At 53.6% G+C, this 115,343-nt stretch carries 108 protein-coding genes, 2 tRNA genes and 1 pseudogene (2 of these 111 running past the window's edge); 36 read left to right on the top strand and 75 right to left on the bottom strand.

All coding sequences use genetic code 11. From position 1 onward, the window contains the following. Both B9H00_RS17170 and B9H00_RS17165 read right to left on the bottom strand, forming a co-directional pair. A protein-coding gene (locus B9H00_RS17170; protein WP_086901581.1) for a methyl-accepting chemotaxis protein crosses the window boundary here: on the bottom strand, positions 1-267 show its 5' portion. It extends 1,479 nt beyond the left edge of the window; only the first 267 of its 1,746 coding nucleotides appear in the window; the start codon lies at positions 265-267; the stop codon falls past the left edge of the window. A 165-nt stretch (positions 268-432) separates the two neighbouring features. Further along, entirely contained in the window at positions 433-2,163 is a 1,731-nt protein-coding gene (locus B9H00_RS17165; RefSeq protein ID WP_086901580.1) for a methyl-accepting chemotaxis protein, read from the bottom strand. A gap of 257 nt (positions 2,164-2,420) precedes the next feature. Between B9H00_RS17165 and guaD the strand changes: the two genes are divergently transcribed. Continuing rightward, positions 2,421-3,737 carry a guanine deaminase gene (gene guaD, locus B9H00_RS16510; protein ID WP_086901579.1) on the top strand — a complete coding sequence of 439 codons (1,317 nt, stop codon included), beginning with the start codon at positions 2,421-2,423 and terminating at the stop codon, positions 3,735-3,737. A 79-nt stretch (positions 3,738-3,816) separates the two neighbouring features. Continuing rightward, positions 3,817-5,196, top strand: coding sequence for a uracil-xanthine permease family protein (locus tag B9H00_RS16505; protein WP_086901578.1), 1,380 nt, complete (start codon positions 3,817-3,819; stop codon positions 5,194-5,196). A gap of 18 nt (positions 5,197-5,214) precedes the next feature. Here B9H00_RS16505 and B9H00_RS16855 read toward each other — a convergent pair whose 3' ends face one another. The 6 genes from B9H00_RS16855 to B9H00_RS16480 all read right to left on the bottom strand — a co-directional run bounded on the left by B9H00_RS16855 (position 5,215) and on the right by B9H00_RS16480 (position 13,018). Then, entirely contained in the window at positions 5,215-5,580 is a 366-nt protein-coding gene (locus tag B9H00_RS16855; protein ID WP_157663244.1) for a hydroxyisourate hydrolase, read from the bottom strand. A 223-nt stretch (positions 5,581-5,803) separates the two neighbouring features. Further along, complete coding sequence (locus B9H00_RS16495) at positions 5,804-9,031, bottom strand: efflux RND transporter permease subunit (RefSeq protein ID WP_086901576.1); 3,228 nt, start codon at positions 9,029-9,031, stop codon at positions 5,804-5,806. A gap of 9 nt (positions 9,032-9,040) precedes the next feature. Further along, positions 9,041-10,324 (bottom strand): efflux RND transporter periplasmic adaptor subunit, encoded by a 1,284-nt coding sequence (locus tag B9H00_RS16490; RefSeq protein WP_086901575.1) that lies wholly within the window; start codon positions 10,322-10,324, stop codon positions 9,041-9,043. A gap of 348 nt (positions 10,325-10,672) precedes the next feature. Beyond that, entirely contained in the window at positions 10,673-11,503 is an 831-nt protein-coding gene (locus tag B9H00_RS16485; RefSeq protein ID WP_157663243.1) for an AraC family transcriptional regulator, read from the bottom strand. A 580-nt stretch (positions 11,504-12,083) separates the two neighbouring features. Then, positions 12,084-12,302 carry a hypothetical protein gene (locus B9H00_RS16850; RefSeq protein WP_147376518.1) on the bottom strand — a complete coding sequence of 73 codons (219 nt, stop codon included), beginning with the start codon at positions 12,300-12,302 and terminating at the stop codon, positions 12,084-12,086. Beyond that, positions 12,302-13,018, bottom strand: a complete 717-nt coding sequence (locus tag B9H00_RS16480; RefSeq protein ID WP_086901573.1) for an RNA polymerase sigma factor FliA — start codon at positions 13,016-13,018, stop codon at positions 12,302-12,304. Before B9H00_RS16480 ends, B9H00_RS16850 begins: the two co-directional genes overlap by 1 nt. 700 nt (positions 13,019-13,718) lie before the next feature. Here B9H00_RS16480 and B9H00_RS16475 point away from each other — a divergent pair. The 5 genes from B9H00_RS16475 (at position 13,719) to B9H00_RS16455 (ending at position 23,132) form a co-directional block, all read left to right on the top strand. Then, on the top strand, positions 13,719-14,621 hold the full coding sequence (locus B9H00_RS16475) for a flagellin N-terminal helical domain-containing protein (RefSeq protein WP_157663242.1): 903 nt from the start codon (positions 13,719-13,721) through the stop codon (positions 14,619-14,621). A gap of 439 nt (positions 14,622-15,060) precedes the next feature. After that, the gene (locus B9H00_RS16470) at positions 15,061-15,963 is read left to right on the top strand and encodes a flagellin N-terminal helical domain-containing protein (RefSeq protein ID WP_157663242.1); all 903 of its coding nucleotides are present in this window, start codon (positions 15,061-15,063) and stop codon (positions 15,961-15,963) included. 354 nt (positions 15,964-16,317) lie between these two features. Beyond that, positions 16,318-17,220 carry a flagellin N-terminal helical domain-containing protein gene (locus B9H00_RS16465; RefSeq protein ID WP_157663242.1) on the top strand — a complete coding sequence of 301 codons (903 nt, stop codon included), beginning with the start codon at positions 16,318-16,320 and terminating at the stop codon, positions 17,218-17,220. 168 nt (positions 17,221-17,388) lie between these two features. After that, entirely contained in the window at positions 17,389-22,086 is a 4,698-nt protein-coding gene (locus B9H00_RS16460) for an O-linked N-acetylglucosamine transferase, SPINDLY family protein (protein WP_086901572.1), read from the top strand. Further along, the gene (locus B9H00_RS16455; protein WP_086901571.1) at positions 22,086-23,132 is read left to right on the top strand and encodes a hypothetical protein; all 1,047 of its coding nucleotides are present in this window, start codon (positions 22,086-22,088) and stop codon (positions 23,130-23,132) included. Before B9H00_RS16460 ends, B9H00_RS16455 begins: the two co-directional genes overlap by 1 nt. A 4-nt stretch (positions 23,133-23,136) precedes the next feature. On the opposite strand, the pseudogene B9H00_RS16450 reads toward B9H00_RS16455, so the two are convergent. Next, positions 23,137-23,972: pseudogene (locus B9H00_RS16450) on the bottom strand (IS5 family transposase). Between the two features lie 334 nt (positions 23,973-24,306). On the opposite strand from B9H00_RS16450, the gene B9H00_RS16445 reads away from it, so the two are divergent. The 3 genes from B9H00_RS16445 (at position 24,307) to B9H00_RS16435 (ending at position 28,633) form a co-directional block, all read left to right on the top strand. Further along, positions 24,307-26,427 carry a flagellin N-terminal helical domain-containing protein gene (locus B9H00_RS16445; protein ID WP_086901570.1) on the top strand — a complete coding sequence of 707 codons (2,121 nt, stop codon included), beginning with the start codon at positions 24,307-24,309 and terminating at the stop codon, positions 26,425-26,427. A gap of 296 nt (positions 26,428-26,723) precedes the next feature. Beyond that, positions 26,724-27,515 (top strand): OmpW/AlkL family protein, encoded by a 792-nt coding sequence (locus B9H00_RS16440; protein WP_086901569.1) that lies wholly within the window; start codon positions 26,724-26,726, stop codon positions 27,513-27,515. A gap of 176 nt (positions 27,516-27,691) precedes the next feature. Beyond that, the gene (locus B9H00_RS16435) at positions 27,692-28,633 is read left to right on the top strand and encodes a GGDEF domain-containing protein (RefSeq protein WP_157663241.1); all 942 of its coding nucleotides are present in this window, start codon (positions 27,692-27,694) and stop codon (positions 28,631-28,633) included. 57 nt (positions 28,634-28,690) lie between these two features. Here B9H00_RS16435 and B9H00_RS16430 read toward each other — a convergent pair whose 3' ends face one another. After that, positions 28,691-29,824: an ATP-grasp fold amidoligase family protein gene (locus tag B9H00_RS16430; RefSeq protein WP_086901567.1), complete on the bottom strand. Its 1,134-nt coding sequence runs from the start codon at positions 29,822-29,824 to the stop codon at positions 28,691-28,693. Between the two features lie 328 nt (positions 29,825-30,152). Between B9H00_RS16430 and B9H00_RS16425 the strand changes: the two genes are divergently transcribed. Beyond that, a complete protein-coding gene (locus B9H00_RS16425) occupies positions 30,153-30,491 on the top strand; it encodes a flagellar protein FlaG (RefSeq protein ID WP_086901566.1) in 339 nt (112 codons plus the stop codon). 111 nt (positions 30,492-30,602) lie between these two features. On the opposite strand, the gene fliE is transcribed toward B9H00_RS16425, so the two are convergent. Then, on the bottom strand, positions 30,603-30,926 hold the full coding sequence (fliE, locus tag B9H00_RS16420) for a flagellar hook-basal body complex protein FliE (RefSeq protein ID WP_322788255.1): 324 nt from the start codon (positions 30,924-30,926) through the stop codon (positions 30,603-30,605). Between the two features lie 265 nt (positions 30,927-31,191). On the opposite strand from fliE, the gene fliF reads away from it, so the two are divergent. The 13 genes from fliF to fliR all read left to right on the top strand — a co-directional run bounded on the left by fliF (position 31,192) and on the right by fliR (position 42,824). After that, positions 31,192-32,952, top strand: coding sequence for a flagellar basal-body MS-ring/collar protein FliF (gene fliF, locus B9H00_RS16415; RefSeq protein ID WP_086901565.1), 1,761 nt, complete (start codon positions 31,192-31,194; stop codon positions 32,950-32,952). After that, positions 32,939-33,943 carry a flagellar motor switch protein FliG gene (gene fliG / locus B9H00_RS16410; protein ID WP_086901564.1) on the top strand — a complete coding sequence of 335 codons (1,005 nt, stop codon included), beginning with the start codon at positions 32,939-32,941 and terminating at the stop codon, positions 33,941-33,943. The genes fliF and fliG overlap by 14 nt, the downstream gene beginning before the upstream one ends. Continuing rightward, positions 33,936-34,628: a flagellar assembly protein FliH gene (locus tag B9H00_RS16405; RefSeq protein ID WP_086901563.1), complete on the top strand. Its 693-nt coding sequence runs from the start codon at positions 33,936-33,938 to the stop codon at positions 34,626-34,628. Before fliG ends, B9H00_RS16405 begins: the two co-directional genes overlap by 8 nt. A gap of 27 nt (positions 34,629-34,655) precedes the next feature. Beyond that, positions 34,656-36,032, top strand: coding sequence for a flagellar protein export ATPase FliI (gene fliI / locus B9H00_RS16400; RefSeq protein WP_086901562.1), 1,377 nt, complete (start codon positions 34,656-34,658; stop codon positions 36,030-36,032). A 61-nt stretch (positions 36,033-36,093) separates the two neighbouring features. Continuing rightward, positions 36,094-36,540 carry a flagellar export protein FliJ gene (fliJ, locus tag B9H00_RS16395; protein ID WP_086901561.1) on the top strand — a complete coding sequence of 149 codons (447 nt, stop codon included), beginning with the start codon at positions 36,094-36,096 and terminating at the stop codon, positions 36,538-36,540. Positions 36,541-36,570: 30 nt separating this feature from the next. After that, on the top strand, positions 36,571-38,046 hold the full coding sequence (locus B9H00_RS16390; RefSeq protein WP_086901560.1) for a flagellar hook-length control protein FliK: 1,476 nt from the start codon (positions 36,571-36,573) through the stop codon (positions 38,044-38,046). Positions 38,047-38,295: 249 nt separating this feature from the next. Further along, a complete protein-coding gene (gene fliL, locus B9H00_RS16385; RefSeq protein WP_086901559.1) occupies positions 38,296-38,787 on the top strand; it encodes a flagellar basal body-associated protein FliL in 492 nt (163 codons plus the stop codon). 6 nt (positions 38,788-38,793) lie between these two features. Further along, the gene (gene fliM, locus B9H00_RS16380) at positions 38,794-39,801 is read left to right on the top strand and encodes a flagellar motor switch protein FliM (protein WP_086901558.1); all 1,008 of its coding nucleotides are present in this window, start codon (positions 38,794-38,796) and stop codon (positions 39,799-39,801) included. Further along, complete coding sequence (fliN, locus tag B9H00_RS16375; protein ID WP_086901557.1) at positions 39,794-40,303, top strand: flagellar motor switch protein FliN; 510 nt, start codon at positions 39,794-39,796, stop codon at positions 40,301-40,303. The genes fliM and fliN overlap by 8 nt, the downstream gene beginning before the upstream one ends. Positions 40,304-40,361: 58 nt before the next feature. Continuing rightward, positions 40,362-40,898 (top strand): flagellar biosynthetic protein FliO, encoded by a 537-nt coding sequence (gene fliO / locus B9H00_RS16370; protein ID WP_236944309.1) that lies wholly within the window; start codon positions 40,362-40,364, stop codon positions 40,896-40,898. A gap of 47 nt (positions 40,899-40,945) precedes the next feature. Beyond that, entirely contained in the window at positions 40,946-41,677 is a 732-nt protein-coding gene (gene fliP / locus B9H00_RS16365; RefSeq protein WP_086901556.1) for a flagellar type III secretion system pore protein FliP, read from the top strand. Positions 41,678-41,754: 77 nt separating this feature from the next. Beyond that, positions 41,755-42,024: a flagellar biosynthesis protein FliQ gene (fliQ, locus tag B9H00_RS16360; RefSeq protein WP_086901555.1), complete on the top strand. Its 270-nt coding sequence runs from the start codon at positions 41,755-41,757 to the stop codon at positions 42,022-42,024. 11 nt (positions 42,025-42,035) lie between these two features. Continuing rightward, positions 42,036-42,824, top strand: coding sequence for a flagellar biosynthetic protein FliR (gene fliR, locus B9H00_RS16355; RefSeq protein ID WP_086901554.1), 789 nt, complete (start codon positions 42,036-42,038; stop codon positions 42,822-42,824). A gap of 111 nt (positions 42,825-42,935) precedes the next feature. Here fliR and flgL read toward each other — a convergent pair whose 3' ends face one another. The 12 genes from flgL to flgB all read right to left on the bottom strand — a co-directional run bounded on the left by flgL (position 42,936) and on the right by flgB (position 53,299). Next, on the bottom strand, positions 42,936-43,886 hold the full coding sequence (gene flgL / locus B9H00_RS16350; protein ID WP_086901553.1) for a flagellar hook-associated protein FlgL: 951 nt from the start codon (positions 43,884-43,886) through the stop codon (positions 42,936-42,938). A 14-nt stretch (positions 43,887-43,900) separates the two neighbouring features. Next, on the bottom strand, positions 43,901-45,532 hold the full coding sequence (gene flgK, locus B9H00_RS16345) for a flagellar hook-associated protein FlgK (RefSeq protein ID WP_086901552.1): 1,632 nt from the start codon (positions 45,530-45,532) through the stop codon (positions 43,901-43,903). Between the two features lie 105 nt (positions 45,533-45,637). Beyond that, the gene (locus B9H00_RS16990) at positions 45,638-46,111 is read right to left on the bottom strand and encodes a glucosaminidase domain-containing protein (RefSeq protein WP_218919319.1); all 474 of its coding nucleotides are present in this window, start codon (positions 46,109-46,111) and stop codon (positions 45,638-45,640) included. Beyond that, entirely contained in the window at positions 46,009-46,767 is a 759-nt protein-coding gene (locus B9H00_RS16340; protein WP_218919318.1) for a rod-binding protein, read from the bottom strand. Before B9H00_RS16340 ends, B9H00_RS16990 begins: the two co-directional genes overlap by 103 nt. Further along, the gene (locus B9H00_RS16335; RefSeq protein ID WP_086901551.1) at positions 46,767-47,897 is read right to left on the bottom strand and encodes a flagellar basal body P-ring protein FlgI; all 1,131 of its coding nucleotides are present in this window, start codon (positions 47,895-47,897) and stop codon (positions 46,767-46,769) included. The genes B9H00_RS16340 and B9H00_RS16335 overlap by 1 nt, the downstream gene beginning before the upstream one ends. Positions 47,898-47,912: 15 nt before the next feature. Continuing rightward, positions 47,913-48,581: a flagellar basal body L-ring protein FlgH gene (locus tag B9H00_RS16330; protein WP_425323815.1), complete on the bottom strand. Its 669-nt coding sequence runs from the start codon at positions 48,579-48,581 to the stop codon at positions 47,913-47,915. A gap of 54 nt (positions 48,582-48,635) precedes the next feature. Continuing rightward, entirely contained in the window at positions 48,636-49,418 is a 783-nt protein-coding gene (gene flgG / locus B9H00_RS16325) for a flagellar basal-body rod protein FlgG (protein WP_086622951.1), read from the bottom strand. A 73-nt stretch (positions 49,419-49,491) separates the two neighbouring features. Beyond that, entirely contained in the window at positions 49,492-50,238 is a 747-nt protein-coding gene (locus tag B9H00_RS16320) for a flagellar basal body rod protein FlgF (protein ID WP_086901550.1), read from the bottom strand. A 208-nt stretch (positions 50,239-50,446) separates the two neighbouring features. Next, positions 50,447-51,664 carry a flagellar hook protein FlgE gene (flgE, locus tag B9H00_RS16315; RefSeq protein WP_086901549.1) on the bottom strand — a complete coding sequence of 406 codons (1,218 nt, stop codon included), beginning with the start codon at positions 51,662-51,664 and terminating at the stop codon, positions 50,447-50,449. Between the two features lie 82 nt (positions 51,665-51,746). Next, positions 51,747-52,427: a flagellar hook assembly protein FlgD gene (locus B9H00_RS16310; RefSeq protein WP_086901548.1), complete on the bottom strand. Its 681-nt coding sequence runs from the start codon at positions 52,425-52,427 to the stop codon at positions 51,747-51,749. A gap of 23 nt (positions 52,428-52,450) precedes the next feature. Then, a complete protein-coding gene (gene flgC / locus B9H00_RS16305) occupies positions 52,451-52,855 on the bottom strand; it encodes a flagellar basal body rod protein FlgC (protein ID WP_086901547.1) in 405 nt (134 codons plus the stop codon). 21 nt (positions 52,856-52,876) lie between these two features. Next, entirely contained in the window at positions 52,877-53,299 is a 423-nt protein-coding gene (gene flgB, locus B9H00_RS16300; protein WP_086901546.1) for a flagellar basal body rod protein FlgB, read from the bottom strand. A gap of 209 nt (positions 53,300-53,508) precedes the next feature. Between flgB and flgA the strand changes: the two genes are divergently transcribed. The 3 genes from flgA to B9H00_RS16285 all read left to right on the top strand — a co-directional run bounded on the left by flgA (position 53,509) and on the right by B9H00_RS16285 (position 55,133). Continuing rightward, positions 53,509-54,219 carry a flagellar basal body P-ring formation chaperone FlgA gene (flgA, locus tag B9H00_RS16295; protein WP_086901545.1) on the top strand — a complete coding sequence of 237 codons (711 nt, stop codon included), beginning with the start codon at positions 53,509-53,511 and terminating at the stop codon, positions 54,217-54,219. A gap of 146 nt (positions 54,220-54,365) precedes the next feature. Beyond that, complete coding sequence (gene flgM / locus B9H00_RS16290) at positions 54,366-54,638, top strand: flagellar biosynthesis anti-sigma factor FlgM (protein ID WP_086901544.1); 273 nt, start codon at positions 54,366-54,368, stop codon at positions 54,636-54,638. Positions 54,639-54,677: 39 nt separating this feature from the next. Then, positions 54,678-55,133 carry a flagella synthesis protein FlgN gene (locus B9H00_RS16285; RefSeq protein ID WP_157663240.1) on the top strand — a complete coding sequence of 152 codons (456 nt, stop codon included), beginning with the start codon at positions 54,678-54,680 and terminating at the stop codon, positions 55,131-55,133. A 124-nt stretch (positions 55,134-55,257) separates the two neighbouring features. Here B9H00_RS16285 and B9H00_RS16280 read toward each other — a convergent pair whose 3' ends face one another. The 32 genes from B9H00_RS16280 to B9H00_RS16125 all read right to left on the bottom strand — a co-directional run bounded on the left by B9H00_RS16280 (position 55,258) and on the right by B9H00_RS16125 (position 89,095). Then, positions 55,258-55,686 (bottom strand): flagellar protein FlhE, encoded by a 429-nt coding sequence (locus B9H00_RS16280; RefSeq protein WP_086901542.1) that lies wholly within the window; start codon positions 55,684-55,686, stop codon positions 55,258-55,260. Continuing rightward, positions 55,683-57,767, bottom strand: coding sequence for a flagellar biosynthesis protein FlhA (gene flhA, locus B9H00_RS16275; protein WP_086901541.1), 2,085 nt, complete (start codon positions 57,765-57,767; stop codon positions 55,683-55,685). Before flhA ends, B9H00_RS16280 begins: the two co-directional genes overlap by 4 nt. 68 nt (positions 57,768-57,835) lie before the next feature. Beyond that, positions 57,836-58,999: a flagellar biosynthesis protein FlhB gene (gene flhB / locus B9H00_RS16270; RefSeq protein ID WP_086901540.1), complete on the bottom strand. Its 1,164-nt coding sequence runs from the start codon at positions 58,997-58,999 to the stop codon at positions 57,836-57,838. Positions 59,000-59,127: 128 nt separating this feature from the next. Beyond that, on the bottom strand, positions 59,128-59,799 hold the full coding sequence (gene cheZ, locus B9H00_RS16265) for a protein phosphatase CheZ (RefSeq protein WP_086901539.1): 672 nt from the start codon (positions 59,797-59,799) through the stop codon (positions 59,128-59,130). A 30-nt stretch (positions 59,800-59,829) separates the two neighbouring features. Then, positions 59,830-60,219: a chemotaxis response regulator CheY gene (gene cheY / locus B9H00_RS16260; RefSeq protein ID WP_086622964.1), complete on the bottom strand. Its 390-nt coding sequence runs from the start codon at positions 60,217-60,219 to the stop codon at positions 59,830-59,832. A 63-nt stretch (positions 60,220-60,282) separates the two neighbouring features. Continuing rightward, complete coding sequence (locus B9H00_RS16255) at positions 60,283-61,344, bottom strand: protein-glutamate methylesterase/protein-glutamine glutaminase (protein ID WP_086901538.1); 1,062 nt, start codon at positions 61,342-61,344, stop codon at positions 60,283-60,285. Next, complete coding sequence (locus B9H00_RS16250; RefSeq protein WP_086901537.1) at positions 61,341-61,955, bottom strand: chemotaxis protein CheD; 615 nt, start codon at positions 61,953-61,955, stop codon at positions 61,341-61,343. Before B9H00_RS16250 ends, B9H00_RS16255 begins: the two co-directional genes overlap by 4 nt. Next, complete coding sequence (locus tag B9H00_RS16245; protein WP_086901536.1) at positions 61,952-62,797, bottom strand: CheR family methyltransferase; 846 nt, start codon at positions 62,795-62,797, stop codon at positions 61,952-61,954. The genes B9H00_RS16250 and B9H00_RS16245 overlap by 4 nt, the downstream gene beginning before the upstream one ends. A gap of 28 nt (positions 62,798-62,825) precedes the next feature. Next, entirely contained in the window at positions 62,826-64,616 is a 1,791-nt protein-coding gene (locus B9H00_RS16240) for a methyl-accepting chemotaxis protein (RefSeq protein ID WP_169713450.1), read from the bottom strand. Between the two features lie 178 nt (positions 64,617-64,794). Next, complete coding sequence (gene cheW / locus B9H00_RS16235; RefSeq protein WP_407656531.1) at positions 64,795-65,298, bottom strand: chemotaxis protein CheW; 504 nt, start codon at positions 65,296-65,298, stop codon at positions 64,795-64,797. 52 nt (positions 65,299-65,350) lie between these two features. Beyond that, positions 65,351-67,420 carry a chemotaxis protein CheA gene (gene cheA / locus B9H00_RS16230; RefSeq protein WP_086901944.1) on the bottom strand — a complete coding sequence of 690 codons (2,070 nt, stop codon included), beginning with the start codon at positions 67,418-67,420 and terminating at the stop codon, positions 65,351-65,353. Positions 67,421-67,514: 94 nt separating this feature from the next. After that, on the bottom strand, positions 67,515-68,462 hold the full coding sequence (gene motB, locus B9H00_RS16225) for a flagellar motor protein MotB (protein WP_086901533.1): 948 nt from the start codon (positions 68,460-68,462) through the stop codon (positions 67,515-67,517). A gap of 3 nt (positions 68,463-68,465) precedes the next feature. Continuing rightward, complete coding sequence (gene motA / locus B9H00_RS16220) at positions 68,466-69,347, bottom strand: flagellar motor stator protein MotA (RefSeq protein ID WP_086901532.1); 882 nt, start codon at positions 69,345-69,347, stop codon at positions 68,466-68,468. A 329-nt stretch (positions 69,348-69,676) separates the two neighbouring features. After that, the gene (flhC, locus tag B9H00_RS16215; protein WP_086622972.1) at positions 69,677-70,237 is read right to left on the bottom strand and encodes a flagellar transcriptional regulator FlhC; all 561 of its coding nucleotides are present in this window, start codon (positions 70,235-70,237) and stop codon (positions 69,677-69,679) included. Beyond that, positions 70,227-70,583: a flagellar transcriptional regulator FlhD gene (flhD, locus tag B9H00_RS16210; protein WP_252997352.1), complete on the bottom strand. Its 357-nt coding sequence runs from the start codon at positions 70,581-70,583 to the stop codon at positions 70,227-70,229. The genes flhC and flhD overlap by 11 nt, the downstream gene beginning before the upstream one ends. Before the next feature lie 356 nt (positions 70,584-70,939). Further along, on the bottom strand, positions 70,940-71,224 hold the full coding sequence (locus B9H00_RS16205; protein WP_086901530.1) for an EscU/YscU/HrcU family type III secretion system export apparatus switch protein: 285 nt from the start codon (positions 71,222-71,224) through the stop codon (positions 70,940-70,942). Next, positions 71,221-72,081, bottom strand: a complete 861-nt coding sequence (gene fliK / locus B9H00_RS16200; protein WP_157663239.1) for a flagellar hook-length control protein FliK — start codon at positions 72,079-72,081, stop codon at positions 71,221-71,223. The genes B9H00_RS16205 and fliK overlap by 4 nt, the downstream gene beginning before the upstream one ends. Before the next feature lie 227 nt (positions 72,082-72,308). Continuing rightward, on the bottom strand, positions 72,309-72,659 hold the full coding sequence (gene fliT / locus B9H00_RS16195; RefSeq protein WP_086901528.1) for a flagellar protein FliT: 351 nt from the start codon (positions 72,657-72,659) through the stop codon (positions 72,309-72,311). Position 72,660: 1 nt separating this feature from the next. Then, complete coding sequence (gene fliS / locus B9H00_RS16190) at positions 72,661-73,020, bottom strand: flagellar export chaperone FliS (RefSeq protein WP_407656530.1); 360 nt, start codon at positions 73,018-73,020, stop codon at positions 72,661-72,663. 83 nt (positions 73,021-73,103) lie between these two features. Continuing rightward, a complete protein-coding gene (fliD, locus tag B9H00_RS16185; RefSeq protein WP_086901526.1) occupies positions 73,104-74,462 on the bottom strand; it encodes a flagellar filament capping protein FliD in 1,359 nt (452 codons plus the stop codon). An 88-nt stretch (positions 74,463-74,550) separates the two neighbouring features. Continuing rightward, on the bottom strand, positions 74,551-75,390 hold the full coding sequence (gene cysQ, locus B9H00_RS16180) for a 3'(2'),5'-bisphosphate nucleotidase CysQ (RefSeq protein WP_086901525.1): 840 nt from the start codon (positions 75,388-75,390) through the stop codon (positions 74,551-74,553). 207 nt (positions 75,391-75,597) lie between these two features. Further along, on the bottom strand, positions 75,598-76,419 hold the full coding sequence (locus tag B9H00_RS16175) for a glycosyltransferase (RefSeq protein WP_157663238.1): 822 nt from the start codon (positions 76,417-76,419) through the stop codon (positions 75,598-75,600). A 129-nt stretch (positions 76,420-76,548) separates the two neighbouring features. Beyond that, on the bottom strand, positions 76,549-77,598 hold the full coding sequence (locus B9H00_RS16170) for a glycosyltransferase family 4 protein (RefSeq protein ID WP_157663237.1): 1,050 nt from the start codon (positions 77,596-77,598) through the stop codon (positions 76,549-76,551). A gap of 15 nt (positions 77,599-77,613) precedes the next feature. Further along, a complete protein-coding gene (locus tag B9H00_RS16165; protein ID WP_086901522.1) occupies positions 77,614-78,672 on the bottom strand; it encodes an EpsG family protein in 1,059 nt (352 codons plus the stop codon). 11 nt (positions 78,673-78,683) lie between these two features. Continuing rightward, complete coding sequence (locus tag B9H00_RS16160) at positions 78,684-79,586, bottom strand: glycosyltransferase family 2 protein (RefSeq protein WP_086901521.1); 903 nt, start codon at positions 79,584-79,586, stop codon at positions 78,684-78,686. 14 nt (positions 79,587-79,600) lie between these two features. Next, complete coding sequence (locus B9H00_RS16155) at positions 79,601-81,103, bottom strand: lipopolysaccharide biosynthesis protein (RefSeq protein ID WP_086901520.1); 1,503 nt, start codon at positions 81,101-81,103, stop codon at positions 79,601-79,603. Between the two features lie 9 nt (positions 81,104-81,112). Next, positions 81,113-82,273 (bottom strand): glycosyltransferase family 4 protein, encoded by a 1,161-nt coding sequence (locus tag B9H00_RS16150; protein ID WP_086901519.1) that lies wholly within the window; start codon positions 82,271-82,273, stop codon positions 81,113-81,115. Beyond that, positions 82,273-83,091 (bottom strand): hypothetical protein, encoded by an 819-nt coding sequence (locus B9H00_RS16145; RefSeq protein ID WP_147376590.1) that lies wholly within the window; start codon positions 83,089-83,091, stop codon positions 82,273-82,275. Before B9H00_RS16145 ends, B9H00_RS16150 begins: the two co-directional genes overlap by 1 nt. A 160-nt stretch (positions 83,092-83,251) precedes the next feature. After that, positions 83,252-84,538, bottom strand: a complete 1,287-nt coding sequence (locus tag B9H00_RS16140) for an exopolysaccharide biosynthesis polyprenyl glycosylphosphotransferase (protein WP_236944308.1) — start codon at positions 84,536-84,538, stop codon at positions 83,252-83,254. Between the two features lie 70 nt (positions 84,539-84,608). Then, complete coding sequence (locus B9H00_RS16135; protein WP_086901517.1) at positions 84,609-86,843, bottom strand: polysaccharide biosynthesis tyrosine autokinase; 2,235 nt, start codon at positions 86,841-86,843, stop codon at positions 84,609-84,611. A 129-nt stretch (positions 86,844-86,972) separates the two neighbouring features. Continuing rightward, positions 86,973-88,091, bottom strand: coding sequence for a polysaccharide export protein (locus B9H00_RS16130; protein WP_086901516.1), 1,119 nt, complete (start codon positions 88,089-88,091; stop codon positions 86,973-86,975). Between the two features lie 623 nt (positions 88,092-88,714). After that, on the bottom strand, positions 88,715-89,095 hold the full coding sequence (locus B9H00_RS16125; protein ID WP_086901515.1) for a histone-like nucleoid-structuring protein, MvaT/MvaU family: 381 nt from the start codon (positions 89,093-89,095) through the stop codon (positions 88,715-88,717). A gap of 428 nt (positions 89,096-89,523) precedes the next feature. Here B9H00_RS16125 and dinB point away from each other — a divergent pair, with 428 nt between their 5' ends. Then, the gene (gene dinB, locus B9H00_RS16115) at positions 89,524-90,567 is read left to right on the top strand and encodes a DNA polymerase IV (RefSeq protein WP_086901513.1); all 1,044 of its coding nucleotides are present in this window, start codon (positions 89,524-89,526) and stop codon (positions 90,565-90,567) included. 29 nt (positions 90,568-90,596) lie between these two features. On the opposite strand, the gene purU is transcribed toward dinB, so the two are convergent. After that, the gene (gene purU / locus B9H00_RS16110; RefSeq protein ID WP_086901512.1) at positions 90,597-91,451 is read right to left on the bottom strand and encodes a formyltetrahydrofolate deformylase; all 855 of its coding nucleotides are present in this window, start codon (positions 91,449-91,451) and stop codon (positions 90,597-90,599) included. Between the two features lie 122 nt (positions 91,452-91,573). Here purU and B9H00_RS16105 point away from each other — a divergent pair, with 122 nt between their 5' ends. After that, positions 91,574-93,220, top strand: a complete 1,647-nt coding sequence (locus B9H00_RS16105) for a ribonuclease J (RefSeq protein WP_086901511.1) — start codon at positions 91,574-91,576, stop codon at positions 93,218-93,220. Positions 93,221-93,324: 104 nt separating this feature from the next. Here the strand turns inward: B9H00_RS16105 and B9H00_RS16100 are convergent, their stop codons facing one another. The 12 genes from B9H00_RS16100 to B9H00_RS16045 all read right to left on the bottom strand — a co-directional run bounded on the left by B9H00_RS16100 (position 93,325) and on the right by B9H00_RS16045 (position 101,759). After that, positions 93,325-93,615 carry an H-NS family histone-like protein gene (locus B9H00_RS16100; RefSeq protein WP_086901510.1) on the bottom strand — a complete coding sequence of 97 codons (291 nt, stop codon included), beginning with the start codon at positions 93,613-93,615 and terminating at the stop codon, positions 93,325-93,327. A 126-nt stretch (positions 93,616-93,741) separates the two neighbouring features. Continuing rightward, complete coding sequence (gene moaA / locus B9H00_RS16095) at positions 93,742-94,731, bottom strand: GTP 3',8-cyclase MoaA (RefSeq protein ID WP_086901509.1); 990 nt, start codon at positions 94,729-94,731, stop codon at positions 93,742-93,744. Then, on the bottom strand, positions 94,728-95,180 hold the full coding sequence (gene moaE, locus B9H00_RS16090; protein WP_086901508.1) for a molybdopterin synthase catalytic subunit MoaE: 453 nt from the start codon (positions 95,178-95,180) through the stop codon (positions 94,728-94,730). Before moaE ends, moaA begins: the two co-directional genes overlap by 4 nt. Positions 95,181-95,202: 22 nt before the next feature. Further along, a complete protein-coding gene (gene moaC, locus B9H00_RS16085; protein WP_086901507.1) occupies positions 95,203-96,003 on the bottom strand; it encodes a cyclic pyranopterin monophosphate synthase MoaC in 801 nt (266 codons plus the stop codon). After that, a complete protein-coding gene (locus B9H00_RS16080; protein WP_086901506.1) occupies positions 96,000-97,235 on the bottom strand; it encodes a molybdopterin molybdotransferase MoeA in 1,236 nt (411 codons plus the stop codon). Before B9H00_RS16080 ends, moaC begins: the two co-directional genes overlap by 4 nt. Then, on the bottom strand, positions 97,228-97,794 hold the full coding sequence (gene mobB / locus B9H00_RS16075) for a molybdopterin-guanine dinucleotide biosynthesis protein B (RefSeq protein WP_086901505.1): 567 nt from the start codon (positions 97,792-97,794) through the stop codon (positions 97,228-97,230). The genes B9H00_RS16080 and mobB overlap by 8 nt, the downstream gene beginning before the upstream one ends. Positions 97,795-97,867: 73 nt before the next feature. Further along, positions 97,868-98,452, bottom strand: a complete 585-nt coding sequence (mobA, locus tag B9H00_RS16070) for a molybdenum cofactor guanylyltransferase MobA (protein WP_211329670.1) — start codon at positions 98,450-98,452, stop codon at positions 97,868-97,870. A 5-nt stretch (positions 98,453-98,457) separates the two neighbouring features. Beyond that, positions 98,458-99,087: a uracil phosphoribosyltransferase gene (gene upp / locus B9H00_RS16065; protein WP_086901504.1), complete on the bottom strand. Its 630-nt coding sequence runs from the start codon at positions 99,085-99,087 to the stop codon at positions 98,458-98,460. Positions 99,088-99,239: 152 nt separating this feature from the next. Next, positions 99,240-99,941 carry a uracil-DNA glycosylase gene (gene ung, locus B9H00_RS16060; protein ID WP_086901503.1) on the bottom strand — a complete coding sequence of 234 codons (702 nt, stop codon included), beginning with the start codon at positions 99,939-99,941 and terminating at the stop codon, positions 99,240-99,242. Between the two features lie 2 nt (positions 99,942-99,943). Beyond that, the gene (gpt, locus tag B9H00_RS16055; RefSeq protein WP_086901502.1) at positions 99,944-100,432 is read right to left on the bottom strand and encodes a xanthine phosphoribosyltransferase; all 489 of its coding nucleotides are present in this window, start codon (positions 100,430-100,432) and stop codon (positions 99,944-99,946) included. 40 nt (positions 100,433-100,472) lie between these two features. Then, entirely contained in the window at positions 100,473-101,024 is a 552-nt protein-coding gene (locus B9H00_RS16050; RefSeq protein ID WP_086901501.1) for an adenine phosphoribosyltransferase, read from the bottom strand. Positions 101,025-101,150: 126 nt separating this feature from the next. After that, positions 101,151-101,759: a riboflavin synthase subunit alpha gene (locus B9H00_RS16045; protein WP_086901500.1), complete on the bottom strand. Its 609-nt coding sequence runs from the start codon at positions 101,757-101,759 to the stop codon at positions 101,151-101,153. Between the two features lie 278 nt (positions 101,760-102,037). On the opposite strand from B9H00_RS16045, the gene B9H00_RS16040 reads away from it, so the two are divergent. From B9H00_RS16040 to B9H00_RS16025, 4 genes are all read left to right on the top strand, one after another. Next, entirely contained in the window at positions 102,038-103,081 is a 1,044-nt protein-coding gene (locus B9H00_RS16040) for a methionine ABC transporter ATP-binding protein (protein WP_086901499.1), read from the top strand. Further along, positions 103,062-103,715 (top strand): methionine ABC transporter permease, encoded by a 654-nt coding sequence (locus B9H00_RS16035; protein ID WP_086901498.1) that lies wholly within the window; start codon positions 103,062-103,064, stop codon positions 103,713-103,715. Before B9H00_RS16040 ends, B9H00_RS16035 begins: the two co-directional genes overlap by 20 nt. Before the next feature lie 120 nt (positions 103,716-103,835). Next, positions 103,836-104,654: a MetQ/NlpA family ABC transporter substrate-binding protein gene (locus B9H00_RS16030; protein ID WP_086901497.1), complete on the top strand. Its 819-nt coding sequence runs from the start codon at positions 103,836-103,838 to the stop codon at positions 104,652-104,654. 66 nt (positions 104,655-104,720) lie between these two features. Then, positions 104,721-105,206 carry a GAF domain-containing protein gene (locus tag B9H00_RS16025; protein ID WP_086901496.1) on the top strand — a complete coding sequence of 162 codons (486 nt, stop codon included), beginning with the start codon at positions 104,721-104,723 and terminating at the stop codon, positions 105,204-105,206. Positions 105,207-105,264: 58 nt separating this feature from the next. Here the strand turns inward: B9H00_RS16025 and B9H00_RS16020 are convergent. The 4 genes from B9H00_RS16020 to B9H00_RS16005 all read right to left on the bottom strand — a co-directional run bounded on the left by B9H00_RS16020 (position 105,265) and on the right by B9H00_RS16005 (position 108,015). Then, a tRNA-Val gene (locus B9H00_RS16020) sits at positions 105,265-105,341 on the bottom strand. Positions 105,342-105,386: 45 nt separating this feature from the next. After that, positions 105,387-105,463: transfer RNA gene (locus B9H00_RS16015), tRNA-Val, on the bottom strand. Between the two features lie 262 nt (positions 105,464-105,725). Continuing rightward, on the bottom strand, positions 105,726-107,234 hold the full coding sequence (glpK, locus tag B9H00_RS16010; protein ID WP_086901495.1) for a glycerol kinase GlpK: 1,509 nt from the start codon (positions 107,232-107,234) through the stop codon (positions 105,726-105,728). Positions 107,235-107,286: 52 nt separating this feature from the next. Continuing rightward, positions 107,287-108,015 (bottom strand): MIP/aquaporin family protein, encoded by a 729-nt coding sequence (locus tag B9H00_RS16005; RefSeq protein WP_147376589.1) that lies wholly within the window; start codon positions 108,013-108,015, stop codon positions 107,287-107,289. A gap of 353 nt (positions 108,016-108,368) precedes the next feature. Between B9H00_RS16005 and B9H00_RS16000 the strand changes: the two genes are divergently transcribed. Next, on the top strand, positions 108,369-109,133 hold the full coding sequence (locus tag B9H00_RS16000) for a DeoR/GlpR family transcriptional regulator (protein ID WP_086901494.1): 765 nt from the start codon (positions 108,369-108,371) through the stop codon (positions 109,131-109,133). A 169-nt stretch (positions 109,134-109,302) separates the two neighbouring features. After that, positions 109,303-110,874: a glycerol-3-phosphate dehydrogenase gene (glpD, locus tag B9H00_RS15995; RefSeq protein ID WP_407656529.1), complete on the top strand. Its 1,572-nt coding sequence runs from the start codon at positions 109,303-109,305 to the stop codon at positions 110,872-110,874. A 95-nt stretch (positions 110,875-110,969) separates the two neighbouring features. Here glpD and B9H00_RS15990 read toward each other — a convergent pair whose 3' ends face one another. The 3 genes from B9H00_RS15990 to B9H00_RS15980 all read right to left on the bottom strand — a co-directional run bounded on the left by B9H00_RS15990 (position 110,970) and on the right by B9H00_RS15980 (position 115,017). Next, positions 110,970-112,349, bottom strand: a complete 1,380-nt coding sequence (locus B9H00_RS15990; RefSeq protein WP_086901492.1) for a class II fumarate hydratase — start codon at positions 112,347-112,349, stop codon at positions 110,970-110,972. Positions 112,350-112,458: 109 nt separating this feature from the next. Next, entirely contained in the window at positions 112,459-113,583 is a 1,125-nt protein-coding gene (locus B9H00_RS15985) for a zinc-dependent alcohol dehydrogenase family protein (RefSeq protein WP_086901491.1), read from the bottom strand. A gap of 72 nt (positions 113,584-113,655) precedes the next feature. Next, the gene (locus B9H00_RS15980) at positions 113,656-115,017 is read right to left on the bottom strand and encodes a hypothetical protein (RefSeq protein WP_086901490.1); all 1,362 of its coding nucleotides are present in this window, start codon (positions 115,015-115,017) and stop codon (positions 113,656-113,658) included. A gap of 187 nt (positions 115,018-115,204) precedes the next feature. Between B9H00_RS15980 and B9H00_RS15975 the strand changes: the two genes are divergently transcribed. Next, positions 115,205-115,343: the start of a secondary thiamine-phosphate synthase enzyme YjbQ gene (locus tag B9H00_RS15975; protein ID WP_086901489.1), read on the top strand. Its footprint extends 281 nt past the window's final position; 139 of the gene's 420 nt are visible here — the first part of the coding sequence; it begins with the start codon at positions 115,205-115,207; its stop codon lies off the right edge, out of view.

Raw genomic sequence — 115,343 nt, 5'->3', positions numbered from 1 at the left:
CTCGTAGCTGTTTAAAATATCGGATGCCGTCTGTGGGCTTCTGTCGGCACGCGCCTTGAAAGAGTCGATTCTTGACCAGCTTATATTTTTTCTGATGCTTGAAAGATTCTGCATCGGCAGCACGTTGGTCTTGTAAACGGCTTCCAGATTCTGATTACTGCCCTTCATGCCGAGGATGCCGGCGACACCAATGACCAGCATGATGATGCTCATGACCACCATGGTCGCCACAAGCTTGTATTTCACACTGCGATTAAGGCCGAACATGCTGACCACTCCCTAAATAAAAGTCTCAAGGACGGCCACCGGGCCGCGTGTGACTCATATCGGCTGATCACATGGATTCTGAAGCCATAAACTGCTGCCTCTGAAAGCAAAAGCCGCCCCGATGAGGGGCGGCTTTTATGTGATGATTTGATTTTCACCAGTACTCTAAAACGTTTCCCATTCATCGGTCTCACTGGTCGCCGCTGGCGTCTTGTAACTCTGGCTTTTTACTGGTGTTGCCGGCTTCGCTTTCGAATGCACTGACCCTGTCGACCGGGCTGACTCATGACGCTTCGGCTGTTCCATCAGGTGACTGGCCACCGGTGCCGACGCATATTGCCTTCCCCCGCCATCCGCCACTCTGAAAAAGGCCACCTGCTCGCGCAGTACCCGGGCGCTCTGCTCCATGGAGCGGCTGGCCGCCGCGGCTTCTTCTACCAGCGCGGCGTTTTGCTGGGTCACGCTATCCATCTGCGAGATGGCTTGGTTGACCTGCTCGATACCTGTGGACTGCTCACGGCTGGCCGCTGCGATCTCGGCCACAATATCGGTCATCTTGTTGATGCTTTCGACAATCCCGCCCAGCGTCTGCCCTGAACGCCCTACCAGCTCGGAACCATTGGCGACCTTGGCAACGCTGTCATCAACCAGCGTCTTGATTTCGCGGGCGGCTTCAGCACTACGGCTGGACAGGGTGCGTACTTCACTGGCAACAACGGCAAACCCACGTCCCTGTTCACCGGCACGAGCCGCTTCAACCGCTGCGTTGAGCGCCAGAAGATTGGTCTGGAAGGCGATCGAATCGATCAGGCCCACGATTTCGGCAATTTTCTGGCTCGAGGTGCTGATTTCATTCATCGCCAGTGTGGTCTGATTGACCACGTCACTGCCTTCACGAGCCTGCTGACGTACATTGAGTGCCAGCTGATTGGCCTGAGCGGCATTATCGGCATTCTGCTTGACGGTGGAGGTCATCTCTTCCATCGACGCGGCCGTTTCCTCGAGGCTGGCAGCCTGCTCCTGAGTCCGACGGGACAGGTCATCATTGCCCGAGGCAATCTGACTGGAAGCAGAACCGACCGACTCGGCATTGACCCGGACATCGTTGACCACATGAGCCAGCTGCTTCTGCATGGCGGCAAGGCTATTCAACAGGCTGGCGAACTCGTCGCGGCCCTTCACTTCGATGTGGTTATTCAGGTCGCCCTGAGCGATGGACTCGGACACTTCACCCGCCCGTTTGAGCGGCACCATGATGCCGCGAATCAAAAGCCAGGCAATTCCCGCCATGGCAAGAAACGCACAACCCATGACCGCAAGAATGGCATACAGAGAAACCTCGGAACTTTTACTACTGGTGGCGTAGGCACCTGCCGCTTCTTTTACATTGATGCTCAGAGCACTACTTACACCGTTGGCAGCCGTCTGGAACATCTTGCGAAATTGAGTCATATCCTCTGCAGAGGGGAAAGTACCGCTCGCCATATTGCGCAGGAATTGATCATAATTTTGCCAGTAGGCTGCCAATGCTGGCGTTGTATTGGCTTCAAGCGCCTGCTCTTCCGGAGAGTCCAGAAATCTGCTCGTATAGCTTTGCCAAAGCTGGTCGACCTTGTCGCGATGTTCATTGCCATAGCTTGATAGCAACTGCTGGGCCGTCCCGGGATTTTCATCAATCTGCACCCGCATGAAATCGACGCGCGAGTCGTAAAGCGCTCCTCTCACATCGGCCAGTACCTGCATGGGTACGACATTTGTGCCATAGACTGACTCAAGATTACGATCCGATGACTGCATTCCAAGGATACCGGCAAGGCCAATGACCAGCATGATGAATGCTGTCACAACAACATTGCCGATCAATTTGTATCTGACGCTACGATTCAGGCCCAGCATGATAGGATTCTCCAGAGAAGTGAAAAGGTGCCTCAGGTTCTTTCGTTCCTATCGACCTTATGCAGCGCTCTCTTGATAAGCTTCCTTAATATTAAAATTAATTCAAATTATAGCTCTGATAGTTTTCGCCTTATCAAAGTAATGGATCGACGCTGTCAATAACTCAAACAGATGATGCGATGCTCTCGGGCCTGCATGCCTGAACACCAGTACCATCATGCCTTCTTCATCCACGTCAAAAAGATGGACACCATAAAATGAGCAGCCTTCACGCACTAAGGGGCATGACCCTGCACTTTAATGATGATCCAGGAACAAGCGATGAGCCTTTGGAAGGCAGTGTGGAATTTCATCAGGATGGTTTGGTCCTGATTCAGGAAGGACGCATACTGGAGAGTGGCCCAGCGCAGGTGCTGCTGGAGCACCTGCCGGAAGGTACCCCCATCGAGCACTGGCCGGATCAACTGATCATGCCGGGCTTTATCGATCCCCACCTTCATTACAGCCAGCTCGATATCATGGCCTCCTACGGTCGTCAGCTGCTCGACTGGCTCAACACCTACACGTTTCCGGAAGAGTGTCGTTTCGTTGATCGCGCCTATGCTGACGAGATCGCCCAGGCCTTCATGGAGCAGCTGCTGGCCAATGGTGTCACCACGGCACTTGCCTTTTGCACCAGCCACCCCAACTCTGTCGACGCCCTTTTCAGTGCCGCTTTCGAGCGGAACATGCGTATGCTGGGCGGCAAGGTCATGATGGACCGCAATGCTCCAGCGGCGCTGTGTGATACACCCGAGAGCGGTATCCGTGATAGCCGCCGATTAATCGAGCAGTGGCATGACCGTGGTCGTCTCGAGTACGCGATCACCCCCCGCTTTGCACCCACCTCGACGCCGCAACAGCTGGCCGCCACCGGTGAGCTGTTGAGCGACTATCCTGGCATGGTGATGCAGACTCATCTGTCCGAAAACCGACAGGAAGTGGAGTGGGTTAAATCACTTTTCCCAGAAGCCCGTGACTATCTGGATGTCTATTCGCGCTATCAACTGGTACGTCCGCGGGCAATTTTCGCTCATGGCATTTACATCGATGATGATGTCCGCCAGCGGCTTGCCGATGACGGCGGCGCCATCGCCTTTTGCCCGAGCTCGAATCTGTTTCTGGGCAGTGGCCTGTTTGATTGGCACCGGGCACGCGAGCAGGAAGTGCGCGTCGGGATTGCCAGTGATATTGGCGCCGGCACCAGCTTTAGCCCTTTTCAGACCCTTCAGGATGCCTACAAGGTCGGTCAGCTCTCAGGTCAACCCCTGACACCATGGCAGGCTTTTTATGCCCATACACTGGGTAACGCCCGTGTGCTTGACATTGATCAACACATTGGCCGTCTGACGCCCGGAATGGAAGCAGACATCACCATCATCAACCCGCGCGCGACACCCATGCTGGCACGCAAGGATCGATACGACCCCACCCTGATGGAGAAGCTTTTCAACCTGATGATTCTGGGTGATGAGCGCTGCATCAGTGCCACCTACGTCATGGGCAAGAAGCTTTATGATGCCGCCTCCTGTTGATCTTCAGCGGTTACAATGACCGCCCTCCTTTCCACTACCGGCGTCCGAGCGCCACGAATGCCCCCGCGGAACACATTGAATGCATGACAATGAGTTGATCTTTCGACACAGCGATCGACCGCCGTTTCATACGGCTTTTCTGGTCGCCTTTCAGCATGTATTGGCCTGCTTTGTCGCCATTATTGCGCCTACCATTATTGTCACCGGTGCGCTGGGATTACAAAATGAAGCGCCCTACCTGATCAGTCTGGCACTGTTGGTTTCCGGCATCAGTACGCTGATCCAGACTCAGCGTCTCGGGCCTCTGGGATCGGGACTGCTGTGTGTACAGGGCACCAGCTTTTCGTTTGTTGCCGCGCTCATCTCGGCCGGCCTGATTGCCCGGGAGCGCGGCGCCTCCGACCACGAAGTACTGGGTGTGCTGTTTGGTATCTGCATGGCCGGCAGTCTGATCGAGATGGCATTGGGCAGCGTGCTGCATCATCTCAAACGCATTATTACCCCGACAGTTACCGGCGTGGTGGTCACCCTGATCGGGCTGAGCCTGATCAGCGTTGGCGTGACGGATATCGCCGGTGGCCATGGTGCCGAGAATCCGGGCGACCCCATGAATCTATTGCTCGCTGTGATCGTGATAGGCGTCGTGCTGATCTGTCAGCTCAGTCGTCATCCCATGCTGCGGGTAGGATCCGTTTTTGTTGGCCTTCTGGCCGGCTGCATTGCCGCGGCGCTTTTGGGCCGGCTGGATCTGAGTGGCGTGGCACAGGCGCCACTGTTCCAGTTTCCGCAGCCGTTGCGTTACGGACTAGGCTTCGATGTGGCGGCCTTTATTCCGGTTGCGTTCATCTTTGCCATCACGGCCATCGAGACCGTGGGTGACCTGACCGGCTCATCACGCGCATCGCATTTGCCCACCAGCGGGCCGGAATATCAAAAGCGTATCCGCGGTGGCGTTCTGGGCGACAGTTTCAACTCCCTGCTCGCCGGCATTCTCAACACATTCCCCAATACCACCTTCAGCCAGAACACCGGAATCATCCACCTGACCGGGGTAGCCAGTCGTCATATCGGTCTGTTCGTCGGCGGTATTTTGATCGTTCTGGGTTTGATACCCGCCATGGGTGCCGTGCTTCAATCCATCCCACAGCCCGTTCTGGGTGCGGCAACGACATTGATGTTCGGCTTGATCGCGGTTTCCGGTATCCGAATGCTTGCCGAACAGCGCATGACCCGCAAACGGGTCATGATCATCGCGCTGTCTCTCGGTGCCGGCCTGGGCGTCGAGCTGGTGCCGCAGGTACTTTCAGGACTTCCGGAGCTGATACAAAGTGTGCTTTCTTCCTCGATTACCACAGGGGGACTGCTGGCCATTTTGATGCACCTGATTCTGCCCGAGCATCAGGTGACGGAAGAGGACGCGGTATCTGACGCGGCTCAACAGGGTGCAGACACCCCGTAAACCATTCCCCAGTCACCTTCAGCGCCTTCCGGATACCCGGTTATCGTGACAGCTCCGGCTGTCACGATGAACGCTGTATCCCCAGGGGCTGACCAGCAGAACGATGGTTTCACTGGCGCCACGTGACAGCGTGAATTCGACCGGTATTCGATCAAGCAGCGGGCACTCCACGCCCCGGCTCAGAAAATAGTCACGCACGTGATAGATGAGACGATAGTGCCCCCCGCTGCCATCCTGAAGCAGTGTCTCTTCAAGCTCCCCCCGGGCATTGGTATGAAGCGTCATAATGGGCTCGTCATCGCCATGTGCTTCAAGCGACACCACCATCCCCTCCACGGCAATACCATGGTATTGGTCAAGTACCCGCGTCGTCAGCGTAGCCATGTCTGTCTCCTGAAAACCTGTCTCCCTCTCCCATAGAGCGCCTTGAGGCCGTTCAAAAAACGATAACGCATTATCTCGGTCGCAGGCGTTTTCAGCAGTTTGATAATACTGCGAGACCGGAGACCTGCGGGTAATCACTTTCGTCCAGGCCATCATGGGTGCCTGCAGTGGCAAAAAAAAGGCCGCACCCATAGGTGCGGCCTTCGATGAACAACAGTGTCGCCTAGCTTCGACGATCGTCATCGGATGCAGATGTTGAGCGTCCGGTAGAGGCTTGCGCCGTATTACCCTGCTCTTCTTCCTGCTTTTGACCAATGCCCAGCTTGCGACTGGCCCATTGTGATCCCTGCATGATGAACACGTAGGTCGCCGGCACAAACAGGCTTGCAAGGATCGTAATGGTGATCATGCCACCCACTACAGGTGTACCGATGTGATGTCGGCTTGCTTCGCTGGCACCACTTGCCAACGCCAGTGGCAGCGTACCGCCAATGAAGGCAAGCGATGTCATGACGATCGGACGGAAACGCTGCAGCGCTGCATGCTTGGCGGCCTCCACGATCGATAGCCCTTCACGGGCGCGCTGTTGCTGCGCAAATTCCACGATCAAAATGGCATTTTTTGCAGCAAGTCCCACTACGACCAGCAGGCCGACCTGGAGATAAACGCTGGTATCAAAATGGCGCAACCAGACAGCAAACACCGATCCCAGGAAAGCAAAGGGCACGGCAGCGATGACCGCCAGCGGCAATGTCCAGCTTTCGTACTGAGCCGCCAGAATCAAAAAGACCATGATGATCCCGAAGACAATGGCAATCGTGGCCGCGTTGCCCGCGTTCTCCTGCTGATAGGCCTCACCCGTCCAGCCCATGGAGTATTCGCTGCCCAGTTCCTCCTGCACGATCCGTTGTACGGCATCCATCGCCTGACCGTTACTGTAACCGGGCGCAGCAGCAATCTGGAACTTGGCGGCCGGGTAGACGTTATAGCGATCCAGCGTGGTGGGTGCCTGCTGACGGGTCATCGTCACCAATGTCGAGAGCGGAATACGCTGCCCCTCACCACCACGAACATAGACCTTGTTCAGATCTTCCGGTGACTTGCGGAACTCATCCTCTGACTGCAGATAGACCTGAAAATTACGGCTCTGGCGTGTGAAATAGTTCACAAAGGAGGTACCAAAGGTACTGGAGAGCGTGGTGTTGAGATCACTCAGATTGACACCAAGACTTTGCGCCTTCTGTCGATCCACCTCGATATGATAGGTCGGCACCGTGGTATTAAGCGTGCTGAAGGCCTGTGCAATGGCCGGATCCTTGTTGGCCGCCTGCATGATCTTGAGCGTCGCCTGATAGAGCTCTCCAGGACCCGCGCCACCCAGTGTCTGCAGATAGCCGGTTAGTCCGCCGGTAGGCGACAGCCCGATAATGGGCGGCAGATTGAAAGCCATTGTCTGGCCACCGGAGATACCTGCTCCCTTTTGCATGACCGTACCGATCAACTGATCAGCTGTGATGTCACGCTGCGACCATGGCTTCATGGAGATGAACATGGTGCCCTTGGCGGTATTGGCCGCCCCAGATACCAGGTCGTATCCGGGTATCGAAGTGACATACTCGACGGCATCAATGCTTTCAAGCTGCTTTGAGAGCTTCTGCATGTACTCATCGGTACGCTCGACGGAAGATCCATCCGGCAACGACACGGCTGAAATTACGATGCCCTGATCGGTGGTCGGAATTAGTCCCTGGGGCAGCTGGGAATAGAGCCACCAGGAGAGCACACCACAGCCGATAAACAGCGCCAGAGTGATGATGACATGGCGGATCAAAAATCCGACACAGGCCAGAAAGACATTGGTGACCTTGTCGAACCCCTTGTTGAACCAGACAAAGGGCTTTTTGATCGCGCGCAGCCAGCCGGGTTCGTTGCCATCCTTGTGACGCTTGATGAAGATCGCACTGATGGCTGGAGTAAACGACAGCGCGACCAAGGCTGAAATCCCGACGGAAATCGCAATGGTAATCGCAAACTGTCGATACATCTGACCGGTCATGCCGGAGATAAACGCTACCGGAATAAACACTGCTGCCATGATAAACGAGGTCGCCAGAACCGGTCCGGTAACTTCCTTCATCGCCTTGAAGGCCGCATTCAAGGGTGTGATATCAGGCTCTTCCTCGAGTATGCGTTCGATGTTCTCGATCACCACGATGGCATCGTCCACCACGATCCCGATGGCCAGTATCATCCCGAACAGCGATAGCAGGTTGATCGAGAAGTCCAACAGATACATCCCGCCAAAGGTTCCGACCACCGAAATGGGTACCACGGACATCGCCACCAGTGTCGAGCGCCAGTTCTGCAGGAACACAAAGACAATAATGGCTACCAGTATCAGTGCTTCGATAAAGGTATGCGTAACCGACTCGATGGAGGCATCAATGAAGAGCGTTGTGTCGTAGGGAATGACGTAATCAAGTCCCGCCGGAAAGCGCTTTTTCATGTCAGCAAGCGTGGTTTTAACCTCTTCAGCAACATCCAGTGCGTTGGCACCCGGCTGCTGATAGATCGCGATGGGCGCAATGGGTGCACCATTGACACGCCCGATGACACCATAACTTGAAGACCCCAGCTCAACGCGGGCAACGTCACTGAGCTTCAGCGATGAGCCGTCTTCATTGGTACGCAGGATAATATTGCGAAACTGCTCGGCAGACTCCAGACGACCCTGTGTGGTCACTGTGTAAGTATAGGCGCCCGGATGACGCTGAGGTGCCCCATTGAGCTTACCGGCAGACACCACCGTATTTTGCGCCCGGATGGCGGAGGAGACTTCGGCAGGCGTCAGATCATACTGGGCCAGCTTGTCCGGATTGATCCAGATGCGCATTGCGAAGTCCTGATTGCCCAGTACTTCGGCATTACCCACGCCCGGCAGACGCCTGATTTCATCAAGGATGTTGATGTTGGCGTAGTTATTCAGGAACAGGCGATCGTATTCATTATTGGGCGAGTACAGCGCCAGGAACAACAGGATGCTGCTGGACTGCTGCTCAACGGTGACACCCTGACTCTGCACTTCGCTGGGCAGCTGTGACAGGGCGCGCTGTACCCGGTTATTGACGTCGATGGTGGCCTGGTCCGGGTCGGTTCCGATCCGGAAATAGACCTGCATGCTCATCTGTCCACTGTCGGCGCTGGTGGACGTGATGTAGATCATGTTCTGGACGCCGTTGATTTCCTCGGTAAGCGTGGACGCCACCGTGTCCGACAACGTCTGTGCATCAGCACCGGGAAAGCTTGCGCTCACCGAAACGCTGGGCGGTACAACCTGCGGATACTGCTCGATTGCCAATCCTCTGACCGACATGAACCCGATCAACGTGATGATGATCGAGATGACGGTCGCAAAGATCGGCCGATTGATGAAAAAGCTCGATATATTCATCGACTCGGCTTACCCCTGGTTGTTGCTGCGCTCGTCAGCAGTGGTCTGTTGAGATTCGCCGCTGACGCTGGTGCCCTGTCCCGGAGTCTTGCTGGCACCGTTGGCATCCTTGCCGGAAGGGTCTCCCGGGGTTTCGTCAGTATTGCCATCAAAGGGCTGCGGATCGACTCGATCACCCGCAGAGAGGCTGCCAATGGCACTGACCACGACTCGCTCGCCAGGCTTGAGTCCTTCAGAAACGATCACCCAGCCACGTGACTGTTCACCCATGGTGATAAAGCGACTCTGAACCTTGTTGTCATCGTCAAGCACGTAGACCTGTGGGCCCTTGAGACCTTCGGTAACGGCCACTTCGGGTACGGCCAGCACATGAAAGCGCATCAGGTTTTCAAGCTGGACTCTTACAAACTGACCCGGCAGGAACAGGCCCTGCGGGTTGGCAAAGATGGCTCTGGCCTGAACGGTACTGGTGGATTCATCGACGCGAGAGCCCAGAAAATCCAGATCTCCCTTGAGGGTGGTATCGGTGGTACCACTGTCACCGGCATAAGGGAAATCAAGTGCCACATTGACACCCGGAGCATTTTCCATCTGGCGCTGACGACGCAGGGCAAAGGCATCTTCCTGCGGCAGTGAAAAGCGCACTTCAAGCGGGTCTACGGGCGTGACTTCGGCAAGCTCGGTCTGCATCGGTACATAGTTGCCGACATTGACCTCATTGAGACTGACCTGACCACTGACCGGGGCCGTCACATCGGTATAGTTCAAATTGATCTGGGCACTATCAAGCGCAGCATTGGCCTGAGCGACAGCTGCCTTGGTGGTTTCACGCTTGTTAAGGGCCTGATCGCGCTGCTGCTGACTGATCGAGCCATTCTGGTAGAGTCGCTGGTAGCGCTCGTAGTCACGCTGAGCTTCATTGTAATTGGCTCGGGCGCTTTGCAGGTCGGCGCGGGATTGCTCAACAGCTGCCTTATAGGGTGCCTTTTCAATGGTAAATAAAAGATCCCCCTTCTCCACGACATCACCCGGCTTGTAGTGCTGTGACTCCAGGTAGCCATCCACGCGTGCCACAATATTGACCGACTGGTCGCTGCGCACCATGGCAGGATAGGTCTTGTTCATTTCCAGGTCGAAGGGATCAAGAGTCTGTACCTGCGCCTCTCTGGGTGGTTTTTCCTGCTGCTGGCCACTGCTCTGGCTTTCTTCACTCCCCCCGCATGCCGTGAGCAGCAGGGAAATGACACCCACCAGCCCCCATCCCTGAATCCTTCTGGCAAGATTCTGATTCATTTATTAATTTCCGTCTTTATATAGTGGTCAGCGCACACCTTTGACAAGGTATGGTCAATACAGGCGCCGTTGGATCAAGAAGAATGGAAGCCAGTTTAGATGCATTCCTGTATGTATGTAAATTCACGTTGGACAACATTATGTCTCGATGCTTCCCAACCAGCATGAAGGTCTCCTCTGCTTTTATCAGAAGCGATCGCTGGATGGCGCGCTTTCTGGCCATACTAAACGGCCGCGCCTATAGAAAGTAGCCGCGTTATCCCGCTTTGCCCGATGTCAGGCCCGGAAACAGTGCAATAAAAAAACCCCGCTTGGGCGGGGTTTTTTAGCTCATGCTGATCAACAATTTCAGTCGAGCGGCACGCGCAGTTCAAGACTCTTCATGCCGGCATCGCGCATGCCTTCATGATAGATAACGCGAGAATGATCGACACGAATCTGCTCGTTGTGTTCCTGCGCCCAGCGAATCGCCATATGCTTGAAGCATTGCTCACGATCCTTTTCACTGCCAAGTGTCGCGCTCATTGAACGACCGGCGGGCACGGTAACCCAGCGTAGCGGCAGCGGCGGATTCCAAGTCGCGCGCTTTGTCATGCGATAGCCTACATCCTTGCGCATGCGATGCGCCGGCGTGATGTTGGGATCATCGTAATAGAAGCAGACCGATTCAACGATGGATTCCTTGGCATGCTGAGGGGACATGGCCAGCAGCATCTGACGCAGGCTCTCTTCACTGTTCTTGTCTTCGCCAAAGGAGCGCATGACCAGGAAATGCTCTTCGTCGTGCTCGACCACGTTGACCGGTGTAGCGTCATCACGCACCAGGCCGTTGGTGGCAATTTCCATACGCATGCTTTCGCGGTAGCCACGGGGAGAACTACCGAAGTGGCGGCGGAAAACACGGCTAAAGGCGGCATGATCCTGATAGCCACACTCCAGCGCGACCTCCATGATCGACTTGCGGGTATAGATCAGCAGCATGGCTGCACGGTCGAGACGAATGGCTGCGTGATAATCAGTAGGCGTTACGCCGAAGGATTGCTTGAATTTACGCCTTAGATGCGAGCAGGACAGACCAACCTGCTGGGCAACCAGCGTCATGGGCATCAAGATATTGGTGTGCTCGTGAAGAATGACTTCAGTCGCGGCAACGTCAAATTCTCTGCTATCCATCATCATATCCATTCCCTCGGCAATAACGCTTATATATGGCACGACGCATCTGTGCGTCAGAATCATCAAACTGGAGAGCGCGGCGTTTGCAGCATCGATGTCTTCAGTTCAGTAATCTTTTTTCAGGGAGTCACGGATATTGTCGTGGGTCGGTGCTGCATAACCTGCTGTTTGCATGACGACAATATTTCAGTGCTGACTCGCTGAAAGTTGTACGCAGAATAAGGGAAGGGCTGATCAAGTAAAGTATGAAACTGGCAAAGATTATTAAAATCGCGCTTTGATACATTAACCAGGCAGTTAAAAGCTAAACTCTCCAGAACTACGAAAAACAATAAAAAAGAAGCTTTGATATTAATTTAATAATACCAAATATTTTAAATAGTATTAGTTTTCTAATGCGAGCGCTCAGATAAGCCATGTTTGACCAGCTTTTTTCAGCATCAATCATTCGACGAGATCAGGCTTTAACAGCCATATGGATGACAATAGTGTGAACAATGAAAGAAGCATCAATGACATACCCATTCTTTGGTCATACGAACTTTCGAAAGCTGCAAGCCATTGATTGCAATGAAATGTTTCATTAGGTAACAACTAATGCAGGTTTGCGTATGCCGATTCGTTCTGGCAATGCCATCCATAAAACATCAATTTTTTTTATGGTGAGATAGCAAATTGCACGAGCGATTTTTATATCATCAGCACCTGTCCCTGATGGATCATGACCAGATTCAAAAGCAAAAAAAGGCGCCGATTTAGGCGCCTGAACAAATATGGGTGACTTGACAGAATCAAAAACCATCAATCATTACTGTTCACCAGTGCTGATCGAAGCCTGGCCACCGCCTGACCATGAAGCTGGCAGACACGAGATTCGCTCACCCCCATGACCGCTCCGATCTCCTTGAGATTCAGCTCTTCCTGATAATAAAGCGCCATCATCAGCTTTTCCCGCTCGGGCAGCGCTTCAATGGCTGCCATCAGTTCATGGCGTTCGGCACCTGCAATCCAGACATCATGAGGATCAAGCGAGGATTCGACATCTTCGGACAGACGCGATGCTTCCGCCTCATCAGAGCTGGCATCCTCATAAGTCATTAAAAAGCCGTTATTGGTATCACTCAGCACCTGCTGATACTCACGCAGTTCGATACCCAGCTCAGAGGCCACCTCACGCTCGGTGGGCGCCCGCCCATCTCGCTGCTCAAGCTTCCAGATCGCGCGGTCAATATCACGCGCGCTGCGTCTCACACTGCGCGGCAACCAGTCGCGAGAGCGAAGCTCATCAATCATGGCACCACGAACCCGCTGCGATGCATAGGTCGAGAACGCTGCCCCCTGATCGGCATCAAAGCGCTTGAAGGCGTCCAGAAGCCCCAGCATACCTGCCTGTATCAGATCATCCAGCTCCACACTGGCCGGCAGACGAACCTGCATCGAAAGTGCCTGACGTCGAACCAGTGGCATATAGTCGTCCAGCAGCTGCCTCTGATCGATCCTGCCTTGAGCCGTATACATGCCCATATCCTGAAATCCGTTTGATGAGGGGGCACACGATGCGCCCAGCCTGTCTTGTGAACACATTATTGACAGGACAAGGCAAAAACGATCGGAAAAAGAGCCATAAAAAGTACGGCTTTCTTTAGGGATTGGCGTTATGGCTCTAGCAACACCCGGGTTACCGTTTATCCCCACCATCTCGCACACACCTGTTTCACACCTTTTTCTTGCCCATGAAGTGACCAGCTCGGAGCCATCACCTGCCTTTAACACACCTCTGGCAGGTGGCCTTGAGTGCAAACAGAAATTGTCTATCAGCTTTTCATGAAAGCCGCGAGTTCAAGAAATTACTGCTGTCTCCCATCGCACCGCAAAAAACGGCATTTGCGCTCTTAAATTAAAAACACACTTCTATCAATGCGTTAAAAACAAAATAAATTGATAGACAATGGCATTAATGAAAGACATTTGTTTTAGGGCTAAAGCGTTTTCTCGAAAGCGTCGTTAATGATCCTGCAAGCACGATGAACTGCTCAGGCAGTGTGCAGGGATGGGTGATCCCGAATAGAAATCACCTTAACCGGGAAGGTACAAAACTTTCCGGAAGCGCCTAAAGAAATGATCACGCAGCACCGATAACTGCATCAGGCGGCAGGTGCCGCGAAAGACAGGCTCACAGAGCCGCTTCCTTTTAGAACACGTATAGGAAATCGCAAACATGGCAATGGTCGTCAATACCAACACCCTGTCGCTGACCGCTCAGCAAAACCTGAACAAGTCACAGAACTCCCTGAACAGCGCCATCGAGCGTCTGTCCTCCGGTTCACGCATCAACAGTGCCAAGGATGATGCCGCCGGTCAGGCGATCGCCAACCGCATGACCTCACAGGTCACCGGTCTGAATCAGGCCAGCCGCAATGCCAACGACGGCATCTCACTGGCCCAGACGGCCGAAGGTGCACTCGATCAGGTCAACGACAACCTGCAGCGCATTCGTGAACTGACCGTTCAGGCCCAGAACGGCACCAACTCTGCCAGCGACATCGACTCCATCCAGAAGGAAGTCAACCAGCGTCTGGAAGAGATCAACCGCGTGACTACCGATACTTCTTTCAATGGTACGGATGTCTTTAGTGCGGGCAGTACTGGTACTTCCTTCAGCATTCAGGTCGGCGCTAACGATGGCGAAACCATCAGCATCAAAATCGGTCAGTCCGAAGGTGCCGTAGGCAGCACTGGAGGATCAGGCTGGAACATGTACACGACTACCGCATCCAGCGGAGCTGGCAATGCCAACATCACTGCAGCTGATCGGAAAGTTGAAACCCAGGGCTTTGATGTCTTGAGCTCCGGGGCTCTGCAAACTCTGGATGACAAGCTGAAGTCAGTCGACAACAATCGCAGCGATCTGGGTGCCGTTCAGAACCGTTTCGAGTCGGCCATTGAAAACATCAACACTACCTCGACTAACCTGAGCGCTGCCCGTTCTCGCATTGAGGACGCCGACTACGCGACCGAAGTATCGAACATGTCCAAGGCGCAGATTTTGCAACAGGCCGGTACCTCGGTACTGGCGCAGGCCAACCAGACCACGCAGGGCGTGCTCTCCCTGCTGCGTTAACGGTTTCAGAAACAAATGGAAAGGGCCGGCTCATGCCGGCCCTTTTCTTTTTGTCTGATGGTAGCACTTCAGGGCTTTTTATTTGCCGGTGCCCCCTTTATCTCCTCCTTCTTTTGTGCGCTCCGGCCTTTTATGACTTGCCCATTGCCTCAGCACAGCTAAACCACTTGTCGAAAACCGTCAGCAAAAATCAATCCTTGGAACTAAAGCAATTCCTGCTTTGAGCCGTTAATGAAGTTACAAGCACGGTGACCCTGTTACGCAGCGTGCAGGAACAAGTGGACCCAAGCTGTAACCACTTCATCAGGAAGAGCAAAAATTCCTGAAACAGCTAAAGAAAAGATCACGCAGTACCGATAACTGCATCAGGCGGCAAGTGCCGCGAAAGACAGGCTCACAGAGCCGCTTCCTTTTAGAACACGTATAGGAAATCGCAAACATGGCAATGGTCGTCAATACCAACACCCTGTCGCTGACCGCTCAGCAAAACCTGAACAAGTCACAGAACTCCCTGAACAGCGCCATCGAGCGTCTGTCCTCCGGTTCACGCATCAACAGTGCCAAGGATGATGCCGCCGGTCAGGCGATCGCCAACCGCATGACCTCACAGGTCACCGGTCTGAATCAGGCCAGCCGCAATGCCAACGACGGCATCTCACTGGCCCAGACGGCCGAAGGTGCACTCGATCAGGTCAACGACAACCTGCAGCGTATTCGTGAACTGACCGTTCAGGCCCAGAACGGTACCAACTCTGCCAGCGACATCGACTCCATCCAGAAGGAAGTCAACCAGCGTCTGGAAGAAATCAACCGCGTGACTACCGATACTTCTTTCAATGGTACGGATGTCTTTAGTGCGGGCAGTACTGGTACTTCCTTCAGCATTCAGGTCGGCGCTAACGATGGCGAAACCATCAGCATCAAAATCGGTCAGTCCGAAGGTGCCGTAGGCAGCACTGGAGGATCAGGCTGGAACATGTACACGACTACCGCATCCAGCGGAGCTGGCAATGCCAACATCACTGCAGCTGATCGGAAAGTTGAAACCCAGGGCTTTGATGTCTTGAGCTCCGGGGCTCTGCAAACTCTGGATGACAAGCTGAAGTCAGTCGACAACAATCGCAGCGATCTGGGTGCCGTTCAGAACCGTTTCGAGTCGGCCATTGAAAACATCAACACTACCTCGACTAACCTGAGCGCTGCCCGTTCTCGCATTGAGGACGCCGACTACGCGACCGAAGTATCGAACATGTCCAAGGCGCAGATTTTGCAACAGGCCGGTACCTCGGTACTGGCGCAGGCCAACCAGACCACGCAGGGCGTTCTCTCCCTGCTGCGTTAATGGCGCCTTAAGTAGATCAGTGAAAAAGCCGGCTTATGCCGGCTTTTTTTGTTCCCGATCACCCTCTCTTTCGTTTCCCTTAAAAATTGAAAAGCCAAAATTTTTAGCGTTTGTACTCAAGCGTTTTCTCTCTCTTGTCGTTAATAGGTTTGCAAGCACGATGAACTGCTCAGGCAGTGTGCAGGGATGGGTGATCCCGAATAGAAATCACCTTAACCGGGAAGGTACAAAACTTTCCGGAAGCGCCTAAAGAAATGATCACGCAGCACCGATAACTGCATCAGGCGGCAGGTGCCGCGAAAGACAGGCTCACAGAGCCGCTTCCTTTTAGAACACGTATAGGAAATCGCAAACATGGCAATGGTCGTCAATACCAACACCCTGTCGCTGACCGCTCAGCAAAACCTGAACAAGTCACAGAACTCCCTGAACAGCGCCATCGAGCGTCTGTCCTCCGGTTCACGCATCAACAGTGCCAAGGATGATGCCGCCGGTCAGGCGATCGCCAACCGCATGACCTCACAGGTCACCGGTCTGAATCAGGCCAGCCGCAATGCCAACGACGGCATCTCACTGGCCCAGACGGCCGAAGGTGCACTCGATCAGGTCAACGACAACCTGCAGCGTATTCGTGAACTGACCGTTCAGGCCCAGAACGGTACCAACTCTGCCAGCGACATCGACTCCATCCAGAAGGAAGTCAACCAGCGTCTGGAAGAGATCAACCGCGTGACTACCGATACTTCTTTCAATGGTACGGATGTCTTTAGTGCGGGCAGTACTGGTACTTCCTTCAGCATTCAGGTCGGCGCTAACGATGGCGAAACCATCAGCATCAAAATCGGTCAGTCCGAAGGTGCCGTAGGCAGCACTGGAGGATCAGGCTGGAACATGTACACGACTACCGCATCCAGCGGAGCTGGCAATGCCAACATCACTGCAGCTGATCGGAAAGTTGAAACCCAGGGCTTTGATGTCTTGAGCTCCGGGGCTCTGCAAACTCTGGATGACAAGCTGAAGTCAGTCGACAACAATCGCAGCGATCTGGGTGCCGTTCAGAACCGTTTCGAGTCGGCCATTGAAAACATCAACACTACCTCGACTAACCTGAGCGCTGCCCGTTCTCGCATTGAGGACGCCGACTACGCGACCGAAGTATCGAACATGTCCAAGGCGCAGATTTTGCAACAGGCCGGTACCTCGGTACTGGCGCAGGCCAACCAGACCACGCAGGGCGTGCTCTCCCTGCTGCGTTAACGGTTTCAGAAACAAATGGAAAGGGCCGGCTTATGCCGGCCCTTTTCTGTTCCGGTCTATCTGCTGTCACGATTAGCCCCCTTCTGGATGCGCTATTCATGCTTTGACCAATATAGAGAGTCTCTAGAATCAGCAGATATCTACTTTCTCAGCTAGGTCAGTCATTCCATGAGCAAGCGTAAACTGCGGCAGATCCAAAAAAGCAAAAAGCCCATTTTCAGAGCAGCCACGCCGGAAGAGCAGAAACAGTTTCTGACGTTTTATAACGTCAATGATTTTGCCCAAGCTCAGCGTTACGCAGAGACCCTGACCCAGCGTTACCCAAAGGACGCTTTCGGATGGAAAGTATTGGGTAGTTGTTTACATAAAAATGGGGATATCGAATCCGCAAAGGAAGCACTGGAGCAATCACTCAAACTCAACGCTGAGGATGCCCAAACTCAACACATTATGGCGCGAGTCTGGTATGACCTTGGCGAACCATTAGCGGCCCTAGAGTTTGCAGAGAAAGCAATCAAACTTGAGCCCAATTTTTCTCAAGGGCATTTCACCTTTGCAGAAATTTTAACTGAGAGTGATCAAGACGACGATGCTCTTGAACATGCATTAAAAGCTGAATCACTAGGGTATAGTATTAATTCCTGCCTATTTATTCGAGGTCATATTTATACCAAGCGCCGCCATTATCAAAAAGCCTTCGACACTGTTTCAGAATTGCTAAAAAGCGAACCTGATAACGCTTTTGTCCAAAACGAAATAGGCAATCTTTATAAAGACCTTGGCCAGTTTGACGAAGCAGAGACTGCTTTCCGCAAGGCGCTATCGCTGGAACCGGACTTCGACACTGCTTTTTCTAACCTACTGGTTTGCATGCATTACAACCCTGAAGTTAGCGCAGAAAAAATCTTCAGAACTATTCGCGAATGGGAAAGTCATTTCAATCAGGAGGTAACAGCGTTTACGCATCAGCCTGCCCTATCGGACGCTACCAAAACCATTCGTATCGGACTGGTATCACCAGGGTTTCGCATGCATCCGGTTGGTCAGATGGTGCTGACAGGCTTTGAAAATCTTCAGCCGGATTTTGAGCTTCATTTTTACAGCACCAATAACGCAGATGATGTTTTAACTCAGCGACTTAAGCAGGTTGCTACACGATGGAACTTGGTACGCCATCTTGATCAAACCGCACTGGCTGAGCGTATTTATCAGGACGGCATCGATATCCTGATCGACCTTTCAGGCTTTGGGGAAGGGAGCCGGCTTCGGACCATGTCGCTTAAACCTGCCCCACTCATCGTCAAATGGGTTGGCGGTCTAATCAATACCATGGGCCTACCCTGTTTTGATTACTTGATATCAGACCAGCATGAAACTCCTGAAGGTAGCGATGATTGGTACACCGAAAAGCTTATTCGACTGCCGAATGATTATATCTGCTATTTTCCAGCCCAAAACGCCCCTACTATTAAAGCGCTTCCTGCCATGAGCAATGGCTATATCACACTGGGTTGTTTCAACAACCCTGCCAAGATCAATGCTGAACTGCTAGGCGAATGGGCAAAGCTGATGAATGAGCTACCCAATAGCCGACTATTTTTGAAAAGCGGACAATACGAAAGCGCAGAATATTGCGAGCGTATATACCGCGTTATGGGCAATCATGGCATCGAGGCAGAACGACTTATTCTTGAAGGTCCTTCAAATCACAAGGATCTGCTCGATGCCTATAACCGGGTTGATATTGCGCTCGATACCTGGCCCTATTCGGGCGGGCTCACGACCTGTGAAGCTTTCATGATGGGCGTGCCTGTCGTCACACTGCCCGGGCCCACCTTTGCAGGCCGGCACTCGGCGACTCACCTAATCAACGCAGGCATGCCGGAACTTGTGGTCCAAAGCTGGGATGAATATCGTCAGCGTGTTGTCGAACTGGCCTCGGATATCCCCAACCTGAGTGTCATTCGTGCCTGTCTGCGTCAATTTTTGATTCAATCCCCAACATGCGATGCTGAGCGATTCGGAAAACACTTTTCAACGGCCATGCGCGCTATCTGGCAACGTTATTGTGAAGGCAACAGTGCCGCAGCGCTGACACTGGATCAGCAGGGCAAAGCCTATTTTGAAGACAGCATAACAGCGGTTGAAGTCGATCAGCCCTCATTTCAAAACAACATAAAAGCTGATTTCAGCTGGCCGTTACAAGGAAAGATTGTTGCAATCGATAACGGCGCTCGCCTGCTGGGCAATCCTGTTATCGAAGAGCTTTTGAGCAAGGAAACTCTTGAACTGGTGGTCTTTGATCCAGCCAGTCGTGAAACAAAAAATCCAGCTTCGAGCAGGGAAGGTATTCACTACTACGCCAACAATAGTCTTGGCGATGGTCAGTCAACGACGTTGAAGGCTACACTGGATCCTGCCATGAGCAGTCTGCTTGAACCATTGGCCGTAAGTACGGAAACAGATGGTCGGCGTGTGCTGGCGCGACTCCCCTTCAATACGGTAGCGCTGGATAATATTGATGGCTTGCCAAGTCTGGATTGGCTGGTAATAGATGAGTTGAGCGACAGCGCGACCATACTTGAGCATGGCCAACAATCATTAAAATCCAGCCTGCTTATTCAAATCAATGTGGCCTTTCAACCCACACATGAACGTCAGCCCAATCTGGACGAAGTTCAACGTTGGGCCAGCCATAATGGATTTCGATTCTATCGGTTGCATGATCTCAAGCATCGCAGCCTTATGCCGGCGAGCTTGAACAATAGTGGGCAGCCATCTTCTGAATTGCTTTCCGCACAGGCGCTACTGCTGCCCGACCACGGAAGAATGGCAGCACTTGACCACCGGCAGGCAACCAAGCTGTCCTTCCTCCTCCACACTGTTTACGGTCTTCAAGACGCGGCCTGTTCTTTGCTGGCTGGCCCTGCTGAACAGCAGCAATATCTGGATACCGTAGAAAAAGAGGCAGGTAGCGCTCTGATGTCGGCAGACACTCAGTGGCAGCCAATGGTACAAGCCATGATGCTGGCTAATCGTCCCGTCAAACCACGCTTTCATGGTTTGCCAGGCGATTTAATAGTATCCCTCACTTCTTATCCAGGGCGCTTTTCAACACTATGGGCAACACTACAAAGTTTACTGACCCAAACGGTAGCGCCTGACCGGGTTGTTTTATGGATTGCACAGGACGATAGGGAAAAGTTGCCTGAAAATGTTTTGTCATTAGTGGCTAGTAGCGGTCTTGAAGTTCACTACTGTGAAGATATTCGATCCTACAAAAAAATTGTGCCAACACTTAAAGAATGGCCCGAAGCCTACATCGCTACGGCTGACGATGATATCTATTATCCGCCAACCTGGCTTGAAGAACTCGTAGAAGCCACCCAGCCGGGCAAAAAAGAAATTGCCGCACACCGGATTCACAAGATTCAGATGAACAAGGAATTAGAGATTCTTCCTTATAAGGAGTGGGAGTGGAATTCAACTCGTGCATTCGATGCAGATGCACTTAATTTCCCAACAAGTGGTGCAGGGGTACTTTATCCGCCAAACTGCTTCCATAAAGATGTATCAAACGAATCAATCTTCAAAGAAGCCTGTTCAGACGCAGACGACATATGGCTTTACGTGATGGCGCGCCTAAACGGCTATAGCTTCAAACATACCGGACGCATAGGTTTTGTAACTTGGCCAAGCACTCAGGCTGAAACGCTATGGCATAAAAATATTTCCGAAGGCGAAAACGACATAAAAATAAAAAGACTATTTTCAATATATGGAAATATTCATAATAAAAATGCTTCAACCCACAAAAGCATAGAAAACAAAATAATTGAGACTAGAGATAAACTTTTTGACGCCTCAAAAACAAACAAAGAAAGAAAAATAAGCATTATACAAAAAATTAGACGGCAAGCTCTAATAAAAAAAGTCACCTCAGAAAACACATGCTCTGAAGAAATTAAAAAAATTAACAATATTTCTAAAGAAAATTTTAAACACATTAAAGAACTATTTGACCTTAAGCTCCAAAGCGATATGGCAACGGTAAATTTTAAAATACCGTCCATAAATAGTTACAGTTGGAACAAAGCTTACAAAGAAAAATTTGATCTTATTCAAGAAGAGGTGGATGAAACTCTTTTTGACGCCATACTTCATGGAAGTATGGCAGATCGTAGGTATACGGAATTTAGTGATGTAGATATTTCTTTATTTATAAAAAACGAGGCCTTGGCCACTGAAGAAAGTATATCTCGGGTGCGCAAAAAAATATCCAACATCAACAAAATAATACTTGATATCGACCCGTTAGGGCATCATGGATGCTTCATTAACCATGAGTTCGATCTTAAAAACTATTATCCAGAAGCCAATATGCCTTTGAAAGTTCTGGCGAAAGGCGTTAATTTCTCAAAAAAAGAGATAGAGGTTTCATCTACCCCAAGAAACTCACTTGACGAAGCTTTTTTAACGCTGTCAGAACTATGCTTATTTTTTAAAAACTTAGACACAAACAATGAAATAAGAAGCGCTTATGAACTAAAAAATATAATAAGCAGATTCTTTATGATCAATCTACTTCACTATGAAGTAATTACAAATGATTTTTCAGATAAGCGATCCATCCTAACTAAAAAAATAAACAAGATATTAACAAAAAATCAGAAAAAAGCTCTTACTAAAGCATCTGAAATAAGAGAAATTTGGAAATATAGGCAGCCGAAACACCCTGTTTTTATTTCGCAAGACATTTTAACGACGTTCTCCAAGGTAGGTTCTGAAATACTTGAGGACGTTGTCAGAAGAGAAATTACTCACAAAATAGAAGCTGATTTCCTAATCAACGGAGCATTTAAATAATGATCGGCATCGAAGAGTACGATGAAGCATTAAAAGAGATTAATCTTTTTATCGAAAGAGAAATTCCTGACACTCTTCAACCAAAAGAGATAATACGAAACGGTAACATAAAAACGCCAGGGATATCTGATCTTGATATAATTTTTGTTTTCGACAATGAGTTTTGTCTTGGAGATGAATTTCTGTCTCGATACAGTAAATTTACAAGCAACCATCAGCATGGAAAAACGCTATTCGTTCATGACCCTATGCTGCTCAATGAAAGCTTACTTCAAGAAATCGGATATTTTACTCTAAATCCTGAAAAAGATTTCTTATTCATAAGACAAAAAGAAAAGAAGAAACAGATGCATAAAGGATACCCTAACAGACATCAATCCCTATTGATATCAGCAGAATTTATGCAATTCAGAATCATACAGCTAATCGGGCAAATATTATCAAAAAATATTTCTTTGCAGGGAGTTCTATTGCGAGGACACTCCTTTTCTCACTCATTGAAACTAGCCGTTAATGGAGGGGTAAAAACCAATTCGGAAGAATACCCAGCATTTAAAGAAGTCGAAGACATCAGGGAAAAACAAAAACCCTTTCCTGTTAAACAGGCTGAAATTTCGAATTTACATGAAGGGGTAATAAAAGACTTCTACACTCTTTACAGAAAAATTTGCAGCGAAATAACAAAAGAAGTCAGCCATTACAACCCCCAAAAAAACTCTTACAGCTATGACTATGGATTAACCATTGAAAACTGTTTGTCACAAAACAAAAACAACATCTCTATTAATAAGTCAATAGATGGGGTTGAAATATCAGGACTAGGGTGGATTGGAATGATGCTCGAAGACTTTTACTTTCGAGGGAATGGCAGTATATTAATGGAAAGCAAACTAAATAAAGAACTTAACTTAAGAAGAAAATTTCACTACAGATTACTTAACTGGAACAAACAAGCATTTGGAAATCCCCTTAGCGGCCTTCATCCTTTTCCTGGCATCATGGGAAGTAAGCTAAAAGATAACTTTTTAAACCTTAATACAAATTGATAGATTAGGTTCTGTCTGAAAAGTCGGCTCTCATGCAGCGCTCGATACAGGCCTGTGTCACCATGGCCCTGAAGCTGCTTGCCAGCTTGTCGTAACGGGTATTCAGCCGGCGCTTTTCCTTGAGCCAACCAAACAGCCGCTCTAACACATTGCGCTGACGATATTTTGGCCGGTCGAACTGATGCGGTAACCCCGGGCGCGGCCGGCGATGCATACGGCGGCGGGGAATGATCGGGCGCATGCCGTAACGCGTGCAGTAGCGTCGCAATGCCTCACTATCGTAGCCCTTGTCCGCCACGAGATAGCGGCTGCGCTTGCGAGGACGGCCGGAACGACCCGGCAACCGGACCTGCTCCAGTAGCCCAGTCAATTGCGTCGAGTCAGCGCGCTGATCTGCTGATAAAGAGGAGGTGATTGGAAGCCCATGGCTATCGCACAGCAGGTGTATTTTCGTTGTCAGCCCGCCCCGGCTGCGGCCGAAGGCATGATCCAGCGGTTATATCGATCTCCCTTTTTACCGGCACCTCAGGCCGACCGGGTCGCTCTGATGGAGGTTGAATCCACCATCCAGATGCCGAGATCCATATAAACGTCTTCTCGTAGACGAAGATGTAGCCGCACCAGAATCTGGTCGAAGGCGCAGTTATCACTGCTATTGTCGAAAGCGCTGATAAACCGTCTTCCATGGTCCGGAACGCTCGTGGAGATTACCCCACTGCGCTCCTAGCAGAGACTCCACAGAACGCCGTTGAGCATCTGCCGGTCATTCCGGCGCGGGGTAGAAACGATATCCTCGATCATGTGCCAGCGCTGGCCAGAAAGCTCGTAACAACCTGCCATGACAGACTCCTGCTCGGTGAACAGAAGCAGCGCAGCAGTCATGACTTTTCAAACAGAACCTAGGGTCATTTTCTGCTCTAGACAATGGTAGCGTGAACTGAAGAGCTTTACTGTGCAATCGAATTGCCATCAGCGTCTTACCAAGGGTGTGATAATTATCGTAGCGAGCTGTTTGTTTTATTAAAATAAAATTACAATACCAACCTGAATTAAATAGCCAACCAAAATAGCTTTTAAAAAAATTTAAAGTCAGACTTTCAGTCCGCGCCTAATTATTTAATATATTCCCCGATCGGCCGATATACAATCTCAATTTTTGTATTTGATAGCGTCCATGTTCTCTATATCATCTTCGACATCGCTTTCCATCAATCAAAAGCTGAACAAAAGCCAGCGCTCTCTCAATCAGGCCATCGAACGGTTATCCAGCGGCCAGCGTGTCAATTCCGTACGTGATGATGCCGCAGGGCTTGCGATTGGCAATCGGATGGAAGCTCAGGTCCGCGGTACAGAGCAGGCGCAGCGCAACACCAATGATGGCGCCTCCATGGCTCTGACGGCTGAAGGTGCGCTCTCTCAGGTTAACGATCGCTTGCAGCGTATTCGCGAACTCACCGTACAGGGACTTAATGGTGCGCTTACGCTGGTCGATCAGGACACCATCCAGCAGGAAATCAACCTTAATTTAAAAGAGATTGATCGGCTCAACACCCAGGCACAGTTTAACGGCATCAATCTACTCGACGGCTCGGCCGGTATGGTCAGCGTACAGGTAGGCGCCAATGACGGAGAAACCCTGGGGGTGGATCTCAACCGCCCCGGCTTCAGCGTTGATGAACTTGGTTTAACTGATTTCACCGTCGCCGGCATCAGCGGCGTGGTGACCGATATCAATATCGTCACGGGTCGCGCACAGGATATCGCCGTCAGTAGTGGTGATTTTATTTTGCCGGCCGGTTATAGCAATCCAACACTGATGCAGGCCGCTCCCGCATCAACCGGTTACCCCGCCAACTGGTATACACGTGCAGAAGATAGTGACGGCAATACCGTTTATTTCGCTTCCAGTGTTACGGCGTCACACGATACTGCGACCGACACCAGCCAGGTCCGTATTGATGTCGGTCAACAGCTCTATGCGCCAGTGACACGCTATCAGGACTATCAGATCGAAGACGTGGACAGCGTTCTTCGTGATCGTCAAGGCAATACATTTGGGGGTGAAAGCCAACTGGTCGCTACGGGCAGTAACTATTTCATTAAAAATGGCAGTGGCCCCGAGGCTGGCTATTATCCGGCCAGCGTAACCACCCGACCGGCCGCCATTGATGCACAGCTAAAAAGCAATGACGCCATATGGCCGCCCTCACCGACCACAACCATCAATGGTGTGGCGTTCAACAATGACGATGTCGATTATTTCGACAGTTCAGGGCAACCCGTCAACGGTGCGACCCTGAGCCGGGTAGGCGATGACTATTATCTAACAAGCACTACTGGCAAGTTCTACTCAGCGACTGTCGAGAGCACGTTTGATGGCTATATCGTCAGGGCCAGCTCGGATCAACCCGCTTCAGCGCCACCAACCCAGCCAGTCATCGAGATTGATAGCCAGCCGATCGATAATGCACAGCATCGCTATCTTGATGCCGATGGCAATACGACATCCTTCAAGAATGCCACGCTTACACAGTCCAGCAATGGTCAGTACTACCTTGAGCAGTCGGGACGCTATTATGTGGTTGAGCCCGCGAGTGTCACTGCCAGCCGGCCTCGGGTCATTGCCAATGCCACCACGGATACACCCATCGTTTCCCCGGAAAAAGCCATCACAACCGAGCGCACCACCGTAGATGGTACCTCTACCATTACGCTCGATCCTCTCAATGTAACAGCAAACTATACCGACCGGGATGGGCAGCGCGTTGAAGATGCCTTGCGCATCGATGATAACGGACAATATTTTCTACGCGCTTCCAATGGCGATGATGGAACGACCGGCTATCGATCAGCAACACTGGTGAATACTCAGGAGATGGGCACGCTGCTCAAGACACGTACCGGCAGTGGTGATCTGATCATCTATTACCGAATGAACATTCAAGCCAGCACGGATGTACCCAATACACACAGTACGGTCGAACTGACCGAAATCAATCCCGAAATTCGCCTCAGGACTCCGGATGACCCGCTTGCTGCACTGGACCGTGCCATTGCCCGCGTTGACGACAAGCGCAGTACGTTGGGTGCCACACAAAACCGCATGAATGCGATTATCGATCAGCAGGGAAATACCGTCAGCGCCTTGAGGGATGCTCGCTCACGCATCATGGACGCTGATTACGCAGTGGAAGTCTCCAACATGAGCCGAGCTCAGATCACCCAGCAGGCGGGCATGGCCGTACTGACACAAGCCAACCAGCAACTTGATAGCGTGCTTGCACTACTGCGTTAAGCACCATTGTTCAAGCCAGCCAACAGATCGCTCTTAATTCTCATCCATTATTGCTTTTTCATCCTTCGGGCCGGCGCCGTCTTAAATATCAAGCATGCCCCTCCAGTCCCTATCCCAATGAGCCGGCCTCTCATTGATAGTATTTGCATATCCCCACAATCGTTACATCGTGTTAAAGGCCGACCAGTGAAGCGCCGTTACTACCACAACTCCTCATGAAACTGAGGCATCTATTTGGTTGCAGCTATCCGGTATTCCAGCTGACAGGCTGACCAACATATTTAGGATTTTTCACCATGTACCCGGTTTCAGGACATTTAAAAACGCTGTTTATCCTTTTTGCAGTCGTTGTGTCCTGTGCGCTACCCCATGCCGCGTATGCAGCGGCATATGGTACAACGCCCTCCCAGAGTGGCTTGAAACAGGGTGACTGGCTGATACGTTTAAAGGCCACCGGCGTTATTCCGGTCAATGAAAGCAGCGAAACAACCCCGTTGGGCGGACGGCTAAAAACTCCCTCCCAGATTTTACCAACGCTGGATATCAGTTATTTCCTGACCGATCACTGGTCAATTGAAGCGGTGGCTGGCGTCATCTCAGCGGATTACCGCCTGGAAGACAGCCTGCTGGGCGATTTCAAGGTCAGCCATACCAGAAGCGGTACTGCTTCATTGGTCGCTCAGTATCACTTTCTCCCCGACGCCGCGCTAAATCCGTATCTCGGGGCAGGTGTTAACCATACCTGGCCCATTAGCGTCGAGTCCGCCCCAGGCGTGCCAGAGATAACTTCGGAGGCCATCACCAGCCCGCTTCTTGATGCAGGCCTGGATTACCGGCTTTCCGAACACTGGTATGCAAGCGCCAACGTTCGCTATGTGATAACGCCTGTTCAGCATTTCAGCGGCGATGGTTTTAACCGATGTGCTGGTACTGGGTGCAGGCATAGGTCTGCGTTTTTAAGCATTAAAAGACAGGGTCAGATAAGCGCCACAAGGTACGACAGACACCCCACAACGTCATCGGCACGATTAAAAATGCCGGTTTTTTATGGGAATACGCCAATTCCATGCTTGATCTCACAACATTAAGCTTTTCCAGTGTGGTCAGCCGGGCGGCCTATTGCGCGGTTTTTCTGGTACTGGCGCTGCGTCAGCGGGAAAAGTCCTATCTCTGGCATTGGCTCGGGGCAATTCTGGCCTCTCTTCTGGGCGCCATCATGCTGACCAGAGAGCCTACCAACCTGACGCTGCCAATGCTGGAAAGCATGCTGATCTTTACCCTCTACATGATCAGTCTTGTACTATCGTGGAGCGGACTACGGCGCTTCTACGGCCTCCATTTTCATACATATGCCATTGTGGCGACGATCATCCTGATCGTAACGCCTGCACTGGCGTGCCTGCTGGGGCCCTGGTTTAACGTTTCGAAGACCGCCATATCGAGCATTTACTTCCTTTGCGCAACCGCCGCTTCCATCATGGTGGTGGCCGAGATCCTGATTGCACGGCGGGAAGATCTCTGGTCACAGATCGTGGTCGCCGTTGCCTTCAGCATCTATGCCATGGGCTTTGCCTTCTCTGCCGGCATGCTGATATTGACAGATCTGCAGATATCGACAGAAACCGCTCGTGTAACGATCATTTTTGATCAGGTCAATAGCGTTCTGGTGTATGTCGGATATGTGGCGATGAGTGGGGAGCGTGCCAATCTACAGCTCAGACATCAGGCTGATACTGATGCGCTAACCGGACTTTTTAACCGGCGTGGCATTCAGCATGCATTGGCGAAGCTTGATTTAAAGCATCCAGAGAGCACGGTATGCGTGCTTCTGGGCGATCTCGACCACTTCAAAAAAATTAATGACACACTTGGCCATGAAGGCGGAGATGCCGTGTTAAAAATCTTTGCCAAGCGCTTGAAAAACCTGATGCGTCGCGATGATATCGCTGTACGCTGGGGGGGCGAAGAGTTTCTGATCGTACTGACTCATACCACCATTGATGAAGCAGGAGCTTTCGCAGAACGCCTGAGAAGGCATATTGAATCCGAGCCTTTTGTGATTGCTTCACAAGCCATCAACGTGACCATCAGTATCGGCGTGGCTGAAATTGAAAGGCCTCAGGAGACTTTTGACAAGGCTATCGGACGCGCTGACGACGCCCTCTATCAAGCCAAGCATAACGGACGTAATCGCGTCTGCCGCTAGCAAACAAACCTGCAAAACAAGGCTCATTGCAATGCAGGTTCATTCGAGACCCTACTCTCAGTATCGATTACCTTCCATGTCTTCATAGCCAAAGTCCCTTGTCATCGGACGATGGTCAAAGAGCTCACCCCAGGCACGATCATGTGCCGCTGACCGGAAGTTTTTCATGCCACCGGTAGGCGTAAAGGTAATCTCACCGAAATAGATCGCATCACGCATTAGATAGAAGTCAACGCGGGCAAACCCAAACCCTTCAGACAGCTTGAGCGCCAGTTTCATGGCCCGATCCAGCTGAGCCGGTTTCTCGATAGGACAGCCAGTATTGAACCGCTCGTTGACAACATCCACAAGATTCCAGTCCTGGTCATAATAATCGACGTGAAAATCGGTGAAGCGGTCATGTGTCACTTCAATAAAGACTTTCGGCGCCTGACCTTCGGCACGGAAACAGTAGAACTTGTAGTCCTTGGGAATCTTGCCATTCTCATCGAGCAGCATTTTTTCACACATTAGCCGAGGCGTAATACTTTGGTAATGCAGCTCTCGGCTGTCACGATAAAAGTTGCTGGCCAGCCAGTGATCGCTGAGCCGACGCATCAGCTCATAGCTGTAATCGGCCTTGTTGCGTACGACCAGATTATACCCCGAGCCATGATTGGCCTTGAGGACGAAACTGTTCGGCAGCCTGTCATAGTCGTGCCGTGTAAAGGGCTGAGAAATTGGATACAACGGCAACAGGGTTTCATTGCCAATCTTCTGACGTACGTAATCACGTACCAGCAGCTTGTCACTCAGCGGCGAAAAAATGGGCTCGGGATGCAGGCGGCGATAGCATATTTTTTCATTAAAGGTTTCAGGATTGACCAGGTTGGGCCTGAATCCAAAATGCTTCTGGTAGCGGTGAGCAATATAAAGGCGATCCGGTATCCAGCGAGAAATACTCCTTTTCACCGAGCGCAGCAGGCTCTGCCCCCTTCGAGGGAGGAGCTTTGCTGTATCAGCATCAAAGCCCTGCATTACTGCCTTGGCGTCCTGACTTGCGTTTGAGAACACGTGTAATTCCGCCATTGCCATCCCCTGCGAGGTCAATTGATATTTCAATAAGTAACTTTGACTACACAAAAGGTAAAACGAGTAACGAAAAGAAATTGTGCCGCAGCGCGCATTGTCCTTGGCTATAGCTGATGTCATCACAATTTAAAGGAACTCATGGCTGACAGGATGTCATGAGCCAGGCGGTAAGCGCGGGCCACCTTCAGACTGGCGTCAAAAATATGTATAAGCCCATGATATTTTAGTTAAAAAAGTTTTTATATCGGCAATTCAGCATCTTCATAGCGCTTTTTGAATCAACAACATGCCGATTTTTGGCCTCAGCTGATTCGATATTTCAGGGCTCAAGATTCGTCTTTTTTTGTGATTTATTGTATCAAGGATTTTTCATATAAAAGCGTTTCGGCACAGTTTTGCCGACACCTCCAAAAGATTTCAACGCAAACCCCGGAAAGGGATCATCACCATGAGCATCACGTCAGTCATCTCCGGCATGTCCAGCAGCCTGCTCTCCAGTAACTCATTTCCAGCCTCCTCTCCTGTCTTGCCGGTACCTTCAAGGCTCGGGCCATCTTGCAAAACGGATAATCTCGAAGCGCTGGAAGAAGCCATAACGCAGTTAAAGCAGGGTCTGGAACGAGTCGGTATCGACATTGATATTCATGATGACAGCGGTCGGATTGTAACGCGCGTGATCGACCGTGAAAGTGGCGACGTGATTCGTCAGATTCCAACGGAAGAGGTGCTTCATATGGCACGTATGGCGGCATATCAGCAGGGGCAGCTTCTCAAGACCACCGCCTGAGGTCATCCCGACCGAAAACAAGCGGGTCAGAAAGCCAACAGGCGACCTGCAAGGGCGCCTGTTGGCCTTTTAAATTGCGTCAGGCAGTCTTTGCCAACTTTTAAAGGTGTGTCACACCTGCATGCTCATGATCTCGCGGTAGGCGCTAAGTACACGGTTGCGAACCTGTATACCCATTTCCATTGAAACGCTGGCTTTTTGCATGTCGACCATAACGTCGTTGAGTGCCACGTTACTATCACCTCTCGAAAACGCGACAGCCTTGGCTTCGGCGGTCTGTTTCATGCCATCGATGCGATCAATCGCCCCCTTGAGCTCGCCTGCAAAACTGACACCGCCTGCCTGTTGCGCAGCAGCTTGATGACCGCCTGCCTGCTGCGCCACGCTTTGCATCTGCTGAACAAGGGCCTGAAGGCCCGCTGCTGCCACTGACATGTTGGTAACTCCGGAAGAGTAAAACGTAACTGAAAGTAAAGTTTGTCAAGGAATGTGGCGCAGCTTAAAGGTGAAATGCCTTTGTCGATTGTTCTAAATAGTGAAAAAAACCACGGCTATTCGGTCCTTCAATCTGGTTACTTACCGTAATAATGACGCCACTCCCGGTATAGGGCGCCACCGTTTCCGGTGCCCAGCGCATAAAGAGTCTGCCGATGCCCATCGAGCTGAACCCGCGTAACCCCAATAACACTGAGGCGATGTGATGAGTGCTCAAGCAACACAAGGCACCGATCAGAAGTTGTCCGGACTGATGGATCGCCTCAAGGCCAATCCGCGTCTGCCCCTCATTGTGGCCGGCGCTGCAGCCATTGCGATTCTGGTCGTGCTTTTTTTGTGGGCACGCTCTCCTGATTATCGTGTGCTGTTTTCAAATCTGAGCGATAGCGATGGTGGCGTCATCATCGCGCGCCTTGATCAGATGCAGGTCCCCTACCGCTTCTCGGAAGGGGGGCAGGCCATTCTGATTCCGGCCGAGCAGGTCGAGCAGACCCGTATGGCACTGGCCAGTGAAGGCCTGCCCAAGGGTGGCGGTGTCGGGTTTGAACTGATGGATGGCCAATCCTTTGGTATCAGCCAGTTTGCCGAGCACGTTAATTACCAGCGCGCATTGGAAGGTGAACTGGCACGCTCCATCGAATCCATCGACTCTGTGCAAACCGCACGTGTGCATCTGGCCATACCCCAGGAATCCGTTTTTGTACGGGATCGCCGTCAGCCGTCGGCCTCGGTCATTTTGACCCTTTATCGCAACCGCGCGGTGGGTGAAGGTCAGGTCAACGCCATCACACACCTGGTATCGGCGAGCGTCTCGAACCTGCCGGTCAATCAGGTCACCGTGGTGGATCAAAATGGAAACCTGTTGTCACAGCCGGCAGGCTCTGACACGCGCAACCTGAATGATGCGCAGCTCAAGTACACAGCCCAGGTAGAAGAGAGCTATCGCAAGCGCATCGAAGCCTTGCTTGCAACGATTGTGGGTCACAGCAACGTACGGGCTCAGGTCACCGCCAGCATAGATTTTTCGGTCGGGGAACATACGCAGGAAACCTATGACCCCAACCAGGACCCCAATCAGGCGAGTGTTCGCAGCATTCAATCGAGTAAAAGCGAGCAGATCGGTAGCAACAGCGTTGGCGGTGTGCCTGGTGCTCTGAGCAATCAGCCCGCCCCCAATGTGGCGTCGCCGGTTCAGAATGCCAACAACCAGAACAACGCTCAAAACAACCAGAATAACCAGAATAATGCACAAAATGGTCAAGCAGCAGGCACACAGGCGACAACCGAGGCTCAGCCTGTACAGCCGCGCTCATCGACAGACAGCAGCACGACCAACTATGAGGTCAATCGTGTCATTCGCCATGTGCAGGAGGACACCGGACAGGTACAGCGTCTTTCCGTAGCTGTTGTGGTGAATTACCGCGATCAAACAGGCGAAGACGGCCAGACCCAAATGGTCGCCCTTTCCGATGACGAGATGGCACAGATTCAGCGACTGGTCCGTGAAGGAATGGGCTATTCCGAGGCCCGCGGCGACTCACTTGAAGTGGTCAATGCCGCCTTTAGCCAGCAGGCTGAAGTTCAGGCGCCGGTGATTGCCTGGTATGAGAACCCGGACATTATCTCGCTGGCCAAAACGCTGGGTCGCTACCTGCTGATCGCCATTGTAGCCTTCATTCTCTGGCGCAAGCTTCTCAAGCCACTGGTTGAACGTCAGCGCACCCTGACGGCGCCAGCAGGAAGTTATGGTGAGGCAGGCAGCAGTGGCACCCTGCTCGCCACGGCCGGAGATGATGATGAAGACGAGTCAGAATCGTCCGATATCGCCGAGCAGATTGCGAAAAAGCAGAAACGACGTCAGCGCATCGAACATGAAACCCTGCTGAGCACGGTTCGCGACCAGGCTCAGAAAGATCCCAGAATGGTCGCAATGATTCTCAGAGGCTGGATCAATGGCAAAGACTGAAGGCAATGAAGAAGGCATCGAGCGCAGCGCCATCCTCATGATGGCACTGGACGACGATACGGCCGCTGAAGTCTTCAAGCACATGTCGCAGCGTGAGGTGCAGAAAGTGGGGCTGGCCATGGCCGGGCTCACTCAGCTCACCAACGAACGCCTGATGGAGGTGCTGCGACAGTTCGACACCGAGATCGAAGAGCTCGGTGGCCTGAACCTGCAGTCAAGCGACCATATTCGCTCGGTACTGGTCAAGGCGCTGGGTGAAGAGCGCGCGTCGAGCCTGCTGGAAGACATTTTCGAATCCGGCAATGACTCGGGTATTGATGCCCTGAACCTGATGGAAGCCAGCGTGGTCTCCGAGATGATCCGCGATGAACACCCGCAGATCATTGCGACCATCATGGTCCATCTGGAACGCCATCAGGCCTCTGAAGTACTGGCACGCTTCGATGAGGGACTGCGTAACGACGTGATTCTGCGTATTGCCACCTTCAGTGGTGTCCAGCCTGCGGCCCTGCAGGAGTTGACCGAAGTACTCAGCGGCCTGCTGGATGGCCAGAATCTCAAGCGCAGCAAGATGGGCGGCGTGAGAACCGCGGCAGAGATCCTCAACCTGATGAACAGCACTCAGGAAGAGAGTGTCATCGAAAGCGTGCGCCACCATGACGACTCTCTGGCGCAGCAGATTCTTGATGAGATGTTTGTCTTTGACAATCTGGCCGATGTTGATGATCGCAGCATCAAGCGCATTTTGCAGGACGTCGACAGCAACTCGCTGGTCATCGCCCTCAAGGGCGCCCCGGAAGAGGTTCGCGACCGCTTCCTTACCAATATGTCCTCCCGCGCGGCAGAGCTGCTGCGCGAAGACATGCAGATGCGCGGGCCGATTCGTCTGTCGCAGGTCGAAGCCGAGCAGAAAAATATTCTGCAGCTGGTGCGGCGTCTGGCCGATGCCGGCGAAGTAACCCTGGGAGGAGGCGACGACGCTTATGTCTAGGACAGACGATCACTCATCATGGCAGCGCTGGGAGATGGGTCGGCTGGAAAGGCGTGAGGCGCGACAGCCGGCACCTGAGGTCCTTGAAAAAAACAACATTCCACAGCGACGAAAGGAAGACGATATACGTCGCGAAGCTTTTGAAAAGGCACGCCAGGAAGGGTTCGAGCAGGGCCGTCAGGAAGGACACGAAGCCGGCTACGTCGCAGGTCTTGAGGCCGGACGGGAGCAGGCACAGCAGGATTATCTGCTTGAGCTTGAGTCACGCCTGCACGAAGCACTCGCCCCTGTGGGCGACATGGTGCACGCCTTTGAAACGGCTGCCGGCAGACTCAAGGACGATATCGCCTATAGTCTGGTCGAGCTGGCACTGGAGACCGGGCGCCAGCTGGCTGGTCGATCGCTTGAACTGGCGCCCGAGCATATCCTCGATGACATTGAAAAGCTGATGATGGAACACCCGACACTGGGCGGTTCCCCACGCATCTGTGTGCACCCCGACGATCTGGCCATGGTGCAAAAAGAGCTGAGCTCACTGCTTGGCGATGTTGGCTGGCAGCTTAAAAGCGATATCTCACTCTCACGCGGAGACTGCCGACTGGAAACCGATCAGCTCGAAATCGATGCTACCCGCGACGACCGATGGGAACGGCTGCGACACGCCGTGGGCCACGGCAAGCACTGATGAATTCCAGTACAGGAGTGAGCCTTCATGTCATCAAACAGTGACGCCATGCTTAGCCAGTGGAAGCGCACGCTGGAGACCGCCACTCGACGAGTCCAGAAACTGCCGGCCAATCGCGAGCGTGGCCGGCTGACCCGGGCGACCGGACTGGTACTGGAAGCGGTCGGTTTGCGCCTGCCGCTGGGATGCAGCTGCATGGTTGAGCTGGCCGACGGTCAGGGAGAAACCGAAGCGGAAGTTGTCGGCTTCAATGGCGACAAGCTTTTTTTGATGCCGCTGGTTGAAACCAGTGGGCTGGTCCCTGGCGCTCTGGTCTGGCCGGCTAATCCTCGACCGGGTGCCGGGCAATCCCAGAGCAAGCAGTTGCCGGTCGGGGATGCCCTGCTCGGCCGTGTCGTTGATGCTCGTGGTCGAGTACTGGATGGTCGCGGCCCACTGGTCGAGCCCGATAACGTCTCTCTTAATGCACCAACGCTAAACCCGCTTCAGCGAGCTCCCATCGAGGAAGTGCTCGATGTGGGCGTGCGGGCCATTAATGCCCTGCTCACGGTCGGCCGTGGTCAGCGTCTGGGACTTTTTGCCGGCTCTGGCGTGGGCAAGAGTGTGCTGCTGGGCATGATGGCTCGCTATACCCAGGCCGATGTTATCGTCGTGGGACTGATCGGTGAGCGTGGTCGCGAGGTCAAGGATTTCATCGAGAACATTCTGGGTGCCGAGGGTCAGCGCCGCGCCGTGGTAGTGGCCGCGCCGGCCGACATGTCGCCACTGCTGCGTCTGCAGGGCGCCGCCTATGCCACCCGCCTGGCCGAAGACTTCCGTGATCGGGGCAAGAATGTTCTCTTGATCATGGACTCCCTGACCCGCTATGCCATGGCCCAGCGTGAAATTGCACTCGCCATCGGTGAGCCCCCGGCCACCAAGGGCTACCCACCCTCGGTCTTTGCCAAGCTGCCCGCACTGGTCGAACGGGCCGGCAACGATGCCCCGGGCAAGGGGTCGATTACCGGCTTTTATACGGTACTGACCGAAGGGGATGATCAGCAGGATCCGATCGCTGACGCGGCACGCGCCATTCTTGACGGCCATATAGTGCTGTCCCGAAAGCTGGCCGAAGCCGGTCATTACCCGGCCATCGACATCGAAGCATCAATAAGCCGTGCAATGACAGCGCTTATTGATGAACCACATTTCGAGTGCATCAAATACTTTAAGCAGATGTTGTCACGCTATCAGCGCAACCGCGATTTGATCAGCGTGGGGGCCTACGCCGCAGGCAGTGATCGACTGCTGGATGAAGCCATCAGGCTATATCCAGCACTGGAGGCCTTCCTGCAGCAGCGCATGAGTGAGCGCGCCGATGTCGAGCACTCGGTAGAGGGGCTCAAGTCGCTTTTGACCTCATAGCGCACGGGATACCGACCAACAGACAGCCAACGGGCTGACTGCCATTGATACCGAGGGGACCATGTCCAATCACTCATCACTTGAAATGTTGATCGAGCTGGCTGAAGGCGATCGGGATGCCGCGGCCAAGCTTCTGGGCCAGCTGCGCTCGGCACACCAGCAAAGCCATACACAACTCGAGATGTTGAGCGATTATCGCAATGACTACCTGCGTCGCTTCGAAGAAGCGATGCAGCGTGGGCTGACCATGGCCTCCATTCAGAACTATCAGCGCTTTTTGTCATCGCTTGACCGTGCCATCGAGCACCAGCGCCAGCAGGTCGACCAGCATCAGGGACGCATCACGCGGGGCATGACGAACTGGCAGCAGCAGCAAAAGCGTGTGAACTCCTATGACGTATTGATCAATCGGCGTCGTCAGGAAGCAGAACACCGCATGAACAAGCTTGAACAGCGCCAGAGCGATGAATATGCCAGCCGGGCCACCTCCGCGCTGGGTGGGTTCTAATCACGTTTTTTCTGTCAGGAAACATGACACATGTTGACGCCAATCAATGCCCAGGTCACCTCTCCGGCCCCTACCAGCGCCAATAGCGGCAATGCCAGGGGCAGCGATGGTGACAACGGTTTCGGGTCACTTTTAAAAGATACGAAGGCGCGCCGCCAGAGCGATACCGAATCTGCCGGCACCACCGCAGAGACTCGCAGCGGGAAAACGTCCCAGGAGCACGCTCGCGGTGAGGACACGGGCGCCGACAAAAAAACCGTCACCCCGCACCACGGTGCCGGCGGTGGCATTACCGAAGGTAATCAACCAGCACAGGCGATTAATGCTCGTAGAACGCTGTCCAATGCGCTTGATCAGCTTCAGGGCAATCGCCTTGACGGTCGTGAACGCCCTGATGAAATGGCGCTACATCAAGGTACTGACCGTGCCCGTCCAGCGCAGGCCAACCTGAAAGGGGCCGATGATTCGCGTCAGATCAGGCTTGCAGCCCTGTCAGGCGATCGCACCTCTCTGGAAGCGCTCAATGCCGAACGTGCCGGAAGCGCTCTATCGAAAACGGACAAGTCTGTGGCCACCCGCGGTGACGGACGCTCCGACACGATCAATGACAAGGGCAAACGTCTGACAGAGCATGACCAGACTGACGATGCCAGCGCCCTTTATGCACTGATAGACACTGGTTTTGTGATGCCCTCTCCGGCGGGACAAAAAGGCGTTGCCGGTCGTGAGGGCGCACTGCCTGCTCGTGGTGCCATGCTCGAGCAGGGTCTGCGCGGTCGTGACAGTGCAGGTCTTGATACAACGCTTTCCAACCTCAAGGGCCGTGACCAGGACGTTAGAGGCGACCGCCTCTTTGGCGAAATCCTCTCACAGCGCGAGGGACTACTGTCACGAGCAGGGGGCACCAGCAATGACGCCACCTTTGGTACCCAGTTCGGCCAACAGTCCAGCGCCCCGACCGCCAGCGACAATCCGCTGAGCAGTCTGACGGCCCTGACCGGTCAGTCAGGCACCAACACAATGGCTGCCGGCACCGCCCAGGCCGTAACAACAGCCACACTGCCGGCCATGGACAGTGACCAGTGGAGCTCGGCCTTTGAGCGCCAGGTCATTAGCCTTAGCATGCGTGGCGGCGGTGAAGCGCGGCTGAACATGAACCCGCTCGAGCTGGGCCCTTTGTCCATTTCACTGAAAATGGGCGAGCAGAGTGCGCAGCTGCACATTGCCTCGCATCACGCTCAGGTGCGGGCCGCCATTGAAGCCGCCCTGCCTCAGCTTCGCGATGCCTTCAGCGCCAGCGGGATCGAGCTGGGTCAGACTTCAGTCAGTGACCAGGGTAGCTTCCAGCAAAGCGGTTTCCAGCAACAGCAGGAACGCACGCCCGGAGGACTGGCGACACGTGATGGCTCGAACACGATCACGGGTATTGATACCGATGCCGATGTGATTTCGATCAGCGCTCCCCCGGGGCGCTCACTCAACGGCGGTATCGACCTTTTCGCCTGACCGCCCTTGTAGCACCAGGGTAAAAGCTTCAACAGCCGCGCTGGTATCCGCCTGCGCGGCTTTTTCATGTCATCGCCGGATCGCCTCACGGGCTGTCCTGAATTTCAAAACGTCGAGATAACCGTATGAGACCGCGCTATTTGATCCATCGTTTAGCGCGCCAGTCCGTACCATGGCATCAACCCGAACACATGATGTTACGGATTAACGAACAAGTGTTCTCAACCCTCACTGGATTGATCTAACGCCATGACGACATCTACCGCAACGCCCCCGGCCAAAACCGGCAGTAAAAAACTTCTCTGGGTCATCGTCGCGCTGCTGGTCATTCTGGTCGGCCTGGCATGTGCGGCCGGTGCCTGGTATTTCCTCAAGGGAGACGCGTCGGCGACCACCGCACAGGAGACCGAGCAGGCAGCACCGGCTCCCGTTCCAGTGTTTGTTGAGCTCAAGCCGTTTACCGTAAACCTTAATGATGGCACCGGCCGTATTCTTTATGTCGGTATTACCCTCAAGGCAGAAGGCGAAGAGTCCGCCGCCACTTTGAGAGAGCAAATGCCCGAGGTGCGCAATCGTATCCTGATGGTGCTGACCAGCCAGCAGGGTGATCAACTGACGACACCGGCCGGCAAGCAGGCGCTGGCGAGTGCGTTGATCGGCGCCTTCGAGAAGCCGTTCAATGGCGAAACAAGCAGCGTCGCGGTCAGCGATGCCCTCTTCACCGATTTCATTGTTCAGTAGGTCCTCATGGCAGATGACATGCTGTCCCAGGAAGAGATCGACGCGCTGCTCAAAGGGGTAAGCGGCGAGGAAGAAGAGACGCGTTCCGGGGACATTGGCACCAAGCGTATACGCCCTTTCGATCCAGCCAACCAGCAGCGTGTGGTGCGCGGCCGACTACAGTCGCTCGATATCATTCATGAGCGTTTTGGCCGTCGCTTTCGCATGGCGCTGTTCAATTTGATCAGAAGGACGGCAGACATCACGGTAGGCCCGGTCAAGATTCAGAAGTACAGCGATTTCACGCGCAATCTACCGGTGCCTGCCAATATCAACATGATCGCGATCAAGCCGCTCAAGGGCAATGCACTGATCGTGTTTCCGCCCAACCTGGTGTTTCTGGTAGTAGACAGCCTGTTCGGCGGAGACGGGCGTTTTCTGACCAAGTCAGAAGGTCGGGAATTTACCCATACCGAGCAGCGCATTATTCGGCGTTTGTTAAACCTGACGCTTGAAAGCTACGCAGAGGGCTGGCAATCCATTTATCCAGTGGAGCTTGAATATCAGCGCTCGGAGATGCAGGTGAAATTCACCAACATCACCAATAGCGCCAATGAGCTGGTGGTCAATACGACCTTCCACGTTGAGGTGGGCGCGTTCGGCAGTGATTTTCATATCTGCATGCCCTACTCGATGATCGAGCCCATCCGAGAGACGCTTTCCGGGCCGCTGCAGCGCAACGATCCTGAAGAGGATCGAGAGAGAATGCAGCGCCTTGCCGGCGAGGTGAAATCTTCAAGTGTTGAGCTGGTCGCAGACTTCACAGCGATCGAGACCACTCTGAGCAAAATCTCGAAGCTGGCGGTGGGTGATGTACTTCCCATTGACCTGCCTCAGGACATCAACGTGCGCGTTGACGGTGTCCCGGTCATGGCCTGCGATTATGGCAGTCTCAATGGCCAGAAGGGTCTGCGCGTCAAAAGATTGATCGACCATCGTCCCATCGATGCCCACAGGAATACGCATCATGACTGATCCCAAAAATCCGGATTCACTTAACGACAAGCCTGATGAGATGCCCGATGACTGGGCCAGTGCCATGCAGGAACAGGGGGCATCCACCGACGAGGACGATATCGACTGGGGTGCGGCCTTTGCAGAAACCGGTGAAACACCGGAGCACTCTGTAGAGGAGTCTTCTGTCGGTGCGTCCGCCGAACCGGCCAGCGACCGTATTTTTCAGCCCCTGTCAGGTAGTGGTGCTCACGGTCAGTCGCGCGAGCTGGACGTCATCATGGAAATTCCGGTCACGCTGTCGGTCGAGCTGGGCCGCACACGCATGACCATTCGCGAGCTGCTTGATCTGGCCAAAGGATCGGTCGTGGAGCTGGATGGCCTGGCCGGTGAGCCCATGAATATCCTGATCAATGGCTACCTGATCGCTCAGGGAGAAGTGGTCGTGGTGGAGGATAAATACGGCATCCGTATTACTGATATCATTACGCCTTCAGAGCGCATCCATAAGCTTAATCGTTGAAGTCATGCCTCGCTCGTGCTAAGTCGTGTCCCTTGAATGAAACGAGATGAATCATCCCATGACCGACAGTCCCACGCGCGAGGCCACCACCTCGCCCTCTTCAAGCAACGACCTCTCACTTGCCAACGGTCCGTTTGATGCTGCCGCATTGAAAAGCGCTGGCCATATTGGCAGCGCACACATTGCCGTCACGCCCGCAACGTCATCACCCGCCTTCGCTCAGGACAATGATCTGGGCATGGCAGGCCTGGGCAAAACGGCGCTGGGTCTTGCACTGGTACTTTTGCTGATCTGGGGGCTCGCCACGCTCGTCAAACGCTTTAAACCGGGACATCGTCTACAGGGGCAATCCCTTCGCGTTGTGGCAAGCCAGAGCGTCGGTGCGCGTGAGCGCGTTGTTGTGGTAGAGGTCGATGACACATGGCTGGTCCTCGGGGTAACCCCCGGCAGCGTTAACCGCCTTCATGAGATGCCGGCCAAATCACAAGATCCCGTGGACGGTACCGGATCCGAAAATCCAGGCAGTACTTCACGACCCACCTTTTCCGAAAGCTTCAAGCGTGCGCTGTCTCAGCGCTTTGATAGGCGATCATGACCCATTCAGCCCTGTTCCGTTTGTCTCACCGGGCCCGCAATACATTGATGGCACTGCTGCCATTGCTGGTGATGCTGATATCGCTGCCATCGCATGCTTCGGCAGAATTACCGGCCATGACCAGCCAGCCGCTTGATGGCGGCGGGCAATCCTGGAGTCTCTCCGTCGAGACGCTGGTACTGTTGAGTTCCATGGCCTTTCTACCGGCCGCACTTTTGATGATGACCGGCTTTACCCGCATCATCATTGTGTTGGGGCTTTTGCGAAGTGCCCTGGGCACTCAGTCCTCCCCACCCAATCAGATCCTGGTCGGTCTGGCGTTGTTTCTGACCTTTTTCGTCATGTCGCCGGTCTTTGAACAGATCTATGAGACGGCCTGGCAGCCGCTGTCAGAGGGCAATATCGGCATGCCCCAGGCCATCGAAACCGGCAGCCAGCCACTGCGTGAATTCATGCTGCATCAAACGCGTGAAACCGATATCGCCATGTTTGCCGGCATTGCCAACATGCCACCGCTGGAAGGCCCGGAAGATGTGCCCATGCGCATATTGCTGCCCTCCTTTGTCACCAGCGAGTTGAAAACCGCCTTTCAGATCGGCTTCACGATTTTCATTCCCTTTTTGATTATCGACCTGGTCGTGGCAAGCGTTCTGATGGCGCTCGGGATGATGATGGTGCCACCGGCCATCGTGTCACTGCCTTTTAAACTGATGCTTTTTGTATTGGTTGATGGTTGGGGGCTTTTAATGGGCTCGCTGGCACAAAGCTTTTATATGTAGCCATCCCGAGGGATGGTTTTTCCAACGACTGTCGGGGCATGCCCCTGCGTCCTGAAGACTTCCAAGGGAGTGGCGCCATGACACCGGAAATGGTAATGAGCCTGGCCTATCGCGGCATGATGCTGACACTTTTGATTGCAGCGCCACTGCTGCTGGTGGCACTCACCGTGGGTTTGTTGGTGAGCCTTTTCCAGGCCGCTACGCAGATCAACGAAATGACACTGTCCTTCATTCCCAAGATTCTGGCGGTCTTCACGACGTTGATCATTGGCGGCTCATGGATGCTGGGAACGCTCTCCGACTTCACTCGAGAGCTTTTTAACAACATCCCGACCATGATCGGCTAGAGGGCGCTCGCTTGCTGGAGATCACTTCCGCCCAGCTCGATGCATGGCTGACGGCCTTTCTCTGGCCGTTCGTCAGGATTCTGGCGTTTATCGCCACCGCGCCCATCTTTGGCGAGACCGCGATCCCTCGAACGGCAAAGGTTGGGCTTGCCTTTGCCCTGACGGTGGTCGTGGCGCCCGTACTCCCTCCCATGCCCGATATTCCGCCAGCCTCCTGGGCGGGCATCATGATCATCATTCAGCAGTTCATCATCGGCGTAGCACTCGGACTGGTCATGCGACTGGTCTTTGCCGCCATTCAGGCGGCCGGTGATTATATCGCCCTGCAAATGGGGCTCTCCTTTGCATCGTTCTACTCTCCCGAAGCTCAGGGGACGACCACGGTACTCTCCCGCTTTCTCAACATGATCGCGATTCTCATGTTCATGGCCCTCAACGGCCATACCATCATGATCCGGCTTTTAATCGAGACCTTTACGCGTTTGCCGATCGGTCAGGTGGCGCTTGAGCCGGCAGGCTTCGATGCCATTGCGCGCTGGGGGAGCTTCATATTCTCGGCCGGATTTCTAATGTCCCTGCCGGTTTTGACAGCGCTTTTGATGATCAATATCTCGATGGGCATTCTCAACCGTGCCTCTCCCCAGTTCTCGATTTTCTCGGTAGGCTTTCCCATTACCCTGACGACGGGCGTCATTCTGTTGACCTTCATGACACCGGAACTGGGTGCAATCTTCCAGCGCATGTTTGAAAGTGCCCTTAATCAGATGGTCAGCGTCACAGAACTTCTGTCATCGTCCTGAGCGCCCGCCCTTCAAAAACCAATGTTCAGGCCGCCATACTCGATTCAGGGATAATGAAAAGCCCCCATGTCGTTGCCGACATGGGGGCTTGATCCTGCCTGGTGACAGAGATTAGCGAATCAGACTGAACAGCGACGTCTGCTGTGTCTGCATGAACATCTTCTGTGAAGCTTCCAGTCCAATCTGACCCAACGTGTAGCGAGAGATGGCTTCGGCGTAATCCAGATCCTGGAGGTCTGAAAGCGCTCCTTCGTTGCTGATCATGCGGCTGGTACCAATATTGCCGAGGATATCAAGCTCGTTGAGCTTGCTGCCAACGGTGGTCTGTACACTCCCGATATTATCCAGACCTGCATCAAGCTGACGATTGACCTTATCCAGGTCAGCCCTCAAGGCGTCCTGATTGTCTGGTGTTTTGGGCGTTCTGAGTGCCGTAATGGCGGTCTGGAAAGCAGTAAACAGATCGCTTTCGGCATCCCCGGCAGCTGTTGAAGGAACCTTGAACACATTGGTGCCCGTGGCATTGACATCCATCAGGCGCGACGCATCCACCTTCATGTTCAAGGGTTCGCTGTCGCCTGCGTAGTTCATGACAAAATCGCCGTTGGCATCGGTGCCGGGCGTAAATGGCTGTACGTCTCCCTTCGAACCGGAAAACATGTACTGCCCATTGCTGTCCTTGCCGTTGGCCAAGCCCGTCAGCTGGTTATAGAGACCTTCCAGCTGGGTTGCGACAGAAGCCCTGTCGCTGTCGCTCAGCGCACCATTGCCCGCCTGAACGACCAGCCCCTTACCCGTGTACAGCAACTTGTTCACACTATCCAGCGTGTTGTCCTGCGCTTCCAGCGCAGAAGTGGCGCTGGTACGGCTGTTTTTGTACTGCTCCTGAATGGCCTGATCCTGCTTGACGATCAATGCCTGCGACGACGCACGTGGATCATCAGAGGGAGATACCACACGCTTGCCGCTGGCCACCTGCTCACCTACTTTCGACAGATCGCTCTGCCGACTTTGCATGGCATTCTGGCTACGCTCGAACATCATTGAGGTACTGATACGCATTTGCTTTATGCCCCTTAACGCATGATGCCGATCAGTGAGTCAAACATCTCCGAGGAAGCCCGGATCATCTGAGCACTGGCACTGTAAAGCTGCTGATATTTGAGCATGTTGGCCGCTTCTTCATCGATATTGACACCTGATACCGACTGCTGAGCGCTTTTCAGCTCCTGAGAAATCTGGGTCTGAGCAGCATTGCTGCTTTTGAGTGTGGCCGTCTTGTTGCCGACATCACTGACCAGAGAAGCGTAAGCTGTATTGAGGCTTGTACTGCCGTTGATCAGGTTTTCGCTTTGAATATTGGCCATCGCCAGCGCGTTGCTGTTACCTCGCACGCCCTCACTCTGACTCCCTCTGGCCGCAATGCCCTCCGGCGTGATTTCGCTATTAACGCTCAGTTGTCCGGCCGCGTTATTTAGCGGCTTGATGACAAAACTGTCGCCATTGGCCAGACCAGCCGGAAGAGTAATTTCAAGGCCGACGTCTGCTGCATTGACGGCCTGGCCACTATCCAGACGCGTCAGCGAGTAGCCGCTGCTTTCATTGCTGTTTGCGGTCAACTTGTAATTGCTTGCAGCCACTTTGGAAATATCGTCGGTAAACGACACCCCAGGTAGACCATTGCCGCTATTGGCACTGCTGGCTACCACGGCAGGCGTGCTGGTAGTAAAGAGTGCCTTGCCAGCATCGCCATCCAGGTCAAAACCGCCAGTCTGCAGATCATTGATACTCGTCGCCAGCGTATGGGCAATCTGATCGAGTCGCAGCTGTGTCGGTTCAAGCGACTGGGTTCTAAACTGCGTAAGCCCACCCAGCGTGCCGCCGGTCAACTTGCTCTCATCGAGCTCAAAAAGATTGCTATCGGTTGCTCTGAGCGCCACGGTACGCCGTGTCGGGTCATCCTCGGCATCGACCATTTCAAGCGTCTGTACCTGCTTACCGGACACCAGCGACTGGCCGCTCGATAGCGATACTGTATATTGGCCATCCTGATTAACGACCGAAATACCAGTCAGCTCGCTGAGCTTCGCCACTGCCAGATCCCGCTGATCGAGCATGTCATTGGGCGGGGTTCCAGTCTTGGCCTGTGTCTGGGTAATCTGGACGTTAAGCGTGGCAATCTGTTTGGAGTAGCTGTTGATCTCGTCAACCACGCCCCCCATTTGCGCCACGGTGTTGTTCGACATGTTCTTGAGATAGCTGTCGGTCGCGCGAAACTGTGCGGTCATGCTTTCGGCATTACCCAGCATGGCCTGACGCGCTGAAGTATCAGCCGGATTGTTGGCCAGGGTCTGCATGCCGGCAAAGAAGGACTGCATCTGCTTGTTGAGTCCGGCATCCCCATCTGCCAACAGATTATCAATCTGGGAAATCTGGGCCAGATGTGACTGGCTGGCCCCAAGCTCACTATTGGCATCATTGAGCTGCGTGCTGAGGTACTGTTCGTACTGGCGCTGTACACCGGTCACGCTGACACCACTGCCGGCGAAAAGGCCACCGGCATTGGTGCCCTTAGCTTCGGAAAGCCCGGCGATCTGGCGGTTATAGCCCTGAGTATTAACGTTGGCAATGTTATTGCTTGTGGTATTCAGGCCAATCTGAGCAGCTCTCAGCCCGCTCAGCGCTGTTCCCATCAGTGAACCGGACATGGTGTTTCCTCGCACGCGCCCTTAAGGGTGTTATCTGTCATGTACTATCGGCCGATCATCAGAAAATTTTAGAAAGTTATGCCCTGTTTACAGGGCATCGATAAATCAAAAAATTCTGCTGGCTTCATTTTCAACGGCATAGGCCATGGCTGCCCGTCGCTGTGTTACTGCCGAAACATCGCTGTCCTGACGTCCCTGCGTTCGCGTGGCATACAGCGACTGAAGCGAGGCAGGCTCGTCATCCGGTATCTGTGACATGATCGACACCAGTTTTTCGCCATAGCGGGGATCGGTCGCATAACCACATTTTTGCAGCGCATGCGCCGCGGCTTCGGGCGTACTCGCCTCCAGTACCGGCTGGTAACGCGGATTGTCGGTTAAAAGGCGCGCATAGTCGGAGAACGCGGCTTCGTAGGAGTCGTAAACGCGAAAGGCTGCCCGCTCCTTGTGCGCCGTGCCCGCCTCAAACTCCGTAGTCATGACACTTGCACGATCGCCCTTCCAGCCACCGGTTGCCTTGATGTTGAAAAGATTGTGACTGGCCTTGCCATCGCCTGTTTGAATTTCCTTGGCCCCCACCCTGTTTCAAGCGCAGCCTGAGCCAGTATCAGCTGGTGCGGGATCCCGGTACGCTCGCTGACGGCCCGCGCTGCAGCCCCCATTTTCGAAACAAACGACGACACATGTGGTGCGACATCTGCCATCATTGTCTGATGCTCGTGGCGGCTTTTCAGGCCACGCTCCAATGAGGCATAGCCTTCAATCAGCGGACCGCGCTTTTGTTCGGCAGGCTTGACCACCTGGCTGCTCGCTTCAAGCGCCGCGTTACGCTTCAATTGCTCGTCGCTCAACGGCATGGCCATCGCTGAAGGAATATTACGTGACTGCGCCTTCAGCTTGCCCAGCGAATCGTTGGGTGACGGATCCGCACCTAGAGCGCTGTCCTTCGACAGCTGCTTGACCATCATGTCGGATAGCCCGATCCCCTGCTCGGAGAGGTTCTGCGCCCACTGCTTATCCAGCATCTGGGTGTAGGTATCCATGCTGTCGCTTTTGAGCAGATCACTTTTGGGCATGGCATCGCGCATGCTTTTCATCATCTTTTGCAGAAACAGCGCTTCAAACTGCTGCGTGGTTTCCTTGAGGCTTTCCTGCGGATTGTCACGCGCGCTGTACTTGAGCTTCGATAAGCCCTGCACGTCGAGCGCAAAACTCCCACGACTGTCGATTGCCATTAGATGATCTCCAGATCCGCGTTAAGCGCACCCGCCGATTTAAGCGCTTGAAGAATCGCCATCAGGTCGTTGGGGGTCGCGCCCAGACGGTTCAGGGCATCCACTACCTGACTCAGATCTGCTTCGCCGCTAACCATATTCAGCGCCCCGGACTCTTCCTGCACATTGATGTCAGCATTGGGTACCACAGCAGTTTGCCCGCCTGACAAGGCATTCGGTTGGCTGATAATGGGGTTGGAATCGATCGTAATCGAGAGATTGCCATGGGCGATGGCGGCACGACTGAGCGTGACCCGGGTATTCATCGCCACCGAACCGGTACGGGCGTTCATGATGACTTTCGGCGTCACCACACCCGGATCAACATCAATGTTTTGTACCCGGGCCAGAAAGGACACCTTTGAAGCGCTGTCCAGCGGCGCTGCCAATGAGATGACCCGTGAATTCTGTGCCACGGCAACGCCCTGACCCATGGCATTATTGATGGCGTTCATGGTGCGCAGGGCCGTATTGAAGTCAGCGTCCTTGAGCTCCAGATTGATGCGCCCCTGCTCGGCCAGCTGGGCCGGCACGGTACGTTCAATAATGGCACCAGCCGGAATGCGACCCGATGAGGTCTGGTTGACCTGGACGCTGCTGCCGGCGGCCTGAGCGCTGATGCCCGGGATGACCATATTGCCCTGTGCCAGCGCATAGATCTGTCCATCTGCGCCCTTGAGTGGCGTCATCAGCAGCGTACCGCCACGAAGGCTACGCGCGTTGCCGACCGAGGAAACAGTGATGTCCAGCTTCTGCCCCGGGCTTGAAAAGGGAGGCAACTCGGCCGTGACCATGACGGCTGCAACGTTTTTGAGCTGCATGTTGGTACCAGCCGGGATCGTCACACCCAGCTCGGAAAGCATGTTGGTGACTGACTGACCGGTAAAGGGAGCCTGCATGGTCTGATCACCAGTATTATCCAGACCTACCACCAGGCCATAGCCGACCAGCGGGTTGGAGCGCACGCCTTCAAAGGTGGCAATGTCGCCCAGCCGGGCTGCCTGCGCCTGACAGGCCAGCCCCATCAGGGCACAACCACTCAACAGCAGTGCCGCACAACGCAGGGAAACGGATTTCAACATGGCCATCATTGTGAAGTTCCTCGATTAAAACGGTGAAATATTGAGGAAGAAGCGCTGCAGCCAGCCCATTGTCTGCGCCTCGTTGATATAACCGTCGCCGTAATATTCAAGACGCGCATCGGCGACCTGGGTTGACGGCACGGTATTGAGGCCGGTGATCGTGCGTGGATTGACCGTACCGGAAAAACGGATGTACTCGGTGCCCTGATTAATACCGATGCGCTTTTCGCCGGCGACCTGGAAGTTGCCGTTGGGCAACACATTCATGACGGTTGTCGTGATGGTGCCGGTAAAGGTGTTGGACGCATTCGCGCCGCCCTGCCCCTGAAAGGTATTGGTGCCGGTCAGGCTGGTGGTCTGACCATCCAGCAACCCGCCGATGACGCGAGGCGCAGCATCAAGACCCAGTGTTGTCGCACCATTACGACTGGCATTGGCGGCCGAGCTCTTGGTGGCACTGACATTTTCGTTCAGCACGATGGTCAGGATGTCCCCCACCCCACGCGGCCGACGATCCTCAAACAGGGGCCGGGTGTAGTTGCTCTGATAGATCGAGCCGTTGGCAATCGGCATCGGCGGAAGCTGAGGCGGCGCCGTTGTCGGCCCTTCCACCACGTTTTGTCGCGGAATCTGGGCGCATGCCACCATCATCATGGCCATGCACGCCACCAGAAACAGCTTCCATAAACGCATGTATCGCATCATTGATCCCCGATTGCCCGTACGCGAGTGCATCCACATTCCCTGTTAGAGCTGAGTCAGACGGCCCAGCATCTGGTCAACGGTCGACACGGCCTTGGAGTTGATTTCGTAGGCGCGTTGCGTCTCGATCATGCTGACCATCTCCTCCACCACGTTAACGTTGGAGGTTTCCACAAAGCCCTGATAGATCGTGCCGGCACCATTGTTACCGGGAATGCTGTCGTTACGCGGTCCCGAAGCATCGGTTTCGAGGTACAGGTTGTCACCAATGCTCTCCAGACCGGTCGGGTTGATGAAGGTGGTCAGCTGAAGCTGGCCGACCTGCTGGCTGGCGGCACTGCCCGGTACCGTGACCGAAACAAGGCCGTCATTGGCGATTGATACTGACAGCGCGTTGGCCGGGATCACGATGCCCGGGTCGACCGGGAAACCATTGGCCGTGACCAGCTGACCGTCCTGATTGACCTGAAAAGCGCCATCGCGGGTAAAGGCGTTGGTGCCATCAGGCATCTGAATGGCGAAGAAGCCGTCGCCACGAATCGCGACATCCTTGGTATTACCGGTCTGTTCCAGGTTGCCCTGGGTGTGCAGGCGCTCGGTCGCAACAGCGCGAACACCGGTACCGATCTGGAGACCGGAAGGCAGATTGGTCTGCACCGATGACATCGAACCGGGCTGACGCAGGTTCTGATACAGCAGATCCTCGAACACAGCACGCGAGCGCTTGAAGCCATTGGTCGAGACGTTGGCAAGGTTGTTGGAAATGACGTCCATATTGGTCTGCTGGGCATCAAGACCGGTCTTTGCAATCCACAGGGCATTAATCATCGTTGTCTCCACTCATCGGGCAGCGCCCGGTGACATCTGGTATCTGGTCAGGGCGCTGTCATGCCCCGGGGAATCAATTCATCGAAAGCAGCGAGTTGGCGCGCTGATCGTTCTCATCGGCAGTCGTCAGAACCTTCATGTTCATCTCAAAGCGCCGGGACGTATCGATCATGGCGACCATGGCCTCGGTCGGATTGACGTTGCTGCCTTCGAGTGTGCCGCTGATGACCTGAATATTTTCATCACGCGGCAACGCTGCCATGGGTCCGCCCTGGGCATTCCACGGGCCAAACAGGCCGTCATCGCGGCGGGCCATGCGTCCATCAGGATTACTGGCCAGCATCAGGCGGCCGACTTCCGCCTGCGCCTGGGTCCCCGCTTCACGAGCAGAAATGGTGCCGTCTCCGGCAATCGAAACTTCGGCATTGAGCGGCAGGATAATGGGGCCATCTTCTCCCATGACCGGACGTCCCTGTGACATGAGCATGCCGGTAGGATCGACCTGCAACCCCCCATTGCGGGTATAGGCGGTGTCCCCGTTATTGGCCTGCACCGCCAGCCAGCCATCCCCATTGATGGCCACATCCAGCGCCCGCCCCGTGGTCGAAAAGGAGCCCGGCGTAAAGTCGGAGCCTGGGGTTGAATCCGTGGTGACGGCACGTGTGGCGTAGCCCTGACCGTTTACCGGTACCGCGCGAGCGGCACTGAGTTCGGCACGAAAGCCACTGGTCGAGACGTTGGCCATATTGTTGGCAACGGCAGACTGCCGCTCCAGACTCTGCCTGGCGCCCGACATGGCGGTATAGATGATTCTGTCCATGACCCGCTCCGAAAAGCTTGAGGGAGATCTCGGCTGACATTATCAGGTGTAACTGAATGCCCGCCCTTTGTGACGCCTAGTAAACACGCAAAGGTGCTCTCTTAAAGGCACAAGAAAGGCACGAGAAAGGGCGTATTTCGTGAGCTGTCATGATGGCCATAAAAAAGACCGGCCACTGGGGCCGGTCCTTTCAACGCATTGAGGGTGATTAACGCAGGTTGACCATGGTCTGCAGGATCTGATCCTGGGTCTTGATGGTCTGCGCGTTAGCCTGATAGTTGCGCTGTGCCACGATCATGGTGACAAGCTCCGAGGCCAGATCCACGTTGGAGTTTTCAAGGGTTCCGGAAAGCAAGGACCCCAGCTGACCGGTGCCGGCACTGCCCAGCAGCTCCTGACCGGAGTTGGTGGTGGCCAACCAGGCGTTATTACCGTCGGGCTTGAGACCCTGCTCGTTGGTGAAGCTGGCGAGTGCAACACGGCCCAGTGCGCGACTTTGATTGTTGGAGTACTTGCCCAGTACGTCGCCATTATCGGCAATAGAGATGCCGGTCAGACTGCCCGCGGCATAACCGTTCTGGCTAGCCGCATTGACCACAAAGCTGCCACTGTTCTGAGTCACACTGGTCAAATCAATATTGGCGTTGATCGGAGCTGCACCGTTGCCCGGGTTGATGGCCAGATTCAGCGTATCCCCACCGGTAATCTTGCCGTTTTCATTAAACGTGAGGTTGGAAGTACCTACCTCGTTGCCCTTGTTCAGAGCATGCACGGTCCAGGAGTTGTTATCGGTCGCGGATTTGACAAAGTACATGTTGACCTGCTGAGCATTACCCTGCGAGTCATAGGTTGTCAGCGAGGTCTGCCAGTTGTAGCTTTTCGGGTTGGTCGCATCAAAGGCGAGCGCATTACCGTTGGCATCTACTCTGGCGGTGTCGGTTGAATCAAGGTTAAAGGTCATATTGCCAGTGGTGGTAGCGCTGGCATCCAGGTCACCCTGGGCCACCTGAAGTGCCACTGGCTGTGCACCGGCCAGCACGACAGGGTTGGCAGAGGCCGGGTCATCGACCGGGTAGCCCATCAGCTTGCCACCGGTGTTATTCACCAGAAAGCCGTTGGCATCCATCTGGAACTGACCGTTGCGTGAATAGGTGACCTGCTGACCGTCAGTCAGACGGAAAAAGCCGCCGCCCTGAATGGCCAAGTCGAGATCACGATCGGTCGTTTCCATCGCACCCTGAGAGAAGCTCTGAGTGATGGCAGACACCTGCACACCAAGACCCGCTTTTGCACCGGCATAAAGATCGGCAAATTCGGTACGGCTTTTCTTGAAGCCGACAGTCTGAGAGTTGGCAATGTTGTGGCCGATGGTATCCAGCTGGCTGGATGCTGCGTTAAGGCCACTGACGCCCTGTGTAAAAGCCATGGTTCATCCTCTGATTGAAAGTCGTCTCACCGGCCTTTGCCGGATGGATCATCAGGACGCGCAACACCGCGCCCGGTGTGCGTTACAGAATCTGTTTGACGTCGTTGAAGGCAACGCTGTCCATATTGGGCCCCAGATCCAGCTTCGTGGTGTTATTGCTAGTCATGACGCCACTGACATATCCATACTGCAGCGCGCGCGAGGCGACAGCTCGACCACTGCCATCAGTTGCCGCAATAGTGACCTGATAGGTACCGTCTTCAACGCGAGCCTTGCTTTCATCAGTACCATCCCAGCTGAAGGACTGTACGCCAGCCTTGATTGCCCCCAGATCGTACTGATTGATGGTGCGACCCGAGCCATCGGTAATGGTGGCAGTGACCCTGGCCGCATCGTCATCAAGCTCTATACCAAAGGGCAGCACGGTGTCCTTGCCGACCTGAATCCTGTTGCCTTCCACCAGTACGCCACGGCCGACCATCGCGCTGGCCTGCAATTTCTGGGAGGCATCGATCTGACCGGTAATGCTTGAGAGCGTGTCGTTGAGCTTATCAATCCCGCTGACTGTATTGATCTGCGCAATCTGCGAGGTGAACTCGGAGTTTTGCATCGGGTTGAGCGGGTCCTGGTTGTTGAGCTGTGCCACCAGCAGGCTCATGAACTCTTCGCCCAGTTCACTGGCGCTGGTCGCGCCCATGCCGCTGGTGCCACCCGTGGTACTGGTGCCGTTCACACGACTCACCAGAGAGCTGTCAAATGCCATGATTTACTCCTTGATGATCCGGTTTACTGACCCAGTGTCAGCGTCTTGAGCATCAGTGACTTGTTGGTGTTAAGGACTTCGACGTTGGCCTGATAGGAGCGTGCCGCAGAAATCATGTTGACCATTTCAGACGTGGTATCCACGTTTGGCATATTGACGTACCCCTGATCGTCAGCGGCCGGATTCTTCGGATCAAAAAGACGTCGGAATTCGCTCTGGTCTTCGCTGATGCCCGCGACGCGAACGCCACCAATCTGCTGCCCGGGCTCGGCCGCCATTTCAAAGGTCAGCTGTTTGGCACGGTAGGGCTGGCCATCGGGACCAGCCACGCTGTCAGCGTTGGCCAGGTTGCTGGCCGTCACGTTCATTCGCTGTGATTGCGCCGACAGTGCCGACCCGGAAATGTTGAAAACGTTGAAAAGACTCATTGACGATTCTCCTGTCGGTTATCAGGACTCGCGCTGCATGGCGTTTTTCAGGCCCTGCAATCGACTGGTCAGAAACTGTACGTCGGCCTGGTAGTGCACGGCATTGTCTGCAAAATTGACGCGCTCCATATCCATGTCGACCGTATTGCCATCCAGACTTGGTTGAGTCGGATTGCGATACATCATGTCGATACCGCCGACGCTGCCATTGGCCTGCGCCGGGATATGACGACTGGACGTCATGCTCAGTGACAGCCCGCTCTGCCCTTCTGCCCGCCCTTGATTGACAGCCCGGTCCAGTTCGGCCCTGAAGTCAAAATCGCGCGCCTTGTATCCGGGCGTATCCGCATTGGCGATATTGGCGGACAGCACTTCCTGACGTTCGGCACGCAGGTTAAGAGACTGCTGCATAAAGTTGAGTGAGGCATTGAGCCGGTCGATCATGGGGAATCACTCCGTTGCGCCACGAATCATTAAGACAACAAAGGTTACTTTCACTTACCTTTTGGAATGAGCGCAGCATAGAGAGCGCGCAACCTTCACCATTGAATGAAAAGGCCGCTTTTTAGGGGTTATTTCGCGCACTGTTTTTTTGGCGGCTTATTTACAATGCACAGCATCCGGGTAACCGTTTGATTACAACAGGCCATGTCATGCCGCTGTCCTCCTTGCGCTCATATCGCCAACGTTACTGCCATGGTGCCGCAGCATTGCTGATGGCAATGGGGATGGTCTGTACTCCCGCTCAGGCGAACGAACAGCTTATTTATGATGTCGTAGAAGGTTTTTTGCTGGAACAGACCGCCGGTGAAAGCGGCGAAGTTTCCATTGAAATCACGCCATCGCCGGCTGCTGCCATGGCCTGTCAGGCCCCTTCAGCCTTTCTGCCGGGTCGCGGTGGCAAGGTTTCAGGCCGTACCTCAGTAGGTATACGCTGCCCGGGCGATGCCCCGGAGACGCGCTACTTTCAGGCCTACGTGCATATCAATGGGCAATATCCGGTGGTCAATCGCAACATCATGCCAGGCGATGTGATTGAAGAAGGTGACCTTGACTGGCAGGAAGGCGATCTGACCCGGCTTTCCAGCCGTTTGATTACCGATGCCTCGCAGCTGGTGGGCCAGGTGTCACAGCGGCGCATTGCGGCCGGCCAACCGATTCAGGCAGGCATGGTCAAGGCGCCTGTTCTGATTCAGCGTGGCGCCGAAGTAGCCCTGCTGGTTAGGGGCAACGGTTTCATGATCAGCAGTAGTGGCCAGGCATTGAACGACGCAGGCCTTGGTGAAAATGTTCGAGTCAGAATGCCCTCTGGCAGCATTATCAATGGTGAGGCAAAACGCGAAGGCATAGTGGAAGTCCACTAGCCTACAAGGCAGACGCATTACATTATGATATCCATTCGACACCTTTCGTTACCATGACGGGTTAAAGAACCTGCCTTTAATGTCGATAATGGAGTCAACAGCGCTTGCCTGCGCACCTTTATCAGCTCACCCGAGAGAGCATGAAGATGAAAATTGACAGTAACAACGGTTCCATCAACCGAATTGCCAGCCCGGCACCGGCATCTCGTGTTAACACACCCGAGGCCGCAAAGACCGAGCAGAGCGCCGCGACACGCTGGGTACCCTCCAGCGCTCACGATGGCTCGCACGACATTGATACGGTACGTGTCAACGAACTGCGTCAGGCCATTCGCGATGGCAGCTTTGAGGTTGATACCGGAAAAATTGCCGACGGTCTGATCGCAAGCGCGCAGGAGCTGCTTTCGAACAAGGGCTAAGGCACCTCCCCTGCTTGAATGCCTTTGGAGAATACGTGGATGAACGATTACGCCAATATCCTGAATCAGATCGATGAGGCCCTGGGGCGCTTCATCGATCTACTCGACCGCGAAGCCGAGATTCTGGATCACCATCCGGTTGATATTGAAGCCCTGCTGCAGACTTGTGAGCACAAGGGCACTTCAATGGTTCGGCTGGATCAGCTTGAGCGTGCTCGAAGTGCGCTGCTCGAAAGCCGAGGCCTTGGCGCGGATCGAGCCACCAGTGATCGAGCAGCCATCAAGCTTGAGCTCAACGAGACATGGCAGCGTATCATCGAGCGCACAGAAGCCGCTGCGCAGCGTAATCGCCTTAACGGATTCGTCATCGGCAGAAGACTCGACTTTCACAGTCGGGCGCTCAATTTCCTTCAGACCGCTGCCGGCATGACCATGTACGGCCCGACCGGTCGCCAGCATAATATCGGCCGTTCCAGCACTCATCTTGTGGGCTGAGCAAGACATCAAAACTGCCGACTAAAAAGGCCGCGCCATGAAAATGGCGCGGCCTTTTGCTTTCAGTGTCGTGATCTATCCTGGAACCTCTCTATTCTTCCAGTAATCCTCGAAGCTGATGCTATTAATCCTGCAGGCGGTAGTTAACGAATACCTGCGCGACCCCGCCCCGGACAGGACGCTTGAGCATGCCCTTTCCAGGCAGCACGAAGTGTAGTGACAACGGCGTACTGCTCGGCAACCCGGCGAAAGCCGCTGTGCTCCCCTGCGCCATATTCAATGCCACACACTCTGAAGGCACGCACAGCCAGGCCTCGGGTAATATCCCCTTTGCGGTCAGCTCATAACGCCAGGAGAGCTCGGTCAAATGGCTGCCTGCCGGCGCGCTGTCCGCCGACGACAATGCCACTCGATATTCCCAGCCTTTCTGTGCCATATCAGGAATATGGACCTGAACAGGAATTGCGCCGCCGGTCGCGGCCTGAAGGCAGCCGATAGGCCCCATTAACCCGGCAGCCACGACCAGCCACGAAGCAAACCGGGGCTTGATCATGACTGCGATCCGATGATGGCCGTCACCCGAATCTGACGCTCTTCCGGGATTTCTGCCTGAGATAGCACGACCAGACGTGGCAGACGGCGGCGCAAAAACCGCGACAGCAGCGAGCGTACGCCATGCTGGACAACCAGTACGGCCGGCAGACCACGCTCTTCCTGACGCTGTACGGCCGTTTCGGCCTGTTGAATCAGGGTATCGGCAAGGCCTGGCTCAAGTGCCCCGCCATTGTTGAGCGCCTGCATCAGCATTTTCTCCAGATCCACATCTAGACTGATGACTTCAGCAGGCTCCTGTCCCGGGAAATACTGCTGGGTAATGGCACGTCCCAGTGCCAGCCGCACGGCGGCGGTCAGCTCCATGGCATCCGTGGTATGGCCGCCATGATCCGCCAGCGTATCAATGATGGTGCGCATGTCACGGATCGAGACATCCTCGGACAAAAGCTGCTGCAGGATTCGGGTCAGCGTCGTCAGCGAAATCAGCTTGGGCACGACCTCCTCAACCAGATTGGGGGACTCTTTTGACAACCGATCCAGCAGTTTCTGGGTTTCACTGCGTCCCATCATTTCGCTGGCGTGCTCACCCAGCAGATGATTGAGATGGGTCGCCACTACCGTGCTGGCATCTACCACGGTAAAGCCTTGCATCTGAGCCTGATCACGCTGATTGGCATCGATCCATGTCGCCGGCAACCCGAACGCCGGGTCCTTTGTCACGCGGCCCTCGAGATTGCCCATTGCCTGACCGGGGTCAATGGCCAGGTATTGGCCGGGCCAGGCCTCGCCTTCGCCGATCAATACGCCGTTGAGCGCGATGCGATACTGCTGAGGCTGAAGTGACAGGTTGTCGCGAATATGCACCACCGGCGGCAGAAATCCGACCTCCTGGGCGAACTTCTTGCGCAGGCTCTTGATGCGTTTCAAAAGCTCGCCATCCTGATTCTGATCCACCAGTGGAATCAGGCGATGCCCGACTTCAAGCCCCAGCGGATCCACCAGCTGTACATCATCCCAGCTCGCCTCGTGGCTGTCCGTGGTGGCAGCAGGCACCGGCTGAGTCTCTTCAACGCTCGCCGCCTCCTGCTTTTTCTTGTTCAGATACCAGCCCAGGCCACCCAACATGGCCGTAAACAGCAAAAATACGATATTGGGCATGCCGGGGATAATCCCCAGCAGGCCAATAACGCCTGCCGCCAGATAGAGCACGCGAGGATTGTTGAACAGCTGTCCCAACAACTGCTGCCCCACATCCTGTTCGGTATTTACACGAGAAACGGTCACACCGGCCGCAGTGGAAATGATCAGAGCCGGGATCTGGCCGACAAGACCATCACCGATGGTCAAAAGCGTATAGGTATGGGCGGCGTCCCCAACGGACATTCCATGCTGGGCAACCCCTACCACCAGCCCGCCGACAATATTGATCACCATGATCAGAATACCGGCCACGGCATCACCACGCACAAACTTGCTGGCACCATCCATGGAGCCGAAAAACTCGGCTTCCTGAGCGATCTCCTTACGCCGCTCACGCGCGAATTTTTCATCGATCAGACCGGCATTGAGATCAGCATCGATGGCCATCTGTTTGCCGGGCATGGCATCCAGAGTAAAGCGCGCGCCGACTTCAGCAATACGTCCGGCGCCCTTGGTGATGACCATGAAGTTGATGACAACCAGAATTACGAACACCACCAGGCCGACGGCGAAATTGCCACCGACCAGAAACTCGGCAAATGCCTCGATGACCTTGCCCGCTGCATCGCCGCCATTGTGTCCTTCCAGCAGAACGACACGCGTCGAGGCGACGTTCAGAGACAACCGCAGCAGTGTCGAAAACAGCAGTACCGCCGGAAAGGCGGCAAACTCGAGCGGTTTGGTGGTGAACATGCTCACCAACAGCACCATGATCGACAACGCAATGTTGAAAGTGAACAGCATGTCGAGCAGAAATGGTGGCAGCGGAAGCACCATCATCGACAGGATCATCAGAATCAGAACAGGGCCGGCCAGAAACTTCAGCTGGCTGCTCTGATTCAGACCGCCACGGGAAAACAGTGCACTCAATGCATTCATGTCAGCGATGACCTGTCATGGTGGATAGGTTGTCCGGCGCCCAGAAGGGGCCATTCAGAGCCCGGGTATTAGTCTTCATTGTCATCGTCATCCGAGGGTGACGGGGTATAGGCCATCTCTTCAGGGACCTCGATATGGCCGGGCCGTTTTGGCGTTTTACCCCCTTCGCTGCGATGGCGGCGTAGCTGATAAACCCAGGCCAGTACTTCAGCGACCGCGGTATACAGTGCTGCGGGGATTTCACGGCCCAGCTCACCATGGCGATACAGCGAGCGTGCCAGTGCTGGGGCTTCCAGAAAGGGAATACGGTTTTCCTCCCCCAACTCACGAATTTTGGCGGCCACGGCATCTGCCCCTTTTGCCAGCACACGGGGGGCCCCCATCTCGTCATCCTTGTAAGCCAGTGCCACGGCAAAGTGCGTCGGGTTGGTAATAATGACGTCGGCCTTTGGGACTTCACTCATCATGCGGCGCCGGGCGATCGCCTGCTGCTGCTGTCGAATACGTCCCTTGACGTGAGGATCACCTTCCGACTCCTTGTGCTCCTGACGAATGTCCTCCCGGCTCATGCGCAGCTTTTTGGTATGACTCCACAGCTGATAGGGAACATCGATGATGATGACAAAGATGAAGGCCAGCAAAATCAGGGCACAGCAAAAGACCACCAGCAGCAACATGTGGCGCATGGCAGATTGGATGCTTTCTTCGGCAAGCCCGAGCAGCTCGCCCTGATGGCTATAAATAAAGTAGGCCGCCACCAGGGCAATCAGCAGCGACTTGGCAATGGTCTTGGCAAGTTCCGCCAGCGCCTGGCTGGAAAAAATGCGTTTTAAACCGGCGCCCGGATTGAGCTTTTTGATATCAACCTTGATGGATTTGGTCGAAAACAACCATCCACCCAGCGCCATGGGCGCCATCAACGCCACTAAACCCATGATGCCCAGAATGGGGGCAATGGCCAGCAGGGCTCGCCCACCCAATGCCGACACATTGATCATCATTCGAGTGGGATCACGTGCCACGTCGGCATCAAAGGTCAACCCATCACTCATGACTCCGGACAGCGTCTCGCCCATCCAGCTCATGCAAAGGGCCAGGCCGGCAGCCCCGACGGCCAGCATCAAAAAGGTGGTCAACTCGCGTGAACGGGCTACCTGCCCTTCTTCACGGGCCTTTTCAAGTCGCCGCGCCGTGGGTTCTTCGGTTTTTTCTTCGTCGCTGTCGCCGGACATCTCGACCCCATGAAATCATGTAGAGCATTGTGCTCACTGGCCGACATTGTGCGAGGAGGGAGTGGAAAACAATCGCTCGAATAGCCCACCCGAGGGAGAGCTATTCGAAACATAAGCAGGAACCGGGATTAAAATCCCAGACTGTCGAGCAGGTCGTCGACCTGTGACTGATCGGTCACGATATCGGTACGCCCTTCTGTCTTGATCTGCGGCCCATTGAGCAGCCCTTCCGAGGCAGGCTTGCTGCTTCCTTCCCTGGCACGCTCGCGCATGGCTTCAGACGGCATATTGTCAATCAGCACCTGCAAAAGCTCACGTTCGATCTCGCGGATGACCTCCATCATTTTCTTGATAACCTGACCGGTCAGATCCTGAAAATCCTGAGCCATCATGACTTCCATCAACTGACTCTGGGTGGCCCGGGTCTGTACCGGCACCCATTCAAGATAAGCACGAGTGTCCCCGACCAGATCACGTGCTTCAGCCTGCTCAAGCGGCTTGTCGAACCACTGATCCCAGCGCCCTGCCAGCTCGGCCGACTGTTTTTCGATGCTGTCCTGAATGGGCTGAGCAATTTCGATCGCATTAAGCGAGCGCTCGGCAGCCTGCTCGGTCATCGAGGCGATATAACTCAGGCGATCGCGGGAATCGGGGATGGCCTGGGCGGCCTTCTCGACTTCCTTGTCCAGGCCGAGCTCTCGCATGTTGTCACGCAGCGCTCGGGTCAGATGACCAATCCTGGCGATAAGGTCCGGCGGGATCGTATCATCGACGTTCTGCGGTTTGGCATTGGCTGTCATGTCATTCACTCCCGATGGCTATCCGCAGACTTATTTATCGAGCTTTTCGAAGATCTTGTTCAGCTTTTCTTCGAGCGTTGCGGCGGTAAAGGGTTTAACCACGTAACCATTGGCGCCGGCCTGTGCCGCTGCAATGATGTTTTCCTTTTTGGCTTCTGCCGTCACCATCAGCACCGGCAGGTGCTTGAGACTGTCATCGGCGCGAATCTGCTTGAGCATTTCCAGACCGTCCAGGTTGGGCATGTTCCAGTCAGAGACCACAAATCCAAAGCTGTCGCTGCGCAGCTTGGCCAGACCATCGACGCCGTCTTCGGCTTCATCGACATTGTTGAAGCCAAGCTCCTTGAGGAGATTGCGTACGATACGACGCATGGTAGGAAAGTCATCTACCACCAGAATGTGAATGTTCTTGTCAGCCATGTCCGTTATTTCCTTTTCAAATAAGTGCGCTCGCGCGCGAGTCAACGATTCTGTAGTGCCGCGCTAGACGCGCAGCGCCTGACGATTGTTGCCACCCAGCTGTGCCAGCGCCCGCTCGCACATGCTGGTAATGGGCACAACCTCACATGCAGCGCCCAGCGCGATGGCTTCACGCGGCATGCCAAATACCACACAGCTGGCCTCATCCTGGGCCAGCGTCCAGGCACCGGCTTCACGCATCTTCAAGAGCCCCTGAGCACCATCCTTGCCCATGCCGGTCAACAGCACACCGATGGCATTTTTGCCGGCACTGATGGCGGCAGATTCAAACAGCGCGTCAACGGAAGGCCTGTGGCGATTGATGGGCGCTTCATGGTCCAGCGAAATGACATAGTTGGCACCGCTTCGAACCAGACGCAGATGCGCCTCACCACCGGGTGCGAGGTAGGCATGGCCGGGCAACACACGCTCACCATGTACAGCTTCTCGCACACTGATGCGACACAGGCTGTCCAGACGTGCGGCAAAGGATTTGGTAAATCCGGCCGGCATGTGCTGGGTGATCAATATCGCCGGGCTGTCCGAAGGCAGTGGCATCAGAAATTCTCGGATGGCTTCCGTGCCGCCCGTGGAGGCCCCAACGATCAAAAGTTTCTCGCTGGAATACAGCGGTGCACGAAGCGCGGCCGGCGCAGGATTCGATGAAGGCTGAGCCACCTTGAGCCTGGCTTTTGAGGCCGCACGGATCTTGTCGGTGATGGCATGCGCGTACTCGGCCATACCCTCACGAATGCCCAGCTGAGGCTTGGTAACAAAGTCCACCGCACCGAGTTCGAGCGCCCGCATGGTGATTTCCGATCCCCGCTCCGTCAGGGAGGAGACCATAACGACTGGCATGGGGCGTAGACGCATGAGTCTTTCCAGAAAATCCAGTCCATCCATGCGCGGCATTTCGACATCCAGCGTCAGCACGTCGGGATTGGTCCGCTTGATCAGATCACGAGCCACCAATGGATCCGGGGCCGTGGCGACCACTTCCATATCGGGCTCCTGATTGATGATTTCGCTGATCAGGCTTCGGATCAGTGCCGAGTCGTCAACACACAATACCTTGATCTTGCTCACCGTCCTGCTCCTTTCATGCCTGCAGCCGCGACCAGCGGATGAACTGCATCTTCAACCAGCGCATTGATCAACGTCTTTTCACGACGACAGACCGTGTCACTACCGTTGAGACGCCTGACCCTTACCTGACCCGTTCCCGGCAGATAGTGCACGCGACGTGCATGGCTACCATTGAGGTCCTGCGCAAGCACACGAATGTTTTCACGATCAAGCCACGCCATGACAAACTCGGCATTGGCAAATCCGATGCGCGATGCCATACCGGCAATGACCATACCGCCCCCGAACACCTTGGCTTCCAGCCTGTCGCGACGACCGCCCAGCCGACAGATTTCGTCGATCAGGGTACGCATGGCATGTTCGCCATAGCGCAGTTTCGGCCCACTGGTGTCATGGCTGCCATCTCCGGGCAGCATGTAGTGATTCATGCCACCGACACCTGCGACACTGTCGCGAACACACGCAGAAACGCAGGAGCCCAGCACCGTCGACAGCACCATGGGTTTTGAAGCCACGTAATACTCGCTCGGCAACAGCTTGACGGCGTCAAGACTGTCATCACGGTCAAAGTAAAAGTGGTTGGCCAGGCCTTCCTGCTCGCGAAATTTCATGGCCGGGAACCCGGACCTGAAGAGAGCCCATAAACAGTATGTCCCTGCAGCCGGAAGGCATCGGTCAGGTAAGTAAAGTTTTCGGAATGCCCGGCAAAAAGCAGTCCGTTGGGTTTAAGCAATGGCGCAAACCTTTCCAGAATCCGTTTCTGGGTAGGCTTGTCGAAATAAATCATGATGTTGCGGCAGAAAATGGCATCAAAGGGCCCTTCTACGCTCCATCGTGCTTCCAACAGATTCAGCTGCTGATATTCCACCATGGCCGCCAGCGCTGGATTGACCCGTGCCACGCCAGACCTGGCCCCCACGCCACGCATGAAAAACCGCTTGCGCTGCTCCATCGACAGCTTCTCGATCTGAGCGATCGGATAGATACCGGCCGCCGCCGTGGCAAGCGCCTTGGTATCAATATCGGTGGCCACAATTTTGGCGCTTTGTGCCTTCGACCCGAGCGCCTCGGTCAGCGTCATGGCCAACGACCAGGGCTCTTCGCCAGTAGACGCCGCGCAGCACCACACCTTGATGTTGCCGCTTTGGGCACGGACGTGATCGGCCAGAATCGGGAAGTGATGTGCTTCGCGAAAAAAAGAGGTCAGGTTGGTCGTCAGCGCGTTAACGAAATGTTCCCACTCCGAGGACTCGGCATGGCCATCCAGCAAATCCAGATAGGACTTGAATTGATTGAGCCCAAGCGTGCGCAAGCGACGTGCCAGACGGCTATAGACCATCTCTTTTTTATGTAACGCCAGTGCGATACCTGCACGCTCATGGATCAAGCGCCTTACACGCTCGAAATCCTCATGCGTCAGTTTTAAATCGCGGCTTTCAGCGACTTCTGTCACGTCTTTTACTCCGCATCACTTGAAGTGATTAAAAGGTTGTCCAGTCCTCTTCTGCCGCCCCGGACACTGACTCACCCTGTGAGCGAGCGATCCCTGTCCTTGCAGGAGCAGAGGTGCCGGGCCGGCCAGACCTGGTACGTGACGACGTTGAAGCGTGTTTGCTCGATTCTCCGTCGTGGGCTTCTCTTCCATGTTTTGATGAGGAAGCTGCCCTGCCTGAAGCTATTATCGGCGTGTGAGCGCTTTCCTTGATCCTGAAAAGACTGACAATTTCATTAAGGTGATCGGCGTTTTGACGCATCGACTCCGATGCCGCCGAGGACTGCTCGACCATGGCAGCATTTTGCTGCGTCATTTCATCCATGCGCTGAATGGCCTGACCGATCTGATCTATGCCATTTTTCTGCTCACGAGTGGCTGCTGAAATTTCCTGCATCAGCGTCGTGACTCTATGTACGCCGCCGACGATATCAGTCATGGTGGACTGCGCTCGGGCCACCAGTTCACTACCGGCGTGGACTTCAACCGAGGATTTATCGATCAGATCACGAATTTCACTCGCGGCCTGGGCGCTACGACTGGCCAGTGAACGCACTTCGTTGGCGACCACGGCGAACCCCTTGCCCTGCTCGCCGGCGCGGGCCGCTTCTACAGAGGCATTGAGCGCCAGGATATTGGTCTGGAAGGCAATACTATCGATAACCCCCACGATATCGGAGATGCGCGCCGAAGCCTGGGTAATGCCCTCCATGCGCGTGACGACATCGCCCATTTCGCTGCGGCCACGTTCGGCCACGGTCGATGCCTCATTCGCCAGTTTCGAGGCATCACTGGCATGCTCGGCGTTGTGCCCGACCGTTGCAGTCAACTCCTCCATGCTGCTGGCCGTCTGCTCAAGTGATGCCGCCTGCTCCTCGGTGCGTCGGGAGAGATGCTGATTGCCGGTCGCCAGCTCGCTACTGGCGGGAGAGATCACACCAACGCTGCCCTTGACGTCACGAACCACACCCAGCAGGCACTTGCGCATGGTATCCAGGGCAACCATCAGGTGATCCTGGCTCTGACTGGTTGCCTCAAGATTGCCACTGGAAATCTGTCGACAGCACACCAGGGCCTGTTCAAGCGAGCGCTGGGCACGTCGTATCATCAGGGTGCCTGCCGCCGCGGTACCCGCCGCCAGCAGCGTGGCACCGATGGTAAGCGTGCTCATGAGCGCCGATAGTGATTGTTGGGTCGACAGCATCTGATAATCCGCCACCAGAAGACCCAGCAGGAACAGAGACGAGACCGCACACGCGCTTCCCAGCCATCCAGCCTTTTGGGCCGGCGCCATACGATCTATCCGATGCGCCCAGCCCAATGGCCCTGCCGGCGTAATGACCCCATGGACCAGTGTCCACCCCTTGCCCTGACCGCTATTGATGCGTCGATATACCCGTTCGGCATATGCAATGGACGCCTCATCAGCCTTGATGCGCACTGATGCATATCCCTTGAGCTGGCCCTGCTCGACAATGGGCATGACCGTGGCTCTGACCCAGTAGTAGCCACCATCCTTGCGCCGGTTCTTGACCATGCCGGTCCATGTCTCCCCATCGCGCAGGGTCTTCCAGAGATTGGCAAAGGCAATGGGCGGCATGTCCGGATGGCGCACAAGGTTGTGAGGCGCCCCGATCAATTCATGACGCTCGAATCCACTGACTTCGATAAAGGCGGGGTTGGCATAGATGATATTGCCGTCCGTATCCGTCTGGGAGATCAGAAACTGCTGCTCATCAAGCACGTAGTGCTTGTCATTGATCGGTTGATTGTTACGCACGGCTCGATCTCCTGAAATGAACTCGATGGCCGGCCATTGCCTGCCGACATGTCTGGGCATATCAAACTATGTTTCGGGCAAAACAAACCAAGGATTAGCGTGTTTTAAAGTACGCTATTTTCTCAGGCATAAAAAAAGCGCCAGCACATGCTGGCGCTCCTGGAAGCAGCCGGATCGATCAGACAGCCTTGTCGATCAGAGCCATCTCTTCGCTGCTCATCAACTTTTCAATATCCACCAGAATCAGCATGCGATCGTCCAGACTGCCCAGCCCCATCAGGTAATGGGTAGAAAGGGTCGAGCCAAATTCCGGTGCCGGTTTGATCTGCTCACCCGTCAGCGCCAGAACATCAGAGACGCCATCGACCACCACACCCACCACGCGGTGGCCGATATTGAGCACGATCACAACGGTTTGTGCCGTATAGTCCGCGTTGCCCAGTGCAAACTTGAGGCGCAGATCCACGATCGGAACAATGACCCCGCGCAGATTGGTGACCCCCTTGATAAAGGAGGGCGCATTGGCAATGCGCGTGACCCCTTCATAGCCGCGAATTTCCTGCACGCTCAGAATATCGATGCCGTACTCTTCCGAGCCCAGGCGAAAGACCAGAAACTCATGACCCTCACCTTCCAGCTGTACCTTTTCGATAGCAGAAGCTTCCATTATCTCAACTCCCATGTGCCCGACTCATCGAGCAGAATTAAAAGTGACTGTTCGTTTTACGCCTGGATCAGTGCAGTGCAGCGGCACCACGATGATGCCCGGTGTGGCTGCCTTCACGATCCTGAGGTGTACGCGACAGTGCCGGAATGTCCAGAATCAGGGCCACGCTGCCATCGCCCAGTATGGTGGCGGCGGAGATACCGGGGACACGTCGATAATTGGTTTCCAGATTCTTGACCACCACCTGGTGTTGCCCGATCAGCTGATCGACCTGCAAGGCAAAGCTGCGACCTTCGCTTTGAACAATCATGACAATGCCTTTGGTCACATCCTGCTGCGCATCAGGAATATCGAAAACACGATAAAGCTCGACCAGCGGCAGATATTCACCACGAACATGCAGTACGCGATCATTGCCCGTCACGGTGCTGATATCTTCCGGTCTGACCTGCATGGACTCCTTGATGGCACCCAGCGGCAGGATATAGACCTCTTCTCCGACTCGAACTGACATACCGTCAAGAATGGCCAGCGTCAGCGGCAGAACGATCCGCGTCGTTGTGCCCTGTCCGGGACGGGAAAGAATGTCGACATGCCCGCCCATCTGGGCAATATTACGCTTGACCACATCCATGCCGACCCCACGGCCTGACAGGTCGGTGACCTGCTCGGCCGTCGAGAATCCCGGCGCAAAGATCAGCTGCCAGACATCGTCATCACTCATGGCATCCGATACGGCCAGGCCGTTCTCACGCGCCTTGTTCAGAATGCGCTCTCGATTGAGGCCTGCGCCATCATCACTGATCTCGATCAGAATATTGCCGCCCTGATGGCTGGCGGAAAGGGTCAGCTTGCCTGAGGCAGGCTTGCCTGCAGCCAGGCGACGATCAGGCGTTTCGATACCGTGATCAAGACTGTTGCGGACCAGGTGCGTCAGCGGATCGACAATCCGCTCGATCAACCCCTTGTCGAGTTCAGTCGACTTGCCCACCGTTTCGAGCTCGACCTGCTTGCCCAGCTTGCCGGCCAGATCACGTACCAGCCGCGGGAAGCGGTTAAAGACGACATCCATGGGCATCATGCGGATCGACATGACTGCTTCCTGCAGGTCACGCGCGTTACGCTGCAGCTGGTTCATGCCGCTGAGCAGACTGCCATGGGTGACCGGATCGAAATCGGATGTGCCCTGTTCCAGCATGGACTGGGTAATGACCAGCTCACCGACCAGGTTGATGATCTGGTCGATCTTTTCGATCGAGACACGCAGGGAGGCATTTTCGCTGCTGGCAGCAACCCTTTGCTCGGGCTTTTTGGCCGCAGGCGCAGCCGCTTTGGCAGGCTCTACCGGGGCCTCAACGCCAGCGGGTTCGACCGCAGGAGTCTTTTCTGCCTCAGGTGTGGCGTGAACAGGTTCTTCCTCGACAGGCCATTCCTCGGCTGTCATTTCCAGACTGTCGTCCGAGGACGCTGCTGCCGCGTTTTCAAACGTGATCTGGTCGTCGTCAACCACGAAACACAGTACGGCGCGGATATCTTCCTCACCCGTGGCGGTTTCCAGTCGAACGGTCAATACCTCACCGGCATGCTGCTGTTCCAGCACGGTTCCAAAAAGCGCCAGTTCTTCTGCCAGACTGGTGGCATTATCTGCCGCCACACCGGCAATTCGGATGACCATCGCACCGCCCGGTGCAGGGCCTGTCATGGAGGGCTGATCGGTCGTTGTGGCCGAAGCCGCCGCGCTACCGCCGTGGCCCTTTTCTTCGGCCAGAGCCTTCAGGGTGTTACAGATACGCTCGTAGGCGGCGCTGTCCGGCTCGGTCTGTTGACGGTAGGCATTGAGCTGATCGCTGAGCATATCCTTGGTTTCCAGAAATATGTCGATGGTGGTGGGGTCAAGGGTCAGTTCGCGATGTCGCGCCTTGTCGAGCAGGTTTTCGAACAGGTGCGTGGTTTCCTGCAGCACGGTAAAGCCAAATGTTCCCGCGCCACCCTTGATGGAATGTGCCGCTCGAAAGATGGCGTTGAGCTGTTCGCCGTCAGGATCGCTGGGATCGATCTGCAACAGCTGCTGCTCCATATCGCTGAGCAGTTCCTCGGCCTCTTCGAAAAATGTCTGATAGAACTCGGTAATGTCGATGCTCACGACTGATGCCCTGCCCTGCTTCTGGATTCGATCCCACGCTCGACTCGAGCGCACGCGAAAGTGCCTTCAAAACCTGCCGTCATGATGCTCATGATTGTGTCGTCTGTTCTGACGCCCCCGAAGTATTCAGAGCGCCCGCGCCCTGGGTGAGTCCGTCGATGGAAATCGGCGTTTTGTCACCATCAATAATGGCCGGCGCGCCCGGGGCCATGTTTTCTTCTTCCATCATTTTCTGCGCTCGGCTGTTGAGCACCAGAATGCTGATCCGACGGTTAAGCGCATTGTCTTTTTCACCCGGCATATTCATGGTGTCCGCCATGCCGATGACACGTAGCAGCTTCTCGGGCTCAAGCCCTCCCGCGACCAGTTCACGCCGTGATGCGTTGGCGCGATCGGTTGAAAGTTCCCAGTTGCTGTACCCCTTGAGACCGGCAGCAAAAGGGAGGTCATCTGTATGCCCTGACAAAGTCAGCTTGTTGGGCAGCTCATTGAGCAGCGGCGCAATGGCGGTAAGAATACGATGCATATAAGGTGCTACACGCGCACTGCCCAGCTCGAACATGGGACGCCGCTGACTGTCCACGATCTGAATTCGAAGCCCTTCGGGCGTCAGATCCAGGCGCATCTGTGAACGCAAATCGCGCAGCGCCGGGTCCTCCTGCATCAAGGCTTCAAGGCGAGCCTTGAGCCTGCTTAGCGCCGACATGTCTGGCGCCACGCTGCTGTTTTGCTCAATGGTGATCCGGGAGCGCTCACCGTCGCTGTGCATGACATCATCGCCCCCGCCCGGAATGGCACTGTCACTGGCCGAGTTGCGGTCCCCTCCAGCCAGTGCCACCTTGAGAGGCGTCCGAAAATATTCGCTGATCTGCTCGAATTCGGCTTTCGATGTACCGGCCAGCAACCACATCACCAGAAAGAAGGCCATCATGGCCGTCATGAAATCGGCGTAGGCAATCTTCCAGCTACCATGCGAACCATGGTGGCCGGCAGCCTTTTTGCGACGTACAACAACGGGACGGCGATGCTGGCTCATGATTTATCCCTGCCCATTGCCACTGGGCTGTGAACGAACGGCGCGAACATGCTCCTCCAGCTCGCTGAAGCTGGGTCGCTCGGTTGAATAAAGCACCTTGCGACCAAACTCGACGGCAATCGGCGGTGCGTAACCATTCAGATTGGCCAGCAGCGTGACCTTGATACACTGCAGCATTTTCTCGACTTCACCGATCTGATGCCTGACATGAGTCGCCAATGGCGTCACGAAGCCATAGGCCAGCAAGATGCCCAGAAAAGTACCGACCAGAGCCGCCGCGATCAGCGGGCCTACCTCTTCAGGTGTCAGACCTTCGGCACCCAGTGCATGTACTACCCCCATGACAGCGGCCACGATGCCAAAGGCGGGCAGGCCATCACCTACACCGGAAATCGCATTGACGGGAATTTCGGCTTCATGCTGGAACGTCTCGATTTCGTGATCCATAAGTGACTCGATTTCGAAGGCATCCATGTTGCCGCTGATCATCAGGCGCAAGTAGTCGGTCAAAAACTCCATTAGCAAAGGGTCTGCCATCAGTTTGGGGTAGCGAGTAAACAGTGGGCTTTCTGCAGGACTTTCAACATCGCGCTCAAGTGCCATCATCCCCTCCTGACGACCCTTGGCCAGTAACAGGTACAAAAGCGCCATGAGCTCCATGAAAAGCTCCTTGTTGTATTTGACGCTTCCCTTGAGCTTTGGCACGACCCTAAGAGTTGCCTTGATCGCCTTGCCATTATTACTGGCGATGAAAGCGCCCATGGCAGCTCCACAGATGATCACGATCTCGGCCGGCTGCAATAGCACGGCGAGATGACCACCCACCATCATGTACCCCCCGATTACCGAGGCAACAACAGCAACATATCCAAATAATATAAGCACGGTAATTCCTCAGTATTCAGAATCTGGAGATATCATCGGCCAAAAGTGGTTTGTCTTGAGCGCCCATCTCATCAGTTTCTTCAGGGGAAAAGGGATATGACGTCTGCTGCAATACGTACCCGACTCTCGGGAAGATACCGGCAAGGTTAAAACCTTTTATGGACTATCAAAGGCAGGACTAGCTTCTGAAAAAGGGGCTATTTTTCTTTTTTGAAGGGGTGAGCGCGAAAAGCAGATGGCATAAAAAAACCCCGACGGCGAAAGCTGTCAGGGCGGTGGAAATATTGGTAGCCACAGGCCATCAGGATGACGATGAAGCTATCCTGGCATCACTGCGCGCCACTTTCCTTTCTAATACGCTCTCTCTCGGCAGCACGACGGGTTTTTCCGGCTCGAGACGGCGGCTGGCAGATTCCACAGACAAAGTCCTGATCAAGACTATGTGCATGGTTAACGAATCTGCCACTGCATGAGGTGCACGAAGAGAGTTGCATCATGTCGCTTTCAAAAAAGCGTACCAGCGTCCACGCCCGGGTCAGTCCCAATACGGCTTCACCATCTTCCAGCATGGAGATTTGCTCAAAATAGAGCCGGTAGGCCTTGATGATGGCTTCCATTCGATCACAGCGACTCTGTTCCCGAAGAGAAAGATAAATATTGTAGAACAGTGACGAGTGGATATTGGGAAGCCACGTGATAAACCAATCCGTCGAAAAAGGGAGCATGCCTTTCGGCGGTGAAACACCCCGTACTTCCTTATAGAGACGGATTAATCGCCCACGGGAAAGGTCTGTTTCGGTTTCAAGCACCTGAAGCCTGGCGCCAAGCTCGATCAGCTCGATCGCCAGCTGGATATCACGTACTTCATTGATGACGCTTTTATCGGCCATGATGGTGCCCCTTTTTCAGCACCACCTCCTCCTCGTCATCATGCATGCTGCCGGCCAGCAAAATGGCAGCGTGGGTGCGCTTGAGATCGTCTTCGCGCTGCTGCGTCGTCAGCGATGCGAGCTGAGCAGGATCAACCAGTGCAAAGTGGCACAGCAGCTGATTGGAGTTCGCAAGCTTTGCAAGCTGTGAAATGGGTAATGATGCCAGGGTATCCGCCATCTGCTCGCTCAGCTTCAGTCTGAACATGGCAGCAGAACGGTCTTCGTTCAAAAGCCGTTGAACTAGAAGCAGATAAGACAGATTGACGTTACGAATATCGTCCAGCAGATGGCTTGTGGTCATCATGTTCCCTTCCCCTCGTCTTGAAAATTTATCCGTGTCGCGACAGGTACAGCGGCGATTGTTCACGCTCTTGACCGTTTTCCGTGACAGGATCATTGCCAGGTGAGGCGACACTATCCAACCGAAATGTAACGCCCCGTTACTTTCTGCAATATTGACACATCATACTTTACTACCACAACCCTTTTTTTGATTAGTACGGAAACAATGTTTTCCTACGACTCTTATTAAGACAATAGCAGAGAAATTACTCAATAAAATCAACGTTAGACGAAAAGGGCCCAAAAAGGGCCCTATTTCGTCAAATGAAATAAATTGTTTTGTATCTTTGCGTTAATATAGCGTTTCTTTGCGTGCTGCTAGAGAGAGGTGGCGTCACGCTCAAGCTCATGTATCCAGCACAGAAGCTCTGCCAGCGCCAGATACAATTCCCTGGGGATGCGATCATCGAGATCGACATGCAAAAGCAGATTGACCAGCTCTGGTGATTGATGCACAAAGATGCCGCTTGCCTGTGCTTTTTCAATGATGGCATCGGCCGTCGTACCATACCCCTTGGCCACCACACGAGGAGCGTCGTTGCCATCATGCGCGATGGCAACAGCGCGCTGACGATCATTGGGATAGCCTTTTGATGCTGTCATGTTGTTCCACTCCCATGATCATTTGAGCCCTGAGGAGTGAAATGCAGGTTGGCCAGTTGCAATCCGGCTCCGGCCATTCTTTCATCAAGCTGGCGCCCCTGAACGGTCATCCAAGCCAGATGAGGCAGCTCTACCCTACCGCTGACGTTGATGACCTTGTCCTGAAGACTGATTTCAAGGTCAACATGTCCCAGGGTAGGCAGCGTCAATCTCAGCTTCGAGCGCCAGATCCGAGGCGTTTCATCTGAACGCTCACTATCAGCCGCCTCGAACTGTTGCTCGATTTCCCAGTGCACAGGTATCTGAGGCGTTAGAAAGCCTTCCCATCGAACCAGAGAAGACGTCATGAGCTCCAGCTGATGACGCAGAACTCCCTGAAGGTCATCCTGGCCAGAGGTCATGGTGTGTTGTCTAACACCTTCTCGTTCAGAGGAAGTCATTGCGGCTTGTGCTGCAGGGCGCTCGCGCATGGCTACGAAGAAGGTATCGTATGCCGGATCGGCATCGGAAGGTGTCTGGCTTCCAGCCGCAGCAAGCTGGAAAAACCTGTTTTGTGGTTCCTTGAGCAACGCTTGTTGATTGTATTGCCCCAGAAGCCATTGACGAAGGTGCGACTCATAAAAAAGCCCGCTATGCCTGATCTGCGAGGCGAGCGTCGCTGCAAGTGCGGGCGCTTTGGGCGACTCTTCCGTCGGCAACAGGACCGAATCAGTGCTAATCACAGGAGCCGTGGCAGGAAATTTCTCCAGAATGCGCGAAATGGCTCTGGCTTCAGCACTGAAATGCGTTCTGGAGGATCCGGGCGTGCTATCCGAAGCGGTGTCCTGAAAAAAAAGACCCTGACTCGAAGTGGTCACACGAGCAGATGCCTTGTCAGGTAGTTTGGCTCTTGCCGCCGCATCATCGCTATGGCGCTCCAGCGTTTCATCAGGCGTATCCGAGGTACCATGACGCACGGCCGGTGCATAGGTCACGCTTCCCAACGGCAAATCGGGTTGCCTTGAAGCAACCCGATCCAGATCCGCACGACGCCCCAGAACATTATGAAGCAAGGTATCCAGCAGTGGCGTAATGGTACTCATGACTATTCACCCATTGGAGCTGATGTCGCACTATAAGCACGACTGACCTGCTGCTGCACCCGGCTTTTTTCCATGAGCTGGCTGAGCTCATCAAGCCTTTGCTGCAATAACAAATGAAGCTGTTGGTCGTTTTCCAGAAGCTGGGCAAGAATTTTTTTCTTGTAGGCCTGGCGCTCGCTATCCAGGGTTATCTGTTCGTCGCGCACTCGAAGCCGATCGATTTCACATAGATAATCATGCTCAAGCTCAATAAGTTTGTGCCACTGCCCAGTACCGGCGTGACCCAGCATTTCCTGGCTCACACTCAGGGCCCGCTCATAGCCATGGATGATCAGAGCACGTTTTTTTTCCATATCAGCCCTGAGCTGCTGCGGCAGGTTGCTGAGAAGCCGTACCGATTTCCTTCCATGCCCCGGAAATATCGCTTAAAAGGCTTTCCACATGCTCAAGCAACGCCTTGTCATTGGAGACATTGGCCTTGAGAAGCGAGCGTGACATATATTCATAAAGTGATGACAGCCGCCCTGCCAGCTCTCCACCACGCGTCATGTCCAGGCTGGCCCGCAACCCACCATCAATGATATCGATCGCCTTTGAAATGGCCATGCCTCTGCCAGCAATGTCATGGTGATCCATGGCCCATTTGGCCTTGAATATGGCCGCCATGGCACCGTCGAACAGCATGACGATCAACTGATGAGGAGAGGCGCTCATGGCCCCTGTCTCCACTCCTACAGATGCGTAGGTGCTTGCCCCTCTTTGTGTATACATAACTGGTATCCGTCGCAGTAATCGTATTATGAAGCTTTATTGAGTGCGTCAAGCTGCTGAGCAAGGTACGACTGAGTATTGTTGAGCTGAGACATCAGCGAATCGAGTTGCTGAAACTGCTTCTTGTAGCGTTCCATGGTCGTGCTGATGCTGTCCTGCATCTTGGCACTACGGTCCTTGAGACTTTCTACCGAACTCTTCAAGCCTGTTTGGGCACTACCGACAACCCCATTGTCAGACAGCATCTGCTTGATGCTGCTATCCAGCCTTGAGGCGATACCGTTGGTACCGTCTCCGCTGAAAAGCCCTTTCATGCCATCAAGGTTCGAGGAAAGCGCCTTGTCCAGCTTGGCTTCATCCGTAATCTCAAGCTTGCCACTTTTAGTGAGATCCTTGCTAAAACTGACGCCGGCTTCAAAAAGATAATTCATGCCGCCACCATCGACCGCGCTGCTCATGATGTTACGAAGCGTGCTTTGAACAGAGCGAACATTGCTGTTACCGGTTAACGCAGCGCCTCTGAAGCTATCCCCTTCGCCAGTAGGCTTTGTCAGAGAAGTGATCTTGTCAGCCAGGTTGTTGTAGGCCGTGACAAAATCCTTCACCGCCGTTTTGACGCTGTCAGTGTCCTGATTAACCGTCAGTTTTGTTGATGCTCCTGCAGCTGTCGTTTCGGCAAGATCAAGGGTGACCCCCTGAATAGCCTCTTTTACCGTATTGGTTGAGCTTGTAATGGCCAATCCATTAACGGTAATACTGGCATCCTGCGCTGTCACCGTCGTTTCAGCCCCACTGAAAAGCGACTTCAGATCACTATTGGTACTATCAAACGACATGGTTGAAGCGGCACCTGTCGTTTGAGAATTCAATACCAGTCGGTAAGGGGTTCCACTGCCGTCGTTGATGATGGAAGCTGTGACACCGGCATCGGCTTTATTGATGGCGTCGCGAATACCACTCAATGAACCATCGGTAATATCAATATCAGTAGACTTGCTTCCAAGATTGATGGTCAATTGACCGGTGCCAACAATACTGTCGGTGTCGGCGCGTCCCGCTGTAGCTCGTGATTCAGCTGTCGCAAGACTATTGACCTGAATGTCATAACTGCCTGCAGCTGCCGTACTGTCGGCTTTTGCCGTCAATGCCGAGCCACTGACCTGCGTTGCAAAGCCTTGATAGAGTTTTGAGTCGTTGAGCTTTTGGGCTGCAGTCTGAAAGCTTTCAAGCGAATTCTGAAGCTGGCCAAACGCAGATAGCTTGGCATTGGTCGACGAAAGCTTGGCTGTAATCGGTTGCAGCTTGGTTTTTTCAGACTTTTCCAGACCGTCAAGTAGTGATGACAGATTAAGGTTGGAACCGACACCCAGTGATTCGATAGCCATTTATAACTCTCCGGAATGGTGAATCCTGGCAGGCAGAAGCGGATTCATTGTTCTCTTGGTGACACTATCGGCAGCTATCGCAGAATATTTAAGGCGCGGTGCCAACATAGTGACTCAAAAAACCCGGTTCATTCCATTTCTCGGCAAGCCCTCGCCCAAGAGCAATGAAATCCGGGTTAATCAGTGAGTGACGCTGATTATATTGAAGCGACTCTTCAACCTTATACGTCTCGGTGTTCAATCGAAGAACGGTGCCGCCGGCTTCTTCGAGGATAATGTGCGCAGCTCCCGTATCCCATTCACATGTGGCACCGGGCCTTGGGTAACAGTCGGCTGCACCTTCTGCAATGCGACAAAACTTGAGAGAACTGCCTACGCCTTCAAGCTCATGGGGCGGTAGAACCTTCAAAAGGCGCTCGAGTTTGTGATTGCCATGAGAGCGACTTCCTACAATGCGAAGGCGCTGTTCGGGCTGCCAGGTAGTCGTGGCAATACGCTTTGCCGGCTCATCCGGATTTTGACGCCATGCCCCCTTATCTTTCACCGCATACCACATGGTGTTCAAAACAGGAGCGGCAATCACTCCGAGAATCGGCCTGCCCTCATGGATCAGCGCGATGTTGACCGTAAATTCACCGTTTCGGTTGATAAACTCCCTGGTGCCGTCCAGAGGATCGATCAGCCAGAAGGTTGTCCACGACAATCTGTCTTCAATGTCAGAGTCTACTGACTCTTCCGATAGCGTGGGCCATGAAGGAGTTAAAACGGACAGGCGTTGCGAGATTAATCGATGTGCTGACAAGTCAGCCTGAGTTAGAGGACTGGTGTCCTCTTTTTCAGTCACTTCTATCGGGCTCTGGTAGACCTCCAGGATAGCGTCACAGGCCTCCCAGGCAATTTTCTTGATGGACTCAACCAGCTTGTTCATGAGTTCGTTTCCTGTCCCACTTGTTTGAACACTATACGTGGTACATCAATGCCAGCCGAGCCTGTTGGGCTATTTTGCATAAGCCGAGCAACACTGATTTTGGGTGTCTTATCACGCAATCATCGTCTGAAAATCAAAAAGCCCCGATACAGGCTTTAAGCCTGTATCGGGGCAAATGTACTGCAATTACTTTATCAAGCGGTCGTATCAGGCCACCGGCTTTTTACGAAGAACGCCCTGGTAAACAGCAGCAAGAAGCTTTTCCGGCATGAGCCGCAACGGAGCTCTTTTGAGCACGTTCATACACATGGTACCGGGGCCTACAAATCCCATATCAAGAAACTTCTTCTGAAGCTTCACATCCTGCTTGAAATAGTGCCAGCCACGACGTCTTGCCAACATGCCATTACCAACACGAGCGTTGACCAGAATATCGCTGACATTATCGATATGGCTTCCCTGGCAAAGCAGGCGCGCCCAAAGATAATAGTCTTCAATTCCAAGAAAGTGCTGATAACCACCGGCCTTGAGAATAGCGGCACGGCGAAACATGACCGTCATGTGATTGACCGGACAGCGCGAACGAGCAAAGCGTGCCACCTGTTCCTTGCCGGTAGGTAGCTCACGTATGGCATGAGGTTTTTGCGGATCTTCGTTGAATTCGGCAATTGCACCACCCAGCATGTCAACTTCAGGATGGGCCGTCATATAGTTGACCTGCAATTCGAAGCGACCCGGACAGCAGTGATCGTCGGTATCCATTCTCGCCACAAGATCGTTACGGCAGTGTTCAAGCCCTGTATTCAGAGCCTCTCCCAAACCTTTATTTTGAGGGAGTTTGACAGAAACAATATTCAGTGTGGGGCGATAGTCATCAAGCGCGTCATGCAGCTGATCGTTGATGGGACCGTCTTCAACAATGACAACCTCATCAGGTTGCACACTCTGTGTCCTGATGCTTTCAAGGCACTCACGTAAAAAGCGCGGCGACTCCTTGTCATATACAGACATCAACACCGAAAATTTCATTTGATCGTTTTCCTGCTTATTGATTTGGCAGCCACATCGTCTGCCATACACCTGATATAGACTGCCAGGCGTAACAGCGATCAATGTCGGCATACTGTCTTCAAACGGATATTGGCATTCGCAAATAAATTACTTGCGCCCGGACATGACGTTGCTATAGAACTCGGCATATGCCTTGCCCATGGCTTCACCGGTAAACTTCTGCAAGTATCTCTTGTACCCACCATCGGCCAACTCTTCACGATGGTTGAGCGCAAAACGGGCCGCGCTGCCAAGAGAATCAGGATCTTCAAGGGTGAAGAAGGCAGCTTGATCTCCCATAATCTCTCTAAAAACATTGATATCACTACAGATGCAGGGCAGTTTGGCCTCCATTGCTTCCAATAAGGCAAGCCCGAAGCCTTCGCTCCGACTGGGCATAATGTAGGCATCATAATGCGGCAGAAAAGCAGCAATATTGTTGCGGTGTCCGGCAAACCAGCAGCGTTCTGAAACCTTCATTTCCTCGGCAAGCTCAATCAATGTTTGCCGATAAGGCCCATCTCCTACAATAACAAGAGCACAATCAGGCATATCGACCAAAGCTCTAATGACCTGATCTATCCCCTTGCGTTGAATAAGATGGGCGTTGGTCCCTAGAATGTGATATTGACTACCCAGCTTTTTAAGCCTGGTATCGTCTTCCGAACTAAGCGAACTTACATGAGGTAGTTGGCCAATTCCATTGTGAACCACATGCAGCTTTTCCAATGGCAAGCTACTCGAATAGAAATCCTTGGCATCTTGCGTTAATACTGCCAGCGAACTCATTCGACGCCACGTGGCCATCCATACGGGTGTAGCCAACATTGCCACTTTCGGTCCATAGATGTTGAGAAGCTCATCTCTTGCATAATTGTGCAAAGTGGAAACATGCAAGGATTTCTTGCTAAACATTCCTGCATAAGCTGACAGCACATCCGGGCGTATACCGTGAGAATGAACAATGTCGAAGCCTTTCAGCACATTAATATTACGAAAGCTTATTGGTTTAATGCCACAATTTGCTTCAAGCGTCGATGGTCCACGCAGATAAAAAATAGTCGATTCCATACCAGACGGCAGGTTATCAACAATGTTTTTAACAACGTAACCAGGCCCATTTGGCTTGAACTCAGTAATAATCTGGGCAATTTTCAATATCGTCTCCATGCCCTAACCAAACTGACGCGAGGCTGTAGTAAGAAAGTTGAAGGCCGAGCTGAACAGAAATGTTGGCGCGATGCCTACAAGGACGAACAAAATCCGCATGAGGAGTCGTTCACTTTGGGTTTTCATGGCCCGATCCAGATTCATGGCAAAGATCGGGACAATAACCACCAATAGCATCATGCCAATTCTTTCTGCCTGAGCTCCACCCAAAGCGGGTATAAACGCCAAAAAGGTAAAAATGGCGTACGACAGAGAGATATTGTTTTTCAAAAACCGCTTAAAATTGAAATTGGAAATCAAAAAAGCGATAAAGGACATGGCAATAAATACCATCAAATACGCGTAAGTCAATGGCAAACCAGTAGTACTTGATGATTTGGCAAACTCGCTATCTGCCAGAGAGGAATAGTAAACCCCGCCCAGCATCAACAGATACAAAAAGGAAAAGACGCCTTTGTGAAACATGCTGAGTTTTGGAACCGTCATTCCCTTTGTGACCGCAAAAAGATAGAGCAAAGGCATATATACAATTGATGCATTATGGGTAAACAGCGCCAGCAACCCAAAGAAGCCCGCTACAAAAAGATTTCTGGCTCCAAAAAACGCATACAATATAAACATACAGGCAATAAGCTGGCGGTATACGTTTTCATACCCCATCAGCACTGGAAAAAATACCAGCATAAATGGAGCCACATACAGTGGTATACCCAGACTCTGCTTGCGGTTGCCCACTGCATAGAAAAGAAGGGTTAACCATATAATATCGATCACCCAAAGTGTTGTGACATCGTCCCGAATCCATTCATACAAATATCCGGAACCAAACCAATACACAAATTCTCGCGTATAGTATGTTGACGCCGTCGCAAAGTCCAATGTACTGGAAAGATATTTAGCATAACCAGCCATATCGTAGTCAAACCCTGAATTACGAACAATCCAGAGATAGAAAATTGCAATACCATAAACAATCAGCACAAGTGGCGTTCTTTTATTTAAAAAGCAATAAATAAACGAAAGCACACACAAGACTAGATACCATGTCAGCTCAGCAGTCATATACTAACCCATCAGGATTTTTTTAATCTGGCTACGGCTTTATAGGTGCCAAGCAAACATGGCAACAAAAAGAATAAACCAAGCTTATCAAGCATATCTCCCGCCAACTTGATCGTTTTGAACTTTGGCTTCAAAAGTTCAGGCATAATGCGATCCGAGAAAAATCGATAGGCACCATGGTCCTTCAGAAGGGCTGCCAATACAAAATGACGCTTGGCAAAACCACTGATATGCCGGGGATCCTCAAGATATTTGCTCATGAATACCCTGCTGGCTTCCATGTTCATGGAACCGCTCATACGGCCATCACGATCACAGTTCAGGCGCACACCCGGAACGGGATCATACCCCCAGGATCTGCTGTGTTCGGCAGTATCGATTAAAAAACCCCAGTCCTGATGCTTGTTCAGACTTTCGTTAAAACGAAAGGTATCCTTGCGCTCTGCCAAGAAACTGATGGTCGACGTTCTTATATCCTTATCTTCAATGAAAAGGTAGTGACGCGGATCACGTACGTCAGGCTGTTCAATGAAATCCCTCTCTCCGTCAATTGAAACATCTGTATAAGCGCCGAAACAGAAATCATGCTGATGCTGGTTCATAAAATCCAGACGTTCACTCACATAGTCCGATTTAAAATGATCATCAGAATCCAACAGAAAAACATGACTGCCTGAAGCTCGCTCTATACCTATATTCCTTGACACGGCAGCATTCGACTTTTGATCTTTCTTTATCAGAATAGTATTCGGTGAATCTATAACAATAGATTCCAAAACCTGAACATCATCTGAGCAGTCATCTACCAGAATGACTTCATAATCGTGCCCACCTGCAGATCGATGAACACTTTCAAGTGTGTCTTTTATAAAGCTACTGCTACGGTAAGTAGGAATGACTACTGAAATTTTCATTATCTATGACTCGATTATTCTGAGCGTAACTTGATTTTTCTTAAGGGCTTTTTCAATATTCGAACAAAGAACATAATCGACTCGTTCTTAAGCACCCAACCTGCAGCCAAGGTAATAAACAATTGAAGAAACCCAAAGATTGTTAGCTCACAGAGACTGGAAAGCGTTTTACTATCCATAAAGCTAAATGGTGAAGGCATTATATATACAGCACCAAGCATGATGCCTAGAACAACAAGGGAAAGTAATGCTGTGGCGGGCATGCCTTTTAATAGCAAGCCCATCCTGAAATTCTCATTTTTCACATGCAATAACCAGAAGCACTGCACAAAATTAAGAACACTGGCGATTGAGAGCAACAATGCTACCAAATAAAGACTCTGTAGATAGACGCCCATTGCGATAGCAGAGACGCTCGTAATCGAAGAGAAAACCCCACAGTAGAATAGTGATCTCGTTTGCCCCAGGGTTTGCCATATCCCTCCGGTGGTCGCCAATACAATTTGAAAAATCAAAAAGGGCGTCAAACATTGAAGAATGACCGCCGACTTCTCCCATCCCGGACCATAAAGAACATATATAATTTTATCTGAAAACAGAAAAATATAAATGCCGACAAAAAGCCCGAGAAAGAATATTTTGTTTACAAGGCCATTATAACTTTTTGCAACTTCCTTCTGGCCAAAAGTACTGTATACCGGCTGGAGTGCTGCGGTCGCAATGCCTGCAATATTCTGGATAGGAAGCATCATCAAACGATAAGCCATATCGTAAAGGCCTACTGCCGCTTCACCAATGAATTTGGAAATCAGAATTTTATCAGAATTTCTGGAAAAGTAATTCAGGAAATTGAACATGAACTGGTAAGTAGAAAACCCCAGCACTGTTTTGAATCCAGTCAGTGCTATTTTACCTATCAAATTTTTCCAACCGGCATATATGCATACCAGAAAGAATCGCATACCGGTATGGATAATGGACTTCCATACCAATGCATATACGCCATATCCTCGATAAGCCATAATGCATGCGATAGCACCTGACACAAGAGCGCTAATAAGTGTAATAATCGCTACGGCGCTAAACCTTTTCTCCCGGCGCAATAATGTTTCAGGCACAATTGAAACAACAGAGAACAGAATCATGGCACCAATCAGCGGCATGACACTGAAATAAATATCGTTATCGAAAAAATCGACAGCGATAAAAGCGCCGGTTGAAAAAATGAAATATAGTGCGATTCCCAAAGCGAAGCAAATCAGGAAAAGCCCTCGTATTTCTTCAGCGGTCAGCTCTTTATGATAGATAATAGCTGGACCAAGCCCCATTTCCCCTAAAAGATTAAAGAAAAAAATAATAACCATAACAGTGGCAACAACACCAAACTCGCTTGGTGTCAAAAACCTCGCCAGCACCATGGTAACAGCAAACTGTACAATAAGATTCGAGTATTTTTCGATGAAGCCAAAAACAAAACCGGACTTTAAATCCCGGTTCATTGCATCCGTATTACTCATTTGACTTCCTCACACACCGCGATATAGCTCAAGTATTTTTTTACGATTGGTATCGGTACTGAAATTAGAAAGTAAATCGTCTACCTGTTCTTTTTTGAGCGGTGGATGTGAGCTTTCAATTATATTTATAACAGCCTGATAAATGGCCCGGCTGTTTTTTGCTTTGATAATCTGTGTCATCGGTTCATAGGGCGCTTCACATATAGTATCTGGCAGGCCCCCACTATCAGTCACAACTATAGGTAATCCAACGGATATAGCTTCAAGCACAGCGATCCCAAAGCTTTCCTCCTGACCAGTTTCTTCATCCTGAACAGAAGACTGAATATATATATCGCTGGAAGAAAGCTCTTCAAATATTTTTTCACGTGGCAGATCTATTTTAAAATCAACTGCACTTTCCAGTCCAAGATTGGCCGCCTGGTGCCTTAGCATATTTTCCAAGGGTCCAAATCCGATCAGCTTGAGGCTGACCTGTTTGTATCCATTGTCATGCAGCATCGACAGGGCATCGATCAAATATGTTTGACCTTTAAACCCTACAAATCGACCTATATTAACAATAGAAATTTCGCTATCAACTTTGATTTTCTTTTCTTCGAAGTCGGCCAGGGAGATATTGACACAATTAGGGAGCACAATAATCTTGTTGCTCGAAATGCCAAAAATATCCTGAAGTTTCTTTTTCAAATAATGAGACGGTGCCGTAAAAAAAATATTGTCATGCTGCTGACATTTATAGACCTTTTCGACGTATTGAGGCTGGCCATAAAGCTTATTATTCACAACATCGATACCATGTGTCGAAATAATAACGCGGCCATGAAAGCCTTTTTCGATCAAATCGTGTATATTTTCAAAAAAGTAATTAAAGTGACTATGCAGTACATCCGGCTGGAGATCATCAACTACTTTTTGCAGCTTCCGCTGCTCAAACACATGGTAATCGTTAAAGATCTTACGACGGCCACGCTTCGAAATTTTCTCAAAGATATTACGACTGTCTATGTCAAAACTAATTACCTTACTGAAAGGACGCTCAATCTTATTAATATGTCGATTGGTGACTACATGGTTATCGACGCCCAACTCTTCCATATCTACGATAAGATCGTAAATAAAAGTCTCGGAAGAGTTTGAGAAATCAGAAACAAGATGAAGCACTTTCATCAAGATACATCCTTGTTAACAGCTTCTCTGTAATTTTGAAGCTCTTGGTCGTCACCGTGCTGGAAATAACCATATCGCTCGTCAAAGTTAACCGGCTTTGTACGACCGAAGCCAAAAGGGAAAACGTCATATCCTCTGCCGTACTTGAACAACCAGTATTGCAGCTTGTTCATCAACTTGTTTTTGAAAGTACTGTAGTCTCTTTGAAAGAAGAAGCTTTCCGGCAACCACTGCGCTACTTTTGTGGAGGCGATCGCAAACTTCATCTCGGGAGTAATGACTTCATCAGTCGCCTTGATCCGCGCATAAGCATTTAAAAAACGAGGGATGGCAGATTTTCGAATGATCATCATTGATTGCTGCAAGGGCTGAGGTGTATTGCCTCTATCTCCAAACATAAAATCAGAATTCATATTGTCAATAGCATGTTCAACAATGCCATTGCCGAAAAGCAATGCGTCCTGCTCGACATACACCCAGTAATCAGCTTCACTCGCATAAGCATAAGCCAAGCCTACGAAAAAACACCTTGTGCAGCCGGCATATTTCCCTATATGACTTGTGGAGTGCCCTCCATTCACATCCATGCTGACAAACTCCATACGATCATCGTCAGGCAATTCAGGAATGGTAGGTGAAGCGGAATCAACCACAATAATTTTGGTGGGTGACGTATGACGATTTATCGATTCATACCACTCGCGAAAAAAAGCAACGCCCCTGATTTCACTTGAGCCATATTCAACCCTTTTTTCATTCTCAGGTGTCTTTTCACCACACCACCACCCAGAGTTGATTATATAACTATATTTAGACATGCTAATCCCACACAATACGAATCGTTTTGTCGCGCGATATTATTTTATACCGTGCGACACGTCATGAGTCTTTTGTCGAGTCGAACAGAATTATTATTTTAAAAAATAAATTCTGAGCATCGACTTGAAAGTCGATACCCAGAAAATATTACGCACGATCTTATCTAGCGCCGAAGCCTGTCAGCATGGTCTTGATCGTGCGGATAACAATAAGAACATCCAGCCAGAAAGAAAAGTTCTTGATGTAGTAAAAATCATGCTCGAGCTTTTTGGTCATTCCTTCCACTTCGGCAGCATAGCCAAGCTCTACCTGAGCCCATCCTGATATCCCGGGACGTACAACGTGACGGTAGTTGAAGAAGGGAACATCTCGCTCATACCACTCCGCCAGACTGCATGACTCGGGCCTTGGACCAATAAGACTCATATCGCCCTTGAGTACATTGAAAAGCTGCGGAAGCTCGTCGATACGATATTTCCTGATAACCTTGCCAACTCGTGTAATACGTGGGTCTTCACCTTCCGAGGTAAAGCCAAGACCCTCATGATTCATATACATGCTTCGAAATTTGAAAAGCTTGAACGGCCGGCAATGAAACCCCATACGCTGCTGATTAAAAAAGGCAGGACCCGGATCGTCTCTTTTAATAATAATGATGGTCGCCAGCATGATAGGCAACACCACCGGCAGCACCAGCAGGACCCCGAAAACATCGATTATGCGCTTGGCAAACTCATAGTTTTCGCTAGGGGTTAAGCTTCCGAACTTGTTCTCATATAGATGATCAAGATGTACTCGACCAGTAATGGATTCGTGAATCTGCCTTGCATTAAATACAGGAATGCGATGGATTGTGCAGTCAGCCAAAAATTTTTGCCAGCCGTCATCCAGGTCAGCGCGAAGGTCAGCGACAACACCATCTACACGCATTGTTTCAAGATCAGGCTTTTCCAGCCAGCGCCAATCGACGCTTTGATCGTGACAAAATTCGTGCACACGCCCAAAGGGGACCACAGCCAACTTACGTGTTCTGTAGCGTGTACTGATTTGATAACCCAGCGAGCAATAAAGCACCGCGATCAGATAAGAAAGAACAATCTGGGTTGTTTCGATTTGAATTTGCAGACTAAGCAATACTGCCATCATTACAATATATGAAATGGTAATGAAGGGTATGATGTATAAAAACGCTTTGGTTCTTGGAAAATTGACAAGGCTATGTACGGCAATGATGGCGATCAAATATGCCACAGCTGTACCCAGCAAAGTGATACACCGCTCTACTTGCCATTCAAGCGCAAGATTCCAGTTCCACTGAAACAGGGCTGGCAGCAGCACTGCAATCACCAGCCCCAGCGCCTGGTTAAAACGATAGCTCAGTAGAAGCTTTTCATACCACCGTGAATGACGACGATTTTGTTCCATGAAATTTGTGAACGTTTCCATGTTGCTTTTCTCACTTCCAATATGATCACTCTGCCTAAAGCAGAGTGATCACGAGGCGTTCTTTTAATACTTACGATTTTTTACCGTAACTATAGTGGTAATTACCGTAATTGCCGCCATACCGATGGGAGGCCGTTTGCTCTACACCATTAAGCACGGTTCCCTTGATGTCTACGCCACTATGTTCAAATCGACGTCTTGCCTGTTCGATTTCAGCTGGAGGATTCACTCCGTAGCGAGCCAACAGCATATTGGTACCCGCCTGCTTACCGATAATAGCGGCATCCGTTACTGCCAGGATGGGCGGTGTATCAATAATGATCAAATCATAGTGCTGATCTGCCCAGGCAAGAAGCTCACTAAAGCCGGCACTCATCAAAAGCTCTGCCGGGTTCGGTGGGGCGGCGCCACGTGAGATAAAGTCGAGCCCATCAACACCACCAGAGCGCACTACTTCAGAAGCCGTGGTCCTGCGTGCCAGGATATCACTCAGGCCCTTTTCCGATTTACCCTTGAAGGCATGATGCAGATGTCCCATACGCATGTCTGCGTCAATGACCAGAACCCGCTGCCCTGCCTGAGCGCAGACCACACCAAGATTGGAGACCACGAAGCTTTTGCCGGCACCCGGACTGGCGCTACTGATCATGAGTCGCGCATTGGGAGCCTCCATCATGGCAAAGTGGAGACTGGTACGAAGACTGCGCACTGCTTCAACAGATTGGTCATCCGAGTTACGCAGTGCCAAGACTCCGGTGTCTACCGTGTTTCTGGCGCCCTGGTTGCGCTTGATACGCAAACCACGATTGCTGCCCGTTCTTTTTACAAGACCGCCCTGGTTGCTGCTTAGCGGGATAGAGGCATAAACAGGTATGCCGATCTGCTCAAGCTGTTCAGGGCTTTCGATACTGCGATTCATGATTCGACGAATCAGTACCACAATGATGGCAACGACCAGTCCCAAAACAAAGGCAATGACGGTGATCAGAACCTTGCGTGGCGCAACCGGGCTATTCTGTAGTGTCGAGTCGTCAATGATACGGACATTACCTACTGCACCCGCTTTTGCAATGTTCATCTCCTGCATGCGGTTAAGCATCTGAACGTACATTTCCTGATTGACGTTCACATCGCGCTGAAGCCGCAGTACTTCTTGCTGTGTTTCGGGCAGGCTATCAACACGCTTTTGCAACCGGTCCTTTTCAGCATTGAGTTCTTCACGCTTTTGCAGCAGCGCCTGATACTGTGGATGGCTCTTGTTAAAGCGGCGCGACAGATCGGCTTCATCAAACTTGAGCTGATTAAGCTGGTTATCAATGTTGACGATCTGATTCAGTACAGAAGAGGTCTCTTGGTCAAGATCAACTGAATCCTGATTGACACGATAGTTATTCAGCTTGTTTTCGGCTTCCACCAGGCTGTCCCGAACACGCGGGGCCTGCTGGTTAAGAAAGTCGAGGCTCTGCTGCGCCTCGGCAGACTGCCTTTCAATATTCTGTGTGATGTAGATATCTGTAATGGCCTTGAGGCTATTACGAATTTCAGCCCGGTCGGTACCCTGCAGCGTCAGCTTTAAAATGCCTGTGCCAGAGCGCCCTACTTCCTCGACTTCAAAACCACTACGCAAGCTGTTGATGGCTGAAAGGCGCGAACTTTTGACAACAGTGAACTCTGCGCCCTGTCCGGCTGTCATGTCCATGACGCGCATTTCAACGTTGCCGTCACGCGACTGTGCAAGCTGCCCGACCTGACCTTCCAGAATCAGTTGACCATCGGCACGAAGTTCATATCGGTCATTACCAAGTGATTTGATCGTCAACGGTCTGTTGATCCAGCTGTCCGGTACGATAAAACGAGTAACGTTGATACTTTCTCCAGCCCAGACTGATGACCATCCCTGAGCAAAGGAGGGGCGCTCGATACCGCGGCGTGCCAGCGTGTCACCAAGAATCGGGAGCCCTTCCGGGGTGACATTCAACTGCAGATTGAGGCGATCAACCGTCTGCCCCAGTACCATCCTGGACGTCAGAATCTGCATCTCGGCAGTTGAGCGAGGTGTATCCCCGAAGACACCCAGGTTTTGAACCGGATTACTGGCCGGGTTGGCACGCCCTTCTATCTCGAGGAGTGCATCACTCTGATAGACCGGCGTTTTAAACGTAACGTAGAGAATCCCAAGAAACGTGAAGACACAAACGATCAGGGCGATCAGCCACTTGTTATCAATCATGAGACCGAAAAGACGGCCTAGATCAAGCTCTTCGCCGGAATCGGTTGACTGATATTTTTCAGTATTCGAGGCCATATTGATTTATCACTGATTCCATTTACGAAATGGTACATGAGCATATCTGTCAGTTTTATACAGCGCTCATTTCCGATACTGCCGACTCAAGGGACGCACTATCCAATCAACTGGATAGTGCGAGCGCCATTAGAGGTCGTTGTAGTCTCTGACTGAGCCAACCGTTTGACGGGTAAGGTTGGTTGATGGCAGCAACTGGCTGATAACACGGTTCCAGCGGGTAATAGGCGCGGTCGTGACATACACGATGTCCTGCGGTTCAAGCTCGAATTCCGTGCCAATAACAAATGAGGCCGCGTTGCTGGCATCCAACTGATATACGGTGGCCATCTTGTCGCCCGGACCGCCCTGCCTGATAACGAAGATGCCCGAGGCTCTTGCTTCAACCTCGTTGATGCCACCGGACTGACTCAATGCATCCACCAGACTGAATCGCTGTCCACCCATCGGCAGATCCTGCGGCCTCAGAACTTCACCCAGGACGTAAACCTTCTGAGAACCAACATCAGGCACGTGCAGCACATCACCATCATGCAGCAGACGGTTCTGACTCATCTGGCCGTTTTGCAGCATGTCATAGACGTTAATAATTTCTTCCTGACCATTATGTGTCAGGACAACATGCCGCCAATCAGCGTTTTCATTGAGGCCACCTGCACTGCTGATGGCATCGAGCACCGTAAGTGGCGTATTGGTGATGGGTTGTTGCCCCGGGTTGGAGACCTGGCCGCTAACGTAGGCCTTCTGGGACTGGAAGCTGGCAATGTTGACCTCGACCTGAGGCTCGGCGATGTAATCGGCTAATGCTGAGGCGATCTGCGTACGCACATCGGCCACATTCTTGCCGGCAACATGGATACGACCGACATAGGGATAGAAAATGGTGCCATCGCTATGGACCACATTCCCTGTCTCGACAGAGCTACGCTCTCCTCCGGCCGGAATGGTGAGCTCGGGGTGATCGTATACAACGATATTGAGAATATCGCCCTTGCCAATCCGATAGTTGTAATCGTTGGCACCGGATGCCATCTCCTGAGTGGCCTCTTTCAGACTTTGCTGAGAGATAAACTCCTTGCGGGCAGCATTCTGAGCCTGCACAAGACCAAAGGTGATGGGCTGGACATCTACCAGATCATCGATGGGTGGCCCAGAATTTTCGTAGGGCATATCACTGCCGGGAGAAAGGACACAACCTCCCAAAAGAAGGGAACTCCCCAACAAGGCACAACTCAGCAGCCGCTTCATTAACCGCTTACTCCTGTCAAAATTATTCCGGCGTCTGGACACGCTACCGCCACGGAATGTCGATACTGGCGTGTTTCCGAGGCCATAAGATACCGCCGATGTTGCTTTTTACTCGTCGGCGTTGCCGAGCGGTATCGCATGATGCAGCAGTCCATGACTGCAAGTCGAATCGACGCCTCAATAACATGACCTGAACTGACTAAAGGAATCGGCAAAAATACCGCGCACCTTTAATTAAAGATCAGATAAAATTATTCAGACTTCTGGATTGCTGTCGATGCTATCAGACCCCCATTGGCGAGGGTATGCTGCTTTGCGCATCAATATTTGGAGATTCTACAGCACCAGCATCTCACCTGCCATTAACCACATCCGCCTTTTACAGCTCGTCATGTCACGGCGTGTTACGAAACACTCTGAAAAACGAATGCCACTTCATCGCAAATAAGCGAATATTTCAAATAATGGTCAAACCGATATTTGTGCCGAACACATCATGCTTTCAAGATGCTGCCGAAAGGAGTGTGATGGTTTTCAAACGCTATTGTTAGATCAGCGGGCCACCAGGAAATAGCAGGCACAAAAAAAGGGCCGTCAAAACGGCCCTCCCGGAAAGAAAGAATTTACTCGGTACGCTCAAGCCATTGCTCAACCGTATCGTTACCATACTCTTCCTTCCATGCCTTGAGTGTTTTCTGATTACCGCCCCTAGTTTCTACAACTTCGGCAGTATGTGGATTTCGATACACTTTCAGCTTGCGCTTACGCCGACCAGGTCCCTGACTCTCAACAGATGACGGCCTTGGTGCCGACGTTACATCATCCGGTGCAAGAAGATCGATAACATCAGCAGCTGTTTTATCGTGCGCCTGCATCAGCTGCTCAAGCTTTTCCTTGAACTCGAGTTCACCCTTGAGCCTTTGGTCCTGCTCAAGTTGCTGCAACTCGTCTCGCAGCTGCTTGAGCAGTTGCTCTTTTTTCATGTACTCATTTAACAGCGACATTACCAATCTCTCCAGCTTACGCACATCTCTTGACGAGATGCCGACCCTACGGCCTGTTAAAATAATTTTATTTCCCTAGTACGCCGAATAATACGTCAAAGCAAACATACTTTAAAGTAAAAACTACTCTTAAACGCCTTCCTAACCGCTCCAGATTATATGTAACTATGCCATATCGATCATCGTAAATATTAGAGGATCATATAAAAAGATCTGTTGGTAAAAAGCACCTCAACACTTATAGAGCCGATTGAACACAAAAAAATTTTATAGCAAACGCTGTAAAGCCATTGCCAATCATCGATAAAAACTTATGAGCTTCATAGTCTTCGGCCCTAAAAATATTACACTCTTGCGCAACCATGAAGAATTCATGGGTCATGTACTCTATAATATGTATATCCGTACAGACACCCTCACGATACACGATGCGCAAGATCCTTCATGCTGACTGTGACTGCTTCTACGCTGCAGTTGAAATGCGCGATAATTTGGCTCTCCGTGATGTTCCCCTGGCCATTGGCGGAGGAGCGGAAAATAGAGGGGTCGTTGCCACCTGCAATTATCCGGCCAGGGAGTATGGAATTCACTCGGCAATGTCGATGGCGCATGCTCAGAGGCTATGCCCGCACCTCCAACGCCTTAGCCCTGACTTCGATAAATATCGTCAGGCTTCACAGCAGGTGCAAAATATATTCAATGAACTGACGCCGATCGTGGAGCCGCTTTCCCTGGACGAGGCTTTTCTGGACGTCACACACGTTGAACGCATGAAAGGCAGTGCAACGTGGATGGCACAATGGCTCAAGCAGGAAGTTGGGCGGCGCGTCGGGATCACAATTTCTGTAGGCGTGGCCCCTAACAAATTCCTTGCCAAGATTGCCAGCGACTGGCAGAAGCCTGACGGTCTCTACACCATCACCCCTGATCAGGTCATTGGTTTTCTTGACCAGCTTCCCATTACAAAACTTCATGGTGTTGGCCCTGCCACGGCAAAAAAGCTCGAAGCCAAAGGCATTCATACCTGCAAGGAACTTCGGGCAACCGAGCTTCCTGTCCTGCTTGAAGAATTCGGAAAATTCGGAGTACGGCTGCATGAACTGGCGCGAGGGATAGACGAACGACCGGTCAGGACAGAAAGGGAGAGAAAATCCATTAGCGTAGAAAGTACGTTCGACAGAGACCTTCCCTCCATGACCGTCTGTCAGGAAAAAATAGCCGAACTTGTTGTTCGCCTAGAGGAGCGCCTGGCTCGTAATCGATACCCTGCCATCAATAAGCTTTTCGTCAAGATCCGTTTTGATGACTTCTCGATCACGACCATGGAAACCGCCGGACAGACGCCGGCGATTGAAAGCTTCCTACCGCTTTTTGATACGGCCTGGCAACGGGCCGAACGACCGGTCAGACTGCTTGGCGTTGGGGTACGACTTGTCTCGGAAGATGCACAGCGACAGCTCGGGCTTTTCTAGCTGGCCACTTGCTATCGCTGACATCGGCCTCAGGCGAAGACAACCGTCTTGTTGCCATCGATCAATACACGGTCCTGCAAATGCCATCGCACGCCTCTTGCCAGAACCGACTTCTCAATATCCCTTCCCAGACGAACCAGATCACCCGCCGTATGACAATGAGTGACTCGCTGGATGTCCTGCTCGATGATCGGACCCGCATCGAGCTCCTGAGTCACATAATGGCAGGTAGCGCCAATCAGTTTGACCCCACGGATATGAGCCTGATGGTAGGGTCTGGCCCCCGCAAAGGAAGGCAAGAAACTGTGATGAATATTGATGATCTGCCCGCTGTAGCGCTCACAAAGCGATGGCGGGATGATCTGCATGTAACGGGCCAGAACGATCGTATCGGCCTGACTGTCTTCGATCACTCTTTCAATGTCTGAAAAGGCAGGGGTCTTGTCAGCAGCCGGGATCGGAATATGGTGATAGGCGATATCGTGCCACTCGACAATGCTGCGCATATCATCGTGATTGGAAATCACACCAGCGATATCACAGTCAAGCTCACCAGCCGTCCAGCGATACAGGAGATCCACCAGACAGTGAGACTCCCGCGACACCATGATCATCAAGCGTCGGCGCTTTTGCGCGCCATCTCGCCATTGCCACTGCATATCAAATTCTTCGGCAATGTCTGCAAAGGCGCAGCGAAAGGCATCGCTGTCAGAATTCATGTTCCGGGTTTCAACTTCATAACGCATGAAAAAGCGCCCGGTTTCCAGATCAGAGTGTTGATTGGCTTCAGTGATGGAGCCACCCTGCTCGGCGATAAACGACGAAACACGCGCGACAATACCTACACGATCAGGACAGGTTACCACTAGACGACAAAGAGACATCGGTATCACGCTACTCGGTCAAAGACAGGAATTGTAGCGAATTCAGACGCTTTTGAGCAGTGTTCGTTGTGAGCACCTGACGCGTTGCGTATAGTTGATATCAAACTATCGCCGGACCCGCCATGGATCAGACACGCGTACAAGTTCGCCCCCGTCGCCGCTCTGAGATTGAAATACTACCGCTTGGCGGCTGCGGTGAAATCGGCATGAACCTGATGCTTTACGGCTTTCAGTCTCGATGGCTGATCGTCGATTGCGGAATGGCTTTGCGTCAGGATCTTCCCGATACCCCACTGCAGATTCCCGATATCTCGTCACTGGCAACATTGGGCATTCGCCCTGAAGCCATTGTTATTACTCATGGGCATGAGGACCATCTCGGCGCCCTGGGGTGGCTCTGGCCTCGCCTTGGTTGTCCTATATATGCAACGCCACTGGCAGCAGGTATCGCACGTCAAAAGCTTGTGGAGCAGGGCCTGGCTACTGATGCCATCCGCACGTTCGCACCCGGTGATCATTTCAGCGCAGGCCCCTTTTCAGTGCAAAGCATCAATGTTTCCCACTCCATACCGGAAAGCGTGTCGCTGCTGCTTGAAGTAGATCGACATCGTATTTTGCATACTGGTGACTGGAAAATTGATCCTGACCCTGTATTGGGCGCTAAAACCCTTGAACAGGACTTTGCTCGGATTGCTCCTGTCGATCTTGTCGTGGGTGACTCTACCAATGCCATGGTAGAAAACCACTCACATAGCGAAAGTGAGGTAGCAGCCACTCTTGAACAGCTCATGGAAGGCTGCAGGGGAAGAGTCGTTGTCAGCTGCTTTGCGAGCAATCTGGCGCGCATTCTTGCGACAGGTAGAGCCGCAGGACGTCATCGTCGACGCATTGCCCTGCTGGGAAGGGCAATGGAAAAAATGGTGCGTCTGGGTCGCGAACTCGGATACCTGAAGGATTTTCCAGACATCGTCCCCCTGTCTGATATCGGCTATCTTCCGCCTGAGGAAATTCTGATACTGGCCACGGGAAGTCAGGGGGAACCTCGCGCCGCCCTTTCTCGTCTGGCAGCCAATCAGCATTCGGCGCTTGAGATCGAACCCGGGGACTCCATCATCTTTTCATCGCGCGCTATCCCGGGTAACGAAAGGGCCGTCATGCGCTTACAGCAGGCTTTTACGCAAAGAGGCGCCCAGGTCTATAGCGATGAGGTGTACCCCGGACTTCATGCATCGGGTCATCCAGGCAAGGACGAATTGCTCAGCATGTATCAGTGGGTCAGGCCTTCGCACCTTTTGCCGGTTCATGGGGAAAGAGACCATCAAAAGACCCACTGTGAAATCGCAGGGACGCTGGGTATCGAAAGCTCGATACTTCCCGTTAATGGACAGTGGCTGCGCTGGAACGGCAAACGCATGACAATGGAAAAGACCCTGACGCTTTCTCCAGTCATCATTTCCCAGCGTAAAAGAGCAAGAAAGCCTTCAAGTCGGCAAAACGACACGGTCATTGTGCTTCCGGTCATCTATCAGGCAGATATAGCACAATGGCAACGTGTAGGCCGAATGCTTGTCGACAGTCAAATTGAGGCTTTCGTGGATGAAGACACTCTGGGGGATTGGATAGACATTACATTGGAAGGGATGACGGCCCGCTCCTCGAGAGAACTGGCACACTTACTGGAGGCGCTCGCCAATCGCTGGCTCAATGAGCAACTCAGGCAATCTTCAAGGGTCATGATTGATGTTGTAGACACAACACTCAACAATTGAACGAGTGTTGGCCATATCATTGTAAAAGCCGTGTCGGCATCACGGCTTTTACAGGGAAACATGACACGTGCCTGTGAGCCACTGATTAAAAACGCCCAAAAGGCTCAGGCGCTGGCATCCTTTGGGGGCCGGCCTCGACGCTTTCGCGGCTGTTCATTTCCGACCAGATCATTCACGGACAAACCAGCATCCGTCATTGCAGCACGGATCTCGGCGAGCTTTTGTTCCTTGCTCGCCTCCTCCTGACGGCGTTTCTGTTCCTCTTCCTGTTTTTGCGTCATGACCTCATCAATGATTTCAGAAAGCTTGCTTAACTGCTCCATACTCAATTGACGTGCCGCAGCCCTTGCCACATTTTTGTTGCGAGCAATCTTTTCCAATGTCTCTGTCGACATATCCAGCACTCCAAATAAAAGTCATATGCCTCGAGTAGTATATACCCTGAAAAGGGGTTAGCAATTATCGCCTATAAAGAAAAGGGCCAACGCAAGTTGGCCCTTTTTGCAAAAAATCAGACTGCTCTACCCCCCTGTCATATTCATGAATCTGACAATCTGTACGTCACCATCTGTCGTAAAATGGTGACGATGAGGCTTGAGAGACATCGACTCACGAATTTTTTGTTTCAAGGGTTCTATCTCACCCGGATACTGACGGATGACGCTTCTTAGATCCGTGGAATGCTCATTGCCCAGGCACAACAGCAGTCTACCTTCACAGGTCACACGCACCCGGTTGCAGCTGTCACAGAAATTGTGACTATGAGGAGAAATGAAACCGATTCTGGAAGCACTGTCTGCCATACGATAATAACGTGAAGGCCCCCCGGTGTTTTCCGCAGAACTCAACAGCGGATAACGGGTTTCAATTATTGAGCGCACTTCATCGCTGGAGCAAAAGGTTTCCTGTCGTGAATGCTCAGAAACATTTCCCAGAGGCATTTCTTCGATAAAGCTGATATCGATCTCTTCATGACGCGCGAAATCGACCAGATCCAGTATCTCGTCATCATTTCGGCCCTTGAGAATGACAGCATTGAGTTTGATGCGCTCAAAGCCTGCCTCCTTTGCGGCACGAATACCGTCGATAACCTTTTCAAGATTGCCCGTACGAGTAAGCTCCCTGAATCGTTCCGGATCCAGAGAATCCAGACTGATATTGAGGCGCTGCATACCCGATTGACGCAGCGAAGAGGCATAGCGTCTTAGCTGAGCCCCATTGGTGGTCATGGTGAAATCGCGCAGCCCTTCCAGTGCCCCGATATTACTGACCAGTTCATCAATATTGCGCCGAACCAGGGGCTCTCCACCGGTCAGACGAATCTTTTCCACGCCCAGCTCGGTAAACGCCCTCGCCACCAGCGAAAGCTCTTCAATGGAGAGCACCTGATCGCGAGGAAGAAAGGTCATTTCCTCGCTCATGCAATAGACGCAGCGAAAATCGCAGCGGTCCGTGACGGAAATGCGAACGTATTTAATGCGACGATCAAAATCGTCAATCAATTCACTCATTGTTGCTCCCAGCGCTTCAACGACGCCAGATCGCTTTCACGCTCGCTGACCCAGTAATCCCCTTTGGTGGTATGTTCTTTTTTCCAGAAGGGCGCACTGGTCTTTAAAAAATCCATGATAAATGCGCATGCTTCAAACGCGGCGTGACGGTGTGCGGTACTGACCAGCACCGCTACAATATCGTCGCCGGGTGTCATGTAACCAATTCGGTGAACCACGATGGCGTCATTGATCTGCCAGCGCTGTTGCGCCCGCTCAACGACTTCCTCCAGCGCCCTTTCGGTCATACCCGGATAATGCTCAAGGGTAAGCGCCGTAACCTCGGGTGATTCATTAAAATCCCTGACCCGACCTACAAAACTGACCACGGCCCCCGTGCTGTGGCACCCATCTGAAAGACGTCTGTACAGGGCACCGATATCGAAGGGTTCATGCTGTATCGTAATCATGCGTGCTGTCTGAACGTCATGATCAGCCTCCGGTGACGGGGGGAAAAAATGCGACTTCATCGCCGGGTTTGATGGCGACATCTCCCTGCACCATGTCATGGTTAACCGCACATAGAAGGCGAGGCTGATCGAGCGCTTCAGGCGTATCAATCTGCGACTTTACCCACGCCTTTAATGCCATCAGTGTAGGAGACGATAGATGCCCTGGTAAAACACTCAATTTTTCAACGCCCAATCGCTCTCTCAGCTCAGCAAAGAAGCGTATCTCGATAGGGCTTTCCTTCACTGCCACCACTCTCTCTGGAGCATCTGGCTCGGACGTTGCTGCATCGACGTCAGCCATCGGGGCGGCCTGTCTTTGCCAAACGCCCGAGCGCCCACCGCTTTTATGATCCAGCCGCACGTCCATGATCTCCATGCCACGATCCACAGCCTTGCACATGTCATAAAGCGTCAAACAGGCCACGGAAACTGCCGTGAGCGCCTCCATCTCTACCCCGGTACGCCCTTCCAGACGACAGAAGGCTTTCACTCGAACACAGTGCTCTGTCGTGTCGAGTTCAAAATCGACCGCAACCTTTGACAGCATCAACGCATGACACAGCGGAATCAGTTCGTGAGTACGCTTGGCAGCCTGAATACCGGCAATTCTCGCTGTCGCCAGCACATTACCCTTGGGCATATCACCGTCGGCAAGAAGCTTCAGTGTCTCGGGCTGCATGACGATACGGCCGGTGGCGACAGCTTCACGATGGCTGCTCTGCTTGTCCGACACATCGACCATGCTGGCCTCACCCCGTTCGTTCAGGTGAGTCAATGTCATATCAATTCTCCAAGCGGTTGTATGGTCACGGGCGTGCCGGCCTCACAGGTTTCAATATCAACGGGCAGTTCTATCAGGCAGTTGGCCTCGTAAAGTGAACTCAGCCGGTGCGACCCCTGCTCCTTGATGACGCTGACTCTGGCCACGCCAAGGGCATCAACATGATAACGGCCTCTCAATAGATCCAGTCGCCCACGGCGTCCCTTGAGAGGCTGCTCACACAGAGCACACCATTTAACGGGCATCCATTGATGCCACCCACTTAACTGACGAAACAGGGGCTGCACAAACTGCATGAGCGTCACCAGCGCCGCCACCGGGTTACCCGGGAGCCCGAAAAAAGGCACCTGCTGGATATGGCCAAAAGCCATCGGCTTACCCGGACGCATGGCCACACGCCATGAGGTGACCTGACCCAGCTGCTCGATAGCAGCACGAATCAGATCCGCCTGACCTGCCGATACGCCTCCGGACGTAATAATGAGATCAGCCTGTCGGCTGGCGCGTGAAAGCTGTGCGACACTCTCCTCAAGACGGTCCGGCAGTATCTCCGTCATGATCACTTCTGCGCCCCAGCGCTTCAGGCAGGCTGCAAGGCTAAAGGCATTGGCATCAAAGAGAGAGGGAGTCTTGTCATCACTGCCGCCGACACGACGAAGTTCGTCGCCACTGGAAAAAATAGCCACTTTGGGACGACAGTGCACATCAATATGTGAAAGGCCGAGCGAAGCCGCCATACCAAGCTGAGCCGGCCCCAAAAGCGTTCCGGGCTCGAAGACACGATCCCCGATGGCAATTTCTTCACCGGCATGGCGAATGTTTTGCCCCTTTCTAACAGTCTCGGGCTTGGCAAGCTCGACCCGATCTTCGCTGATGACAATATCTTCTGCCATGACCACCGTATCGCACCCGACCGGCAGTGGTGCGCCCGTGGTAATCGAGACAGCTTCACCCGCTGCCACAGGATCCTTGAAGGGATGCCCCGCCAACGCCTCTCCAATCAACCTGAAACCGGCCTGCCCCTTATGAGCGAAGGCGATACCATCCATGGCAGAGGCGGTATAACGTGGCAGTGCCAGTGTGGCTACCAGGGATTCGGCAAGGACCCGATCAACGGCCTGTGTCAGAGGTACGCGCTCAACGCCTACGGGCGCTGGCGCAGCCGCCCTGATATGCGCCAGCAGGTCACTGACCTCGACAAGCATGTCGCTGGTGCCAAAGCAGTCACTCATGGCGTGGCCCCTGCGCCATGGCCTGCCAACGCGAGGGCCACGCCATCAACCAGTCAAGCAGCGCGTCATGGTCATCAAGGTCCAGGCGTTCGACGTTTAAAGGCAATGTCACGTCATCGGTCGTTGCCACGGCACGCACCCAGGGGTCATCAAAGGCCCGCAGCGACTTGCCCACAGCGTCACGGTACAGTTCGATCTTGGGCAGCGGCCACTGCTTGAACCCTTCGATCAACACGAGATCAGGCGACAGCGTCATCACCTGATTCAGCAGCGTGGGCAGACAGGGCTCTTCCTGCCCGGGAGTTTCCATCATCAAGGCAAAACGCCGGCCGGAAGCCACCAGCATCGGCGCCGCACCCGCCTGACGCAGACGATGGCTGTCCTTGCCGGGAACATCGACATCAAAATCGTGATGGGCGTGCTTGATGACGGCCACGTTAAGGCCGCGTGCACGCAAGGAAGGGAGCAGGGCTTCCAGCAGCGTGGTCTTGCCTGTACCGCTCCAGGCAGCAATCCCCAGCAGCGGTGTTTCAATATCGGAAAGGCTCAACGGCGTCATGGTACCTGCCTGATAAAGACGACACGGTTACCGATCAGCGCTTAGATCAGGCCAGATAGAGCCTGTGACATGATCATCGCCCAAAGGCGTCCCGGTCATTGGGTGTATTAATGTTGATGAAGGCGCGCTCGTCATCGAATTGACAGGAAGCATGTGGGTGGCGCGCATACCATTGATCGATCTTGCGCCCCCCATCGACCAGATATTTCTCGAGATCATCCACAAGATGGCGTTTCAACAGCACGATGGCGGGATGAGCGCGCTCCTGATCACAGGCAAAAACGATATCGACTCCATGCCCTTCAAGGGAGGCCAGAAGTGACGCCACAAGGGCATCAGGCAGTGCCGGTGTATCGCAGGGTACCATCAATACCAGTGGCGTTGATGCTGCCTTGAGGGCAGCATGGAACCCCGCCAGTGGCCCGGCACTACCGGTGATGATATCGGCAACCACCGGATAACCCAGCGCAGCATAAACGTCATGGTGACGGTTGGCATTGATCATCACCGGCCCCACCTGAGGTGCCATCACGGACAGTACGTGACTGACCAGCGAGCGGCCAGAGAGCTCGACCAGGCCCTTGTCGACACCACCCATGCGCCGGCCCTGGCCGCCAGCCAGCACCACACCGGTAATGCCTCCTCGGTTATCCATCATGGCCTTTAGCGTGTTCCGAACAGCTTGTCACCGGCATCACCGAGCCCGGGAACGATATAGCCATGGCTATCGAGACCTTCATCAACAGCCGCGGTATAAAGCTCGATCTCGGGATGCGAGCGGGAGACACGCGCAATGCCTTCAGGCGTTGCCACCAGCACGATGACCTTGATCTGGCGACAGCCCTTGGCCTTGAGCATATCAAGCGTCGCTGCCATGGAACCGCCCGTGGCCAGCATGGGATCAATGACGATCGCCAGACGCTCATCCAGATCCTGCACAAACTTTTCGAAGTAAGGAACAGGCTCCAGGGTCTCTTCGTTGCGATAAAGCCCTACAACGCTGATACGGGCGCTCGGCAGCAGCGTCGTGACGCCATCGAGCATGCCAAGACCGGCGCGCAGAATCGGTACAACCGTCACCTTCTTGCCCTTGATCTGCTGAACCTTGAGCGGCTTGCCACTCCAGCCTTCGATGGTTTCATCACCCAGCTCGAGCCCCTTGGTGGCCTCATAGGTCAGAAGGGTAGCAAGCTCGTTGGCCAGCTCGCGAAAGTGCTTGGTGCTGATGCCGGCGCCGCGCAACAGCCCAAGCTTGTGTTTGACGAGAGGGTGGTCAATGGTATGAACATTCATGATGGGTATACGACCTGATAGAAAAATATCGCTGCCCTTTCCTATTGAATGGGCAGCGCAAGTGTCCTCCATTCTACTCTGGCGCACACAGACACGTTAAGCATCCATGTGCCGACAATAGAGGACATATTGACACATTGCCACGACGCTGATTAAGCGTCGGGCAGTTGATCACGTGCAGGCAGACGCCAGTCGATGGGCGCCTCGCCCTTTTGAGTCAGAAAGGCATTGGTCTGCGAAAAATGGTGGCAGCCAAAGAAACCACGGTGCGCCGCCAGCGGTGATGGGTGCGGTGCATGCAGTACCAGATGCTTCGTTCGGTCAACGAAGGCCGCCTTCTTCTGGGCATAGCTGCCCCAGAGCAGGAACACGACATGAGAGCAGTGCTCGTTGATCACCTCGATGGCCCGATCCGTAAAACGCTCCCAGCCCTGCCCCCGATGTGACGCTGCCTGACCACGCTCAACGGTCAGGACACTGTTGAGCAGCAATACCCCCTGACGCGCCCAGCTTTCCAGAAACCCGTGGTTCACCGGCTCAAAGTCGACATCGTCGCTTTTGAGCTCCTTGTAGATATTGACCAGGGAAGGCGGAATGGCGACCTGCGGACGCACCGAGAAACACAGACCATGCGCCTGTCCCGGGCCATGATAGGGGTCCTGCCCCAGAATCACGACCTTGACGCTTTCCAGCGGCGTCAGTTCAAAGGCACGAAACCAGTGCTCGGAGGCCGGATAGATCACCTTGCGCTGATCCTTTTCATGACGCAAAAAGGCCTTCAGCGCCTGCATATAAGGGGCATCCACCTCATCACCAAGGTAGCGGTGCCAGCTTTCGGGCAGCGGCAGGGCCATGATTACTCCTTGCGGGTACGAAGCTGATCCACCAGCGGCTCAACAAAGGAAATCCCCATGTCCCAGGGAAACTGGATCCAGGTGTCCTGTGCCACTTCCGTCAGGTACTGATCCACCATCGGGCGCCCTTCCGGCTTGGCATAGATGGTCACGAAATGCGCACGCGGCAGCATCTCACGCACGGCGCCGGCAGTCTTGCCGGTGTCGACCAGATCATCCACCAGCAGCCAGCTATCACCATCATGATCGATGCCCTTGAGCACATTGATGCCGCTTTGCTCCATGTGCTCATAGCTTTTGATGCAGACCGTATCGATCAGACGGATGTTGAGCTCACGTGCAATCAGAGCCGCCGGAATCAATCCGCCGCGAGTGACCGCCACAATACCCTTGAAATCGCGATCGACCAGCTGATGACACAGCATGCGTACATCGCGGTGGAGGCGATCCCAGGAGATCGTGAACTGGTTATGGTAGCGCTCGGTACTCATTGAAATATCCTGTGCGTCAAGGGAGACACGTCTGCCCTGCTCATTCGTCTTCGGTAAAGGTGCAGGCGGCAAAGACGCTATAGCCTTCGGCACGAATCATGTCTCCACCGCCAAGCTCGGGCAGATCAATGATGGCAGCCGTTTCAACAATGATGCCGCCACTGCGCTCGATCAATCGGGCAGCGGCCAGCATGGTGCCGCCTGTGGCAATCAGATCGTCCACCAGAAGGATCCTGTCGCCCTTCTGAAACGCATCGGAATGCAGTTCCACGGTCGACTCACCATATTCGAGGCTGTAGGTCTCGCTGATGGTTCTGAAGGGCAGTTTCCCCTTCTTGCGTACCGGTACAAAACTGCAGCCCAGCTCATAGGCAAGCGGCGCACCGATGATAAAACCGCGCGCATCGACGGCCGCAATCGCATCGATATCGAGCTCCTGATATCGGTGAACGAAGCTGTCGATCAGCTTTCGGAAAGCAGCACTGTTTTGCAATACCGGCGTGATGTCGCGAAAGTTGACACCGGGTTCCGGCCAATCCTTCACGGTACGAATAACCGACTTGATATAGTCGCCGTAAATACTTGTCGCCACGTTCAATCTCTCGTCGACCCATATGCAAAACGACCGGACGGTGCCGGTCGCTTTATATAAACGGGGAACATTTTACCCAATGGCGCCCGTGCAAGCGACCCGCACAGGCCACATCGGCATGCAATTTCATGCTCTCGCAGCAAGAACACGCTCGACTGTCTCGACAATGGTCTGTGTCTGGGGGTCGATTTCGATATTAACGCCATCCCCGATCTCTCGAGTACCGATCACGGTTCGTGCGAGCGTGTCGGGAATCAGATTGACGCAAAATCGATTATCCTGCACCTCACCGATGGTCAGACTGATGCCATCGACACCGATATAGCCCTTGTCGAACAGAAACCTTGCCCATTGCTGCGGCAGCTCGAACCAGAGACGACAGTTATTGGGCGCATCCTCACGTGTGATGAGCGTGGCCATGCACATGACATGCCCTGACATGGCATGACCGCCGACCTCATCCCCCAGCCGTGCGGCGCGCTCCACATTCACATAATCATTGACCTCAAGCGCCCCAAGGTTGGTCAGGGCCAGCGTCTCACGCATGAGATCAAAGCCAACACGTGAGCCCTCGATGCTTGTCACGCTCAGACAGCAGCCGTTATGTGCCACGGAGGCGCCATGCGCCAGACCTTCCAGCATGGCCGGCGGCATGTCGATGACATGACGATTGAGCCCTTCCAGACGCTCGATCGCTACAACCCGGGCCATGCCCTGTACGATACCGGTAAACATGATGGCCTCTTTGATGGATGGAAATGACCATACTCGCCTGTTCCAACGGCGCTGTCATCCGCTGCCGTGCCATATCGCCCTGTACCGCCATATACTCATGAAGGCCGAATTGACCTCCATATAGCCGTACTATCGAGTACTTATGACGCGTGAGCGCCACGGATCAAGTATACTGGCGCGCCTTGTGCCCAGCGCACTTTTCACGACGATCATATTTACCACGTCAGGTACGCGCCCGGTGGTACACGACCCAACTGTATTTAAGACATTCCAATCCGATGATTCGACTTGAAAATGTGACCCGAGTGTATGGTCAGGGCGCCAAAGCCGTGACGGCACTCAAGGACGTCAATCTGGAAGTGGCTGCCGGCAGCATCACCGGTGTCATCGGTGTCTCCGGCGCCGGCAAAAGCACGCTGATCCGATGCGTCAATCTACTTGAACGCCCGACCCGGGGCAGAGTGTTCGTGGCCGGCCAGGAATTGACGGCCATGAACAAGACCGAACTGCGAAAGGCCCGCCACGGCATCGGCATGATCTTTCAGCATTTCAATCTGCTTGAGTCACGCTCCGTGCGGGACAACATTGGCCTGCCACTTGAGCTGATTGGCACCCCGCGTCGAGAGATCGATCAGCGCATCGACGAGCTTCTCGAGCTGACCGGCCTTAATGACCGGGCCAATGCCTATCCTGCAGCCCTTTCCGGTGGCCAGAAACAGCGCGTCGCCATTGCCCGCGCACTGGCCAGCAATCCACAGGCCCTGCTGTGTGATGAGGCCACCTCTGCGCTTGATCCGCAGACCACAAGCTCCATTCTGGCGCTGTTAAGAGATATCAATCAGCGGCTGGGACTCACCATTTTGCTGATCACCCACGAAATGGAGGTGGTCAGAACCATCTGCGATCAGGTTGCCCTGATCAGCGGCGGTGCACTGGTAGAAACGGCCCCAGTGGGCGATTTTTTCACCCGCCCGGCCACCGAGGAAGGCCGTGTATTTCTCAACGACTTCCTGCAGCTGGCACCGTCCAATACGCTTTTACAGCGTATGACAGCGCACCCGGACGAACACAGCCTACCGGTCGTGCGACTGGTCTTTCGCGGGCAGTCCCTCTCCAGCGAACTGATGACGCATCTCGAACAGGATTTCGGCATTCGACTTCGCATCCTGCAGGCGCGCGTTGAAAACATTCAGGGGCGTACGCTGGGACTAATGATCGCTGAATTTGACGGCGCCCGGGATACCCTGGGTGCTGCCATGGACCATCTACACACGCTCGACGTTCAAACGGAGGTACTTGGCCATGTCCAGCGCCATGATTGATCGCATTCTCGAGGCCGTTGTCGACACCTTCTATCTGGTGATCTGCAGCGGCCTTATCGGTATCGCGCTGGGTATCGTGATGGGCGTGGCACTCTACGTGACTCGCGAAAACCGCATCATGGCCATGCCGGTACTCAACCGCGCGATCAGCCTGATCGTCAATGTTGGCCGCTCGGTGCCCTTTATCATCCTGATGCTGGCACTGGCGCCCTTCACTCGCTGGCTGGTCGGTTCCTACATCGGCACGACCGCGGCTCTGGTGCCGTTGAGCATCGCCGCGATTCCCTTTGTCGCGCGCCTTGTCGAGGGCGCCCTCAATGAAGTGCCCCATGGCCTGATCGAGGCGGCGGAATCGATGGGCGCCACGCCGTGGCAGATCATTACCCGCGTATTGCTGCCGGAAGCTCGTGGCGGCCTGATCACGGCGGCCACCATCACCATCATCGCACTGATCGGCTACAGCGCCATGGCAGGTGCCATCGGCGCAGGCGGGCTTGGAGCCGTGGCCTACAACTACGGCTACTCCCGCTATAACCCCATGGTCATGCTGGTCACGGTACTGATCATGGTGGTCATGGTGCAGGGCGTTCAGATGCTGGGCGACTTTTTCGTGCATCGCAGCCGTCATCGCTAGATGAAAGGGCCTGCAATGACGGCTTTCAAATAACAACAACGATGTTCAAGGGCGCCGCGCAAGGCGCATCAACCCCTTTCGACAGCACGCCCTGTCGAATCCATTGCAAGGATATGGCACATGAAAATCTCACCGAAAGGCCTGGGCGCTGCCCTGGCACTGAGTGCAAGCGTTCTGATGGCCGGCTGCGGCAGCCAGAGCGACGATGACAATACGATTCGTGTCGGCACCATGGCAGGCCCTGAAACAGCACTAATGGAGACGGCTGCAAAAGTAGCCAAGGATAAATACGGGCTCGACGTCGAGATCACCGAATTCAACGATTACGTCTCTCCCAATGCCGCACTCGATGATGGCAGCATCGATGCCAATGCCTATCAGCATCAGCCCTATCTGGACAGCATGATGTCGGACCGCGGTTTTGATTTCGTCGCAGCAGGCAAAACGTTTGTCTATCCGATCGGCGCCTACTCCGACAAGTATCAAAGCATTGACGAGCTGCCGGAAGGCGCCACCATTGCCGTGCCCAATGACCCGTCCAATGAAGCACGCGCCCTGCTGCTGCTCGCGCGCGAAAACCTGATTGAGCTGAGCGACCCGAAAAGCCCGACGGCCACCCCGGATGACATCACCAGCAACCCGCACAACTACCAGCTGCGTGAACTGGACGCCGCTCAGCTGACGCGCGCCCTGCCGGATGTCGACATGGCCTTCATCAACAGCACCTACTCGGTGGCCGCCGACATGACTGTGGATCAGGCACTGATCGTCGAGGATGGCGATTCCCCGTACGTGAACCTTATCGTGGTACGTCAGGGCGACCAGAACAGCGAGAAGGTCAAGCACCTTGTAGAGGCTTTCCAGAGCCAGCAGGTCGTCGACAAGGCAGATGAGCTTTTCAAGGGCGGCGCCATTGCGGGCTGGGAAAACAATCAGTAAGCCCCCATATCGTTGACCAGGGCCGGCCTTTGCCGGCCCTTTTGTTATCCATGTAGTGAGACGATCATGAACGACACACGACCCACCACCGACTACGTCATGCTGGGGCGCCAGCTGAGCGCCCTGCTCGATACGCGTGACTGGGTGACCAACACCTCACAGATGGCCGCCTTTATCTTTCAACAGGTGCCGGACCTGAACTGGGCAGGCTTTTATCTACAGCGTGAGTCGCGCGTTTTGCGCCTCGGTCCCTTCCAGGGGCAGCCGGCCTGTAACCCTATCGGCTTTGAAGAAGGCGTCTGCGGTGCAGCGGCACGTACGGGTGAAACCCAGCGCGTGGAAGACGTCCACGCCTTCCCCGGCCATATCGCCTGCGACGCGGCGTCACGCTCGGAACTGGTCATCCCGCTGATCAAGGAAGGCCGGGTCTGGGGCGTACTGGATCTTGACAGCCCTCTGCCGGGACGCTTTGCGGTTGAAGATCAACAGGGGATTGAAGCGCTGTGTCAGATACTGATCGAACAGAGCGATCTGCCCGACCTGTCAGGCTGACCATCAATCATAAAAAACGGACAATAAAAAACCCCGCCGAAGCGGGGTTTTAATGTTCTGGTAGGACCGAGCGGATTTGAACCGCTGACCTCCACGATGTCAACGTGGCGCTCTAACCAACTGAGCTACGGTCCTTCAATCAATAGTCGCTGAAACGCTTTTTAATGGCATGCAGTGCAATGGTAGGACCGAGCGGATTTGAACCGCTGACCTCCACGATGTCAACGTGGCGCTCTAACCAACTGAGCTACGGTCCTGCTTCAAGGGCATGCACATGCCGTTTCAACGCTGCGCTATTGTACTTATTTTCTGATCAAGCGCAACCGTTTGACCACGGTATTGTTATAAAACATGCCGTTGCATGAATCGACGGCTCTTTTTGGACACGCTCAACAGCCCTTACCCCATCAGCGATCCAGCCCATCGACTGTCAGATTCATGACGGACAAACCCTGAAAAAACCGGGCCTGCTGATGGATCAGCAGGCCCGGCCATTACTTCAACACTTGCGCATGACGATCAGGACTCGACGCGAAAGCCCATGGTCGCCTCAACGGCCTGTTTCCAGCCGTCATAGAGCTCGTCACGCTGCTTCTCGCCCATCTTCGGCTCGAACTTGCGCTCCAGTGCCCAGTACTCGGCAATCTCTTCGCGAGACTTCCAGAAACCGACGGCAAGACCTGCCAGATACGCCGCACCCAAGGCCGTGGTCTCGTTGACTTCACAGCGCAGTACATCAACGCCCAGGATATCGGCCTGGAACTGGGCCAGGAAGTTGTTGGAGATGGCACCGCCGTCGGTACGCAGCTCGGTCAACGCGATGCTGGCATCGTTTTGCATCGCATGCAGGACGTCCGCACTCTGATAGGCCAGCGACTCGACCGCCGCACGAATGAAGTGCTCCTTGGTCGTGCCTCGCGTCAGGCCGAACATCGCCCCGCGTACGTTGGAGTTCCAGTAGGGCGCGCCCAGACCGGTAAACGCCGGCACCATGTAAACACCATCATTGCTGCCGGCGCGCTCGGCGTAGGCTTCCGAATCGGATGCCCTGCCCAGCATGCGCAGACCGTCACGCAGCCACTGGATGACGGAGCCGGCCACGAAGACGCTGCCTTCCAGCGCATACTCCATGGTGCCCTCGACTTCCCAGGCCACGGTGGTCAGCAGACCGTTGCTGGAAGGTGTGGCTTCGGTACCCGTGTTCATCAGGGTGAAACAGCCCGTGCCATAGGTGTTCTTGGCCATGCCGGGCTTGAAGCAGCCCTGACCGAACAGCGCAGCATTCTGATCGCCTGCCATGCCGGCGATCGGCACTTCATGTCCGAACAGATATTTCGGCATGACATGGCCGTACACTTCACTGTTGGACTTCACTTCGGGCAGCATGCTTTCAGGCACACCGAACAGTTCCAGCAGTTCGGGGTCCCACTTGCGCTCGCGGATGTTGAACAGCATTGTGCGTGAGGCGTTGCTCACATCAGTGACATGCACTTCCCCGCCGGTCAGGTTCCATACCAGCCAGGTATCGATGGTGCCGAACAGCAGTTCACCCTTCTCTGCCTTTTCCCTGACACCTTCGACGTTATCGAAAATCCACTTCAGCTTGGTGGCCGAGAAGTAGGCATCAATGACCAGGCCGGTCTTGTCACGGATCATGTCTTCATGGCCCGCTTCACGCAGCTCATCACAGATTTCGGCCGAATGGCGCGACTGCCAGACGATGGCATTGTAAACGGCGTGACCGGTTTTCTTATCCCAGATCACGGTGGTTTCACGCTGGTTGGTGATCCCGATCGAGGCAATCTCGCTGACATCGACTTCCGAGTTATTGATCACCTCGGCCAGCGTGGTCAATACGCTGGTCATGATTTCGCGCGGATTGTGCTCTACCCAGCCCGGCCGCGGAAAGATCTGCTCGAATTCACGCTGAGCGATGCCGGCCACACGACCTTCATGATCGAACAACATCGAGCGTGAGCTGGTCGTCCCCTGATCGATGGCAAGAATGTACTTTTTCTGCTTACTCATGAGTATTGACTCCTCGATGTAGTGCGAGCGGAGAAATGGTTCGAATGATGGCTCAGTAAATATGGGCAGCCAGAGCAGCCAGCGTACTGCCAATGATCGGACCGATCACCGGCACCAGAGCATAGCCCCAGTTGTTGCTGCCCTTGTTTTTGATCGGCAGTACAGCGTGCGCGATACGTGGACCAAGGTCACGCGCCGGGTTGATGGCGTAGCCGGTAGGGCCGCCCAGCGAAGCACCGATCGATATCACCAGCAGCGCAACCGCAAGAGGCCCAAGACCGCTGGGGGTGTTTCCAAACATGATGATCACAAAGATCAGTACAAATGTCCCGATGGCTTCAGTCACGATATTCCAGCCATGTGACTTGACGGTTGGCCCGGTCGAGAAGGTCGCCAGAATCGCACCGGCGTCTTCGGTCTCGTCATACTGCTTTTTATAGGCCAGAAAGCAGGCCACTGCGCCCAGGAAAGCTCCAACGAACTCGGCAAAAAAATAGGCCATCGTGGTGGCAAAGGTGATCGGAATACCGTCAGCGTATTCCTTTGCCGGCCCGATGAGTAAGGCAATGGTCACGGCGGGATTGATATGTGCGCCGGTGTCGTAGGCCACATAAACGGCTGCGAACACTGCAAGCCCCCAGCCAAAGAAGATGACGATGCCGTCACTGCCATGCCCATTGGTCTTGTTCAGCAACACGTTGGCCACCACACCGCACCCCAGCAGTGTCAAAATAGCCGTGCCAGCGATCTCATGAACCAGGATGGTTTCAATGATGCCCATTTTTTTACCCCGGAATAACGTTGGTTTTTAAACACGCAAAGCGCAGCGATGTTGTTTTTCGAGCATCCTATAGGAATCATTTAAAAAAACGATGTGCCGTTTATGACTTTCTGAATTATTCAACACAAGCCATTGATATAAATGTAATAAATACCCTTTAAACCTTAGTCTTACAAGGCTTGCAAAAGGGTTTACAAGCTCGAAAAAGCGCGATACTCAACAAATCCTGTTGCCTGTCGAACATGGTTTGATTCAGACGAAAGCGATGTTGAAACCTCTATTGCCGAGCAGGTGGCAGAGGGCTAACCTGGCGGTATGAATCCGCCTCGGGAAATTTCCCTACAGGACACAACATGACCCAGCAGGAACGCCACGACATCATCATTGATATGGTCAAGCGACAGGGGTACGCGACCATTGAACAGCTGGCGCATCATTTCAATGTCACCCCACAGACGATTCGGCGCGACCTGAAGGTATTGGCCGATGAGCAACTGATACGACGAGTACATGGTGGCGCCGGCCTGCTGGAGTCCAGCACGGTCAACACGGCCTATAGCGCCCGCAAGCTGATCAATCACGATGCCAAGGCACGCATTGCCCGAGCGCTGGCGCAGCAGATACCGGATCAGAGTTCGCTTTTCATCAATATTGGCACCAGCACCGAACTGATCGCTGAGGCATTGCTTAACCATCAGGGGCTGGAAATCATCACCAACAACCTCAACGTGGCCGCCACATTGCAACACCGCGAAGACTTCAACGTCATTGTGGCCGGCGGCAGCGTGCGCTCAAGAGATGGCGGCATCATTGGTGAGGCCACGGTGGACTTCATCAATCAGTTCAAGGTCGATTTCGGCATCATAGGCATCAGCAGTATTGACGCAGATGGGGCGCTGCTCGATTTTGACTATCAGGAAGTCAGGGTCGCACAGGCCATCATTAGCAATTCGCGGCAGGTTTATCTGGCTGCCGATCACTCCAAATTTTCCCGCAATGCCGTGGTTCGGCTGGGCCATCTCAATCAGATTCACGCCCTGTTTACCGATCAGGAACCGCCCGAAAGCATCTGCCGTCTGCTCAGCGAGCAAAGCATCACACTCAACATCTGTCCCTGACGGGGAGCCATTCATCGAGCAAAACGCTGATCATGCCGATTGCATCAGCCCATCAACGATCACTTGATGTTCTTTTGAACATGGCATATGTTCATATTCGAACATTTGTGATGGTATGGTTACCTCGATTCCAACTCCCTAATCCGGCGCAGACGCGCAAGGCAGGCGCATGACTTCCGACAAGACTTCCGCAATGGACACCCCTGTTCTGGACCTTTTCATCATCGGTGGCGGCATCAACGGCACCGGTATTGCCAACGATGCTGCCGGCCGTGGCCTCAGTGTCGGGCTTTGTGAACAGGCTGACCTTGCCAGTGCCACCTCTTCGGCTTCCAGCAAGCTGATTCATGGCGGGCTGCGCTATCTGGAACACAAGGAGTTCCGTCTGGTGCGCGAGGCGCTTCACGAGCGTGAAGTCCTGCTTGGCAAGGCACCGCATATTATCTGGCCGCTGCGCTTTATCCTGCCGCACCGCCAGCATCTGCGCCCGGCCTGGATGCTGCGCGCTGGTCTTTTCCTGTATGACCACCTGAGCCCACGCGCCACCCTGCCCGGTTCGAAGTCGCTGAAATTTGACAGCTCAAGTGCGCTCAAACCCGACATCAAGAAGGGCTTTGAATACTCCGACTGCTGGGTCGACGATGCGCGTCTGGTGGTCCTCAATGCCCTGCAGGCACAGGAACAGGGTGGCGAGATCCTCGTACGCACTCGCTGTGTCAACGCCATCGAAAAGGATGGTATCTGGGAGATCACGCTGGAAAACACCCGTACCGGCGAACAGATGGTGCGTCGTGCCAGGGCCCTGATCAATGCCGCCGGGCCATGGGTAGAATCCTTCATCAAGGGCAGCACCCAGCGCAAGTCACGCTACGGCATCAACATGATCAAGGGCAGCCATATCATCACCCGCCGCATCAACGGTGATGATCGCGCCTTTATCCTGCAAAACGAAGACAAGCGCATCGTATTTGTCCTGCCCTGGCAAAATGATTACAGCCTGATCGGTACGACCGACCAGAACTATGAAGGTGATCCGACCCACATCACGATCAGCGATGAAGAGACCGACTACATCCTCAATGTTGTCAATGCTCACTTCAAGGAGCAGCTGACCCGCGATGACGTGGTTACCAGCTACTCCGGCGTACGCCCGCTGTGTGACGACGAGTCGGATGACCCCTCCGCGATGACGCGTGATTACACGCTCTCGCTGGATGACAACGGTGCACCGATGCTGTCGGTCTTCGGGGGCAAGATCACCACCTTCCGTCGCCTGTCGGAATCGGCCATGGAAAAGATCGAGCCCTGGTTCCCGAACATGGGCAAGCCCTGGACCGACAAGCGAGTCCTGCCGGGTGGTGATATTGATTCCCGCGAAGGCTATACCCGCAAACTACTGGCGCAGTATCCGTTTCTGGGCAAGCAGCGCGCGACCCGCTTTGCCTCGAGCTACGGCACGCTGTGCGAAAAGTTTCTGGCGGGCGTCACCGACGAGGCCGGACTTGGAGAGGACTTCGGCGCTGGGCTCACCCGTGCCGAGGTGGACTACCTGATCGACCACGAATGGGCCACTCAGGCAGACGATATCCTGTGGCGTCGCACCAAAATGGATGTGCGTCTCGACGAGCCTCAGCGCAAGCGCCTGCAGGAATACGTCACCGGACGCATGGACAATGCCGGTGCCAACGACATGAATGAGCCGGTCGGTACGCCGTCACCGGATCACCTGCTGGCACATTAAACTCGGACTTTCATACGCTATGCACCGCGTGAAAGTCCGGATATAAAAAGGGCCCATCGGGGCCCTTTTTTGATGACAGATGCTGGCGTGGGTGTTTATTCCTGAATGCCGCCGCGGGTCAGCTGGGCCGGGTCAAGGTAGCGCTTGAGCTCCTCGCGCGAGAGCTCGGTCTCTTCTTCTGCTACCTCAATGATCGGTCGACCTTCCTGATAGGCCTTCTTGGCCACACGCGCCGCCTCGTTATAGCCAATCACCGGGTTGAGCGCCGTCACCAGCACCGGATTGCGCGCCAGTGGTGATTCAATGTTGTCACGACGAACGTTGAAACTACTGATCGCCTTGTCCGCCATCAGCAGAGAGACATTGTTCAAAAGTGATATCGAGCTCAACACGTTGTGCGCCATCAGCGGCAGCATGACGTTCAGCTGAAAGTTGCCTGACTGACCACCCACGGTGACCGCAGCATCGTTACCAATGACCTGTGCGGCTACCTGTGCCGCAGCCTCGGGAATGACCGGATTAACCTTGCCTGGCATGATCGAGCTGCCCGGCTGCAGGGCTTCCAGCTCGATTTCGCCCAGACCGGCCAGCGGGCCCGAATTCATCCAGCGCAAATCGTTGCTGATTTTCATCAGCGCACAGGCATAGGCCTTGAGATGACCGGACATCTCTACGGTGGCATCCTGCGAGCCCAGCGCCGCAAAGAAACTGTCCGCTGGCGTAAAGGCCAGTCCGGTCTGCTCGGAGAGGCGTTTGGCAAAGCGCTCGGCAAACTCCGGATGGGCATTGATGCCACTGCCCACGGCGGTGCCGCCCTGCGCCAGTCGCAGCATCCGTGTCAGCCCATTTTCAAGACGCTCGATGGACTGCTCGACCTGATTGGCCCAGCCGCCGAGCTCCTGACTCATACGGACCGGCATGGCATCCATCAGATGGGTGCGACCGGTCTTGACCACGTCGTCAAGTGTCGCGGCCTTGTCTTCGATGGTCTTTTGCAGATACCGCAGGGTCGGCAGCAGCCGCTCGTTGAGCTCCATCGCAATCGAAACATGCAGTGCCGTCGGGATGGTGTCGTTGCTGCTTTGCCCCATGTTCACATGATCGTTGGGGCCAATCTCGAGATCATCTCTCGAAGCCAGGTGCGAGATCACCTCGTTGACATTCATATTGGTCGAGGTGCCCGACCCGGTCTGATAAATATCGATCGGGAACTGATCAACATGCTCGCCACGGATGATGGCATCGGCAGCCTTGACGATTGACAGCGCGCGCCCTTCATCCAGCAGTCCAAGATCCATGTTAACTTCGGCGGCAGCCCGCTTGAGCCTTGCCACGGCCGCAATGAAAGACGCCGGCATGGGATGCCCGCTAACCGGAAAGTTATTGATCGCCCGCTGGGTCTGCGCGCCGTAAAGCGCCTCGACCGGCACTTCCAGCTCGCCCATGCTGTCCTTTTCGATACGGGTCTGACCCATGATCTTCTCCTGCTGATAAATAAACGAAAGTGCCGAAAGACGCCTTTCAGATTAGCAGCCCCGGGCCATTCTCACCCGTTCTGACACCCTCAAGCAGACCCGACGGTGGTTACAGATCGATGACCTGACGAATGGCCTGCCCCGCAGCCAGCCGCTCAAAACCTTCGTTGATCTCTTCAAGCCCGAGGCGATGGGTCAAAAGCCGGTCTACCGGCAGGCGTCCGGCCTGATAGAGCGCGATGTACCCCGGCACATCCAGTGAAGGAACATGCCCGCCCAGATACGATCCCTTGAGCGTGCGCTGCTCGGCCACCAGGCGTGTGGGACTGATGGCCAGTCGCACATCGGGATGAGGTAGCCCTGAGGTCACCGTTGTCCCGCCGCGGCGAGTACACTCGAAGGCAAATTCCAGCGCCGATGCCACACCGGCGAACTCGGTGGCCAGATCCACCCCACCACCACTGATCTCGCGCACCTGCTCGATGGCATTGTCATCACCGCTGTTCACGACATGCGTTGCCCCCATGGCCCTGGCCGTTTCAAGCTTGTCGGCATCGATATCCGCCGCGATCACCTGACGCGCACCACCGCCCAGCGCGCCCAGCACTGCAGCCAGCCCCACGCCACCCAGGCCGACCACCAGCACCGACTGACCCAGCTTGAGACCACCGGTATGCACGACTGCTCCCACCCCGGTCAGCACGGCGCAGCCGAACAGCGCCGCAATGTGAAACGGCAGGCTCGAATCAATGCGCGTCAATGAGCGCCGGGAGGCAACGGCATGCCCGGCAAACCCGGACACCCCGATATGGTGATAAACCGTCTCCTCACCGCGATGAAGCCGCATGCCGCCGCCCAGCAAATGTCCGCCAGCATTGGCCGCCGCCCCCGGCTGACACAGTGCCGCCTCGCCGGAAAGGCAAAAGGCGCAGGTGCCACAATTGGGTGCAAAGGAAAACACCACATGATCCCCTACATGGAGATCATCAATCCCCTCGCCGATTTCAACCACTTCTCCTGCCGCCTCATGGCCGAGTACCATCGGCAGTGGTCTTGGACGATTACCGTTGATCGTTGACAGATCGGAGTGACACAGGCCCGCAGCGCGGATGCGCACCAGCACTTCGCCTCGACCGGGCGGATCAAGGGTGACCTCTTCGATCGAAAGCGGTTTTGACGTCCCATAAGGACGAGGCTTTTGCATTTCGCGTAGCACGGCGGCCCGTGTTTTCATGGCAGTTCTCCCTGTATCAATTTCATGCCGTCTGCAACAAGTGCGACATTCAAAGCGTAGTCTTATCGCCGACTAGTGATCGTTGTTGAAGGTATGATCATCCTCACCGCTGAAAAATCGTCGACCATAGATGAGCAGGCATAGAATAACGCCTACGGCAAAGGCCCAGGCAGCGCCTCGCGTCGCCAGCACTGCAGCCACGATACCCGCAATGCCAAGATCTCTCTGACTGCGAGCTGCCATGATGCCCACCCGCACGCTGACGTAGCCCTGAATCAGTAACGTCAGTGCCAGCGCCACGCCCAGAATGGGCTGCACCAGACTCACAATGGGCATCAGCAGCAAGCCGGTATTGGTCCCCCATCGAAATGAACCGGCACCACCAAAAATGGAACCCATCGCCTTTCGGCCTTCCTTGAAGCGTTCAACAATGACCACGTGCATGGCCGCCCAGAGCGGGCCACACATGGCAATATCCGGACCGATCACACTCATGACCGCATTGCGTCCACCAAAAATCATGTGCGCGCGGTTGGGTGCATATTCGACTTTCTCATCCGGACGGGTCGCATCAGCTTCATCAAGCAACGCCTTGCCCTGCAGCACATCTCCGAACACCACAATATAGGTGGCCAGCACCACCGGCAGGGATTGAACGAACACCATCAGCGGCGGCCAGCCAAGACCAAATAACGTGTAGTTCTGCCAAAGGCCTGCAAAATCAGGCGATGTGATCCCCCACTCGATTTGCGGCCAGGATGCCTCACCAAATAGCGGTGCAATCACCACGGCCAGCGCAATAATCGGAAAAATCCCCAGCTTGCCAAACGTCGCCCAAAAGGTATTGCGGGTTTTAAGCCGGGTAAAATGACGTGAGAACAGCAGGTAAAAAGCCGCCCCGATCGCAATTGAAATCGTCCAGGGAAAGCTGTCAAAGCGCCCGCCCACCTGGAATACCGTGATGACAGCCGCGATACCGGCACCAATGATGACACCGGCCTTGAGTGCCGAAGGCACCAGCTGCACGACCCGATGAGACAGTCCGGAAACGCCCAGCGCGATCGAGAAAAGCCCCAGCGTCATCTGAAAGGCAATCAGGGCATGAATACGCTCGGTACCTTCAGGAAAGGTCTGACACCACGCCATGACCAGTGGAATGGCCGGTGTGATCCAGCCAGGGACCACCGGGTCACCCAGCAGGTGGTGGGTCAGATACAGAAAGCCGTTAAGCAAAACAACCGCCAGCGCCACCTCGAACGGCATACCGAGAAGCTCGGTCATCAATGGAATCGCTGCCAGGTCGACGGCACACATCAAAAGTCCCTGACAGTAATCGGGCCATTCAAAGCGGTAATGGATGAAAGGCAGGCGTACCTTGAAAGGCCCCATGGGCCAGTAGACGGTCTCGTGATCTTCTCGACGCTCATCAGCCATGACACATTCCCTCGCAAAGGTCAGTCAGGTCCGGGGGCAAAGTGCTGACGGCCTCAAGATGCCCTGGTCCTTCAGGTTTTTTTGATATTCATTTTCCTTCGGTCAGCGACTGGTTCCTGCACGAGACGCCAACGGCACGCTCATCTACCCTTTTATCATCAACCCATTCATCAGGGAGTAACCGCCCATGTGGTACCGCCAGCAGATTACCCTCAAGCCCTACACGCGCGGCTTTCACCTGATCACCAGCGACATTACCGGTGCTCTGAGCCAGATGAAGGAGATTTCCACCGGGCTTTTGCACCTGCAGATGCTGCACACCTCGG

This window comes from Kushneria marisflavi, assembly GCF_002157205.1.
In the GTDB taxonomy this organism is placed as follows: Bacteria; Pseudomonadota; Gammaproteobacteria; order Pseudomonadales; family Halomonadaceae; genus Kushneria; species Kushneria marisflavi.
The sequence above is the reverse complement of the archived record's forward strand: the minus strand, read 5'-3'. Positions and strand labels throughout refer to the sequence as shown.

What these genes read in the sequence shown, in the direction of transcription:
- B9H00_RS17165 (WP_086901580.1), bottom strand. Translation starts at nt 2,163, where the DNA reads ATGCTGGGCCTGAATCGTAGCGTCAGATACAAATTGATCGGCAATGTT.
- guaD (WP_086901579.1), top strand. Translation starts at nt 2,421, where the DNA reads ATGAGCAGCCTTCACGCACTAAGGGGCATGACCCTGCACTTTAATGAT.
- B9H00_RS16505 (WP_086901578.1), top strand. Translation starts at nt 3,817, where the DNA reads ATGCATGACAATGAGTTGATCTTTCGACACAGCGATCGACCGCCGTTT.
- B9H00_RS16855 (WP_157663244.1), bottom strand. Translation starts at nt 5,580, where the DNA reads ATGGCTACGCTGACGACGCGGGTACTTGACCAATACCATGGTATTGCC.
- B9H00_RS16495 (WP_086901576.1), bottom strand. Translation starts at nt 9,031, where the DNA reads ATGAATATATCGAGCTTTTTCATCAATCGGCCGATCTTTGCGACCGTC.
- B9H00_RS16490 (WP_086901575.1), bottom strand. Translation starts at nt 10,324, where the DNA reads ATGAATCAGAATCTTGCCAGAAGGATTCAGGGATGGGGGCTGGTGGGT.
- B9H00_RS16485 (WP_157663243.1), bottom strand. Translation starts at nt 11,503, where the DNA reads ATGATGATGGATAGCAGAGAATTTGACGTTGCCGCGACTGAAGTCATT.
- B9H00_RS16850 (WP_147376518.1), bottom strand. Translation starts at nt 12,302, where the DNA reads ATGGTTTTTGATTCTGTCAAGTCACCCATATTTGTTCAGGCGCCTAAA.
- B9H00_RS16480 (WP_086901573.1), bottom strand. Translation starts at nt 13,018, where the DNA reads ATGTATACGGCTCAAGGCAGGATCGATCAGAGGCAGCTGCTGGACGAC.
- B9H00_RS16475 (WP_157663242.1), top strand. Translation starts at nt 13,719, where the DNA reads ATGGCAATGGTCGTCAATACCAACACCCTGTCGCTGACCGCTCAGCAA.
- B9H00_RS16470 (WP_157663242.1), top strand. Translation starts at nt 15,061, where the DNA reads ATGGCAATGGTCGTCAATACCAACACCCTGTCGCTGACCGCTCAGCAA.
- B9H00_RS16465 (WP_157663242.1), top strand. Translation starts at nt 16,318, where the DNA reads ATGGCAATGGTCGTCAATACCAACACCCTGTCGCTGACCGCTCAGCAA.
- B9H00_RS16460 (WP_086901572.1), top strand. Translation starts at nt 17,389, where the DNA reads ATGAGCAAGCGTAAACTGCGGCAGATCCAAAAAAGCAAAAAGCCCATT.
- B9H00_RS16455 (WP_086901571.1), top strand. Translation starts at nt 22,086, where the DNA reads ATGATCGGCATCGAAGAGTACGATGAAGCATTAAAAGAGATTAATCTT.
- B9H00_RS16445 (WP_086901570.1), top strand. Translation starts at nt 24,307, where the DNA reads ATGTTCTCTATATCATCTTCGACATCGCTTTCCATCAATCAAAAGCTG.
- B9H00_RS16440 (WP_086901569.1), top strand. Translation starts at nt 26,724, where the DNA reads ATGTACCCGGTTTCAGGACATTTAAAAACGCTGTTTATCCTTTTTGCA.
- B9H00_RS16435 (WP_157663241.1), top strand. Translation starts at nt 27,692, where the DNA reads ATGCTGATCTTTACCCTCTACATGATCAGTCTTGTACTATCGTGGAGC.
- B9H00_RS16430 (WP_086901567.1), bottom strand. Translation starts at nt 29,824, where the DNA reads ATGACATCAGCTATAGCCAAGGACAATGCGCGCTGCGGCACAATTTCT.
- B9H00_RS16425 (WP_086901566.1), top strand. Translation starts at nt 30,153, where the DNA reads ATGAGCATCACGTCAGTCATCTCCGGCATGTCCAGCAGCCTGCTCTCC.
- fliE (WP_322788255.1), bottom strand. Translation starts at nt 30,926, where the DNA reads ATGTCAGTGGCAGCAGCGGGCCTTCAGGCCCTTGTTCAGCAGATGCAA.
- fliF (WP_086901565.1), top strand. Translation starts at nt 31,192, where the DNA reads ATGAGTGCTCAAGCAACACAAGGCACCGATCAGAAGTTGTCCGGACTG.
- fliG (WP_086901564.1), top strand. Translation starts at nt 32,939, where the DNA reads ATGGCAAAGACTGAAGGCAATGAAGAAGGCATCGAGCGCAGCGCCATC.
- B9H00_RS16405 (WP_086901563.1), top strand. Translation starts at nt 33,936, where the DNA reads ATGTCTAGGACAGACGATCACTCATCATGGCAGCGCTGGGAGATGGGT.
- fliI (WP_086901562.1), top strand. Translation starts at nt 34,656, where the DNA reads ATGTCATCAAACAGTGACGCCATGCTTAGCCAGTGGAAGCGCACGCTG.
- fliJ (WP_086901561.1), top strand. Translation starts at nt 36,094, where the DNA reads ATGTCCAATCACTCATCACTTGAAATGTTGATCGAGCTGGCTGAAGGC.
- B9H00_RS16390 (WP_086901560.1), top strand. Translation starts at nt 36,571, where the DNA reads ATGTTGACGCCAATCAATGCCCAGGTCACCTCTCCGGCCCCTACCAGC.
- fliL (WP_086901559.1), top strand. Translation starts at nt 38,296, where the DNA reads ATGACGACATCTACCGCAACGCCCCCGGCCAAAACCGGCAGTAAAAAA.
- fliM (WP_086901558.1), top strand. Translation starts at nt 38,794, where the DNA reads ATGGCAGATGACATGCTGTCCCAGGAAGAGATCGACGCGCTGCTCAAA.
- fliN (WP_086901557.1), top strand. Translation starts at nt 39,794, where the DNA reads ATGACTGATCCCAAAAATCCGGATTCACTTAACGACAAGCCTGATGAG.
- fliO (WP_236944309.1), top strand. Translation starts at nt 40,362, where the DNA reads ATGACCGACAGTCCCACGCGCGAGGCCACCACCTCGCCCTCTTCAAGC.
- fliP (WP_086901556.1), top strand. Translation starts at nt 40,946, where the DNA reads ATGGCACTGCTGCCATTGCTGGTGATGCTGATATCGCTGCCATCGCAT.
- fliQ (WP_086901555.1), top strand. Translation starts at nt 41,755, where the DNA reads ATGACACCGGAAATGGTAATGAGCCTGGCCTATCGCGGCATGATGCTG.
- flgL (WP_086901553.1), bottom strand. Translation starts at nt 43,886, where the DNA reads ATGCGTATCAGTACCTCAATGATGTTCGAGCGTAGCCAGAATGCCATG.
- flgK (WP_086901552.1), bottom strand. Translation starts at nt 45,532, where the DNA reads ATGTCCGGTTCACTGATGGGAACAGCGCTGAGCGGGCTGAGAGCTGCT.
- B9H00_RS16340 (WP_218919318.1), bottom strand. Translation starts at nt 46,767, where the DNA reads ATGGCAATCGACAGTCGTGGGAGTTTTGCGCTCGACGTGCAGGGCTTA.
- B9H00_RS16335 (WP_086901551.1), bottom strand. Translation starts at nt 47,897, where the DNA reads ATGATGGCCATGTTGAAATCCGTTTCCCTGCGTTGTGCGGCACTGCTG.
- B9H00_RS16330 (WP_425323815.1), bottom strand. Translation starts at nt 48,581, where the DNA reads ATGCGTTTATGGAAGCTGTTTCTGGTGGCGTGCATGGCCATGATGATG.
- flgG (WP_086622951.1), bottom strand. Translation starts at nt 49,418, where the DNA reads ATGATTAATGCCCTGTGGATTGCAAAGACCGGTCTTGATGCCCAGCAG.
- B9H00_RS16320 (WP_086901550.1), bottom strand. Translation starts at nt 50,238, where the DNA reads ATGGACAGAATCATCTATACCGCCATGTCGGGCGCCAGGCAGAGTCTG.
- flgE (WP_086901549.1), bottom strand. Translation starts at nt 51,664, where the DNA reads ATGGCTTTTACACAGGGCGTCAGTGGCCTTAACGCAGCATCCAGCCAG.
- B9H00_RS16310 (WP_086901548.1), bottom strand. Translation starts at nt 52,427, where the DNA reads ATGGCATTTGACAGCTCTCTGGTGAGTCGTGTGAACGGCACCAGTACC.
- flgC (WP_086901547.1), bottom strand. Translation starts at nt 52,855, where the DNA reads ATGAGTCTTTTCAACGTTTTCAACATTTCCGGGTCGGCACTGTCGGCG.
- flgB (WP_086901546.1), bottom strand. Translation starts at nt 53,299, where the DNA reads ATGATCGACCGGCTCAATGCCTCACTCAACTTTATGCAGCAGTCTCTT.
- flgA (WP_086901545.1), top strand. Translation starts at nt 53,509, where the DNA reads ATGCCGCTGTCCTCCTTGCGCTCATATCGCCAACGTTACTGCCATGGT.
- flgM (WP_086901544.1), top strand. Translation starts at nt 54,366, where the DNA reads ATGAAAATTGACAGTAACAACGGTTCCATCAACCGAATTGCCAGCCCG.
- B9H00_RS16285 (WP_157663240.1), top strand. Translation starts at nt 54,678, where the DNA reads ATGAACGATTACGCCAATATCCTGAATCAGATCGATGAGGCCCTGGGG.
- B9H00_RS16280 (WP_086901542.1), bottom strand. Translation starts at nt 55,686, where the DNA reads ATGATCAAGCCCCGGTTTGCTTCGTGGCTGGTCGTGGCTGCCGGGTTA.
- flhA (WP_086901541.1), bottom strand. Translation starts at nt 57,767, where the DNA reads ATGAATGCATTGAGTGCACTGTTTTCCCGTGGCGGTCTGAATCAGAGC.
- flhB (WP_086901540.1), bottom strand. Translation starts at nt 58,999, where the DNA reads ATGTCCGGCGACAGCGACGAAGAAAAAACCGAAGAACCCACGGCGCGG.
- cheZ (WP_086901539.1), bottom strand. Translation starts at nt 59,799, where the DNA reads ATGACAGCCAATGCCAAACCGCAGAACGTCGATGATACGATCCCGCCG.
- cheY (WP_086622964.1), bottom strand. Translation starts at nt 60,219, where the DNA reads ATGGCTGACAAGAACATTCACATTCTGGTGGTAGATGACTTTCCTACC.
- B9H00_RS16250 (WP_086901537.1), bottom strand. Translation starts at nt 61,955, where the DNA reads ATGAAATTTCGCGAGCAGGAAGGCCTGGCCAACCACTTTTACTTTGAC.
- cheW (WP_407656531.1), bottom strand. Translation starts at nt 65,298, where the DNA reads ATGGGAGTTGAGATAATGGAAGCTTCTGCTATCGAAAAGGTACAGCTG.
- motB (WP_086901533.1), bottom strand. Translation starts at nt 68,462, where the DNA reads ATGAGCCAGCATCGCCGTCCCGTTGTTGTACGTCGCAAAAAGGCTGCC.
- flhC (WP_086622972.1), bottom strand. Translation starts at nt 70,237, where the DNA reads ATGGCCGATAAAAGCGTCATCAATGAAGTACGTGATATCCAGCTGGCG.
- flhD (WP_252997352.1), bottom strand. Translation starts at nt 70,583, where the DNA reads ATGATGACCACAAGCCATCTGCTGGACGATATTCGTAACGTCAATCTG.
- B9H00_RS16205 (WP_086901530.1), bottom strand. Translation starts at nt 71,224, where the DNA reads ATGACAGCATCAAAAGGCTATCCCAATGATCGTCAGCGCGCTGTTGCC.
- fliT (WP_086901528.1), bottom strand. Translation starts at nt 72,659, where the DNA reads ATGGAAAAAAAACGTGCTCTGATCATCCATGGCTATGAGCGGGCCCTG.
- fliS (WP_407656530.1), bottom strand. Translation starts at nt 73,020, where the DNA reads ATGAGCGCCTCTCCTCATCAGTTGATCGTCATGCTGTTCGACGGTGCC.
- fliD (WP_086901526.1), bottom strand. Translation starts at nt 74,462, where the DNA reads ATGGCTATCGAATCACTGGGTGTCGGTTCCAACCTTAATCTGTCATCA.
- cysQ (WP_086901525.1), bottom strand. Translation starts at nt 75,390, where the DNA reads ATGAACAAGCTGGTTGAGTCCATCAAGAAAATTGCCTGGGAGGCCTGT.
- B9H00_RS16175 (WP_157663238.1), bottom strand. Translation starts at nt 76,419, where the DNA reads ATGAAATTTTCGGTGTTGATGTCTGTATATGACAAGGAGTCGCCGCGC.
- B9H00_RS16165 (WP_086901522.1), bottom strand. Translation starts at nt 78,672, where the DNA reads ATGACTGCTGAGCTGACATGGTATCTAGTCTTGTGTGTGCTTTCGTTT.
- B9H00_RS16160 (WP_086901521.1), bottom strand. Translation starts at nt 79,586, where the DNA reads ATGAAAATTTCAGTAGTCATTCCTACTTACCGTAGCAGTAGCTTTATA.
- B9H00_RS16155 (WP_086901520.1), bottom strand. Translation starts at nt 81,103, where the DNA reads ATGAGTAATACGGATGCAATGAACCGGGATTTAAAGTCCGGTTTTGTT.
- B9H00_RS16150 (WP_086901519.1), bottom strand. Translation starts at nt 82,273, where the DNA reads ATGAAAGTGCTTCATCTTGTTTCTGATTTCTCAAACTCTTCCGAGACT.
- B9H00_RS16145 (WP_147376590.1), bottom strand. Translation starts at nt 83,091, where the DNA reads ATGTCTAAATATAGTTATATAATCAACTCTGGGTGGTGGTGTGGTGAA.
- B9H00_RS16140 (WP_236944308.1), bottom strand. Translation starts at nt 84,538, where the DNA reads ATGGAAACGTTCACAAATTTCATGGAACAAAATCGTCGTCATTCACGG.
- B9H00_RS16135 (WP_086901517.1), bottom strand. Translation starts at nt 86,843, where the DNA reads ATGGCCTCGAATACTGAAAAATATCAGTCAACCGATTCCGGCGAAGAG.
- B9H00_RS16130 (WP_086901516.1), bottom strand. Translation starts at nt 88,091, where the DNA reads ATGAAGCGGCTGCTGAGTTGTGCCTTGTTGGGGAGTTCCCTTCTTTTG.
- B9H00_RS16125 (WP_086901515.1), bottom strand. Translation starts at nt 89,095, where the DNA reads ATGTCGCTGTTAAATGAGTACATGAAAAAAGAGCAACTGCTCAAGCAG.
- dinB (WP_086901513.1), top strand. Translation starts at nt 89,524, where the DNA reads ATGCGCAAGATCCTTCATGCTGACTGTGACTGCTTCTACGCTGCAGTT.
- purU (WP_086901512.1), bottom strand. Translation starts at nt 91,451, where the DNA reads ATGTCTCTTTGTCGTCTAGTGGTAACCTGTCCTGATCGTGTAGGTATT.
- B9H00_RS16105 (WP_086901511.1), top strand. Translation starts at nt 91,574, where the DNA reads ATGGATCAGACACGCGTACAAGTTCGCCCCCGTCGCCGCTCTGAGATT.
- B9H00_RS16100 (WP_086901510.1), bottom strand. Translation starts at nt 93,615, where the DNA reads ATGTCGACAGAGACATTGGAAAAGATTGCTCGCAACAAAAATGTGGCA.
- moaA (WP_086901509.1), bottom strand. Translation starts at nt 94,731, where the DNA reads ATGAGTGAATTGATTGACGATTTTGATCGTCGCATTAAATACGTTCGC.
- moaE (WP_086901508.1), bottom strand. Translation starts at nt 95,180, where the DNA reads ATGATTACGATACAGCATGAACCCTTCGATATCGGTGCCCTGTACAGA.
- moaC (WP_086901507.1), bottom strand. Translation starts at nt 96,003, where the DNA reads ATGACATTGACTCACCTGAACGAACGGGGTGAGGCCAGCATGGTCGAT.
- B9H00_RS16080 (WP_086901506.1), bottom strand. Translation starts at nt 97,235, where the DNA reads ATGAGTGACTGCTTTGGCACCAGCGACATGCTTGTCGAGGTCAGTGAC.
- mobB (WP_086901505.1), bottom strand. Translation starts at nt 97,794, where the DNA reads ATGACGCCGTTGAGCCTTTCCGATATTGAAACACCGCTGCTGGGGATT.
- mobA (WP_211329670.1), bottom strand. Translation starts at nt 98,452, where the DNA reads ATGATGGATAACCGAGGAGGCATTACCGGTGTGGTGCTGGCTGGCGGC.
- upp (WP_086901504.1), bottom strand. Translation starts at nt 99,087, where the DNA reads ATGAATGTTCATACCATTGACCACCCTCTCGTCAAACACAAGCTTGGG.
- ung (WP_086901503.1), bottom strand. Translation starts at nt 99,941, where the DNA reads ATGGCCCTGCCGCTGCCCGAAAGCTGGCACCGCTACCTTGGTGATGAG.
- gpt (WP_086901502.1), bottom strand. Translation starts at nt 100,432, where the DNA reads ATGAGTACCGAGCGCTACCATAACCAGTTCACGATCTCCTGGGATCGC.
- B9H00_RS16045 (WP_086901500.1), bottom strand. Translation starts at nt 101,759, where the DNA reads ATGTTTACCGGTATCGTACAGGGCATGGCCCGGGTTGTAGCGATCGAG.
- B9H00_RS16040 (WP_086901499.1), top strand. Translation starts at nt 102,038, where the DNA reads ATGATTCGACTTGAAAATGTGACCCGAGTGTATGGTCAGGGCGCCAAA.
- B9H00_RS16035 (WP_086901498.1), top strand. Translation starts at nt 103,062, where the DNA reads ATGTCCAGCGCCATGATTGATCGCATTCTCGAGGCCGTTGTCGACACC.
- B9H00_RS16030 (WP_086901497.1), top strand. Translation starts at nt 103,836, where the DNA reads ATGAAAATCTCACCGAAAGGCCTGGGCGCTGCCCTGGCACTGAGTGCA.
- B9H00_RS16025 (WP_086901496.1), top strand. Translation starts at nt 104,721, where the DNA reads ATGAACGACACACGACCCACCACCGACTACGTCATGCTGGGGCGCCAG.
- glpK (WP_086901495.1), bottom strand. Translation starts at nt 107,234, where the DNA reads ATGAGTAAGCAGAAAAAGTACATTCTTGCCATCGATCAGGGGACGACC.
- B9H00_RS16005 (WP_147376589.1), bottom strand. Translation starts at nt 108,015, where the DNA reads ATGGGCATCATTGAAACCATCCTGGTTCATGAGATCGCTGGCACGGCT.
- B9H00_RS16000 (WP_086901494.1), top strand. Translation starts at nt 108,369, where the DNA reads ATGACCCAGCAGGAACGCCACGACATCATCATTGATATGGTCAAGCGA.
- glpD (WP_407656529.1), top strand. Translation starts at nt 109,303, where the DNA reads ATGACTTCCGACAAGACTTCCGCAATGGACACCCCTGTTCTGGACCTT.
- B9H00_RS15990 (WP_086901492.1), bottom strand. Translation starts at nt 112,349, where the DNA reads ATGGGTCAGACCCGTATCGAAAAGGACAGCATGGGCGAGCTGGAAGTG.
- B9H00_RS15985 (WP_086901491.1), bottom strand. Translation starts at nt 113,583, where the DNA reads ATGAAAACACGGGCCGCCGTGCTACGCGAAATGCAAAAGCCTCGTCCT.
- B9H00_RS15980 (WP_086901490.1), bottom strand. Translation starts at nt 115,017, where the DNA reads ATGGCTGATGAGCGTCGAGAAGATCACGAGACCGTCTACTGGCCCATG.